Below are 103187 nucleotides of genomic sequence, written 5' to 3'. Positions count from 1 at the left end.
TTACAAAATAATTAAATTATTTAAAATATTCCATTTTTAATAAAAATAAGGGGAACGTTTATTCCTTTTTGTGGGAAATATGCTAATATAGTAATAGAAACAATAAAAAGTAGTTTATGAAAAATATTAAAGGGTAATAACTTTTTAGATTATAGTAGCCGGTTTAGTATTTTTACGTATAACGAACTTTGGGGAGCTATGAAAAACTATTCGTAGGTGGGCACTTGAATAGTTTGGAGCTGGTAGTGCAACCGACCCGGGTTAAGAAAGGGGAGGGTTGTGGATGTCTTCATCTATTACACATTTAAATGATGAACAATTATTCGAAGTATACAAAAATGCGTTAGATTTAAATCTTGATGAAGAATTTATCCGGATTTTAGAAGAAGAAATGGGTAAAAGAAGTATCATATTTAAGAAATCTGCCGAGAATTCTCTTTAAACTGACTGGAGGAGACTTGCTTCTGAGTTACAGCAAGCCTCTTTTTTTTGCCCGATAAATCTGAAAGTTCTTTTGTAAGCGGTTTAATCAGTTTATACTTAATAGTGATGGATAAACTAGGTAGTTAATGGAGGGATAGGAGTGCGGGAAACTGTTATTATTGAAGCAGTAAGAACGGCTGCAGGAAAAAGAAAAGGAAGTCTGGCTCACAAAAGAGCTGATGAATTGGCTGCTGAAGTGCTTGAACATGTGGTTGAAAGGGCAGGTATAGAAAGCAGGATGATAGAGGATGTCATTTTAGGCTGTGTGACACAGGCAGGTGAACAGGCAGGAAATGTAGCACGGACATCTGCACTAATTGCCGGATTCCCTGAAAGTGTTCCGGGAGTAACGATTGACCGGCAGTGCGGATCAAGCCAGCAAGCTTTGCACTTTGCCTCCCAGGCAATAATAAGCGGAGACATGGATATTGCCATTGCCGGAGGGATAGAAAGTATGACAAGGGAGCCGATGTTTTCTGCAATTGGAGAGACAAAACAAAGCAGCCGGCTAACTGATAAATACGAAATAATTAATCAAGGAGAGTCAGCAGAACGAATAGCGGAAAAATGGGGGTTTAAAAGGGAAGAGCTGGATCAGTTTGCATTGGAAAGCCATCATAAAGCTTGTGATGCAATTCGCTCAGGCAAGTTCTCCAGAGAAATAGTCCCTGTTTCAGTTTATGACGGGAGAGGCACTAAAAGCATCTTTGATACCGATGAAGGCCCACGGGCAGATGCCACTTTGGAAGCCTTAACCAGTTTAAAGCCGGTATTTAAAGAAGGCGGAGTCATTACAGCAGGTAATGCTAGTCAAATAAGTGACGGAGCATCTGCCGTTCTGCTTATGTCCCGGGATATGGCTGAAAAAGCAGGCTTAAAACCTAAAGCGCGTATTATTGCCCGAACAGTCATCGGCTCTGATCCTACATTAATGCTTACAGGTCCTATTGAAGCAACGAAGAAAGTATTGGAAAAAGCGGGGATGCAAATAGATGACATTGGAAGGTATGAGGTGAATGAAGCTTTTGCTCCTGTCCCTCTGGCCTGGTTGAGAGAAACAGGGGCTGATCCGAAAAGATTGAATGTAAACGGAGGGGCTATTGCCTTGGGGCATCCGCTCGGAGCTACAGGAACGAAACTGATGGCCAGCCTTGTCCATGAACTGGAAAGGTCGCAAGAAAGGTATGGTTTACTTGCTATTTGTGAAGGTATGGGAATGGCTAATGCAACAATTATAGAAAGACTGGCATAACTCATTGTTCAATAACCCCGTCTTTAGCAGGCCGATTTTGCATAGATTCTTCTTTGAAACGGGATACTAAAGATGATTTTAAAGGAGGCCTTGCTGATGAAAAGAAAAAATAATAAATCACAAAATGAGGCGCTGGAGAAAAATTACCAGGCAGGCGAGGAAAATCAAACCACTGCCTCAGAAGGTTTAGCCGTCGTCCATGAACAAGTTTCCGATGTTTATAACGAAGGTACCATTGATCAGGAAAAAGACAGGGAGAGAAACGATTAAGCCTTTTAAGTCTGGTAATGAAAGTAGTAATAAACCCTTTCGGAAGTCTGATGTGAATGTAGCTTTCGCACCAGGCTTTCTTAGCTTTTAAGGACGGAAGCCGATAATTTAGTAAACAGTCTCAGTACACAGCTCTGCCTGTTGAAACGCTTGTAATTCGGTTTGAAGGAATCATACATAATAGTTTATTAAGAATAATCAGGTTGATCGGGTCTCTTTAAGGGTAGATAATCTAAACTCGCAATTTTTATACATTACACAGATATGAAAGGAGAAATCCGCTATGACATCACCTTTTAATATTTATTCAGAAATTGGAACACTTGAAAAAGTAATTATTCACCGTCCGGGTAAAGAAATTGAAAATATATACCCTGATTATCTGGAGGCGCTGCTTTTTGATGATATTCCTAATTTACGGGTGGCTCAAAAAGAGCATGACCAATTCGCTAAAGCTCTCCAAAGTAAAGGGGCGGAAGTCCTTTATTTAACGGATCTGGCAACCGAGGCACTTAAAGCTGAAGAAGTAAAAAAAGCATTTATTAAAGACTTTATAAAACTTTCTCAATTAACTCATCAGGAAGAGGACAAGGTGTATACATATTTGTACGAGTATCTTGCTGATAGAGAGCCCGAGGAACTTGTAAACATGCTGATAAGCGGGATACGCAAAGAAGAGGTTAAAGTAGAAACAGATCTTGTCCTTCCGGGGTTAATTGACAGTAATAAACCTTTTTATATCGACCCATTGCCAAACATGTATTTTACGAGAGACCCCGCATCAATTATCGGTCATGGTATCTCATACAACCGTATGGATCATACGGCCAGGAAAAATGAAACGTTATTTATGAAATATATTACAGCGCACCACCCGCTTTTTAGCGATTCATATATTCCCCAAGTAAACGATGATAAATCGCGTTTTCCGATTGAGGGGGGCGATATACTTGTGCTTTCGCAAGATACACTGGCGATAGGCTTAAGTGCAAGAACGAGTCCTGAAGCAATTGAAATACTGTTCAAAAAGCTTCGTTCAATGAATTCTCCTATTAAACAAGTAATTGCAGTTGAAATACCAAAAAAACGTGCTTTTATGCACCTGGATACGGTATTTACCCAGCTTGATACTGATAAATTTACTGTTCATCCTGCTGTGATGAAAATTGCTGATGAAATGAACCTGTATATTTTAAGAGAGAATAGTAATAGACAGGTGGAAGTGGAGAGAAAGTCCAACCTGATTGAAACTTTAAAATCATGTTTGCACCTTAATGAACTGGAACTGATCCCGGTAGGGGACGGGCAAGTTATTGAAGCAGCAAGAGAACAGTGGAATGATGGAAGCAACACCTTTGCATTGGCTCCTGGGACAGTGGTTGCATATGACCGGAATTATGTTACAAACGATACACTTAAATCTTATGGTCTTGATGTCATAGAGGTCCCTAGTTCAGAGCTCGCCAGGGGACGCGGCGGGCCCCGTTGTATGACGATGCCGATAAGCAGGAAGAACAGTTTGTAGTTTATTCTATGGAAATGACGAGCTGTCATGCTTGAATAATTAAGGTGAAATTGAGAAAATGTCAGATGGCTTGAAAACCGGCGTTTAGTAAAGTATAATTCTTTTTTAGTATTAACATCTGAAATGAGGGTTTACAATGGAGAAACCATCCATTTATGGATTAACTTTTGATCAATTAAAAATCTGGTTCACAGAACGGGGAGAAAAAGCGTTCCGCGCTTCCCAGGTTTGGGACTGGTTATATATTAAACGTGTCACAAGTTTTTCTGACATGACGAATTTAAAAAAAGAATGTATAGAACTTTTAGAAGAGAACTTTGTTATACAGTCGCTTGAGCTTCATTCTAAACAAGTCTCACAGGACGGAACTGAAAAATTTCTGTTTAGGTTAAAAGATGGAAATTTAATTGAAACTGTTCTGATGAGATTTGACTATGGATCGTCTGTTTGTGTAACAACTCAAGTGGGCTGTAATATCGGCTGCAGTTTCTGTGCCAGCGGCCTGCTGACTAAAGACAGGGATTTATCAAGCGGTGAGATCGTCCAGCAAATTATGAATGTCCAGCACAGCATGGATCACGCAGGAGAAGGTGAACGCGTCAGTCATATTGTGGTAATGGGAATTGGCGAACCATTCGATAATTATGAAAACCTGATGAACTTCCTGAGGGTAGTTAACAGTGATAAAGGACTCGCAATAGGGGCGCGCCATATCACAGTATCCACGAGCGGGATCATTAATAAGATATACCAATTTGCAGAGGAAGACCTTCAAGTTAATCTGGCTGTTTCCCTTCATGCGCCAAACAATGAGCTGCGGACAAAAATCATGAAAGTTAATAAAGCCCAGCCTATTGAAAAATTGATGGAAGCCGTTGATTACTATCTGGAGAAAAAGAACCGGAGGCTGACATTTGAATATATTCTGCTTGATGGAGTAAACGATAAGCCGGAACATGCAAGAGAACTTGTTGAGCTTATTAAAGATAAGAAAAAACTTTCTTACGTAAACCTGATTCCTTACAATCCAGTGGATGAATATATTCAGTATAAACAGAGTGAAAAAGGATCTATTCTCACTTTTTACGATATTTTGATGAAAAACGGCATCCAATGCGGCGTGAGGCACGAACAAGGTTCGGATATCGATGCCGCCTGCGGCCAGCTGCGAAGTAAGCAAATGAAAAAAGATAAAGAAAAAGCGAAAAAGAAATTAAAAACTAAAGCTTAACCTTTATCCATGCAAACTGCACCCGGAACTTTTCCGGGTGCTTTTTTATATTTATTCTCTGCCCTTGAAACAAAGGGAGTGTCGCTAAGAAGCATTTCACTGGTGCTGTTCATGTATAAAGATTTCATTTCCATCTGTGGCTTTCATCTTTATAGTTGTCTTCATTAACGAGTGGTTTTTGGAGCGGAGAAGGGCACAGTTTATTATATCTCCTGATTTTATTATTTATTTTTTCCATGTTTTGTTTACCGGGCTGAACCAATTTAAGCTCATGATGAATTTCTTTTTGCAGTTTAAGCCATTCAGGCAGATAGCCGGCTTCTTTAGCGATCTTTTGGAATTGCTGAAAAGTGTCTTTCCTTAAATACTCTTTTGGGAGCGGCTTCCCTTTTCCTTTAATATCATTCATGCTTTTCGAAGATTTAATAATGTCTCCGATCAGGTCATTATATTTATTTTCCAAAATTCAGTCCCCCTGTCAAGTAAGTCCTTCTTCCAAAGACGCTATTAGCAGACTAATTAACCCGCCACCATGAATGCGACAGAGACTAAGAGAGGAAGCCCGACTGAAACAGAGCCGCAGATAATGCCTGTTATTGCCATTCCCTTGCCATATTGGCCTGAATGACGCATTTCCCGAAGTCCGATAATACCTAATACAATACTGATTAAACCAAAAAGCATGCCGACAAAAACGATAACAAGCATTGATAATAGTGAGAGCGCACCAAAAAAAGCAGAGATAATTGCTTTCACATTGTTATCGAAACCTTGTGTCATGTTTTTATTCTGATGCTGTGGAGCTGGGCCGTTCATAAAATCACCTCATATTCTTAACAGCTTCTATTTAATTTTACAGTGACCGAAAGTGTAAAACAATCACATAAGGGTAAAAGTTGTTTCCTCCAGGAACGTTTTCTGTGTTTAAAATATTTTTATGATAAAATATGTGGAGAATCATGTAAGTTTTTGTTCAAGAAGTGGAGGGGAAGACAATCAGTTACAAGCGTGATGATGAAAGTTATGATAAAGAGATAGATGAAACCGGACTTTCCACTGAAAAAAAAGAAGAAGAACTTTTCTTCGATGGAGAAAAGTATTATACAAAAGAAGAGTTTTTTAACCCTGACGAGGAGGAAGAAGACCAGAAACCGAAGCGCAAAAGAAAAGGAATCAAGATATTTATCGCTTCACTCGTTGCTGTCGCTTTATTAAGTAATGTGTTTGCCATCTGGCCCAGATTATTTAATCTCCCGGCAATAGAATTCCTTGCTACCTCTCAGGAACTATCGAATAATGAGGAGGTTCAAAATTATAAAGACTCTATTGTCGTTGTAAGAGCTGGCAACAGTAAAGGGACGGGGTTCTATTTTTCAGAAGAAGGTTATATTATGACAAATGAGCATGTGATCGGCAATGATCCCCAGCCGACGGTATCTTTCCAGAATGGTGACCATCACAGAGCTGAAGTCATAGAGACAGACGACCAGCTCGATGTGGCTGTCCTGCAAATCGACACTGAGGAAGAAAAAAATTATCCTGCCCTTGAGTTTGAAAACAATTGGGAAATGGACAGCTCTGTTTACGTCATTGGGAACCCTCTCTTCTTTAACTATATTGCTAATGAAGGCGCTATTATAGGAACCACCTCCACCCAAAGCCGTGAAGAGCCAGTTCTGATGCTTGACGCTCCAATTTACCAGGGAAGCAGCGGAAGTCCTGTAATTAACAATAAAGGTAAAGTGATCGGCATGGTCTATGCCACAACGAGAATGGATTACGAGGGTACAAATACGAAAGTGGGGCTGGCCATCCCGGTGAATGCTTTTGAAGAGTTTATAAATGATTAACAAATAGAATTGTCCAGGCAAAACAGAACAAACCATCATAGCATATTATGTAAGCCAAAATGCAAGGTGGTGATCCGATGACTTTTCTGCTCATTGTTGTCATGTTTGTCCTGTTAATTATCGTCGGGCTCGCTTATAAAAAATAGGTTTACGGAAGCAGCCGGCCATGGCTGTTTCTTTTTATGTGCTGAAATTTTAACTTTTTATTATAATAAATTCTTAAATTGGTTTTAAAAAAAGCTAGAATAATGTGACAATTGTATGTATCATAAAATATATATGATAGACGTCAGACCACAGAAGCGAGAAGGGGGATGCTAATTGAATAGAATAGCCGTATTAACAAGCGGAGGAGACGCACCTGGAATGAATGCAGCTATAAGAGCAGTAGTACGGTCAGCAGTTTACTTTAATTTAAAAGTTTATGGTGTTTACAGAGGATATAAAGGGCTTATTGAAGGCAATCTGATAGAAATGGACGCGTCATCGGTTGGGGACATTATACACAAAGGAGGAACCATTTTAAAATCATCCCGGTCAGAGGAATTCAGGACGCCTGAAGGAAGAGCAAAAGCTTTAAAGGTGTTAAAAGAACACCAGATTGACGGATTAGTAGTCATCGGAGGAGATGGATCTTTCCGAGGGGCTCAGGAACTCAGCGAAATGGGGATAAAAACAATCGGAATTCCCGGCACAATAGATAATGACCTTAATTACACAGAATATACGATTGGGTTTGACACTGCTATTAATACAGTTCTTGAAGCTGTAACAAAAATCCGGGATACTTCCACATCTCATGAGAAAGCCACTATTATAGAAGTGATGGGGAGAAGCTGCGGGGATCTTGCTCTGTACGCAGGTATTGCCGGCGGAGCGGAGAGTATCATTATACCTGAAGAGCCAGGCAATATAGAAACAATTATAGCTAAAATAATCCAGGGAAAAGAAAGAGGAAAGCTGCACCACATTATTATGCTGGCTGAAGGATCAGGGAACGCATCTGATTTGCAGGAAAAACTGCTGAAACAGGCAGACGTTAATGCCAGGATTACTGTTTTAGGATTTATCCAGCGGGGAGGCGATCCTACGTCATTTGACAGGATTTTAGCCAGTAAAATGGGAGTCATGGCAGTTGAACTGTTACTGAACAAAAAAACGAATCAGGTCATCGGTATAAAAAACAACTCATTATTTAATATGGATATTACAGAGTCCTTAACTACAGAAAAAACTTTTAACCGGGAGATGTATAAACTGAATGAAATTCTATCTATCTAACGGGACAAGGCATAAAACTTAGCCGGGAGTCAACCGGCTGATGAAGCAACGCGTATTTTTATAGAAAGAATACGGATTTTTCGAAGCAGCTGAAGGCAAGCCCCTGGGCAAGCGTCCGCCTGGCGGCTGAAATCACTCTTTTTCTCAAATGAAAGCCGAACAAAATTCGTAAATTTTGTTCGGCTTTCATTATATCTATTCTTTTGTCCCAGCCTCTTAGTGGTTCCTTTTTTTGCCGCGGCTTCAATTTATTAAGTTACCGCTGGCAATCCACCCAGCCATTTCTTATCGCTTTAACGGTGCAGTCTGTCCGGTCATTAGCTTTCATTTTCTTTAATAGAGAACTGATAATAGTAGAAATAGTAGAACGGGCAAAGTGCATCTTATCAGCTATTTGAGCATTATTATAACCTTCCAGCAATAACTGAAGGACCTGCTGATCCCGCGGTGATAAATCTGCTGTGATTTTTTCTTTATTTAATATAAATTGTTTAATGGGAGTATGAAAGGATTTCTTTTCAGATAGTTCAAAGCTCAGCTCCCAATGTAATTCAGGTTCCAGAAAAATTCCGTTTTGGGTTAAACTGTCGATGACTAAACCGCAGCGGGAACTTAAGAAGGACAGTGATACAATTCCCTGTACGGGAAGTGAAAGGTAATCCAGCATGTCTTTAGTCACCCGGGTGTTTACAACCACCAGTGCGTATGTATGTTGGTTTAACAAAAGCTCTCTTTCCAAAAATAACTTTGTTTTTTTGTCATAGTTTTGGACGAGATAGAAAGCCCATTGATTTTTCCCTTTGTATTCTGAATAACCACGGCTCTCTGAATAAATTGATTCCAGACGCCCTCTGATATCCTTCATTAATTGCCTGGGAAAATGGTTTTCCCGGTCGTTAAATATGACTTTATAAGAAGGGCGGGAATGAAGTTTCTCATTTACTTTAACCATGAACTTTCCTCCTCTTGTATAGTCTTGAGACTACACGAGGCCAGCCATATGCACAGTATTTAGTTACATATATTTCAACTATAAAAAAACACATCCTTAGTGTTACAGGATGTGAATCCTGAAACGGCAACTGGCTGGCATAGCATCGCTTTAGCCCCTGTAGTTTTGCGTCACTGCGTTTCCACAGTTTTGCCATGATCGTTCCTAATCCATATGATTTAATATTTGCACGTATTACTAATGAACTACTTATAATGAACATTACTATATTTTGGCATATTATTCAAGATAATCTTAAGAGAAACTGGACTTTTTTATATAAAAATATAAAAACATTAATAGATTACAGACTGACTAGTAATACCAGGGTGTAAAGAAGAGCACCTGCTGAAAAAGCTCCAAAGTGGCTTTCCCTTTCTTCGGGTAATTCTTCTTTCAAGATATTTAAAATTAGGGCCCCCGCCATGAAAGAAAAAAGGAGGGCGACAATGTATTGGCTCACGTTAATTAAAAGGCTTAGCAGCCACCCCGAAAATACAGCGAACCCTAATATCCAACGCCCATAATGGTCATAATCCTTTTTATGCGTGTCGCGCAGATGCTGGTCATTTATAACAAAATGGATAGAAAGTGCAAGAAAGAACAGAAAAAAATCCATCATCGTTTCATTTTCTCCTCCGATGATTAGATAGCCAATTAAACCGTTATAAGTGCTGTAAGCCATTAAATGGATCCAGAAAATTTCCTCTTTCACAGGTAATTTTCTTTTATTCTCTTTTTTGTATTGTTTAGCAGCTCTTTCCAATCCATAAAATACGGCGAGCCCTGCCAATGCTGCGATATATACAAAACGGTCCTCAAAATAGAAACCGTAAGCTGCCTCTTCAGTAAGGTTAGCCTGATAATAATGGAGGTAAGGGATAATATGCAAAAAGACATAAGCAATTGACAATCCGCCTGCCGCGGATAATAACTTTTTGCGTGGGATGTGATGATAAAAATTTATATATTTCGAGAGTATATGGATAAGTATAAAACCGGTAATACTAAGAAAGCTCCAAAGCACAGCCAACTTTATTTTCCCTCCTTTAATAATCCTGTTCGTTCTGTCTTTACCCTTATTCTGCGAGTAAATAACTGACAAGTAAATCACAGTGGCCTGCAGGAGAGTTTAATTTCAGCAGATTAGGTGAATAAGGAAATTGAAGGTTTTATACAAAGTTACATTGCATTAGGAGGGAAACGATCATGAAAGAAAAAGAATTACAATATTTAAAAGACGAATTGCTCAAAATGAAACAAGAGTATGAAACAGCTCTTTCAGATAATGAAAAAACAAACAAAGATGAGGCAGATACTGGGGAGCTTTCCAATACCGGTAATCATCCCGGGGATCAGGGAACAGAAATGTTTGAACGGCAGAAAAGTTTAACGCTGGATCAGCACACAGCTGCTAAACTGGATGAAGTAAACGAAGCGCTCGATGCAATTGAAGAGGGAACTTACGGCATATGTGCAGTGAGCGGAAAAGAAATTCCATTTGAACGTCTTAAAATAATGCCCGAAACTAAGTATAGAGTAGAGTATGCTGAAGAAAGAAACAGAACACAAGAAAGGCCGGCTGAAGAAGATGTCACTTCCCCGTTAAACGATAAAAATACTTCTGACAAAGAAGAAATGAGGCAGGAGGCGTGGGAATCTGCCAGGGATCATGGCACCTCCAATACACCTGCTGATTACGAAGATAAAGAGGACTATTAATTAATAAAAAAACTGGATTTACAAAAAACCAAAAGATACAGGTCTAAAGGACTTAGGGGGTTCATTATGGAAAAAAACGATGAGGCAGTAAAAGCTTTTTTTACCCGATTAGACAGAACTTTTTTTCTTGAAGACCACCAGCATTTAGCCTCTTATGACCGTCCTTTGCCCATAGGTTATGACCAGACAATTTCCCAGCCTACTCTTGTGTTGGAAATGACGCTTTCCCTTGATCTCCATCCTGATTTAAAAGTATTGGAGATAGGGACAGGTTCAGGCTATCAAACTGCCCTGCTGGCAGAATTTTCAGAGGCTGTATATACAGTTGAACGAATTAATCCTCTTCTAAAGAAAGCACAAAAACGTCTGTTGGAATTAGGTTACCATAATATTCATTTCAAGCTGGCAGATGGAACATCAGGCTGGGAGGAACACTCCCCATATGACCGGATTATGGTGACGGCTGCAGTGAAAGAAATACCCGCAGAGCTGCTTCGACAGCTGTCTCCGGGAGGAAAGATGATAATCCCTGTTGGCGATGATAATATCCAGGAACTGAAGCTTATAGAAAAAAAACAAAACGAAGAGATTAAAAGCCAAGTAATTAAACATGTACAGTTTGTAAAACTCAGGGGAGAGTATGAATAAAGCCAACCCCTTAGCAGGCATTCGCCTGAAAGACTGCCCTTAATACTTTTCTAAATAAGAAATCCGGACAAGATTTTAAAAATTTTGTCCGGATTTCTTAATGGATCTATTCTTTTTTCCTGATGTTTTCTTTTTAGCGAGGATTCGTTCTAACCTCTGCCTCTTACCTCATGACGGTTCCTCCCGATATTTTCATCGATTCACCGACAATATTTTCTGCCGCAGGGCTTAACAGGAAAAGGATGCTGTTAGCAACTTCAAGTGGCTGAGTAATTCGTCCGGAAGGAAGGCCTTTATTAACAACCGCTAACTGTTCATCATAACTTCTTCCTGCTTTATCCGCTTTTTTAGAAATAATTTCCCTTGCCATTGCTGTATCGACAAATCCGGGGCAAACAGCATTAACCCTGATATTATGTTCAATTGCTTCTAAAGCAAAAGACTGGGTAAATCCGGTGATGGCAAACTTAGACGCACTATATGCGGTATTTCCGTATGTGCCTCTCAGCCCTGAGAGGGAGGACAGGTTGACGATGGCGCCACTCTTCCGTTTTTTCATATGTCTGTAAACCAGTTGGGTTAGCATTACTGTTGATGTGTAATTGAGTTCCATAACCAGTCTCAAGTCGTTTTCTTTTAAATCTTCTACGGTGTCTCCGCCGGTAATACCTGCTGAGTTAACCAGCCCATCAATTGACCCTTGGACGTTAACCGCTTTATCAATCAGCTGTTTACGGTCGTATTCATTTGTCAGATCGGCCGTAACTGCGAGAACATTTACGTCAGTATCCGGCAGTCTGCATTTGTTTTTGATATTTTCCAGTTTCTCTTTGTTACGTCCTGTAAGCGTCAGACTGGCTCCGTACTTTACAGCTTCATAAGCCAGCTCTTCACCGATGCCTCCAGTAGCGCCGGTAATAAGTATATGTTTTCCTTTAAATGCTTCACGGTTAAAGATAGTCATCTAATAACCTCCTTATGAGTTTGTTTTAAATGTACCCTCTTACCATTTAAAAAAACTGCAGGATTTCTTTTACTTTTCGCTCAGTCGTTTTTTCTTGAGGAGAAAGTGGATCAGCATAAAAACAAGGTACGCTAAAATGGCAAAAATAATCCAGTTGGAATATTCAATTGCAGCATTATAACGTGTAACTACAATTAACGATAATAAAAGAGCCGTAATAATGGTTCCGTACTTAGGGATTGGCACATCTTTAAGACTTGGAATCTTCAGCCTGCTTACCATAAGGACACACAGTAAGGTGTAAATAGCGGAAACAGCTGCTTCAGGGACTACAAAATTAAAAATAGTTAATAGAGCAATAATACCGCCAGCAGCCGTGATAGGAACCCCTGTAAAATACTTTTTCACCGACGTTTCTTCATCGATATTAAACCTTGCCAGTCTTATAGCCCCAAACACAGGAAACATCCCGGCTATAACCAAACCGGTCATTCCCATGTAAGAGAAAGTTGTTCCGAACATAAGTATGGCAGGAGCGACACCAAAAGTAACAATATCGGCTAATGAATCCAGCTCTTTTCCAAAAGGGCTTTCTGCGCCCAGCTTCCTTGCCATCCAGCCATCCATACTGTCAAGCATCATACCTACAAGAATAAATATGGCCGCATTTTGATAGTCCCCCAGAAATGACGAGCCGATAGATAAAAAACCGAAAATGAGGTTAGCCATCGTAATACCGTTCGGGATGTTTCTTTTAATTAGAATCAAATTATCACTTCCTTATTTTATTTATAAGCCTCCTTATAACTCTTCCTTTAAGATCAGAGGCAGACGCCGGAGGATGAAAAATCTTAAAGACGGGTGACGGCCAATTCCTTCTCATAAAAATAGTAATAAGTAAGGCAAGTATTAATGCCCTATCATTTAAATACTGCTGAAAAATAATGGAATCTATTATGTAAATAGCAATATTCTGCACCCTTTAAATTATATCGTTTCGTATAAAGTTATACAATTATGAGTGTTATAATTTACCTGTAACTGTTTCATTTCGTAAACTGCAGACAGCTTTTAGTTATGTAAAGGTTAAGGAGCAAAACTTCATAATAGAAAGTTTTACAAAAAGGAGAGAAAGCGGGATGCCAAATCTGAAAAGAAAGTCACTTCATAAGAGAGAGGGTGGTGCCGTTTTAATTACGGCAGCCGTTTTAGCAGGTATATCACTACTTTGGGGGCTGATCTACCTGTTTCCGGTTTCTGAGAGGCCTGAACACACATTTTTTCAATCTGAAGAGCCGCTGGTTATTGCACATCAGGGAGGAGAGCACCTTGCTCCCTCAAATACATTAGAAGCATTCAGCCAGGCTGAAGAGCTGGGAGTAGATGTGATTGAATTTGATATTCATATGACAAAAGACGGCCATCTTGTTGCTATTCATGATGATTCAGTAGACAGGACGACAGACGGGGAAGGGAAGGTCAATAATCTGACTCTCGAGGAGATACAGAGCCTTGATGCAGGACATTACTTCAGGGATCTGGAGGGGGAATACAGTTATCGGGGACAAGGCGTTTTTATTCCTACAGTGGAACAGATATTTAACGATATTCAGGATATGGATTGGAATATTGAAATTAAAGCTACTAATGATCCAGCTTTATATGAAGAGATATCCAGCCAGTTGTGGAGCCTTATTAAAGAATACGGGCTGAAGGAAAGAGTATTAATTGCTTCTTTTGATCAGCAAATTATTGATAAAATAATTGACATATCCGAAGGAGAAGCCCTTGTTAGCGGTGGGCGCCAGGAAGTAACAAGATTTGTTATCTTCCATAAATTATTTCTTAATAGTTTATACGTTCCAAAAGTGGATGCGATACAAATTCCCGTTGAAGAAAGTATCTTTAATTTGAAAGACAATAAGCTGATTCAAGGAGCAAGAAGCAGAAACATGGATGTCTATTACTGGACGATTAATGATCAGGAAGAAATGGAAGAACTTATTGATCTGGGAGCAGACGGAATAGTTACCGACCGGCCGGATCTTATGATTGAACTCATAAAAAGGGATTAACACTGTGGCACTCTACAGTTCATACACAATATGATAGAATAAATTTAAACTACACAATCTATGGAGGGTAAAAATGAGAAGAGACAGAGACCCATCAAAAATGAAATTGTTTACACTCAATTCAAACGCACCTTTAGCTAAGGAAATTGCAGATCATATTGGACTTGATCTGGGTAAAAGCTCTATCAAAAGGTTTAGTGATGGAGAAGTGCAAATTAATATTGAAGAGACCGCGAGAGGTTTTGATACATATTTAATACAATCTACTTCTGAACCAGGAAATGAATATTTGATGGAACTTCTCATTATGATAGATGCATTGAAGCGGGCGTCAGCGAGAACTATCAACGTGGTAATGCCTTATTACGGCTATGCCAGGCAGGATCGGAAGGCCCGTTCCCGGGAGCCTATTACAGCTAAATTAATTGCGAACTTACTGCAGTCAGCAGGGGCTACCAGAGTAATTTCAGTCGATATGCATGCTCCTCAGGTTCAAGGATTTTTTAATATTCCTGTCGATCAGTTAAAAGCTAATGCTCTTCTGTCCGACTATTTTATTAAAAAGGAATTTAAGGATGTCGTCGTTATAGCTCCTGAAAATGCTGGGACAGCAAGAGCCAGAGCATTAGCTAATAAACTCGATGCCCCGATTGCCTTTCTTGATAAGCAAAGAAATTCAGACCCTGAAGCCGTCCACGGCATCAATGTTATTGGAGAAATTGAAGGGAAAACCGCAATTATTATTGATGATATGATCGACACGGCGAGAACGGTAACTTCTGGTTCGTTGGCGCTGATCAAGCATGGAGCCAAAGAAGTATATGCCTGCTGCACCCATGGTGTCCTGTCAGAACCAGCTGTAGAAAGAATCAGGGAATCAGATTTGAAAGAAGTCGTTATTACTAATTCAATTTATCAGACCGAAGAAAGAAGAGACGAGAAAATTATCTCTCTTTCAATAGGCCCGTTACTGGCTGAAGGGATTATGAGAGTGCAGAATAACGAGTCGGTGAGCACATTATTTGAGTAAAGCAGAAAAGAAGCCCCCGGGAAAAGAAAACACAGCGTCCACCTACTGTTGGACTATATCTGTATTTTTATAATAAAGACATCCGAACAATGATTGTTCGGATGTCTTTTGGTTATTCTTCTTTTGTCGTTGCCTACGTTTTCTATATCGTTATGCTCCCGCCTGAGCGTTTTTTTCTTCCTCTTTTTCCTGTTGTCTTTTCTTTTTAAATTTCTTTGTTTCATTGACTACTACACCCGAGAGAAGGAGAAGCGCCACCAAGTTAGGAAAGGCCATTAATCCGTTCATAACGTCCGCAAAACCCCATACAACATCAAGGGAGACGACAGCACCAATGAATAAGGCAGCTACAAAAGCTATTCGGTAAGGGATAGATGCGGTTCCGCCGAATAAATAAGTGAAACATTTTTCCCCGAAATATGACCATCCGATAATCGTGGAAAATACAAAGAACAATAAAGCCAGAGCAACGATGTAACCACCGACTCCCGGCAGATACTGCTCGAAAGCTGCTGAAGTTAATTGGGCTGAACTGTCAAAATCGTCTGCCCGCAAGTACATCTGGCTCATAACGAGCGCCAAGCCTGTAATTGTACAAACAATGATTGTGTCAATGAACACCTGCGTCATAGATACTAACGCCTGTCTTGCCGGCATATCCGTTTTAGCAGCGGCTGCCGCTATACCACCCGTACCAAGTCCGGCTTCGTTGGAGAAGATGCCCCGGGCTACGCCTTGCTGAATTACGGCGCCGACTGCCCCGCCTGCAGCTGCCTGGCCTGTAAACGCATCTGAGAAAATCAGCCCAAATGCGCTTGGCACATCGGCAACATTTAAAATTACGATAAGGAGCCCTGCTCCGATATAAAATACAATCATAACAGGGACGATAATGCCCACAACTTTACCAATACTTCTGATCCCGCCAAGGATAACTAATCCTACTAAGACGGAGAGAAACGCGCCTGTTACCCAAACGGGGATATTAAAATTCTGACTGGCAACCCCGGCAGCTTCGTGTGATTGGACCATGTTTCCTATCCCGAAAGCTGCGACAGCAGCAAAGGCCGCAAATATTACAGCCAGCCACTTCATGTTAAGTCCTTTTTCAATATAATACATAGGACCGCCGGACATTTCTCCGCGTTCATTTTTGACACGATAGTGGACGCCCAGGATGGCTTCACTGTATTTAGTAGCCATTCCTACGAAAGCTGTAATCCACATCCAGAAAACCGCACCCGGCCCGCCGACTGCCACAGCCGAGGCGACCCCTGCGATGTTCCCTGTACCAACTGTAGCTGCCAAGGCAGTCATTAACGCCTGAAAATGACTGATATCTCCCTGGGATTTAGTATCTTTCTTTTTAAATACTAAAGATAAGGCATACGGGAGCTGCTGGAAGGAAAAGAACGCTAGTCTGAAAGTTAAATAAAGTCCTGTACCAACTAACAAGATGATGAGCGGGAGCCCCCAAACAAGGCCGCTCACTTGATTAATAATATTCTCTACTGTTTCCACTGTCACCTCTCCTTTTTGTCTGGTATGTATTACCTGAATATAGAGAATATTCTATCACAAGATTCGGGAAAATGAGATTGTTTTTTTACAATAGCACTGATTTTCTTTAATCATTTTATTTGTTTCAGTTTAATTTAATTGTATTTAAGGGAATATGGAAAGGAAAACGAGCGGGGGGGAGACAATGCCTAAGTCAAAATGGTTTTTATTTTTATACAGTGTAGTTCTTATATTAGTAGCAGTAAATCTGGCTAACCAGGTTCCTTTTATTTTTCACCCGATAAGTGTAGCTTTTAGTACACTCACTCCTATTTTAATAGTCGCAGGTGTGTTGTTTTATATCATTCGGCCCCTTGTAAGGCTGATGGAAAAGGTAATGCCCCACACCCTGTCTATTGCAGTCATATTTTTGCTGTTTGCTGGTATTGCGGCCACACTCATTACGTTTGTAGGTCCTATTCTTGTTTCTCAGATAAACCAGTTTATAGAGAATATTCCTGGATTCGTTGATGAGATGGAAGGGTGGCTGAACGACCTTATGGAGACGGAGTGGGTGAACAGGCTGCAAAATGAAGAGGCCCTTCAGAATTTTGAGCCCTCAGCCATTGCGGATAATTTTTCTAATATCCTTGCAAATATGGGAGGAAATATTCTCAGTTTTTTCGGAATGCTGTTTAGTCTGGCAACCTTGCTGGTTGTTTTGCCATTTGTTTTGTTTTTCCTTTTAAAAGACGGCAATAAACTGCCTGGCAATATTACTCGCTTTTTACCTGAGGAACAAACTCAGGAAGGCAATAAAATTATGAAAGATATGGATGAGACCTTGAGTGCCTATATTCAGGGGCAGGCAATTGTAAGTGTATTTGTAGGTGTTCTTTCTTTGATTGCTTATTTAATTATTGGTCTGGATTACGCGCTTATATTAGCGCTGATTGCCATGTTCACAAATTTAATTCCGTTTATTGGACCATTTATTGGTACTATTCCAGCAGTTTTTGTTGCTTTTTTTACCGAGCCTATGATGGCAGTGTGGGTAATCTTAGCAATTATTGTTATTCAGCAGCTTGAGAGTAATTTAATTTCCCCTAATGTGATGGGGCACAAATTAAACATCCATCCTTTAACCATTATTCTGCTTTTAATATTAGCGGGAAACCTTGCTGGACTGGTTGGTTTAATACTTGCGATTCCATTTTATGCAGTTACAAAGGCTATTGTAAAAAATGTTTACAGATTGTTAAGACTGCGTTATCCCAATCTGAAATAGCTTAGAGGAAGAAACGGACTTTTGCTTATTTAAAAAATAGTGAAAAGTTATAAAAGACTAGGACAAAAGAATAGTAATCATAAAGAAAGCCGAACAAATCTTATGATTTTTGTTCGGTTTTTCGCTTATGTACTTAACTCTGATAAATAGTAATGGCAGTCATTTCAGTCCGCCAGGCGGGCGCTTGCCCAGGGGCTTGTCCTTTTAATCTGCCGGTTCACTCTCGGCGAAGGCTTACCCGAGGGCGTCGCCGCCTTTCCTCGACAATCTGAAAACACTGCCAAAAGGCAGTGTTTTTTAATCGGCTTTCAACAGGCTTTTAGCGTGCTCAACCTGTTCTTCTGTTGGTGATTCAATTCCTTCAAGAGGGTAGGTGAACCCAAGCTCTTTCCACTTGTATACGCCCATTTTATGATAAGGAAGAACTTCTACTTTTTCTACATTAGTAAGAGACGAAATAAAGTGGTGTAACTTTATAAGATCATTATCATTATCAGAAATACCAGGGACAAGTACATGGCGAATCCATACAGGGACCTGTTTGTCTGACAGTTTTCTTGCAAATTCTAATATATGTTTATTCGAAACGCCGGTTAACTGGCGGTGTTTTTGATCATCAATCTGCTTTAAGTCAACTAGGAAAAGATCTGTATAAGAGCAAAGTTCATCAAACTTTTTCTGAAAGGTGGCATTTGAAGAGTAACAGCCGCCTGAACTATCCACGGTTGTATGGATACCAAGTTTTCTGCATTCTTTAAATAATTCAATTAAAAAATCCATTTGAAGAAGAGGTTCCCCTCCGCTTACGGTGACACCGCCTTTTGAATGTTTCATATAAGGCACATATTTCTTTATATCAGTCATTAAAGAGTCGACACTTTTTACTTCTCCGCCATCCCGGTCCCATGAATCAGGATTGTGGCAGTATTGACAACGAAGCAGGCATCCTTGAGTAAAGATAACATAACGGATCCCCGGTCCGTCTACCATGCCTGATGTTTCTACTGAATGAATTCGTCCTTCCATACAAATGACCCCCTAAAAATGGGGAAGCACCGGCAGACTGCTCTGCAGATGCTTCCAGTAAGTTACGTTACATTACATTGATTCGTGGAATGTCCTGTTAATGACATCAATTTGCTGCTCACGAGTCAATTTTATAAAGTTTACCGCATAACCGGACACACGGATAGTCAGCTGCGGATATTCTTCAGGGCGTTCCATAGCATCAAGAAGAGTTTCACGGTTAAACACATTAATGTTTAAATGGTGTCCTTGTTTTTCAGTATATCCGTCCAGAATAGCGGCTAAGTTGGCTTTTTGAACGTCTTCTTCTTTACCGAGTGCTTTCGGCACAATAGAGAAGGTGTTTGAAATACCGTCCAGTGAATACTTATAAGGCATTTTAGCAACAGAGTTCAAGGAAGCTAGTGCGCCTTTTTTATCTCTTCCGTGAAGCGGGTTGGCTCCAGGTGCAAACGGCTCGCCGTCTTTACGACCGTCAGGTGTATTCCCGGTTTTCTTTCCGTAAACAACATTGGAAGTAATGGTCAGTATAGACATAGTTGTTTCAGCATTTCGGTAAGTGCCGTGTTTTTTCAGCATGTCAGAGAATTTCATTACTAATTCCTTAGCAATATTATCTACACGGTCATCGTCATTTCCGTATTGAGGATATTCGCCTTCGACTTCATAATCTACTGCGAGACCATCTTCGTCACGGATCACTTTCACTCTGCTGTGTTTAATGGCGCTTAAGGAATCAGCAGCAACTGAAAGTCCGGCAATCCCTGTTGCCATCGTCCGGCGTACTTCTTTGTCATGCAGAGCCATTTCAATTCTTTCGTAGCTGTATTTGTCGTGCATGAAGTGAATGATGTTTAGCGTGTTGATGTAAAGGCCTGCAAGCCATTCCATAACCGTATCAAAGTTTTTGACGACATCTTCATAGTCTAGATACTCTGAAGTTAGCGGCTCTAACCCTGGTGTAACTTTTATCTTTGCTTTTTCATCCACTCCGCCGTTGATAGCGTATAGCAGAGCTTTAGCCAGGTTGGCGCGGGCACCGAAGAACTGCATTTGTTTCCCGATTTCCATAGCTGATACGCAACATGCAATTCCGTAATCATCACCGTATTCAGGACGCATAATTTCATCATTTTCATATTGGACAGAGCTTGTTTCTATAGACATTTTAGAGCAGTAGTGCTTAAAAGGCTCCGGCAGGTCAGGCGACCACAAAACTGTTAAGTTTGGTTCTGGGGCAGGGCCAAGGTTGTTTAACGTATGAAGAAATCTGAAAGAACTCTTAGTGACGAGCGGACGGCCGTCAACGCCGATTCCTCCGATTGATTCAGTAACCCATGTCGGATCACCGCTAAAGAGATCGTTATACTCAGGTGTACGGGCAAACTTAACTAAACGGAGTTTCATAACAAAGTGGTCAACGAGTTCCTGAGCGTCCTTTTCAGTTAAAGTCCCATTAGCGAGATCACGCTCAATGTAGATATCAAGGAAAGTTGATACCCGTCCTAAGCTCATTGCTGCACCGTTTTGTTCCTTAATAGCTGCCAGATACCCCAGGTAAAGCCATTGGAATGCTTCTGTTGCATTTTTGGCAGGTTCGGATATATCAAAGCCGTAAATTGTACCCAGCTCTTTTAGTTCTTGTAATGCCCGGATTTGTTCTGCAATTTCTTCTCTTAACCGGATTACTTCTTCAGACATTTCTCCAGTAAGGCTGTTTAATTCTTCTTTTTTGCCTTCAATAAGTTTGTTCACACCGTATAGAGCCACACGGCGGTAGTCGCCGATAATGCGGCCGCGTCCATAAGCGTCAGGCAGCCCAGTAATAATACCTACTTTTCTTGCCAGCTTCATTTCAGGAGTGTAAGCATCAAATACGCCCTGGTTATGCGTTTTACGGTAATCGGTAAAAATTTTCTCAGTATTTTCGTTTAATTCATATCCGTAAGATTCCAAAGCTGCTTTTGCCATGCGGATTCCGCCATAAGGCTGCATAGAACGTTTGAAAGGAACATCTGTCTGTACCCCGACTACTTTTTCCTGTGTTTTATTTAAATAGCCAGCTTTGTGGGAAGTAATAGTGGATACGATCTCAGTATCAAGATCATAGACACCGCCTCTTTCACGCTCTTCCTTAGTAAGGTTCATCACTTGTTTCCATAAGTCGGAAGTAGCGTCAGTTGCTTCTTGTAAAAATCTCTCATCTCCGTCATAAAGAGTGTAATTAGTTTGAATAAAGTCGCGAACGTCAATCTCTTTTTCCCAGTTTCCGCCGCTGAAGTTCATCCAGGCGGGTTGATTCACTTTCTCCATTGTTTTACCCATGATTAACGCCTCCGTATAATAAAATTTAAGGGTTTTCAAACAGTTTTAAAAATGTGAATATGTTCACATTGCTCTACTACCTTCAGTATAAAATTAAAAGACCTTATCAACAATAGGGAATTGTGACACTTCTATGAAAATATAACAGACCCCGATTTATTGTGTAACAGGTTTGATTTGTTTAGTGTGAGAAAAGATTAATCGTTAAAAGGAAAGCGTTAGGTACGGATGATTATAATAAGTGTAGTTGAATGTGCAGAATGAATGTGAGTGTAACAGTTTGCAGGATTGGTAGTGGGACACATTACTGAAGCCATTATATTACTGAAGGAAAAAAGAATTTTTCCCCGAATTTAGTTAAGTGTGATTAATAACAAAAGTAAGCTGTATCAAAAAATATAGGAAAGGAGGATTATAATATGAACAATTATGATAAAGATTTTTATTTTGAATTAAAAGATAGATTAATTAAAAAGCTTCCAGAGCCTGAAAAATCAATTTATGCTTATTTCCGGCAGGTCGAAAAATCAAATCTTCGTGAGTCCGGAAAATTAGTAATTAATGGTAAAACTCCTGTTCAGTCGACTGCTGATCATTTTATGATGGAAGAGGAAGAAATAAAAAAAATCTGCCGGCAGGCTTCTTTAAAGCTTGCAGAGTGGTCTAAATAACTTCTCATTCTTCCTGTCAAGCCACAGAGCACAGCTGGGTGACCTGTATATTTTAAGTTTTCCTCCCTTAGAGGTTTGGGCATACATTCCACTTATTACCTGAAAAGGATTTTTCTAAACAAAAACCCCCACTTATAAAGTGGGGGTTGCTGTTATACTGCTGATGAAAAAATTTTATGCCGGATGGCATTGTAGACCTTTTGAGACTCATCCGGGGTAAGAGGAACCATAGGCAGACGGACGGACCCCACTTTAATTCCGCTCATTTCTAAAGCAGCCTTAACAGGGGCAGGGCTAGGTGCGCTGAACATGGCGTTCATAACAGGTACCAGCTCTCTGTGAATAGAAGCAGCATATTGCGGCTGCCCGTTCTGGTGGGCTGTTACCATAGCTTTCATTTCATTGCCTATAATATGTGAGGCAACTGAAACAACACCGTTCCCGCCGATCGAAAGGATTGGAAGAGTCAAGGAATCATCGCCGCTGTAGAGTGTAAAGTCTTCCGGCGTATTCTGGATAATTTCTGACATGGCATCCAGATCACCGCTGGCTTCTTTTATAGATACAATGTTGGAAATTTCCGATAACCGGACCACTGTTTCGGGAAGAAGGTTAACGACACTTCTACCAGGTACATTATATAACATAACAGGTAAGTGGGTAGACTCAGCAATAGCTTTAAAATGCTGATACATCCCTTCCTGATTCGGCTTATTATAATAAGGTGTGGCGAGCATGACGCCGTCTACACCAGCCTGGGTAGCGAGACGTGTCAGTTCAATGGCAGCCCGTGTACTGTTTGTACCCGAGCCCGCCAGAACCGGCGCCCGGCCGTCAGCTGTCTCGACAGCAAACCTGTAAAGCTCAGCTTTCTCCTGAATCGACAGGGTAGGGGTTTCACCTGTTGTACCGGCTACTACAATTCCGTCAGAGCCATTTTCCAATAAATGATTAATTAATTCCTTAGTTGCCTGAAAATCGACATTACCATCCTGGTCAAATGGTGTGACCATAGCTGTTAAAACTTGTCCGAAATTCATGTAAATCACCTCTATTCGAAATATTTGCCACCAGTATCCGGTGACGCTAAGTTCCTGAATAGAGCTAAATCGCATGAAGAACCGTTTATACAAATTAAAAAGCACCAACGAAGGGCTCGTTGCTGCGTGGAAGTGTTTAAAACGGTCATCCAGCGTGAGATAGCCCTCCATATAGCCCGTTGGCTATACGACAGTTCTGCATCTATTTGATCACAGACCCAACAGCAAACAAATGAGCCGCCTGCTGCTTCGGCAAATTCCCCTTTCTATGCCTTTCACTGGACCTCATTATCCTCCCGGCATGTACTAATGGCCTTTGCACCTCTAAACTCACTTCAAAAGTATTGAAGTAAATATATGAACTTTGACTTCACTCTACCAAAGTTCCTCACGATTTGCAATACATTTTCCCCCCCGGGAGTCCTTAAGGTTAATAAAGGGAATGCAGGTTTGTTAATAACTTAATTTATTACCGCTGTTTCCTATTTGAGGTTTCGCCAAACATCCGGCCCTTATTCCATTAAATGTTTAAAATTAAAGAGTTTGGGAATAGACAATCAGCATAAAATTGATTTGTATAAAGGGTGATAACTAATGACTTTAAAGGCACTGTATTTAAATACGTCTTTAAAAACAAGTGATGAGAAATCGAACACGAGCGGTTTAATTCAGGAATCAGCTAAAATACTGGAGAATGAAGGGGTGAAGACAGAGGAAATCAGAGCCGCTGATTATAATATCCCCTTTGGCATGGAACCGGATATGGGAGAAGGGGATGAGTGGCCCAAGCTTTTCGAAAAAATAAAAGAGGCTGACATCTTTGTCATAGGCTCTCCTGTATGGGAAGGACAATTGAGCAGTATAACCAAACTGGTATTGGAAAAGCTGGATGCAAGCAGCAGTGAAACGAATGAGAAAGGCCAGCCGGTTTACTACAATACGGTAGCCGGAGCTATTGTGACAGGGAATGAAGATGGCGGGAAACAGACAGCTATGCCGGTCATTTTTGTACTTCAGCATCTTGGTTTTACGATTCCTCCTAATGCCGAAGCCTACTGGGTAGGAGAAGCAGGGCCAGGTCCTTCATATCTGGAAGCCGGACAGAACAGCGAGTTCACTCAGAAAAACGTAACAATGATGAGCCATAACCTCGTTCATATGTCCCGAATCTTAAAGGAAAATCCTATCCCGGCTAAAGGTAATACACAGTAATTGCTGAATATTAAACACAGGAAAAAGGAATGCTCCTCACGTGAGGAGTCATTCCTTTTTTGGTTTGTATCAGCCTCTCTTAGCTAGTCATCTTCACTATTATTAACAAAATGAGGAGGCTCTTCTTCTTCAAGGTCTCTTGCTTCTTCAATCTTCCCGGAGTTTTTTCTTCTGTTTACAGTGCCGCCTCCAAGCCCTTCATTGATCATACGGTCCACATCGTTAAAGAAGTCTTTTTCAGCTGTATTACTTTTATCGAATTCAGACTTACTTGTTTTTTTCATATATAAGCTCCTTAATAATTATTTTAAGCTTTATCGTTAACGGGAAGGTTTTTAGACTTCGAAATAGTAATTCTTTCTTCACCTTGTGCCGGCTGCACAGCTTCTTTTCCTTTTTGAATATTCCGCTTGGATTTTGATTTTTTGCTCACAGTCCCATCGCCTCCTTTTTGGTCAGTATTTTTAATATTAACTGCTGAGGTTTAAAATATTTATTCAGAAGAGACGGTTAGGTAACTTCCACCCGGTCGGGGCGTGAGCGTTGAGACTGGCTGGCTTGTCTTGTAAAATAAACAATTACATATAATTTTTAAGGAAAAGAGGGCCCTTATGAAATCATACATTGTTATAGGAGGAGGCATTCTTGGCGCTTCAACTGCTTTTCATCTTGCAAAACAAGGATGCCGTGTGACGTTAATTGACCGGCACGATCATGGTCAGGCGACTGATGCTGGAGCAGGCATTATTTGTCCCTGGTTATCACAAAGGCGTAATAAAGCCTGGTACCGGCTGGTTAAAGGCGGGGCAAAATTTTACCCAGGGCTTATTAAAGAACTGGAGGAGCTTGGAGAGTCTAATACGGGGTATGCCCGCGTGGGAGCTCTCACCCTTCATCATGATGAAACAAAACTTGATAAGATCGAGGAGCGGGCCTACAAACGCCGGGAAGATGCGCCTGAAATTGGCGATATTAAACGGATGACTTCAGCAGAGACAAAAGCTTACTTTCCCCCTCTCGCCGACGGATACGGAAGCGTTTATGTAAGCGGAGGTGCAAGGGTGAACGGAAGAGCTCTCCGGGATTCACTTATCAATGCCTCAAAAAAACTCGGCGTCCGGATAATAAAAGGCAACGCCTCGCTTATTATGGAAAATAACAGAGCTGCAGGAGCAGAAGTTAATGGAGAAATAGTAGAAGCAGACGCAGTGGTAGCTGCATCCGGAGCATGGGCTGACGAGCTCCTTAAGCCGATAGGCTTGAATTTCTCAGTAAAGCCGCAAAAAGGCCAGATTGTCCATTTAAAGATGAAGAATACAAATAATGAGAGGTGGCCTGTGGTCATCCCGCCTGGCGATTATTATATTTTAAGTTTCGGAAACGGGCGTATTGTCGCCGGGGCAACGCGGGAAGACGATACAGGATTTGATAATACACTGACAGTCGGCGCACTTCAGAAAGTGTTTAACGAAGCTTTAGCTGTTGCCCCTGGTCTTGCAAAAAGTGCCTATGTAGAAGCGCGGGTAGGGTTCCGTCCATTTACACCAGGCTTTTTACCTGTTGCCGGTCCAGTGCCTGGGACAAAGGGGCTGTTTGCTGCTAACGGCCTGGGTGCTTCAGGGCTGACGTCAGGCCCTTACTTAGGTTCACAGCTGGCGGATCTGGTAGTGGGAAAAACAGTCGAATTGGATCTAAATGATTATAACATTAATGAAGCAATTGAGCGGGAACATCCTGACGGTTAAAATGCTGATACAAAGAAAATGTTCCTGCAGATTAAACTGGAGTCAAAAAGGTTATATATAAACTAAATAACTTTAAAGGAGTCACCAAAGACATGCCTGCAAATTTACTATTAAAAATTGGCCTATTTGTTTTTCTTATTGGAACAGTTTTTTACATTAACCATTACCATATAAATATTGATCCAATGAGAATTCAAGCAGCTGTTTTATCGTTTGGAATCTGGGCTCCGTTAATCTATATTTTACTTTTCAGTTTAAGGCCTTTTGTGTTATTCCCGGCCTCAGTGTTTGCTGTAGCTGGAGGATTGGCGTTCGGGCCTTTTCTGGGTCCTGTCGTCACATATGCCGGCTCGCTTACGGGGGCAATCCTTTCATTTCTCCTCGTAAGAAGGCTCGGCAGCCGTTTTATTCAGAAAAGCTGGAGAGGGCGCGGAAAACATATCCAGAAAAAAATAGAGGACAACGGCTTTTTTTATATCACTGCTTTAAGAATCATTCCAGTCATTAATTTTGATTTTGTAAGTTACTTGTCTGCTTTATCCCGGATTCCTTTTAATAAATATTTAGCGGGCACTATGGTCGGGATTATTCCCGGGACGCTGGCGTTTAATTTTCTGGGCGCCTCTTTTGCAGAGTTAAATGCACGGATGCTTGCAGTTACAGCTCTTTTATTTGCTGTTTTTCTGGGTCTTCCGGCGATCGTCCTTAGACTTTTAAAGAAAAAAAATATAGATGTCGATTTTACGGCAAATGATAAACAAGTATAGTTTTCTGCTGTTTTTTACGTTAACTTAAGGCGGTGAGACGTTGGAAAAGTATGATGTAGCCATAATAGGAGGCGGGGTAGGAGGGCTGACGCTGGCCCTCAAACTCGTCCAGGCGGACGTACGGGTACTCGTAGTTGAAAAAGCTAAACAACCGGGGAAAATTTATAAAGGTGAACTTCTGCAGCCTAAATCATTAGAAATTTTCAAAGAGATGGGGATTGCGGACAGGATAGTGGAAGCAAGTTTCTCACTCCCGACAATTCATACTTATGAAATGACTGAGACTAAAGACGGGACTCTTAAAGAAGACCTTTATATACCTTTACATTATAACCGGCTGAGCAGTTCCTTCCCTGAGGCAAGAATGATTCCACATGAAAAATTGAAAGAGATAGTAATCCGAGAAGCTGAAAAATACACTGCTTTTAAATATTGGAACCCTGCAACGTTCCAAACCTTTACAGCAAAGGAGGAGCGTAAGAAACGTTTTCAAAAAGCCAAAATTGCATATGAGGGAGAAGAAGTAGAAGTCGAGGCACGTTTTTTTGTAGGGGCTGAAGGACGATCTTCTTTGCTTAGGAAAGCAATGAATCAGCATGTGATAACGACCCAGTATAACCATCAGTTCCTTACAGTCACCTTTCCGAGACCAAAAGATTTCACTGAAGCTAAAATGTATGCTACCCATGACTCCTTTATCGGTTTATTTCCTCTTCCTGAAGATCAAGTCCGCAGTGTTATGCTCATAAAACCCGGACAGTATAAAGAAATGAAAAAGAAGGGGCTCCACACTTTTTATGAACCTTTTGAACGTTTTGAACCGGGATTAAAAGGGTATCCCGAAAATATACAAAGTTGGAAAGAGATTCAATTAATGATTCCTATCCGGCATAATATACCTAATTATGTAAAAGGAAATGCCGTCATTATTGGTGATGCTGCCCATACAGTGCATCCGATGGCCGGTGAAGGGATGAATCTGGCTATACAGGACGGAGCTGTATTAGGCGAACTGTTTGTCTGGATGTTTAGAGAAGCCCGTTTGGATCCTGCCAATCTAAGAAAGTTTGAAAAAGTAAGAAAGAAACGGGCAGACAGGCTGTCCCGGCTTAGCCATCTTTCGGCTTTAGCTTATTCCTGGCCTTATAAATGGGTCCAGCGCGGAAGGATGTTTGCGTTAAAAAGGCTTGAAAGACACCCGGTGCTGCATTATAAACATATGCTTAATATTTCCGGAATAGGCTGGTGGCCATACAGTGTACTGGATGGATTAAGATTTTTAGGCCCGGGCAAGGTATTTTCCAGAAAACGTTTTGAGAAAAAAAGTGAAAAGATGCTTTTCTCCTATAAAAATGATTATCCGTGGCATTTTAAAAATGAGGAAAGAAGCCAATCAAAGGAGTGACGGAAATGAAATTAAATATTCCCCGACTTATTCTGCTCGGTAAAGGGGCAACAATGGTCTACAGATTTATTAAAAGAAGAAAAACAAGGAGATAACTATACATCCTTTAATAGTCAGTCAGAGGCAGCTGGTTTAACCAGCTGCCTTTTTTATGGTTATGGAAATCTGTGGCCCAGACAGAGGAAGGCAGCATCAGCGTGAAAACAATTCATTCGGCGGTTTTGGGCTTTTTATTTTGAGTATGGATTAAGTGATGGTGAAGGTCCTCAAATAAATCCTGGAGAGCTATCAGTTCATAGAACAGTATAATTTTTTCACTTAACTGATGCTCGTAATTATACTTTTTAACCGGCCCGGAAATAGAAAATTCGTAACGTAAATGATTATTAAGCTCATCTACTAGCCTGATGTAATCATCTTTTAAAGGTTCGTCCATGTGGGACAGCATATGGCTGATTTCTTCCCGGGTGAGCTTGATTAATCTTCTTTCATATTCGGACAGATCCATTGTCTTAGGCAAAAAGTGTAAATTTCCAAGATGTAAACCTGCCCGCTGAAGGTAATCGGCTGTTTTTTTCAATTTGACCAGCTCGCGGAATTTTGTAATCTTAAACCGGTGATATTTAAGCTCTTTTCTCTGATATTCAATAAGCTGCTGCGTATGTGAAAGTTCCCGTTTTAGTAAATCATAAGGACTGGCGGCAAAGGTACTTTGCCGGATATGTTCTTTGTTATTAATTATTTCGTCGAGGGTCCCGGATAAAATCTTTTCCATGTTTTTAATATGGCTTTTGTGCCGCTGCTTAATTTTTGGTAAATAATCAGCAGGCAGAATCAGCACGTTGACAGACGTGGAAACAAGAAGCCCAATTGACGTCGTTCCCAGGCGGATAAGGAAAGAATAAAATAAATCCCCGTGCAAATCAGGAATCATAGCGACCGCAGTTAAAGCAGCTACCAATGTCCCGGAATGGAGCTTTAATTTCTGGCAGAAAATAATGGTTAAAGAACCTGCTAGAGTGTAAGATAAAGGGCTTTCTCCAAATAAATACACAGAGCCGGCTGCCAGGCCGGCGCCGATGGCTGAGGCAGGAAACCGTTCCATCCCTTTTCTTATCGAATCGTGTGTCGTCGGTTCCACGGTTACAATCGCAGTAATCACTGCAAAAATAGCCGGAAGACCCAGAGCAAGGCAAATGAGTGAAGTAATAAAAATGGCAATAGCTGTTTTGATAATTCTTCTGCCTATGGTTCCTTTTCTAATTATTTTCAATTTCAATGTGAGTCACTCCGAATCTGTGTAATCATCAGTCTGATTGTATCATGGAAAGAACTATCTATATTAGTTCCTGATTTTTTGATACAATGACAAGTACGAACGTATGATTGTATATTTTACATTTAAAGCTTAGAGGTGAACAAGATGGCTATTAATTTTGTGACAGGACGGGCAGGAAGCGGTAAAACGACCCGCATTGAAAAGGAAATTCTTGAATTGGCGAGGGCAGACCCGCAGGGGGCTCCTGTCATATATCTTGTGCCTGACCAGATGACATTCCAGGTAGAAAGAAACCTGATAAAGAAATTTGGACGCGGGATGACTCGTGTTCAGGTGCTGAGTTTTTCACGGCTTGCCTTGCGTGTACTTCAGGAAGTTGGAGGGATTTCCCGTTATCATATTGAAAAGACCGGGATCCATATGCTCATACGGAAAATAATTGAACGGAACAAAGACAGTTTTCTAATGTTTCAAAAAACGTCTGCAAGACCTGGTTTTGTGGAAAAAATGGAACAGACTATCACAGAGATGAAACGCTATCAGATAGATGCTGAAACACTTCAGGAAGAAATTAATTCTTTGGAAAATGAAGAAGAACGTTCAGCCTCCGGCAAGATGATGCTTGATAAGCTCGTTGATATCCATATCATATTATCACGTCTGGAAAAAGAGCTGGCTGATAAATACGTGGGTTCTGAAGACTACCTCCAATTGCTTGCAGAAAAACTGCCTGAGTCTGGAAACCTGAACGGCACTGCTTTTTATATTGATGGATTTTACAGCTTCACTCCTGTGGAGATGAATGTATTGAGGGAGATATTTAAAATAGCGGAGGATGTCACTATTTCTCTCACATTGGACGAACCTAAAGCTCCCGGTCATATACTTCACCCGCTGGACTTATTCTATGAAACCGGCACTACATATCAGCAGCTGATTTTATTATGTGAAGACTGTAAACTAAGTGATTTTTCCACTGAGGTTCTTGATGCGGCTAAACGGTTTAAAACTAAAGGGCTGCAGCATCTGGAAGCCAACGGCGGAAGAAGGCCTGCCCCCTCCTCAGAAGACAGCGATGGCGTGAATCTCATAAGTGCCGTGCATAAGAGGGGAGAAGTGGAGCGAGTGGCACGGGAGATAACATCACTCGTTCGCTCCCGTAATTACCGTTATGGTGAGATTGCTATTTTGCTTAGGAACATGGGAGAATATGCCGATTATTTTGAAACAGTTTTCCGGGATGAAGGGATCCCGTTTTTTATGGATGAAAAACGTTCAGCCCTTAATCATCCACTAGTGGAATTTATCCGGTCAACACTTGAAATTATTCACCGTCACTGGCGTTATGAATCTGTTTTCAGGGCGTTGAAAACAGAATTTTTATTCCCTGAATCAGAAAATATCCGCGAGAAAGTTGACCAGCTGGAGAATTATGTTCTCGCTTATGGAATACAGGGTAAAAGATGGTACAGTGACGAGCGATGGACTTATCACCGGATGAAGACAACGGCAGAGTATGAAAGAGATAAGACGAAAGAAGAATATCTGTATGAAGAAGAGATTAACAGTTTAAGAGAAGATTTATTACGTCCAGTTTTTTTGTTCCAGAAGCGCCTTAAGAAATCAAGAACAGTCAAAGACTATTGCACCGATTTGTTTCAACTGCTGGAAGATATTAGGGCTGCTGAAAAACTCGAACGATTGAGAAATGAGGCTGCCGGTGATCAAAACTTAAGGGAAGCCCGGGAGCATGATCAGATGTGGGACGGAGTCATCCATCTGTTTGATCAAATGGTAGAAACGAGCGGGGATGAGCCGGTCAGCTTCGAATTATTTATGCAGATGATAGACACAGGTTTTGAAAGCATGAAATTTTCGATTATACCTCCAGCGTTTGACCAGGTCGTTGTAGCCAGTATGGAGACGTCAAGGTTATCCAATATCCGCTGTGCCTTTATTATGGGAGTCAATGATGGAGTGATCCCGGCAAAACCTGATGAAGGAAGAATGATTTCGGAAGAAGAACGTGAACTCTTGGAGGAGAAGGGGCTTGAGCTGGCCCCCGGTGCACAGCGCCAGTTATTAAATGAAAATTTTCTGATCTATATGGCCCAGTCGACCCCTTCTGAAAAACTTTATTTGACTTATCCGTTAGCAGATGAAGAGGGGCGGAGCCTGCAGCCTTCTATGATTTTAAACCAGCTTTATGACTTATTTCCTTCTTTGGAACAGGAATTCGCATGTGATACACCTGCGGATGCTGGAGAGTCAAATGAAATAGAGTTTATTAACCATCCGCAAAAAACTCTATCCTATTTAACTCAGCAATTGCAAGGCTGGAAACGAGGCTATCCTATTTCAAAAGTATGGTGGGATACCTATAACTGGTTTATTAATCAGCCTGTCTGGTCCGGCAAAGCAGAGCAAGTACTCCGAAGCCTTACCTATCATAATAAACCGGAACCTATCTCCCGGCAGCTGACTGAAAAATTATATGGAAAAAAACTTAAAACCAGTGTATCAAGAATGGAGCAGTTTAACGCATGTCCATTTTCGCAGTTTGCTAATTACGGATTGAAACTTAAAGAAAGAGAAACGTACAAACTCGAAGCTCCGGACATAGGGACACTTTTTCATGCGGCGCTGAAAGAAATGGCTGAAGCTTTGAGGGAGAAAGGGAAAGATTTCTCTCACTTGTCAAAACAGGAAGCCGCTCATATGGCTAAAACAATTGTAGACCAGCTGGCACCCAAAATTCAGAGGCAAATTCTTCTCAGCTCGAGCCGTTTCAACTATATCCAGCAGAAGCTTGAACAGGTTGTAGCACGTGCTTCAGCAGTACTTGCAGAGCAGGCGAAAAAAACCGGTTTTTCTCCTGCAGGACTGGAAGTCGGTTTTGGGCCTGACGAACAGCTGCCTCCGTTAACATTTCAGCTTGAAAACGGGTATACGGTGGAGCTTGCAGGAAGAATAGACCGTGTTGACAAAGCAGAGAGTGAAGAGGGTCTGTATGTCAGAATCCTTGATTATAAATCCAGTTCCAAAGACATTAATCTGGACGACGTTTATTATGGTCTGGCGATGCAAATGCTTATTTATTTGGATGTTGTTCTCAGTTTTGCTGGAGATTGGCTTGGGGCAGAAGTATCGCCGGCAGGCGTTCTTTACTTCCATGTCCACAATCCAATGATTCAGGCAGAGGAGAAACTTACAATTGAAGAAATAGAAGAAAAAATACTGAAGGAATTTAAAATGAAAGGGCTGCTGTCTTCTTCTTTAAATGCGCTTAAGCAAATGGATCTGACACTGGAACAAGGCCATTCAGACATTGTTCCTGCAGGATTAAAAAAAGACGGAAAGCCTTATGCAAATTCCAAGGTGATATCTCCTGGTGACTATGAAAATTTAAGGAGTCATTTAAGAAATCATGTCAAACAGATAGGCGAATCTATTTTAAATGGTAATATTGCTCTTACACCTTATAAAAAGAAACAGAAAATACCGTGTACCTTTTGTTCTTTCAAATCGTTTTGCCAATTTGATGCAAGTCTTGATTCAAATGATTACCGGCATCTGCCGGCTCAATCAAATGACGACATATTAAAAGTAATTCGGGGAGGAGGAGATGCAGATGAAAATGAAAGCTAAACCTGAAAACGTCACGTGGACTGATGAACAGTGGCAAGCAATTGCTGCTGAAGGAAACAATATTCTTGTGGCGGCAGCTGCCGGCAGTGGAAAGACTGCGGTGCTCGTTGAACGGATTATCAGGAAGATAGAAGATGCAGAGCATCCTGTTGATGTGGACAGACTTTTAGTTGTTACTTTTACTAATGCGGCAGCAGCTGAAATGAGACACAGGATTGGGGAAGCTCTCGAGAAAAAACTTGCCTCTGATCCCCGGTCCCTCCACTTGAGGAGGCAGCTCTCTATACTCCAGAGAGCAAATATTTCCACGCTCCATTCGTTTTGCATGAATGTGGTCCGTAAATATTATTATGAAGTGGACGTAGATCCAAATTTCCGCATCCTTGATCAAACGGAAGGCGAACTGATTAGAGAAGAAATGATAGATGACTTGTTTGAAGAAGAATACGGGAGAAAAGATAATCAGGCATTTTTTAATGTGGTTGACCAGTTCAGCGGTGACAGGTCTGATGATAAACTAAGGAATTTGATCCTTCATTTATATGATTTTTCCCGTTCCCATCCCGAGCCGTACCGGTGGCTTGATGAATTAGTCCATAATTATGAAGTGGAAGAGGCGGAGGCGTTAGCAGATCTGCCATGGGGAAAGGAAGCAGCCTCTCATGCTGATAAACAAATAAGAAACGCGGTTGAATTACTGGAGCAGGCCCTTAAACTTACAAAAGAACCCGACGGTCCGGCAAAGTATGCAGAAACGTTATTAAATGAAATCAGTCAACTCGAGCAGCTAAAGGGCAAAAATTCCTTGCACGAGTTATTTGAAGGCTTTCAGACGGTTAGTTTTGGCCGTATGCCGCCTATCGCAAAGAAGGAATTAGTAAATGAGACATTAAAGAACAAAGCCAAAGATCTGCGTGACCAGGCTAAAAAAACCGTAACTGATTGCAAGTCTGCGTTTTTCAGTCTTTCTCCCCATACAATTATAGAGGATATGAACAAAATGGCGCCGGGGATAAGAAAACTGACAAGCCTTGTGAAAGATTTTGCTTCCCGCTATATGAACGAGAAAAAAGAAAGAAGCGTACTGGATTTCAGCGACCTTGAGCACCTGTGCCTGGAAATTTTCACAAGCAAGGAGCGTTCGTCTGAACTGCTCCCATCAGGAGCAGCAAGAGAATATGCCCACTTCTTTAATGAAGTTCTTGTCGATGAATATCAGGATACAAACCTCGTTCAGGAAACCATCTTAACTTTGGTTTCAAAAGGGGATAATTTATTCATGGTAGGGGATGTGAAGCAGTCTATTTACCGGTTCAGACTCGCCGAGCCTTCTTTATTTATGAAAAAATATAAACATTTCACCCCTGCAGGAGAAGGGGAAGGAATGAAAATAGATTTGGCAAGGAATTTCCGAAGCCGTTCCCAAGTGCTGGACGGTACGAACTTTATTTTCCGCCAGGTGATGGATGAAGCAGTCGGGGAAATTGCTTATGATGAAGCAGCCGAGCTTAAATTGGGGAACCGGGATTATCCTGACCAGGAAGGGCTTGAACCAAACCTGCTGTTAATAAATAAGGGAGAGACAGGACTCTCTGCCCATGAAGAAACAGTTAACGATTCGGAAATGTCTATGGAAGAAGAACTTGAAACTTCACAGATGGAATCAAGAACATTGATTAAAGAAATAAAATCTCTAATTCATTCCCAATACCCTGTCTATGATAAAAACATGAAAAAGACACGGCCAGTAACATACAGGGACATGGTTATTCTTATGCGGTCTATGCCCTGGGCAGAAACGATGATGGAAGAATTCAAAAAAGCCGGGATACCCATATATGCTGAGCTTTCAACCGGGTATTTCGAAGCTGTAGAAGTGCGGATCATGATTTCATTATTAAAAATTATTGATAACCCTTATCAGGATATCCCGCTTGCTTCTGTTTTAAGGTCGCCGGTTATGAATATGACAGAAGAAGAGCTTGCATCGATCCGTCTGTTTGACCAGTCGGCATCATACTTTGACTGTCTAAAAACCGCCTCAACAGACATTAACGGGGATAGCGATTTAAGAACAAGGTGTGCTGATTTCTTGAGCCAGCTCAGTTCATGGAGGAAGAAAGCGCGGTCCGGTGCGCTGTCTGAATTGATATGGGACATTCTCCAGGAAACGGGTTTTTATACTTATGCAGGAGGCATGCCTGGAGGTAAGCAGCGGCAGGCTAATCTGCGAGCTCTTTATGACAGGGCACGTTCCTACGAAGCCACTTCCTTCCGTGGGCTTTTCAGATTTTTAAGGTTTATTGAACGGATGGAAGAACGTGGTGACGACCTCGGAACGGCGAGGGCATTAGGTGAGCAGGAAGACGTTGTAAGAATCATGACCGTGCATAAAAGTAAAGGCCTGGAATTCCCTGTCGTGTTTATTGCAGGAATGAACAAAGTGTTTAACAGGCAGGATATCCGAGGGGATTACCTCCTTCATAAGGAACTTGGCATAGGAACAAAACGTATTGATCCGGAGTTAAGAGTCGCTTATCCTACTCTTGCACAGCAAGTCATCAAAGAGAGGATTAAGGCAGAAACCCTTGCTGAAGAAATGAGAGTGCTGTATGTGGCTCTGACAAGGGCAAAAGAAAAGCTCTTTATTACGGGAACAGTAAAGGAATTTGAAAAGTCTCTTGAAAAGTGGACTGAATCGCTGACCCATAAAGACTGGACTTTGCCTGATATGGTACGAGAGAAAGCATCCAGCTTTTTAGACTGGGTGGCACCAAGTGTGTTCCGCCATAAGGAAGCAGCCTCTTTACTGGAATTGTACGGTATAAATACAGAAAGTCTGGCGGAACGAGTAGCGGAAGATCCTTCATCATGGAAGGTTAAGGTGTTGACTTTATCAGATTTGTACGAAGAGGAAAATACAGGACAGGCCGTTGATGAGGAAATAGAGAGAAACATCAGGGAACTGAAAGCAGTCCGGGAAGAGTCAGACTGTAAAGAAGAGGTGAATGCGAGGCTGGAGTGGCGGTACCCTTATACGGATGCAACGATGCATCAGGCTAAGCAGTCAGTGACCGAATTAAAGAGAGAGCTGGAAGATGAATACAGCGACCGGTCAATGGTTCCAGGTTTTCAGTCTAAATATGCTGACAGACCGAAATTTTTACAAAAAGATATCGTAAAACCTTCTGAAAAGGGGGTTATCATGCACACGGTCATGCAGCATATTTCATTATCCTCCCAACCAGCAGCGGAAACAGTAGAGAAAGAAGTGAATCAGCTCGTTAAGAAAGAAATTTTCACTCCTGAAGAAGCGGCGCATGTCAATATCGACTATATCGTCAGGTTTTTTGAATCAGACTTAGGCAAACAAGTGGTTGAATCAGGTGCCGTTTACAGGGAAATTCCATTCAGTTATTGCATGCCTGCCTCCGAAGCTTATTCCACCTGGAAGCAGAAAGATGAGGCAATGGTGTTTGTGCAGGGAATGATTGATGCCGTGTTCAGAGATTCAGATGGCGGGCTGATTTTACTTGATTACAAGACTGATAATATTCAGGACAGATTTCCTTTAGAAAGTAAGGAGACGATTACCAGCTATTTTAAAGAGACGTACCGTTTTCAATTGGAAGTGTACCGCCAGGCTCTCTCAGACAGCTGGGGTGAACCGGTAAAAGCATCCTATTTATATTTATTTGACGGCGACTATACAGTGGAGATGTAAGGAGAGCAGAATTATGAGACTACTTCATACGGCCGATTGGCATATCGGCCGGACAATCGAGGGCAGGGACCGGCACAGTGAACATGAAGCCTTTTTTGAAGAACTTACAGAGATAGCCGAAAATGAAAAAGCTGATGCAGTGCTGATGGCCGGTGATGTATTTGATTCAGTAAACCCGCCTGCAAAAGGAGAAGAATTATTTTATGAAAGTATGGCACGTCTGTCAGATAATGGCAGGCGGCCGGTAATTATCATATCCGGAAATCACGATCATCCCGACAGGCTTGCGGCAGCCAGGACGATTCTTAAGAATCATAATATTTATATTCAGGGTCTGCCGTCTTTAATGCCGCTCCGAATTCCGGTGGCGGGCAAGGAGACATTTCTGAGTATAGCAGGTCTTCCTTATCCATCAGAATCACGATTAAAACAGAGCTTTTCCGAATTAAATGATGAACTTGTTCTGAGAGATGTCTACGGGGAGAAAATCAATGAGTTCTTTAATCGCTTAACAAAGGACTTTTCAGAGCAGGATGTAAGAATTGCGATGAGCCATCTGTTTGTGGCGGGAGGATCGGGAACTGAGTCAGAGAGGCCGATTGAAGTCGGCGGAGCTTACACTGTAAAAGGCACCCAGCTCCCTAAAAACGTCCAGTATACGGCATTAGGGCACTTGCATAGACCACAGAATATCAAGCATAGCCAGGCGCCAGCCCGTTATTCAGGTTCCCCGTTAGCCTTCAGTTTTTCAGAAACAGGCTACACGAAATCGGTGACGATGGTAGAAGTAGATCCCATGCAGGATGCCAGGATTACGGAAATCCCTCTATCTGCGGGAAAGCCTCTTGTTAAATGGAAAGCTGCTGGTGGAATGGAGCAAGTGCATAAATGGATGCTGGAGAGAAAGGATAGCCATGCGTGGATCGATCTTGAAATCCATATGGATGACATTCCGTCTATGGAAGAGATTCATAGACTTAAAAAAGAATATCCCGGCATTTTGACAATCCGGCCGGTGTTTCCGGATACTGAGGAAGACAGTTCTTATGAACGGAAACATGTGGCGATCGATGAACTTTTTAAACAATTCTATGAAAGGCAGACAGGCGGTGCGAGTCCTGATGAGGAATTAACACGTCTATTTCTGGAATTGGTTAATGAGGAAGAGGAGGAGCAGGGGCAATGAGGCCAATTGAGTTAACCTTACAAGGTTTACACAGCTTCAGAGATAAACAGACAGTTGATTTCTCCAGTTTATGTGAAGGAGGAGTTTTTGGTATTTTCGGTCCGACGGGGAGCGGGAAGTCCTCTATTCTGGATGCAATGACTCTCTCATTATACGGAAAAGTTGAAAGAGCACCGGGCAATACGCAAGGGATACTAAACCATGCGGAAGAACAGCTGGCCGTATCATTTACTTTTTCACTGGGAAAAGGCAAAAAGGAAAATACTTATAAAGTTGAAAGAACGTTTAAACGGACGAAAGAGAACGGATTGCGCCAGGCTACAGCCCGCTTGATAAACGTTACAGAAAACTCTGCCGTTATTGCTGATAAAGCAGGTGATGTAACGAAAGAAGCTGAATCTCTTCTTGGATTATCTATCGATGATTTCACACGGGCAGTGGTGCTTCCGCAAGGGAAGTTCTCGGAATTTCTGTCATTAAAAGGGACAGAGAGAAGGAAAATGCTCCAACGCTTGTTCCATCTTGAAAAGTACGGAGACGAATTAAATCAGAAACTGCGCCACAGACTCGTTTCTGCCAGGCATGAAAAAGAACTGATTGAAAAAGAGCAAGCCGGTCTAGGCGAGGCATCTATACAGTCTTTAAAGAAAGCTGAATCTCATGTGGCTCAACTGCAGAAACAAATTAAAAAGCAGGAAAGAACGGTTGAGGTTACGCAGAAAGACTATGAAAAAGGCAAACAGCAGAGAGAATGGCATAAACAGCTTCAATTATTGGAAAGAGAACTTGCTGAGCTTGAAAAACAAGTGCCTGAAATTGCAGAAAAGAAAGAAAATATTAAATTGGCAAAGGAAGCAAATATTCTTTTTCCATATATCCAGGAAGTAAATGAAAGTGACGAGCAGCTAAATCACTGGCGAAAAAAAGAAACCATAGCGCAAGAACAGCTGAAATCTGTTAAACAGAAAGCTGAAGCCAGCAAACAAACATATGATAAAGCATTTAAAGAGCAGGAAGAACATGAAGTTCCGATTAAATTATTGCTTGAAAATTTCCGCCAAATGGAGGGCAAACAAAAAGACCTCCAATACCGTCAAAAAGAAGCAAATGAGAAGAGATATAAATGTGATGAACTGAGTAAGGATATTGAAAAACTGAGTGAATCACATAAACAGGTGATGAAAAATAAACAAAAATATGAGGAAGTTCAGGCGAACCTGAAAACACGCCTTGCTGAAACGGAGCCTGCCACTGAAGAGAAAAATCAAATGAAGGAAGCGGCCGATAAAAGATATAAGTTGAAATTCCTTGAAGGTCAGATAGAAGACACTAAGGAAAGACTTGAAAAAGCCGGAAAGGATTACGGGAAAGCTGAGGCTGCAGTTGATTCAGTGAATAAAAGTAAAATGAACCTGTCAGACAATCTTAAGGAGCGGTTCAGGCAAATCAGTCTGTGGTACAACTTTGTTGAAGACAAAAAGACACTATTAGACACGCTTAAAGCTGGCTTAAAGGAAATTCAAGAGCGTGAAAAACAAAATTATTTTAATTCTGCTGTCAACGAATTAAGACGGTCTCTTAATAAAGGAGAGGCTTGTCCCGTCTGTGGTTCGACAGACCATCACTTGTCTGTTGAACCGGCACATATGCAGGCAGCAGCAGCATCCGAAATTCAGGAAGCTGATAATTATGAGGCTTTAGAAGAAGAGATCCGGTTGGCAGAAAGGCAGTTTGAAGAATCTGTCTGGAGGCTCGATCAGACGGCAAAACAAGCCCCTTTTGCGGATCTTTCTCCTGATAGGCATGAAACGGACGAATCACAGGATGTCCTGCCTCCGTTGGAAGACTCCCGTTTTCCTAACGCGTGGAATGAATGGAAAACGCAGTGGGCAAGCCAGAGAAAAAGTATAGATAACTTAATCAGCCGTTTCCACAGTGAGATTAAAGAATGGACAAAAATTAACGAAGAGACTTCAGGAGAAAATCTGATATTACAGCAGGCTAAACAGAGATACAGTGACCTGGAAAAAGAACTTGAAGACAAGCGTGCTTCTTATAAACAGGAATTGGCTGATTGGCAGAAACAGTTCCCGCAGATTCCTTACAACGAAGTCGAACAAATACTGAAAAAGTTTCATAAAAGAGAAGAAGAGGCAGAAGCAACAAGAAGCCGTCTGGAAAATAGTGTCCCTGTTATAGATGAGTGCCGGTCTAAGGCAGAGAAAGTTAACGAACAGCTTCAATCCTGTAAAGTGGAGTATTCCAAATATGAATCTGAATATAATGAACAGATAAAGAGAATAGATGAAATCAGTCTGGAAATTGAGACTGTTACCAAGGGAGAAGAGTTAAATCCGCTTATTCAACGCTACGAACAGAAGCTTAATAATTTAATAGCAAACACATCAAACGCAAAAGAGCATCTGGAAAAGGCAGAAAATGAGTTTAGGAATACTGAAACGGCTTTAAATGAATGCAGACATGCGATTAAAGAAGCAGAAGAGCGCCATGCCAGAGCATTAGCCAGGTGGCGCGATCAGAAAAAAGACTCGTCTTTCACTGACATTGACGAGGTGCAGCATTACCGCCAGCAGCCGGAAAAACTGCAGCAATGGGAACAGGATATTTCCGGGCACGAAGACAAATATAAAGAACTCAGCATGAAATATAAAGAATTACAAACCAATTTAAACGATGAATACCTGACAGAGGAAGATTTAACTGTGCTGGAACAGCGTTTCAAGGAAGCGAAAGTGGAAATGGAACAGCTTCGCACCTCACTGGGAGCAGCTGAACATCAGCTGGAAGACATCAAGCAGAAAATGGAGAGGTATGAAAGCCTTGAAACAAAGAGGAAAGAATATGAGCATATGTTAGACCAGCTTACTAAACTAGATAAAGTGTTCCGCGGGAAAGAGTTCGTAGATTTTATTGCAGAAGAACAGCTGGTACAGGTCAGCAGGCTTGCTTCAGAACGCTTAAGGGTTCTGACAAGAGGGCGGTACGCTATAGAAGTGGACTCTGGCGGAGGATTTATTATGAGAGATGACGCTAACGGCGGGGTTAAACGTCCGGTGTCCACCTTATCGGGCGGAGAAACCTTTCTTACCTCACTTGCATTAGCCCTTTCTTTGTCAGCTTCTATTCAATTAAAAGGGGAACATTCTCTTGAGTTTTTCTTTTTAGATGAAGGGTTCGGAACACTTGATCCTGAATTATTGGAGACCGTAGTATCTGCTCTGGAACAGCTTCATACAGACCATCTGGCTGTAGGAGTCATCAGTCATGTCCCTGAGTTAAAAGAACGACTTCCAAGAAAACTTCTTGTTACCCCGGCTGAACCTGGAGGAAAAGGCAGTACAATAAAATTGGAAAACCTATAAAAAAAGTTTGTGAAATTATTACTCTCAAAGTCTGATAAATCAGGCTTTGAGTTTTTTTATGAGAAAAGCTGGTAATTTTTTTTTGAAAAAAGGTTGCAATTTATTTCTCCTGTTATATAATACAATACATAATAGAAAATGTTATATAACAGCCGGGAGGAGATGATACACCAATGAAAGAATTAAAGATTTTAAGAGAACCGCCTGAAGGCTGCGGTTTTTTGCTCACAGAAGAAGCGCTGAACTTTGTGATGAAACTCCACCAGTCCTTCGGGGAAGAAAGAAAACAGTTATTACAGCAACGAGGGGAAAGACAGCGTGAGATTGACAGTGGCCTTCTTCCTCATTATCTTGGTGAAACTAAAGAGGTAAGAGATTCTAAATGGACTGTTGCTCCTGTACCTGAAGATATTCAGGACAGAAGAGTAGAAATAACGGGTCCTACAAGCAACCGGAAAATGGTGATAAATGCCTTAAATTCCGGAGCCAAAGTGTTTATGGCTGACTTTGAAGATGCTAATTCACCTTCATGGCTGAATACACTTCAAGGACAGAAAAATATGTACGATGCCATTCGGCGGGAAATTGATTTTACGGCTGATAATGGAAAAGATTATGTTTTAGCCGAGAATCCAGCCACGTTAATCGTAAGGCCAAGAGGCTGGCATTTGGATGAAAAACACGTGAAAGCAGGAAATGAATTTATCTCAGCTTCACTGTTTGACTTTGGATTATACATTTTCCACAACTCGGTTGAATTACTGAAACGTGGGTCGGGGCCTTATTTCTACCTCCCGAAATTAGAGGGATATAAAGAGGCAAGGTTATGGAATGACGTATTTACCTTTGCTGAGAAAGAGCTCGGCCTGGATCACGGCACGATTAAAGCTACAGTTCTCATTGAAACACTTACAGGCTCTTTTGAAGCCGATGAAATCTTATATGAGCTTCGTGATCATAGCGCAGGTTTAAACTGTGGAAGATGGGACTATATTTTCAGTTATATTAAGAGGTTAAGAAACCATAAAGAATTTATACTGCCTGACCGTTCTGAAGTGACAATGACAGTCAACTTTATGAGAGCGTATACACAATATGTAATCCAGACATGCCACAAACGCGGGGCCCACGCCATTGGCGGTATGGCTGCCCAGATTCCTGTTAAAGATGACCCTGAAAAAAATGAAAAAGCGATGCAGAAAGTCAGGGAAGATAAAGAGCGGGAAGTAAAAGACGGCCATGACGGGACATGGGTTGCACATCCAGGGCTTGTGCCGGTAGCGATGGAAGTATTCGATGAACATATGCCTCAGGCCAATCAGGTCAGCAGACAGCGGGATGATGTGAATATAACTGAAAAAGAGTTACTGGCAGTACCAAAAGGCCAAATTACAGAAGAAGGCGTCCGGTTAAACATCACAGTATCGCTTCAGTATATGGAAGCCTGGCTTAGAGGGCAAGGAGCTGTTCCAATATTTAACTTAATGGAGGACGTAGCTACTGCTGAAATTTCCAGAGCCCAGCTGTGGCAGTGGATTAACCATCCTGAAGGGAAATTGCCTGATGGAGAAAAAATTACTGTTACGCTCGTAAAAGAGCTTATAGAAGAAGAAGTGGAAAAGTTAAAAAAGACGTTTGGGGATGAAAAATTCTCAGCTGGTAAATTCAAAGAAGCCGAACAGCTGTTAACCTCAATGATTGAGAAACAAGATTTCGAAGAATTTATGACAATTCCAGCTTATGAAGCGATGATAAAACAAAAGGAGAGTGTTTAATATGACTAAAGAACAACAAATAAACAAAATTGAAAATGAGTGGAACAGCGAGCGTTATAAAGGAATTGAAAGACCATACAGTGCTGAAGAAGTTTATCAGCTTCAGGGATCCCTTCAAATCGAGCACACACTGGCAAAAAGAGGTGCGGAAAAATTCTGGAAAATGGTTAATGAAGAAGATTATATTAATGCACTGGGTGCATTGACAGGAAATCAGGCTGTACAGCAAGTGAAAGCAGGCTTAAAGGCCATATACTTAAGCGGCTGGCAGGTAGCCGCGGATGCTAACTTATCCGGCCACATGTACCCGGACCAAAGTTTATACCCGGTAAACAGTGTGCCTCAGGTCGTTAAACGGATTAACCAGGCTCTGCAGCGTGCAGACCAGATTGAACATAGTGAAGGCGGAGCTCAAAGAGACTGGTTCGCTCCGATTGTAGCTGATGCTGAAGCTGGCTTTGGCGGACAGCTGAACGTCTTTGAGCTAATGAAAAGCATGATTGAATCTGGAGCCGCAGCTGTTCATTTTGAAGATCAGCTTTCTTCTGAGAAGAAATGCGGTCACTTAGGCGGTAAAGTGCTGCTGCCTACACAACAAGCCGTAAAGAACTTAATATCTGCCCGTCTGGCTGCGGATGTATCCGGTGTGCCGACAGTTATTATCGCACGGACAGATGCTAATGCGGCTAACCTGATTACAAGCGATGTAGATGAATATGACCATGAATTTATTCATGGAGAAAGAACCCCTGAAGGGTTTTACCGCACACGGGAAGGCATCGACCAGGCAATCAGCCGGGGACTGGCTTATGCACCATACGCAGATATGATCTGGTGCGAAACTTCTGAACCGAACTTGGAAGAAGCTCAGAAATTTGCTAATGCCATTCATGAAAAGTATCCAGGCAAACTGCTTGCTTATAACTGCTCGCCTTCGTTCAACTGGAAAAAGAAACTTGATGACGAGACAATTGCGAAATTCCAGCAGGAACTTGGTAAGATGGGTTACAAATTCCAATTTGTTACTCTTGCTGGTTTCCATTCACTCAACCACAGCATGTTCGAGCTTGCAAAAGGGTATAAAGAAAGTGGTATGGCTGCTTACTCTAAACTTCAGGAAAGTGAATTTGCTAGTGAGAAAGACGGTTATTCCGCAACTAAGCACCAGCGGGAAGTAGGTACTGGATACTTTGACAGTGTTGCAACAGTTGTTTCCGGCGGCACATCGTCTACAACAGCACTTAAAGGATCGACAGAGGAAGAACAATTCACGACATCGTCGTAATCCGGCTTTTTAGAGATTATTAAAGTAACAGAATAATAGATTTTAATAATCGCAAGATCGAGGTTGGAATAAAAGAATAGTAATCATAAAGAACAGCCGAACAAAATTTTCGAATTTTGTTCGGTTGTTCTTTTTTAGAAAAGGAGTGATTTCAGTCCGCCAGGCGGACGCTTGCCCAGGGGCTTGTCCTTTTAATCTGCCGGTTCACTTCCGGCGAAGGCTTACCCGAGGGCTTGTCTTCAACTAACTTTCCCGAAGGATTGTTTCGGGAAAGTGGATTTTCAGACTTCGCCAATCCTCTGGGTGTCCTCGCCTTCGTTCACTGGGAAAATAAAGTATTGAGCGGTGCGTTTTTTCTAAGATGATTGGCTAAATTTCACTCAGCCTGGAGCTTCTTTAAATTGGATCTTCAGCCTTAACCCCTGTGGCGTCGCCGCCTGCTGTCCTTTAATCAAAAAAGCTAAAAATTGATGATGTTCAAAAAACACGAGACGCCTGCAGGAAAAGCATGTTCTGAAGATCCCGCAGGCGCTTTTTGCCGAGGAGCTGAAGAGATGCCTGCGGCAAGCGAGTGTATTTATGAACCTCATCTCAACTTATGGTCTATTGTGAATTCATTGTTCGATTATCCTGGATTTAATTTAGGTTTGTCCCAGTTTCTTTTTTATTAACCGCTTTCATAAAATCTCTTTACAAAATAAAATCATATTATTATCATCAAGTTAGTGGAAATGTCACCAGTTTGCCACCAAAAACAGCGTGTGATTGTTTATAATAAATATATATAAAGGGGAGAATATGAATATAAGAGGGGGGAGACAGATGATTTTATATGTTTTAACCGAGGAAGAGTGGGAATTTGCCCAGGAAGAAGAAGAATATTGGCCAGAAGATTTTGACGACAGGGGCTACATTCCATGCGCTAATCCCGGTCAAACAGAGCATCTTGTCAATGAGCTGAATCTCACTGACGAACCCTTAGTACTTTTAACTATTGATCCGGATAAACTGGAAAGTGTGATTATTTATGAAGATGTCCATGAATGTGGAACAATGTCGCCTCATATTTACGGTTATATAAATATAGATGCAGTGACAGGCACCGAGCATTATGAACTTTCCAGACATCCTATGCCTTCCTGATAAAATAGTAAAAAGTACAAAAAGCGCCCCCTGAAAAGGGAGCGTTTTTTTATTTGCGGCTCTGTTTAACTTTGCTGCTGATGATAGATCACGATTTAGTCTGACAGAGCTTTTATTTTAACTTTTTTACACAGTTTTTGTCTTCAGTTTAAGGTACTCATCGTAAGTGATTTCTTTATCGAATACACCTTCATCGCGGATTTCTATAATACGGTTCGCGATAGACTGATTAAACTGATGGTCATGGGAAGTGAAAATAAGTGACCCTTTAAAATTAATCAAACCATTGTTTAAGGCAGTAATTGATTCTAAATCCAGATGGTTTGTAGGTTCATCAAGAAGGAGAACATTTGCACCGCTGAGCATCATTTTAGAAAGCATGCAACGGACTTTTTCTCCTCCGGAAAGGACACTGGCTTTCTTTTTCGCTTCTTCTCCTGAGAAGAGCATACGTCCTAAGAAGCCGCGCAGAAAAGTTTCTGTCTGGTCTTCAGGTGAATACTGGCGCAGCCAGTCGACAAGGTCTAAATTACATCCCTCAAAGTAAGCAGCATTATCTTTAGGGAAATAAGACTGCGAAGTAGTAACGCCCCACTTAAAAGATCCGCTGTCAGGCTCTACTTCTCCCATTAAGATCTGCATTAATACTGTTTTAGCATTTTCATTTGGTCCAACAAGGGCGACTTTATCATCTTTTTTCAGCGTAAACGACACATTATCGAGAAGTTTTTCGCCATCAATTGTTTTAGTCAGTCCTTGAACGGATAATAGATCGTTTCCTATTTCACGGTCAGGTTTAAACGCGACATATGGGTATTTTCTGGAAGATGGTTTAATATCATCCAGTTCAATCTTATCAAGAAGCTTTTTACGGGAGGTGGCCTGTTTGGATTTAGAAGCGTTGGCACTGAACCTCGCTACAAAGTTTTGTAACTCTTTGATCTTTTCTTCTTTCTTTTTATTTTGTTCCTGGGCCATCTTTAAAGCAAGCTGGCTGGATTCATACCAGAAGTCATAGTTTCCTACGTAAATCTGGATTTTTCCAAAGTCCACATCTGCAATATGGGTACAGACATTGTTAAGAAAGTGACGGTCGTGGGAGACGACAATAACCGTATTATTAAAGTTAATTAAGAATTCTTCAAGCCATTGAATTGCTTCAATATCCAAGCCGTTTGTCGGCTCATCGAGAAGAAGAACATCAGGGTTTCCAAACAGCGCCTGGGCTAAAAGTACTTTAACTTTTTCTCCTCCGGTAAGTTCAGCCATTTTTTTAGCATGATATTCTTCGGTAATACCAAGACCGCGTAATAAAACAGCTGCATCAGATTCGGCTTCATACCCGTTCATTTCTGCGAATTCACCTTCAAGTTCTGCTGCTTTCATACCGTCTTCATCAGAGAAATCAGGCTTCATATAAATCTCATCTTTTTCTTTCATAACCTCATACAGCCGCTCGTATCCCATTATGACAACATCCAGAACGACTTGGTCTTCATACTCAAAGTGATTCTGTTTAAGAACTGCCATTCTGTGTCCGGGAGGCAAATGCACATGGCCTGTTTGCGATTCCACTTCACCTGACAATACTTTCAGAAAGGTTGATTTGCCTGCTCCGTTCGCGCCGATAAGCCCGTAGCAATTTCCAGGGGTAAATTTAATATTCACATCTTCAAACAGCTTCTTGTCTCCAAAACGTAAGCTGACATCTGTTACATTAATCATGTTTATCTCATCCTCTTCGTTAAATTACGTTGAAAATTATAACATCAATAGAGTATAATTACGAGTTTCTGCTCAAAGAATCTTGATGTCATATAGACAATATCGAATGCTTATACTGTTATACATTCATAAATCGGGAGTTTTGAAGCAAGGGACTTCAAGAATTTCTTTTATAAAGCGCTTTAAAAAGGATCCAGCTTTATTATGGGGAGATTCCGATGCGGCGAAGTTAGTAACTCTGTTTTCTGGAAGTAAAATTTTTAAATAATTAGAAAATTAAGGAAGCATATAAGGTTTAACCGGTAGTAAAAACGGCAATATATTTAAGGTGTTAGAACGTGGGGGAGAAGAAAGGATGTTTATATGATCACTAACCACGACCTTATTCATCTTATGAAAAAACATCCCGAACTGATTGATTCATCTATTACTTTTAAAAAATCTTTTTCATCATACACTAAAAAATTAACTCAACTGATATATGAAGATGAAAAAAAGAAAGAATGGATTGTATATTTTTTTTATGAAGGGATAACAGCAAGCGAGCTTGGTACCTTTTTTGATGATATGTCAAGGAAGATAAAAGACAGCGAAAATTTCTGTTTTTGCATCGCCAGCCCTAAAATAGATAAACACCACAAAATAATGCTGGATAATCTGGATTTAAGATGGATTCAGTTAGACGAAAGAAAGATACAACATTTAACAGAAAAAGCTCAGAATAGCACCGCATTGCAAAATAAGGGTGTAAAATCTGAGTACAGTGATGCATTAATTGTCTTTGGGGAAGGGTTATTCCGGACAGATCTCAATACGAGCTGGCATGAGTTCGTGCTTCTGGCAGCAGGGCAGGAATCCTCATTCATGGAAGAAAAGGAAGACAGTTATAAAAAAAGGCTTTTCCAAATTTACTACAGACATAAGCTCAAATACGAAGGATCGCTTGTATTAAAATATGAGGATTCGCCTTCTGACATAAAAATCCCCAGGTATCTGACTGTATACCTTGATGAAATAACTAATGCAGCCGTTCAGCCTGAACATACTGAGCCTATCGCAGGAGTTGATCTGCAGGAATGCATTGACTGGAAGAAAGGCTTGTTTGTTACTGAAATACCAGTATCAGATGAGAAGGTTACTGAAAAGGATGTCCAAAGAATGGATGTTCTGCTTGAAAAATGGGGTCTTCAATATAATCATTCTTTCTTTCTTAACGATTACAGTTCAGCGGATCTTGAATATTTTATTCAGAAATTAATTACGGTTAGCATGATGATTAAAGCAGCGAAGAGAAAAAATCCTTCATTTATATAAAAATTCCGCCTGTTTTAACACAGGCGGAATAGAAAAAATGATTTTTAGAAGATAAGTAATGCAGCTGTAATGCCAACGACACCAATTAATGCCATGATATAAACCGGCTTAACAGGCATTTCTCCATCGTTATCCATCGCTTTACCAAACATATAGAAGACTAAAGGATGGACAAGAAACGGCATAGAGAAAATAAATGGAATTAATAAAGCAGCCTCATTGCCGAACATACCTTCCTGAATGGCGGCAAATAAACCGAAATGCGAAATGGCGCTCGCCTGGGCCATTGCTCCATAATCCATTGCCATGGCGCTTAAGCTCAGCATGGTGAGCCCTCCAAATACAGCACAGATCTGCCAGCCGAAAGAAAACTGCATTAAAGCATTGACTTCTTTTTTATCGCTGCCATTAGCTGCTCTTAAATTTCTTAAAGAGAGCACCGTTAAAACCACACCAATGGTTACTAGTATGAAAGACGGCCAAAGCCACAAGCTGCCTCTGTCTGCACTGATAGCCAGGATTGAGAAAACAAAAATATGGCCAAAAAACGGAATATTAATCATGATCGGAGCCCGTTTTGCAGCTGTATTTCCAAAGTCGCCGGCTGTACATGCTCCGGTTAACCCGGAGTGGGAAAGGGCGCCTGCCATTCCCGGTGCCAGGTTGCGGGCATGAGAAGTTCTTGCAAAATACATTAGTAATGCAATTCCTCCGAACATCCACAGTAACTGTCCGAAAAACCCGTAAGCAAGTACGGCATTCATACCGTCAATGGTGAACGCTTCACCTACTCGTGAGCCCCCCACCATAAAGTTTGCCGCTAATACCACAGGAATTCCTCCAAATAACAGAGCACGGATAGTAGGGCCGAAAGTCCAGCGGTAGAGCACCGCTCCAAGTCCTGCTGCGATCATCATCGCAAAGAATATTTGCGGAAGCGCTATAAGCGGCTGTACAATTTGAGCAACATGATAAGAAAGTAACAGCACAGCAAGAATCGCTGTAATTTCGAGCAATCCTTTGCGAATGTAAAGGCGTTTGTCTGTAATACGCGCTTTATTATCAATAAATATAATCGCACAGACAAGACCTATATAAGCAATCAGAGGGTAATACGTGCTTAGCATTTTATCCTGGCCGGTCCCAAGAATCATTCTCGATAACCCTTCAATTCCCAGCAGGAGAAAAAATGAACGTAAAATGAAAATAAATTGGGTTCTTGTAGTCCCTAATACAGTTTCCTCTTCGGATGGCACAACCATACTGTCTGTTTCTTCTTCCTTATTACCAAGAATTTTCCTCAATTCCTGGCCCCCCACAAAGAAAGATACCGTTAATGCAATAATGGTGGTACCAGCCATCAGGTTGACGAAAGGGAACTCTCCCAGCCCAGGAGTCCCCACATCACTTAAAACGAGGATATACCCAAGTGACAACCCGAAAATAACGATAATAAGAATAGGCGAATATCTCGTTCCAGCTACTACAGTCCTTGAAATAATAACCATAGGTATAAGGAAGAATAATAATATCCAAAACTGGTTTAATAGCTGTAAACTGGTAATTTGTTCTGCAATGTCCATACTACAACCCCTTATTAATTTTTTTTACCGAAGAACATCTTATCCTATTAAAGGGTTCAGGTAAATACCCTTTAAAATAATTGTTTTACAATAATGTTAAATTTATGGGCAAATCTTTAAAACCTTACGAAAAATCAACTGGATTTTTTATTTGTCATTAAAAGGTCACAATGAATACGGTATCATTGTGAATGTGAAATACTTCACAATTTGTTCATTTATTTTTCTTTTTCCTCACGCTATAATGAACCTGTAAACAAAACACCTCAAGAAAAAACAAATTTTTTTAAGATATTATGTGAAATGATTCACATAAAGAGGAGGAAATGAAAATGGCTGTAAATGAAAAGCAATTAAAAAAAGCTGATGACGCTGCTTCTATGGTTAATGATCTGGTAGTAAAAGGGCAAAAGGCGCACAAGGAATTTATGCACTTTGACCAGAACCAGATTAATCACATTGTTAAAGAAATGGCTCTTGCAGGGCTGGACCAGCACATGCCTCTTGCCAAGATGGCTGTTGAGGAAACAAAAAGAGGTGTCTACGAGGACAAAATCATTAAAAACATTTTTGCAACAGAATATATCTATCACGCGATAAAATATGATAAAACAGTTGGAGTTATCCACGAGAATGAACATGAAGAAATGATAGAAATTGCTGAGCCTGTCGGTGTTGTTGCAGGAGTGACACCAGTCACCAATCCAACTTCAACTACGATGTTTAAGATTCTTATTTCTATAAAAACGAGAAATCCAATCATCTTTGCTTTTCATCCATCTGCACAGAAATGCAGTGCCAGAGCGGCTGAAATCATGTACGAGGCGGCATTAAAGGCAGGAGCGCCTGAAGGCTGCATTCAATGGATTGAAAAACCTTCTATTGAAGGAACACAACAGTTAATGAACCACCCGGGAGTCGCTGTCGTGCTCGCCACTGGAGGAGCAGGAATGGTGAAATCAGCTTACAGCACAGGAAAACCTGCTCTTGGAGTTGGACCGGGTAACGTACCTTGTTATATAGAAAAAAGTGCAAATGTTAAACAGGCAGTTAATGACTTGATTTTGTCTAAAACGTTTGATAACGGGATGATCTGCGCATCTGAACAAGCGGTTATTATAGATAAAGAAATTTATGAAGAAACAAAGATAGAATTACAGTCTAATAATTGCCACTTCCTGACTGATGAGGAGCGTAAAAAAGTAGAGAAGCTTGTGATCAATGAAGACACATGCGCCGTTAACCCTCACATTGTCGGGAAACCAGCTGCGGAAATAGCAGCGATGGCAGGCGTAAAGGTTAATGAAAAAACTAAGATTCTTATTGCTGAACTGAAAACAGTAGGTCCTGAGTCTCCACTCTCCAGAGAAAAGCTCAGCCCTGTGCTTGCGTGCTTCAAAGTTAAAAACCGGGAAGAAGGCTTCAAACGAGCTGATGAAATGCTTCACTTTGGAGGCCTTGGGCACTCTGCGGTCATCCATTCCGGAGATGATGATGTGATCCGTGATTTCGGCCTTCAGATGAAAGCAGGGCGAATTATCTCAAATTCACCGTCTTCTCAAGGAGCCATCGGGGATATTTATAACGGGTATATTCCTTCCCTGACACTTGGGTGCGGTTCTTACGGGCACAATTCAGTGTCTCAAAATGTAGGTACGATTAACCTCGTAAATATTAAAAAAATAGGAAAGAGAAAAAACAATATGCAATGGTTTAAAGTTCCGCCAAAAGTATTTTTTGAAAAGAATGCCACACAGTATTTAGAAAAAATGCCTAACATTTCCCGGGCTATGATCGTTACAGATGAGATCATGGTGAAAATGGGATATGTCGATAAAGTATTATATTACTTGAATAAACGCCAGGACCGTGTTCAATATGAAGTTTTCTCAGATGTAGAGCCGGATCCGTCAATTGAAACGGTTATGGCAGGGGCAGAGATGATGAAACAATTTGAACCGGATGTCATTATTACTTTAGGTGGCGGTTCGGCCATGGATGCCGCAAAAGGCATGTGGGTATTCTATGAGCACCCGGACCTTGAGTTCCACGGGCTGAAACAGAAGTTCCTTGATATTCGTAAACGTGTCTTTAAATATCCTAAACTTGGAAACAGAGCGCAATTTGTAGCTATACCGACAACTTCAGGAACAGGCTCAGAAGTTACATCGTTCTCTGTCATTACAGATAAAGAAAATAATGTAAAGTATCCGCTGGCCGATTACGAGCTGACACCTGATGTGGCGATCATCGATCCGGTTTACGTGAAATCAGTGCCGCCTTCGGTTACTGCCGACACAGGGATGGATGTTCTCACTCACGCCATCGAATCTTATGTATCAGTTATGGCCAACGATTATACTGACGGACTTGCTATCAAAGCTATTCAGCTAGTATTTGAATACCTGCCTAAAGCTTATCGAAATGGAAATGACGAACTGGCTCGTGAAAAAATGCATAATGCCTCCACGATCGCAGGTATGGCGTTTGCAAATGCCTTCCTGGGCATCAATCACAGCCTTGCGCATAAATTAGGTGCTGAATTCCATATTGCACACGGACGTTCCAACACCATTTTAATGCCGCATGTCATCCGTTACAATGCTGAAAAACCAACAAAGTTCACGGCGTTCCCTAAGTATAACCACTTCCGGGCCGATGAGCGCTATGCAGAAATTGCGAGAATGCTTGGTTTACCAGCAAAAGATACAGCGCAAGGAGTAGAAAGTCTCGTCCAGGCGGTCATTAAGTTAGCCAAAGAGCTTAACATTCCTATGAGTATTGAAGCTTGCGGTATTGACAAAAAAGATTTTGAACAAAAAGTAGACCTTCTTGCTGACCGTGCTTTTGAAGACCAGTGTACAACAGCAAACCCTAAACTGCCTTTAGTCTCAGAATTAGCTGAAATTTACCGTTTAGCTTATAAAGGTGTTTAAGTAAAATACGTTAAGTTTATAAAGCTTAGTTTGAACCCAACAGTCAGCTGTTGGGTTCTTTTTATCCTGAGAAAAAAACGAATCACACAACGAGCAGCATGAAGTTATTATATTTTTATTATGTAAACTAAATAAGAAGATTAATAGTTATTTAAATTTGAACTGCGGTTCACGGTCAGTCACAGTAGGGCATCATGTTACTCGTACTATTGCTGGTTTTCAGGAAGATGGTGCACTTGCCTTTACTGCATACATATATATGTTAGAGTATAAAGAAGAATTTTAGCTGGAGACAGTTGATAATATTATTAATACACCAGGAGGCGCAAAATGAATACGAGTAAATCTTTTGTTTTTGTCTATGGCACGTTAAGGCAGGGAGAAAGCAACCACTACTTATTAAAAAACTCACGCCGTGTTTACCAGCAGGCCAGAATAAGAGGATCTCTCTATGACACCGGAAAAGGATACCCGGCTTTTGTTCTTGAAGGGCACGATTACGTTTACGGTGAAATCTATGAAATTACCAAAGAAACACTAGCTGCATTAGATGTACTTGAGGGGTTTCGTCAAGGGAAAGAACTCAACCTTTACGACAGGGCAGAGATGGAAGTGGAGACAGAAGGCAGCCCTGTGAAAACTTGGGTTTATATATTAAATGAGTCTCATAAAGAGACCCTTAAAGAGCGAGTGCCTTTTCAGGATTGGAAAGTTGACCGATGGTCTAAATCTTTAAATGAGGTGAAATATTTTGCTTACGGCTCCTGCATGGATACGGAAAGGATTACTAAAGCAGGAATGCTTGACCATTTTTCAAAAAATGTAGAGACCGGTAAAGTGATGAATTACAGTTTTGCTTATTCTATCCCCCGGCCAGATGGTGCCAGGGCAAATATTATAGAAACAACAGATGATGATTACGTAGAAGGAATAGTTTATACCCTTTCAAAGGAAGCCGTGGACTACCTTTTTAAAAGAGAAGGTGTCTATTCAAACAATTATCGGCCAACTTTTGTGGATGTTGAAATAAACGGAAAAATACACGAAAATGTTCTCACGTTCACAGTCATTAATAAACAGCCTTGTTCAGCGCCGCCGGAACACTATGCGACAGAAATTATGCGGGGGGCAAAAGGCAGACTGTCTGACGAGTATTACAGGAAGCTGGAGGAAAAGCTTGAAGCAGTTGGCTTTCAGTTCAGCGAAAATAAAGGCGAGGTCCTTTGAAAGTGACTAACCCGAGTGGCAGCAGCAGAGAGTCGAGAGGTAAAAAGAGAGCGTCGCTTATGCCCGAATGGCAGCAGCGGAGAGTCGAAAGGTAAAAAGAGAGACCGGCCCAAATGCTCGCCTCCTCCCTCGTCATATATTATCTAAGGGTGCCAGTGAATGGCGCCTTTTTGTTCTGCATATTCAATATCCACATAGAACCTGTGCTTTTTGTAAAAATGAATGAGTCTGTCCAGGTGATCCCAGTCGCGTTCGGAAATATCTCCAGAAATGGTATGGATATTTTTGTCCTTCGTATATTCCTTTAGAAAATTCATACAGACTGAACCGAAGCCGCGGTTTTCCTCCCCGCGGATATCATCGATATGAACCTGGTGATCATTCTTATATTGGGCGTGTATGGAAAAGTCCCACTTACCGAGAAAGGGTGTTTCACAGTCGTGAGCCATGATTTTACAGATGTTCCCGTCATCTGCGGCATAAACGATTACCCATTTTTCTTCTTTAGTTTGGTCAATCCCTAATATATCCCACTTTTTAGCGATTTCTTTTATATTTTCCTGCATCCTGAACATTTGAAATTCAAGCGTTTCATATTCTTCTATAAGGGTTTCTTTGTTTTTATCCTGCTTTGGATCTAAAGTGGCAGGCGCAAACATAACTCATTACTCCTTTCAGCGTACTTTTCACTCACAATTCAGGTATTTTACTAGAGATAGAGGGAATATTCAAGGAACATTTTTTTCTATTAACCATTGCATCTTTTAAAAAATGACGTTATGCTTTTAGTACATTATATAGTTTGAAAGTAATTATCTCATCTATATATTGTGTTTAATTCAATATTTGTGGAAATCAGGTGCTTGCCGTGCAAGCTTAAAAGGGAATCCGGTTAAAAGCCGGAACTGTCCCCGCAACTGTAAGTGTGGACGAAATGAGATTGCCACTGTATAAGAAAGTTATCGGATGATGGCGCTTATACGGGAAGGCTCAAAGTAGGAAGAAGCACAAGTCAGGAGACCTGCCTGTTTTCTGTAGTTTCTGACCTTCGGGGGTTGAGTGTGAGAAACGGCAGGCTGCCAATATTTAGATCACTTGCAAGTGAAGAGGCAGTCGTCTTACGCCTCATTCTGCCGTTTTTCAGCCTTCCCTTTCCAAGGGAAGGCTTTTTTGTACTTTGAAAATGTTCCTAAGTTAAAGGGTTAAAAGGTGACAAAAAGGCCATTGCATCCCTTTAAAACTTGGGGCTAAGCTATTTTATTTGATTAATAAAATCGAAAGGATGACAACAATGACCGCATTTACTTTAAAGAAAGACAATTTATCAACGTTAGCAGGAGAACTGGAAACAAGGTTTCCCCATTTAAACTGGCCCCCTTTTAAAAAGAGACTTGAGGCTGTTAATGAAGTGGAAAACCCGATATCCTCCCTCATTTCATCCGCTTTGGACCAATTAACAATTGAGGAGCCGGACTGGACGTTTGTAGCCGCAGATCTTTTTAGTGAAAAATTAAAAAAACAGGTGGGAGATACGCGAGGAATACCTGCTTACGAGCGGTTCGGCGAATTAATTACCCTATTAACCAGCCGCGGTCTATACCGTAAGGACTTAATCGAAGCATACTCAGAAAGTGACTTGATGGCGATGGAAAAGTGGCTCGATGAATCCAGGGACAAACAGTTTACTTACATAGGGCTGAAAACCCTTGCTGACCGTTACCTTGCCAAAGCTCATGATGGAAAACTTCTCGAACTCCCTCAGGAACGATTTATGGTGATCAGCATGACGCTGATGCTGAATGAACAAAAAGAGGAACGGCTGAGTCTTGTAAAAGAAGCATACTGGGCATTGTCCAATTTATATATGACCGTGGCGACTCCTACGTTAGCCAATGCGGGAAAAACTCACGGGCAATTATCAAGCTGTTTTATTGATACGGTAGATGACAGCTTGCGTGGAATATTCGACAGTAATACTGACGCTGCTACGATTAGCAAAAATGGCGGGGGACTCGGCCTTTATTTAGGGAAAATACGGGCAAGGGGTTCGTCAATCAAGGGGTTTGAAGGCACATCATCCGGCGTTCTGCCATGGATGAAGCAGTTAAACAACACAGCCGTAAGTGTCGATCAGCTTGGACAAAGACAAGGAGCAGCCGCCGTTTACCTGGATGTCTGGCATAAAGATATTTTTTCTTTTTTAGATGCTAAATTAAATAATGGCGATGAAAGACAACGGACACATGATCTTTTTACTGGTGTCTGTCTGCCTGATCTGTTTATGGAAAAAGTGGAACTCAGAGAAGAGTGGCATTTGTTTGATCCTCACGAAATACGGCAAAAGAAAGGCTTTTCCCTTGAAGACTATTATGACGAAGAAAAAGGCAGGGGGAGCTTCCGTGAAAAATATGAAGCATGCATCAACGATGAAACCCTTACATCGGTAAAAGTACCCGCAATCGACATTATGAAAAGAATTATGGTTTCACAACTTGAGACAGGAACACCATATATGTTCTACAGAGATACAGTAAACAGAATGAACCCAAATAAGCATAAAGGCATGATTTATTCTTCAAATTTATGTACAGAAATTATGCAGAATATGAGTCCGACCGTGGTTAAAGAAGAAAAGGTAAGTGACGGGGAAATTGTAATCAGAAAACATCCTGGTGATTTTGTTGTTTGTAATTTGAGCTCTGTCTCCCTGGCGAAAGCTGTAACGGACGACGTGCTGGAACGGTTAATTACTATCCAGGTTCGTATGCTTGATAATGTCATTGACCTTAATACAATTGAAGTGCCGCAAGCAAAAGCAACGAATGAAAAGTACCGCGCCATCGGTTTAGGAACGTTCGGCTGGCACCATTTACTCGCGTTAAAAAATATCCGCTGGGAATCTGCTGAGGCAACAGCTTTTGCTGACCGTTTGTATGAGGATATTCATTTTTACACCTTAAAGGCAAGCATGAAATTAGCGAAAGAAAAAAGCGCTTATAAGGTCTTTAAAGGATCTGATTATGAAACAGGCACGTATTTCAAACAAAGAGGATACAACAGCAGGCGCTGGACAGCCCTCAAGGAAGACGTTCAGAAACACGGTCTCCGGAATGGTTATCTTATGGCTGTGGCCCCAAATTCCAGCACGTCATTAATAGCTGGTTCTACAGCCTCAATTGATCCAGTGTTTAAAAAAGAATACGCAGAAGAAAAGAAAAATTACAAAATACCGGTTACCGCCCCGGATATTAATAGTGAAACCACCTGGTACTACAAACCGGCACATACGATTGACCAGCACTGGAGCATTTCCCAGAACGGAGCCAGGCAGAAACATATTGACCAATCTGTTTCATTTAATTTATATGTCAATCATGCAATTAAAGCAAAAGAACTGTTAGACCTGCATATGAGCGCATGGAAGAATGATTTAAAGACGACCTATTACGTCCGGTCCACCTCTGCTGATCTGGAGGACTGCGAAAGCTGCTCAAGCTAATGACTAACACAAAGGAGGAAATATAAATGGCAAAGTTAACAGAAAGAAAACTTTACGATGTATCAGCACCAAATGCGAGTACAGGAATTATTTCAGGCAGAAGCTCCAATGTTTTAAACTGGGATGACGTGAGATTTTCATGGGCATATCCTTTATATAAAAATATGCTCGGGAATTTTTGGACACCCTTCGAAATTAATATGAGTTCAGATATAAAACAATTCTCTTCACTAACTGAAACGGAGGAAGACGCTTTTAAAAAAATAATTGGACTGCTCGCTTTTTTAGACAGCATTCAGACAGACTATGCGATGCACGTGTCAAAATATCTAACCGATTCCAGCTTAAATGCCTTAATGACTGTATTAGCATTCCAGGAAGTAGTGCATAACCAAAGTTACTCTTATGTTTTATCAAGCCTTGTCAATAAGGATGAACAAGATGAGATATTTGAATACTGGAAGCACGATCCTGTTTTAAGGGAAAGAAATGACTTTATTGCTGAAGGTTATGAATCTTTTGTTAATAACCCGACTCCTCAGACACTTTTAGAATCTATTGTATACGATGTGATATTGGAAGGACTTAATTTTTATTCAGGGTTCAGTTTCTTTTATTATCTTGCAAAGAATCAGAAAATGGTCTCTACTTCAACAATGATCAACTATATAAACAGGGATGAACAGCTCCATGTCTATTTGTTTGCCAATATTTTTAAGGAACTGCGTAAGGAGTGTCCAGAACTTCAGACTGAAGAAAATGATAAATTTGTGCAGGAAACCTTTGTAAAAGCAGCTGAACTGGAAATTAAGTGGGCGAAATACATTATAGGTGACAGAATTCCGGAAATTCCCATTTCAGATTTGGAAGCGTACATTAAATTTATGGCAAATAAACGTGTGAATGAGCTTGGAGTCGAGAGGCCGTTTGAAGGCTACAGAACAAATCCGATGAAATGGATTAAGGTGTACGAAGATGTGAATCAGGGAAAGACAGACTTTTTTGAACAAAAGTCCAGACAGTATACGAAAGTGTCTGAGGAAAACGGATTCGATGACTTATAGGTAGAAGAGGGGGAAAAAAATGAGGGAGTTAATCGATGAATTACAAGGTATTGAACAGGCGAATAGTGAAGCGCTGCAGGAAAATGCAAATGTAGATGGTCTGTCTCCGTTAGGGAAGATGAACCACTTTGCCTCGGCAGCTTCAAGGTGGTATACAGATACATTTTTACTGTCTCCAGCAGTAAAAAAAGCACAAGATGATAATATTCTGTATATCCATGATAAAGACTTTTATCCAACAGGAACAACCACTTGTTCGCAAATTCCTTTGGATAAATTACTGCGGAATGGTTTTTATACAGGCCACGGGTGGATCAGGCCGCCCAAATCAATTCTAACAGCTATGGCTTTAACCTCGATTATTGTACAGTCAAACCAGAATAACCAGCATGGGGGCCAGTCGTATCAAAAATTTGACTATGATTTAGCGCCCTATGTCCGCAGATCATATGAAAATATAGAAAAAACGCTGATTAACAGCCACCGGTCCTCTTTTCAAAATTTTAATCAGCTGAGCGATTATGCGTGGGAACTGACAAGAAAAGAAACTTTTCAGGCATGTGAAGCTTTTATTCATAATTCCAACAGTATGCATTCCAGAGGAGGGGGACAGGTCCCATTTGTGTCAATAAATTATGGGACAGACACATCACCGGAAGGCAGGTTGCTGACAGTAGAGCTGTTAAGAGCAACCAGAAAAGGCCTGGGTAATGGAGAAACACCCATTTTCCCGATTCAAATTTTCAAAGTTAAGGATGGTATTAATGGAACAGAGGAAGATCCCAACTATGATCTTTTTCTCCAAGCTGTGCAAACAACCAGCCGCAGACTTTTCCCAAATTTCAGCTTTCTGGATGCCCCCTTTAATTCATGCTATCTAAATGGCACGCCGGAAAGTGAGGTTGCCTACATGGGCTGCCGGACACGAGTTATGGCCAATAAGCATGGCGAAGAAACTTCTCTTGGCAGAGGCAATCTCTCCTTTTCTACAATTAATCTCGTACGCATAGCCCTGCTGGCAGAAAAAAAACAGAATATCTTTTGGGTTAAATTGCAGGAAGCTGTGAATGTGGCGATTATCCAGTTAGTTGAACGATATAATTATCAAAGGAATAAGAAAGCGAATGAATTCCCTTTTCTATACTCTCAGGGTGTCTGGAGAGGTGGAGAGGAATTAAACTCTGTTGAAAAAGTTGAAGAAGTTATTAAGCAAGGGACTTTGAGTGTCGGTTTTATCGGGTTAGCTGAAACACTCACTTTATTGACAGGCAATCATCACGGAGAATCTGAAAAGGCTTGGAAACTGGGCCAGAAAATTATTAGCCGGATGAAAGAGCAAATAGATAGAGAAGCAAAATCCCGTAACATGAATTTTGGGGTTATTGCTACTCCGGCTGAAGGCTTATCCGGAAAATTTGTTTACCGTGACAGAGAGGATTATGGAAGTATTATAGGAGTTACCGACAAAGAATATTATACAAATTCATTTCATGTGCCGGTTGGCTTTCCTGTTTCCATTTACGAGAAGATTAAGGTCGAAGCTCCCTTTCATGAGTTATGCGAGGCAGGTCATATCACTTATGCAGAAGTAGATGGGAAAGCGGCTGCAAATCATAAGGCGTTAATCCAAATTATTAACTTAATGAAACAGTCAGGGATTGGTTATGGATCAATTAATCATCCGGTTGACGAATGTCTCCAATGCGGGTTTCAGGGAGAGATTCAGAACTCTTGTCCTGCTTGCGGGGAAACAGACAAAAATAAGCTGCGGATTATACGGCGGATTACAGGCTACCTTGTCGGAGATATGAAAAAGTGGAATAATGCTAAACGGCACGAAGAATCGGACAGAGTGAGACATTCCCTATGAGAATTTTATCAATTGAAAGAGATTCTATCACAGACGGTGAAGGTTTAAGAACGGTTATTTTCTTTTCTGGATGCCCTCATAAGTGTGAAGGCTGCCATAATCCGGAGAGCTGGAATTATAATAATGGCAAAGTTTTCTCTCTTGAAGAAGTGTTAACTGAAATAAAAAAAAACAAGATGAACGACGTGACATTTTCTGGCGGGGAACCGTTTTTCCAGGCTGAAGCCCTTCTTCCTTTGGCTGAAACCCTAAAAGCAAGAGATAAAAACATCTGGTGCTATACTGGTTATCATCTTGAATGGATTTTGAAATTTGGAAATGAAAATCAAAAGAGGCTTTTATTTTATATTGATGTGCTTGTAGACGGACCTTATAAAGATCATCTGAGAGACATTACTTTAGATTTCCGTGGAAGTTCCAATCAGCGGATTCTTTATTTGAATAAAAAAACAGATTATAGAGCAGAAAGCAAAGCCGGACGGTAATAAAACCCCGGCTTTCTATTTGTACTAAGCGGTTCTTTTCAGCTTATATGAAATTATTAGTATAATGGACAGAGAAGACTTTGGAAGCTGATAAAGGAGCCGTGGAGTTAATGATAGAAGTGGATGTGGTGGAAGGCCGGGGAGATCCTTACGTTTTCGGCCTAAAACAGGGTGAAGCGATGAAAAAAACCGCTCTGTTTAATAAACACACTAAAAGACGCAGGAAATCTATCAGGAAATATACAACGGATTTAACAGAAGCAAAATCATATATTAAGGCGTTTTCACCTTCTCTCATTGATGAGATTGAAGGGTTAGCAGATGGGTTAGGATGGAGAACAGAAGATGTTTATCATGAATATGCCGGGTACCAGCAAAGCTGGAAAAAATCAGGCTGCAGCGCGATAATGAGCGGGGGGATTTACGCCCGGAATTACGATTATCATCCAAAAACCTATGATGGCCGTTTTTTACTCTGGCAGCCTGTAAAAGGTTATGCCCATATCGGCTTTGCCCAGCGAATGATCGGGAGAATGGACGGAATGAATGAAAAAGGTCTGGCGGCAGGCTATCATTTTGTTAACCGGCTAAGGCCTGAAGATGGATTTATATGTACGTCTATTGCACGGTTTATTCTTGACTCATGCGCCACTGTCCAGGAAGCGATCGCCCTGCTTAAAGAAGTTCCGCACAGGCACGCTTTTAATTATTCTTTAGCAGACAGACATGGGGACCGGGCACTCGTAGAAGGCTCATCGCTGGGAGTGACCGTTTTTGAGAGTGAGAAGGGGGCCTGTACTAACCATTTTCAGACTCCTTCCAGGCAAAAGGAGAATCGGTATAAAATATCCGAATCAAAAGAGCGTCTTCTTCGGCTGCAGGGTTTTATAAGCCAAACGCCTTCCAGAAGGGATATTTTCAGTTTTTTAAATGAATCGGTTTACGGTGTCGGGAAAAGCGACTATGGAAACTGGTCCGGAACGATTCACACAGCTCTGTATGATACTAAGCTTCTTGAGGTAACTGCAGGTGTCGGTCTGAACGCTCTCCCAGTAATCATTTCTTTCTCAGACTGGCTGAAAGGAGAGCGGTTAAGAATTAAAAAAATCAGAGGAAAAGTATCCGGTGTTGAAGGAATAAATCATTTAATATAAGCGTCTTAAAGAAACAATATTACCATGAAAAATCCTAAAGGAGCGGCTTATGAACAAACCATCTCTTTTATTTCAGCCCTATCCACTAAAGAATATAATAATAAAGAACCGGATTTTTAAATCGGCGATGAGTGAAGCATTAGCCACAAAAGACAATTTGCCTTCTGACAAACTGATACGGCTCTACCGAACCTGGGCCAGGGGTGGAGCGGGAGTTCTTGTCACGGGTAACGTTATGGTTGACCGAAAAGTGTTAGGAGAACCACGGAATGTCGTGCTTGAAAATGACCGGCATTTAACGCTTTTCAAAAAATGGGCAGAAGCAGGGACTGAAAATGGCACTCAGTTATGGATGCAAATTAATCATCCAGGCAAACAAGTCTTTAAAGGAGTAGTTGACGAAGCCGTAGCCCCTTCCGCTGTTCCATTTGACCCCTCACTTCAAAAATTCTTTCCAAAATGCCGGGCCCTAACAGGCGAAGAAATTACAGCGATAATAAAAAAGTTTGCCGAAACTGCCCGTTTAGCCCAAAATGCCGGCTTCTCAGGTGTTCAGATACACGCTGCTCACGGCTACTTAGTGAGCCAGTTTTTATCCAATAAACATAACCGGAGAACAGATGAGTGGGGAGGCTCCATCAAAAACCGTTTCAGATTTCTGCAGGAAATATATAAAGCTGTGCGCGCTGAAACCGGAGAAGGTTTTCCAGTCAGTGTTAAAATAAACAGCGCTGATTTCATTAAATCCGGTTTTTCGGAACACGAGTCGTTGTATGTTATAAAAGAGCTGGCAGACATGGGGACGGACCTCATTGAAATATCAGGCGGAACGTATGAAAAACCTGAAATGACCGGCAGGAATATAAAGCCGTTAACAGCCAAAAGGGAAGCTTACTTTATTGAGTACGCAGAACGGCTGAAAAAAGAGACAGATGTGCCGATCGCAGTAACAGGCGGTTTTAGAACTAAAGAGGGGATGGAGGAAGCATTATTTCGCGGAAAAACAGACTTTATCGGAATTGCACGCCCGATGGCTGTCTATCCGGCACTTCCTCAATTGCTTAAAGAAAATAAATTACAGAAGCTTACTTTAACTCAGAAAAAGACAGGAATTTCATTGTTGGATGACCATGCCATGCTTGAATTAACATGGTACAGCCAGCAACTGGCGAGAATTGGAAAAGGGAAAAGGCCAAAACCTGCCTTTTCGCCTCTGCTGTCTCTTTTTCTGACTGTTTTAAAAAACGGAACTGAAGTATTCCAAAAAAGAAGAGTATAAAATTTGCAAGCAGTTAAGACTTAATCGTTTGCCCGACCTCTTCAAGGAACAGAGGGCTGTATAAGACACGGTTATGGTCCTCTTTCTCTAAAAGGGTAACTTTACCGCCCGTGTTCTTCTCCCAGATGTCCTGAAACTTCAGTCCGTCAATGACTTCATCATTATTTCCGATAAAAACGTTAAACCGGCTGAAATCCGGGTTTTTTAATATACCTGGCTTTGTTATAAACCGGGAGGTAATCAGCCGGTAGCTTAATGTATAAGGAACGGTGGCAGAGTCAGGTTCATATGGAATTTCCCTCATTGGAATCTTCACTACCGGCTTTTGGGAAAACACTTGGATATTAAACCGGTCCAGCATCCGCAGCATGACGGCACGTGTATAAAAGACTTCATAAAAGTCATCGCCTCCATTGTCTTCTTTCTGGTCCCTGGAAACTTTCAGTGAAGGATGAAGAAAAGGCGAAACAAGAAAAAAGCTTCTAACCTTGTAATGCGGCTCTTCCAGAAAGTATCGCATCACATTTGCGGCCCCAATGGAATGGCCCATTAAATAAATATGCTTATACTCTTGTGCCAGTTCATTGATCATTTCTTTTAAATCGGAATCATATTTATTTTTTTCAGGTAGGTCGCCAACGCCTGTCTCAAAAGACGTATAGCCGCGCAATATGGGAAGGTGGACATCAACGTCCAGCTTCCCGCTGAGTTTTTCAGCAAACGTGAATAAATGCTCCATTTCAGAGGTCAGACCGTGAATACATAACATCACGCTGTCAGTTTTTACCTTTGAAGGATATTCATAATAGGGGATGTTCACTTTATCGGAAAATGTAAACAGCGACGTAACTCTTGCCATGGATTGTAACTCCTTTAATTCGATTTAGGACAATTATAACAACGGTTTTAAAAATTTTCTAACTCACTGATTGGGACAAACAGGTTTAAATTGTGGCATTAACGTGAACTTATATAAGAGTAGAAGAAGAAATCCAATTATTTTTAAGGGAGTGAGACGATGTCTGAGAAAATTTTAACAACTAAAGCAACTGTGCAAGGTGGACGTGAAGGACATGTTAAGTCTGATAACGGAGTCATTGATCTTGATTTGTCCATGCCGAAAGGAAAAGATCTTCCAAGTGATGCGACAAATCCGGAGCAGTTATTCGCAGCGGGATATGCAGCTTGTTTCGACGGTGCGCTAAATTTAATGGCCTCAAAAGCAGGTAAAGAAATTGATTCAACTCTTACAGGGGAAGTAAGCCTCCTGAAGGATTCTTCGGATGACGGATTTAAACTTGCTGTAACACTTCATGCGGAAATTGGCGGAGTGAGCCAGGAAGAAGCTGAAGACCTCGTCCATAAAGCTCACGAATTCTGCCCGTATTCAAAAGCTACAAGAGGAAATATTGATGTCGATTTAGTTGTAAAAACGAAATAGACGTTTTACAATAGTCCGGAAATGTAAATTTCCGGGCTTTTTTTGTGCGGCGTGCTGCCTGAATCCCAGCCCGTGAAAAATTCTTAAATGAGACGTATAATAGATATACGTTAAAGTATGAAAGGAGGGGGCGGCCTTGAAAAAATTCACTGCTTTATTGCTGGTGATGACTTTGTCTGCGGGCGCATTTATTTTTATTCCTGTTATATACGATTATTTCACCAGCAGATCTTATGGAAGCGAACCGTTTGAACTTGCGGAAGAAGATATGAGGCATACGGCAACATTTGCAGGCGGCTGTTTCTGGTGTATGGAACCCCCTTTTGAGAAAATAGAAGGAGTCAACGAAGTAGTAGCTGGTTATATGGGCGGTGATGAGCCTAACCCGTCTTATGAAGATGTCGCAAGCGGAGAAACAGGGCACGTTGAGTCGGTTCAGGTCATTTACGATCCGGATATCGTCTCGTACGAAGACCTTCTTCAGATCTACTGGAGGCAGATAGACCCTACCGACAATGAAGGACAATTTGTCGACAGAGGGGAGCAATACCGGCCTGTAATTTTTTATCATAATCCGGAACAGAAAAAACTGGCAGAAGAATCAAAAGTGGAGCTGAATCAGTCAGGGAGATTTGAAGATCCCGTAGTTACCGAAATAACTGAGGCGGATACCTTTTACAGGGCAGAAGATTATCACCAGAACTACTATAAAGAAAACCCTGTGAGATACGAGTTTTACAGGTCCAATTCCGGCAGAGATGAATTTTTAGATGACCATTGGCCGGAAGAAAGAGATTATGAGATGCCGGAACCTGAAGAAGAAAATCTGGCTTTTTGGCGGCAATATGAAAAACAAGATAATGACAAGCTGAAAAATGAGCTGAGCGATATGGCATTTTATGTGACCCAGGAAGATGGAACAGAGCCTGCTTATGAAAACGAGTACTGGAATAATTATGAAGATGGCATATATGTTGATATTGTCTCAGGTGAACCTTTATTCAGTTCGACTCATCAGTTTGATTCAGAAACGGGATGGCCCAGCTTTACTCAGCCTATTCTTGAGGAAACTATTGTGGAAGAAAACGACTGGAAACTGATTGTAAGAAGGATTGAAATAAGAAGTAAATATGCAGATTCCCATTTAGGCCATGTTTTTAAAGACGGACCGGAGCCTACCGGGTTAAGGTACTGTATAAATTCAGCAGCTTTAGAGTTTATACCTAAAGAAGAAATGGAGCAAAAAGGCTACGAAGAATTTTTGTATTTATTTGAAGAAGATTAATTCCAGAATGGTATAAAACTTAGATAATAAAGGAATGGCTCTTTCGCAGAAGCCATTCCTTTATATATTTACTGATTAATAAGATAATAATGTAAGAGTTTCACTCAAGGTGAAGGCTTACTTTAAAGGGTCAGGAGCGGGCCGTTAAATGTGAAATGATATCATAGCGGTGTTAAAATGAATGCGGGAAACTCTTACAGGTTCTATTAAACAAAGGAGGCAGAATAAATGGAAAGCCAATATAGAAAAGCAACTTTTGCAGGCGGGTGTTTTTGGTGTATGGTTAAACCTTTTGATGAAATGCCAGGGATCATACAGGTCGTATCAGGCTACACAGGAGGAAAGACACCTCAGCCTTCCTATGAACAAGTGAAAACAGGAGAAACAGGCCATTATGAAGCGATAGAAATTACATATGACCCTGAAATATTTCCTTATGAAAAACTGATGAATCTTTACTGGCCTCAAATTGACCCTACCGATGACGGAGGCCAGTTTTTTGACCGCGGCAGCCAGTACAGAACAGCAGTTTTTTACCATGACAGCGAACAAAAATTAATAGCAGAAGAATCGCTCCGGAAGGTTGAAGAAAGCGGGAGGTTCAACAAGCCGCTTGTTACAAAGATTTTGCCCGCTGCGCCTTTTTATCCGGCAGAAGAGCATCATCAAAAGTTCTATAAAAAGAATCCGGCTAAATATCAGCAGGAAAGAGAAGAATCGGGAAGAGAAAACTTTATTAACCAATACTGGACTTAAGCACTTGCTCAGATGTTAAAGGAATGGCTTATGTACAGGAGCAGAATAATTAAACCAGCAGTCTGTGATCAAACAAATCAGCAGGATTGAGGAGTGAAAGCAGTGACCGGAAGACCTTATAAAGCATTCGGGACCATATCCACCGAAGAAGCAGGAATTCAAAAAGAGAAACTTATGGGAATGGAAAAGCAGTTCGCCGGAAAGGAAATTGAAACATGCCTCATCTACAAAGATACCGGAATAGCCTACACATATGAACGAGAGAAGGGGCTTCTGACGACTCCGCACAAAATTAATTCTGTGACAAAATCAGTCCTTTCTATATTAATAGGTAAAGCACTGGAGGAAAATTATCTGAGTTCGTTAGATCTTTCCATTGGCGACATTCTGCCTTCAAATGGAGAGACAGATCAAACGGTTTTGCAAATGAGTTTGGAACAGTTACTCACCATGACCTCAGGGTTCGACTTGAAATCGTGGAAAGAGATCAGCCAGTCTCCAGACTGGATCCGTGCAATAATGTCAAAACCTCCTGTATCCAGTCCAGGAAAGAAAATGACCTATAATAATTCAGATTCCCATTTGCTCAGCGCGGTTTTACAAGAGGTTACTGGCATGAAAACAAAGGAGTTTGCCGCCAGATATTTATTTGAGCCTCTCCAAATACAACATTACGAGTGGGAAGAAGACCCTAACGGCGTCTCTCTCGGAGGCTACGGTCTCTATTTAACACCAATGGATCTGCTGAAATATGCAGTAATGGTCTTACAGAATGGTAAATGGGAAGGCAAAGAAGTGATTGGCGCCGAGTGGATCAATCAAGCCCTTAAGAAGCATACCAAAACAGATAAATTTAAGCAGTATTACGGGTATCACTGGTGGGTAAGTGAAGGATCAAACGGAAAACACCCGGCATTATACTATGCGGCAGGACGGGGCGGTAAATTTATTTTCATTGTTCCTGAGCAGAATCTGGCAGCTGTTTTTACGGCTGATTTAACAGTAAAAGAGAGCCTTCTTCCATATCAATGGTTTGTCCGGTACATTACAGGGGAAATAACTTAACAGTCTGGATCACTACCGACATTCATTTTATTTTCCTATTGGAGGGCTGGTATGTATGAGCTGGAAAAGATCAGATGCGACAGAAAACTTTTTTGGTACTGAAGTGAAAGATCCTTACAGATGGCTGGAAGACGAGGAAGACCCGCAGACACAAGAGTGGACACACGTACACCGGAAATTAAGCGATAAATACTTTTCTGAAGGATATGACAGAGATGGAGAATATAATAGATTAAAGCAAATATGGAATTATAAAAAGTATTTCGTGCCTGAAAAAGTAAACGGGCAATTGTTCTACCAGTTTAATGACGGGCTGCAGAATCAGGCTTGTTTGTATATGAAGTGGAAGGCTGCACAAAAATTGATCCTGGATCCGGTTACGTTAAGCGAAGACGGGACAACCGCTTTAATTCAAACTTCTGTAAGCAAGGATGGACGGTATTTAGCTTATTCGACCGCCGTCCACGGAAGCGACTGGCAGCAGATAAGAATTAAAGATTTATCTACAGGACAGGATCTGCCGGAGAAAATTGACTGGGTTAAATTCACATCGATTGCTTGGGATGCGGATAACCGCGGCTTTTATTACAGCCGTTTTCCTGAAAAAGGAACGGTAGAGAAAAAAGATGAAAATAATTTTAATAAAGTGTATTATCATGCACTCCATTCATTTCAAAATAAAGATGATCTGATATATGAACACCCGGAACAAAAGGAGCTGTTATTCACTCCGATTATAACGGAAGACCACAAGTATCTTTGCCTGAACGTGAATGAAGGGACGGCTTCACAGAACCGTTTTTACTGCAGGCCGGCTGATGAACCTGATTCTCCTTTTATCCGTCTCCTTGATCAGCAGGATGCAGAATATACGTTTATCGGGAACACAGATAGTACGCTGTATTTTAAAACGGATCTCCACGCCCCAAAAGGCAGAATTATCTCAGTGAATATCGAAAAACCCGAACGGGAAAACTGGAGAGAAGTTATCCCTGAGAAAGAAGAAACGTTAGAAAGAGTTATGGTCGCTAATGGCAAGTTTGTTGCTGTCTATCTTGATAAAGCAGTGCATAAAATATCGGTTTACGGCCTGGATGGCCAATTTGTTAATACGATACCACTTCCCGCTCAAGGGTCTTTAACAGGTATAACAGCGTCCAAGGACGACAGGGAAATGTTTTTTGGCATAACGACTTATCTTAACCCGGGGATTATTTATGTGTACGATATGGAAACCGAAAATCTTCAGGAATGGGCGCGTTCTGAACCTTCTTTTCCAGCTGAAGATTATAAAACGGAACAGGTGTTTTACAAATCGAAAGATGGAACGGAAATATCCATGTTTTTAACTCATAAAAAAGATCTCATGTTAACAGGGCAAAACCGCGTGCTTTTATACGGTTACGGGGGCTTCAATATTTCTGTTACGCCTTCATTCAACCCGGGAATCGTCCGCTGGCTTGAACAGGGGGGGATTTATGCAGTCGCTAATCTCCGCGGCGGCGGTGAATACGGTGAAGAGTGGCATAAAGCAGGAATGCTGGAGAAAAAACAAAACGTATTTGATGATTTTATTGCAGCAGCTGAATGGCTTATAAACGAAAATTATACGAAACCGGAAAAATTGGCTATTATGGGTGCATCAAATGGCGGCCTCCTTACCGCGGCAAGCATGGTTCAAAGACCGGATCTGTTCGGCGCTGTTATTTGCCGTGTCCCGGTAATTGATATGCTCAGGTATCATAAATTTACAATAGGGCGTTATTGGATGCCTGAGTATGGCGATCCCGAAAAGGATGAACAATTTTCTTTTCTGTACCGCTATTCACCCCTTCATAACTTGTCAGAAGGAGAGACTTATCCTCCTGTACTTATAGCCACGGCTGAGAGTGATGACAGGGTGGTGCCGGCCCATGCCAAAAAATTTGCTGCCGCTTTGAAAGATATCGCTTCTTCAGACTCTAAGGCGGTGTTGAGACTGGAAGCAAAAGCAGGTCATGGACTAGGTAAGCCAACGTCTAAACAAATTGAAGAGTGGGCAGATTTTTACACTTTCCTGAATAAAGAACTGGATTAAGAATTAACGGGATATATATTAATCTGCCAATTGAATATGACGTCAGTTTCTTTAAGAGGAGGCAGCTCATTTGAAAGAACTTAAAGGTCTTCACCATGTGTCAGCGCTGACTGCAGACGCGCAGGAAAATTTGTTTTTTTATACTGCGATTCTGGGCATGAGACTCGTCAAAAAGACGGTTAACCAGGATGAGACGAGTATGTACCATTTATTTTATGCTGATGAGAGAGGCAATCCCGGGACAGAATTAACTTTTTTTGAAATTCCACAAGCCGGCCGAACGTATGCAGGGACACACAGTATCAGCCAAACAGCTCTGCGTATTCCGGATGATGAGGCTTTGCACTACTGGTTAGAAAGGTTTGATAAATTTAAAGTAGTGCACGAAGGAATCAATACAGTGAATGGAAGGAAGGCCATCAGCTTCAGAGACTTTGAGGGGCAGAGGCTTCAGCTCATATCGGATGAAACAAACACCGGTGTAGAAGGAGGAACCCCATGGGAAAAAAGCCCCGTTCCTCAAAAGCGGGGCATTATTGGGCTTGGGCCGGTTCAATTGACAGTCCCTAGGCCTGAGAAAACCCATCATGTGTTAACGGAGATCATGGGGTTCTCTCAGCAAGGGAAATATAAACTTAACAGCCAGGAAGTCACTGTATTTTCTACTGGAAAAGGCGGTTCAGGAGCAGAAGTCCACGTGGTGGAAAATAACGCCCTCTCTGCGGAACGTCCGGGACGCGGAAGCGTCCATCATGTGGCTTTCCGGGTTGAAAACGAAGAGGAACTCCAAAAATGGGTCACATATATTCAGTCACGAGGATTTGCCAATTCAGGGTTAGTTGAAAGGTATTATTTTCGCTCATTATATTTCCGTGAGCCAAACGGCATTCTGTTTGAACTGGCAACTGACGGTCCGGGTTTTGAAAAAGATGAGCCATTTGAAACGCTTGGTGAAAAACTGTCTTTACCCCCTTATATCGAAAACAGGCGGGAAGAAATTGAGGCTAAATTAAAACCTTTAGCGACAAAACGGTAAACGTCTATACAGACTGCGGGAAAATGAGATAGAATACAAAAAGTGGCAGTTAATCAAAGGAGGCATTATGGATATTCTATCAATTTTCCTAGTGGTCTTATTTTTATTTAATATTCTATTTGCAGGAATTATTATATTTATTGAACGAAAAGATGCGTCCGCTACATGGGCTTGGGTTATGATCCTTTTTTTCATTCCTTTTATCGGATTTGTCATTTATTTATTCTTAGGGCAAAACCTTACGAGACGCCGTCTCTTTGACTGGGAACGGTTCAGGCAGATCGGCATCGTGGATATTATTTCGAAGCAGATGGATCAGATCCGTAATCCCGAGTTTTCTTTCCACGACGAAGACGTAGACGAGTACCGGGATTTAATTTATATGCATCTTATAAATAATGACGCCATCCTGACAAAGGATAATCAGATTCAGGTGTTAACCGACGGAGAAGAGAAGTTTAACCAGCTATTTGAAGATATTCAAAAAGCAAAAGATCATATTCATATCCAATATTATATTTTCAGATATGATTCTCTCGGCAAAAAAATAATTGAAGAGTTAACAAAAAAAGCTGAAGAAGGAGTTAAAGTAAGGGTTCTATACGATGAGCTGGGATCCCGAAAACTGAAGAGAAAGCATTTCAGCTCTTTAACTAAAGCCGGAGGAGAAGTGGGGGTCTTTTTCCCATCAAAGTTTCCTCTGATTAATCTGCGTCTTAATTACCGCAACCACCGGAAACTGACAATTATAGACGGACAAATTGGCTACGTCGGAGGGTTTAACGCAGGAAACGAGTATTTGGGTAAAGACAAAACTTTCGGGTACTGGCGGGATACCCATTTACGAATTAAAGGCAATGCAGTCGATCCGATGCAGACGAGGTTTATTCTGGACTGGAACCAGGCTTCGAAACATTTTTCCATTGATTACGAGCCAAGGTATTTTCCTATGAAATCAAACGAAGGGAACGCAACCGTACAAATAGTATCGAGCGGACCTGAGTCTGAATGGGAACAGATTAAAAACGGGTATATGAAAATGATTATGAGCGCTAAAGAATCTGTATATATACAGACTCCTTATTTTATCCCGGATCAAAGTCTTCTTGACGCTTTAAGAGTGGCCTCTCTCAGCGGAGTGGATGTCAGATTAATGATCCCGAACAAGCCTGACCACCCTTTTATTTATTGGGCGACTTATTCTTATATTGGGCTGCTCTTAAAGACAGGGGCAAATGTTTATATTTATGAAAATGGGTTTATTCATTCTAAATCGATTGTTATAGACCGGAAGATGAATACCGTTGGGACTGCAAATATCGACATGAGAAGTTTTAAACTTAATTTTGAAGTTAACGCGTTTATTTATCATAAAGAGACGTCAGAAGAATTAGCACAGGCATTTGAAAAAGATATGATGGAATCTACTAAATTAACAGAAGAACTTTACAACAAACGGCCACGCTGGATACGTTTTAAAGAATCAATCTCACGGCTTTTATCCCCTATTCTGTAACGGCTTATTCATAAGGCTGCCCGCCGGTGAATGAGGCGGGGATACTTTGAGAATTAAAACCATTTATAAAACAGGCGCATACATAGTGCCTGTCAGGCTGTTGAGAAAGTCTTCTCAACAGTCTTTTTTAATACCTAAATATATAACAAGTGATTTCATCACTTCAGGTGGACGCTTTCGGCGGGCAATGCTTCAGTTCCCGAAGAAAATCACTCTCGGGGATCTTCACCTATTGCTGTTCCCACTCGAGTCGCCATCTTTCATTCTTCAATCACAGTTCAAATTTACTTTTCATTAAAATAAGTTAAAAAGAAATCCGCACTTTTATAAAACGTGGATTCTTCGACAAACTGACAGGCGCATACATAGCGCCTGTTTTTTTATGCATTTATATAAAGAAAGAACGTAGAATTTATAAAGGATCCACATTAATTATTGTATAAAAATAAATTAATTTTAATAAAAATGTTGCATATATATGTAGCTGTAAGTATAATAATTAATTAATTCAACTTTGACGGGAAAGGACGATGATTTACTTGAAACAAGCAGCTATTATCGGGGGCACCGGCTACGGCGCTCTGGAATTAATACGGCTCCTTCAAAACCACTCTGAAGTAACAATTAAAAAGATTATCTCTCATTCACAGGAGGGCGAGTACCTGGAAAATACATACCCTCATCTGGCCTCCTTTCTGGATGGACCTATGGAGACCTTTGAAGTCGAAAGTTTAGTAAATGAGATAGACTTTATTTTTTTTGCGACCCCGCCAGGCGTCAGTAAAAATTATATTCCGCAATTAGCAGGAACATCGGTCCAATGTATAGACTTGTCAGGAGATTTACGCCTCGAAAAACCAGAAAATTATGAAAAGTGGTACGGGAAGACACCGGCACCACAGGAAATTTTAGATGAAGCTGTCTACGGACTCAGTGAAATCTATGAAAGCGAGCTTAAAAAAGCGAAAATCTGTTCCAACCCAGGGTGTTACCCAACAGCAAGTCTGCTTGGGCTCATGCCGGCCATTACTCATAATTTAATAGATAACGAGTCTATTATTATTGACGGAAAAACAGGCGTGTCCGGGGCAGGGCGAACGATGTCCCCTATGACGCATTTCTCCGAAACGAACGAAAATGTGAAACCTTACAAAATTGGCAGGCACCAGCATATTCCTGAAATTGAACAATATTTAGGGAAAGAAGCAGGCAAGCCGGTTTGCATAAATATGACGACTCACTTGCTTCCAATGACGAGAGGCCTCTTATGCACTATGTACGGAAAACTGGCAACGCAGCTTAACACCAAGGAGGTTATAAAAATATATTCCGAATATTACGAAGGCGATCCTTTCGTAAGAATCAGGCCTGAAGGAACGTTTCCTTCAACAAAAGAAGTATCCGGCAGTAATTTTTGTGATATCGGCCTTTATTCAGATGACCGGACAAATCAGCTTGTAATCGTTTCGGCAATAGATAACCTCGTTAAAGGCGCATCTGGGCAGGCTATTCAAAATATGAATATTATGAACGGCTGGCAGACAGATAAAGGGTTAAAACAGGTACCAGTATATCCATAAACTGAAAGGAGATTATACGATGTTAGTTAAGTCCAAAAGCGAATTCCAGCTTCTTAAAGACGGGCATGTGACGAGTCCAAAAGGATTCACAGCAGGAGGAATGCATTGCGGCCTCCGTAAATCGAAACTGGATTTCGGATGGCTTCATTCTGAAGTTCCTGCCTGTGCGGCAGGAGTTTACACGATGAACTCTTTTCAGGCAGCTCCCTTGAAAGTGACACAGGAAAGTCTGGCAGCTGATCAGAAATTACAGACAATCGTGGTTAATTCAGGCATTGCGAACGCCTGCACAGGAGCGCAGGGAATTGAAGATGCACAGAAAACACAGGAGCTCGCCGCTGCAAAAATGAATGTAAAACAAAACCACGTTGCCGTAGCATCTACAGGGCTTATTGGTGTTACCCTTCCTATGGAAAAAATCGAGGCTGGAATAGAAGCCATGAATGAGCCGGAAAACCAGGCTCCGGAAAGGTTTGAGCAAGCGATACTGACAACCGATACGATTACCAAAACTATCGCGGTCCAACTGGAGATCGATGGAAAAACGATTACGATTGGAGGCGCAGCGAAAGGGTCAGGAATGATCGACCCGAACATGGCGACAATGCTCGCTTATATAACGACAGATGCTCAAGCGGATCCGGGAAGCCTTCAAAATGCCCTCCGAGCTGTAACCGATAAAACGTTTAATATGATAACTGTCGACGGAGATTGCAGCACGAACGATACAGTTCTTGTTATGGCAAACGGGCTGCAGAATAACGAGCCTTTAAATGAAAACCACCCGCAGTGGGATAAATTTATTCATGCGCTTACTTTTGTCAGCGAAGAATTGGCAAAACAGATAGCAAAAGACGGTGAAGGAGCTACAAAACTTATAGAAGTGAAGGTTAAGGGGGCATCCTCTGAGCAGGCAGGGCGAAAAGTAGGCAAAGCAGTTATATCTTCCAACCTCGTTAAATCTGCAGTTTTCGGGTCAGACCCTAACTGGGGCAGAATTATTTGTGCCGTCGGTTACAGTGAGGAACCGGTTAATCCTGATAAAGTGAATGTATTTTTAGGTGAGATTCCAGTCGTTAAAAACGGTCTGCCGGTTGATTTTGATGAACAAGAGGGAAAAACCTATCTCGATCAGCCATCTGTGAAACTTACAGTTGATCTGAATGATGGCTATGCTGAAGCAACTGCCTGGGGCTGCGACCTGACCTATGATTATGTCAAAATAAACGCATCCTACCGAACGTGAGGAGATCCCATGAAAATAATTGTAATTAAAATAGGCGGAAGTATTATTAACCAGCTTGAACAACCGTTTTTCCAAACGCTCGCCCAACTGCAGAAAACAGGAGACTGTTACCCGGTCATCGTACATGGAGGAGGTCCGGGAATTAACGAGGCGTTAAATAAGTGGGAAGTCAGCTCGTCATTTGTAAACGGGCTAAGAGTAACCACAAAAGAAGTCCTCGAAATAGCTGAATCGGTTTTAAGCGGGACGATTAACAAACATCTTACAGCAGAGATTGTAAAAGCTGGAGCACCCGGGTTCGGATTAAGCGGAGTAGACGGCAGCGTATTGAAGGTAAAGCCTGCCGATCCGCAAGGAAAGCTGGGCTACGTGGGAAAGGTGGTCCAGGTAAATAAAAAATGGCTGGAACTGATTATGGATAACGGCGGTATCCCTGTTGTCTCTCCTATTGGAATTGATGAGAAAGGGCAGAGATACAACGTTAATGCCGATATGGCCGCCGCAGCTATAGCTAAAGAACTAAAAGCGGGCATCGCGTTTATCAGTGATATCCCGGGTGTCATGGAGAAGCCGGGAGACCATAGCCGAATATATGATTATTTAACAAAAGGACAAATAGATGAGCTGATTAAGGAAGGGGTTATACACGGAGGAATGATCCCTAAAGTCCTGTCAGCTTTGAACGCACTCGAAGAAGGAGTCGAAGCGCCGGTTATCCTTAACGGGTTAAACCCTCAGGATATCGTTACGTATTTAAAAGGAGAAAAGGCAGGAACGAAAATTGTAATGGAGGAGGTGCACCATGCCTGATTTATCTGCGCAGAAAATATCCCCAGTGATGGAAACATACGGACGTTTTCCAATCACGCTTGTAAAAGGAAAAGGCAGCTATGTATGGGATGAGCAAGGTAATAAGTATCTCGATTATACGTCCGGCATAGCTACTTGTAACCTTGGGCATTTACCAGAAGCTGTTTCAGAAAAACTGAAAAATCAGCTGGACCATTTATGGCATTGTTCCAACTTATACCATATTCCTTCCCAAAATGAGCTGGCAGAAAAACTGACATCCCTCAGCTGCCATGATCAAGTATTCTTTTGCAACAGTGGAGCTGAAGCAAATGAAGCAGCTGTTAAACTGGCCAAAAAATACGCCAAAGACCAGGGATACACTAATAAAACAGACATTGTAACCTTTACGGATTCATTTCACGGCAGGACAGGAACGACCATGGCAGCCACAGCCCAGCAGAAAATTCATGAAGGGTTCACCCCTTTAACACCGGGTTTTTCCTATCTCCCTTTTAATGATCAGGAAGCCTTACTCACTCTTGATGAACAAAAAACATGTGCGGTCATGCTCGAACTGGTTCAGGGGGAAGGCGGCGTCCGGCCGGCAGATGTCAGCTGGGTGAAGCAGCTATCCCGGATCTGTAAAGAAAAAGATATTCTTCTTATTATAGATGAAGTACAGACAGGAATAGGCAGGACTGGCACACTCTTCGCTTATGAACAGTTCGGTATTAAACCGGATGTCATGACACTGGCTAAAGGCCTGGGATCGGGTGTTCCTGTCGGTGCAATGCTCGCAAAAGAGTCTGTGGGACAGTCATTTAAACCCGGGACTCACGGAAGTACCTTCGGAGGGAATCCGCTCGCCATGACCGCTGCATTGGCAACTATTGAGACAGTAGAAGCATCAGGTTTTCTCAAATATGCAGAAAAACAGAGTCATTATTTATTTGATGAATTAAAGAAACTGGAAACACAGTTTTCTTTAGTCAAAGAAGTAAGGGGTAAGGGTTTCCTTCTCGGGATGGAGCTGAACGGGGATGCAAAACATATTGTTAAAGCCCTGCACGGAAAAGGAATACTTAGTCTTATTGCAGGACCGGCTGTCCTTCGTGTACTCCCTCCTTTAAATACAACCGAAGATGAAATTAATCATTTCTTATCACTATTAAAAGATGTACTGAATGAGCAGGAGGATGCTTCATGACTAAGGGTTATCTCGTTCTTGAGACAGGAGAAATATTTGAAGGTGAATGGATTGGTTCAAAACAGGAAACAGCAGGTGAAGTCGTATTCAACACCAGTATGACCGGTTACCAGGAGATGATGACAGATCCTTCGTATGCCGGGCAGATCCTTACTTTCTGTTATCCGATCATTGGAAGTTACGGTATAAATGACATGGATGATGAAAGTGGAAAAATTGCTGTGTCAGCCGTTATTCTGAATGATTTGTGTGATGAGCCAAGCCATTACCAGTCAACAGCAACTTTTTCAGAGCAGCTTCAAGGGATGGGTATTCCTGGACTGAAAGATGTGGATACCCGCTCTTTAGTCTCTGCCATAAGAAAACACCAGACCGTCAGAGGAAAACTGGTTAAGTCACCAGGACGCCAAAGTTCCCTCCATTCGTGGGGGATTAAAACAAAAGGGGAATTAGTTAAAAGCGTCGCAGTAAAAAAATATCATTATTTCCCTAACAGCGGGCCGCACGTGGTGCTTCTCGATTTCGGGTATAAAAAATCAATTCTTAAAGCGCTCCTCAAAGAAAATTGCAAGGTAACAATTGCGCCTTTTGATACGCCATTTCGGGAAATCCAGGAATTGAATCCTGATGGTGTACTCATCAGTAACGGTCCCGGAGACCCGGCAGAGCTTACGCCATACTTTCCGACTGTAAAAAAGATCACAGAAGCTTACCCGGCCCTGGGAATCTGTCTCGGCCACCAGCTGATCGCTCTCGCTTACGGGGCCGAAACAGTTAAAATGCCGTTCGGCCATCGGGGAGGCAACCATCCTGTAAAAGATCTTGTCACCGGAAAAGTTAAAATGACATCTCAAAACCACGGCTATGCCGTTATAGAACAAAGTATCGACCAGGAACAGTTTGACGTGCTGTTCAGGAATGTCAACGATAAGTCTCTTGAGGGAATGCAGCATCGGACGCTTCCTGTACAGTCTGTACAGTTTCATCCTGAAGCCCACCCGGGACCAAGTGACACGGAATATATCTTTAAGGAATTTATCAACCAAGTGCAGGCAGCAGGAGGGAAAGCATATGTGGAAGTCTGACAAATTGCAAAAAGTGCTGGTCATCGGCTCAGGCCCAATAGTCATTGGACAGGCAGCTGAATTTGACTATGCAGGCACTCAGGCCTGCCTGGCACTTAAAGAAGAAGGAATAGAAGTTATTTTAGTCAACAACAACCCGGCTACAATTATGACGGATGATACGATAGCAGATAAAGTATATATGGAACCGTTAACCGTTAACTCGCTTGAAAACATTATTTCCAAGGAGAAGCCTGATGGGGTGATTGGGAGCCTGGGCGGCCAGACCGGCTTGAATTTAACTGTAAATTTAGCCGAACAAGGCGTGCTCGAAAAGTACGGCGTATCCATTTTGGGTACGTCTGTATCCTCTATACAAAAGGGCGAGGACAGGGAGTTATTCCGCCAGCTGATGCTGGACATCGGAGAACCAGTCTCAGAATCGCAAATTGTTGAATCGATTGAGGAAGGCTTTTCATTTATTAAAGAAATAGGTTACCCGGTAATCCTTCGTCCTGCTTATACGTTAGGGGGCGGGGGTGGAGGCTTTGCCTATAATGATGAAGAGTTCCATTCCATTTTGAGACAGGGATTAAAGTTAAGTCCGATCAGCCAGGTTCTTGTCGAGAGAAGTATAAAAGGCTGGAAAGAAATAGAGTATGAGGTCATGCGAGATGCCAATGATACATGCGTCATTGTCTGCAATATGGAAAACATGGACCCTGTAGGCGTTCATACCGGAGATTCTATTGTTGTAGCACCTTCCCAGACTCTATCGGACAACCAGTATCAAATGCTCCGCTCAGCTTCATTAAAAGTTATTCGTGCTCTTGATGTGGTTGGCGGCTGCAATATCCAATTTGCTTTAAATCCTGAATCGGATGAATACGCCATTATTGAAGTTAATCCCCGAGTAAGCAGATCCTCGGCGCTTGCTTCAAAAGCGACCGGCTATCCGATTGCAAGAATGGCTGCGAAGTGTGCGATCGGGCAGCCGCTCGATGAAATTTTAAATCCGATTACAGGTAATACATTTGCTTCTTTTGAACCTGCTTTAGACTATGTCGTTGTTAAACTACCGCGCTTTCCATTTGATAAATTTTCTGAGGCGGATCGTTCGCTTGGCACGCAGATGAAAGCAACCGGTGAAGTGATGTCAATAGACCGGACATTTGAGGGGGCATTAAATAAAGCGGTCCGTTCTCTTGAACTTAATGTTCACAGCCTTATGTGGCCTTCGTTTAAAAAGAAATCAAACGAAGAAATTAACGGGCTTCTTACCAACCCGAATGACCTGAGACTGTTTGCGATTGCAGAAGCATTCACTAGAAAATATACAGTCGATGAGATTATGAGTTTAACTGAAATTGATTACTGGTTTTTAAGAAAGATAGAAAAAATCATCGTATGTGAACAACATATAAAAAACGCCGGATGGTCAGGTTTATCAAAGGACCTTCTTTTGAAAGCTAAGAGGTTAAATATTAGCGACAGCCGGATAGCCGAACTTACAGGGACGGATCCAGCGACTCTTAGAAGCGAATATGAACGCATAAACATACACCCTTCATACAAGCTTGTGGATACTTGTGCAGGGGAATTTGACGCCGTCACGCCTTATTTTTATTCCACGTGGCACGGAGAAGATGAAGTGACCGTCTCCGAAGCCCGCAAAAAAATACTGGTTCTCGGTTCAGGCCCTATCCGGATCGGGCAGGGCGTGGAATTTGATTATTGTTCCGTGCATGCAGCACTTGCAGTCAAAAAGCTCGGATACGCAGCGGTAGTCATAAATAATAATCCAGAAACTGTGAGCACTGATTATTCCGTCGCCGACAGGCTTTATTTTGAGCCGCTTGCTCTAGAAGATGTGTTAGCTGTTATCCGCAAAGAAAAAGTAGAGGGCGTGTTAATACAGTTCGGAGGCCAGACAGCCATTAATCTGGCAAACGATCTTCAGGAAGAAGGGATCAGAATTTACGGAACTTCACCTGAAAATATTGACCGCCTTGAAGACAGGGGACAGTTTTATGAACTGCTGAACAGCCTGGATATTCCGCATATCGCCGGGAACAGTGCACATGCGCCTGCAGACTTGGCGAAGACGGCTGAAAAACTGGGCTATCCGGTCCTTATCAGGCCGTCATACGTGATCGGCGGTCAGTCCATGTTTATCTGCTATAACAAAATAGAGCTCGCCCAATACGTGGAGCGAATTCAGGAAGAAACAAACAACCGCTGCTGGCCTTTATTAATTGACCAGTATGTACCCGGTCTGGAATGTGAAGTGGATGTCATATCTGACGGAAAAAATATTATCATTCCAGGTATTTTTGAACATCTGGAGAAAGCAGGCGTCCATTCAGGCGACAGTATGACGGTCTTTCCGCCTGTGACACTTACAGAGACAGAAAAGCAATCGATCGTTGATATTGCTTCTCAAATAGCAGAAACTACGCCAGTAATCGGAATGATGAATATTCAATTCGTCATTTATGATGGGACAGTTTACGTTCTTGAAGTCAATCCGAGATCCTCACGGACAGTTCCAATTATGAGCAAAGTTACTGGCTTCCCAATGATTAAGAGTGCAGTGGAGGCGCAGCTCGGAAAATTATTACCTTCAGCTGAGGAAACTGCGGGATTACTAAGAGAACCTTCCTACTTTACAGTGAAAGCACCGGTGTTTTCTGCAAGTAAATTAAAAGGCGTGGATCACGTACTCGGTCCTGAGATGAAGTCTACTGGTGAAATTATCGGGCTTGGGAAAACAAAGAATGAAGCTTTGAAAAAAGTTGCCAGTTACACTGATGCGGCTTCACAGGAAGGCCGTATTCAATGCTTCGTCTCTGTTTCTGACCGGATGAAAAAAACGAGTGTCAGCCTGATTAAAAAGTTAGCAGGAATTGGAGCGGAGATTACAGCAACTGAAGGAACCGCACAGTTTTTAGAAGGCGAAGGGATTCATGCAGCGTCCATCGTGAAAAATAAAACGGATATACTTGCCCATTGGAAAGAGTCGGCTCCGCAACTCGTCCTCAATATTCCTAATCAAGGACGTGAGAAAGAAAAGATCGGTTTTTTCATCCGGGAATTATCAGTAAAATACCAGATTCCTTATTATACGAGTCTGGAAACGCTTGATACCCTGGTCGACTGGTTAAAAGGCGAGCCCGAAAGCTACGAGCCTGAAGCCTTACAGGATCTGCTTAGTAAAGAAAAAATAAAAGAAAAGGTGTGATAAAAATGGAAACTGTAAAGGACGTAAATGAAACGAACGGACAGCTGACAACAGACCATTTATTAACGATAAACGACTTAACTGAAAAAGAACTGACTGACCTGATTCAAGAAGCCATTGTTCTTAAGCAGGAGTTAAAACAAGGGATCCCTCATCCCCATTTGCAAGGCAAAACACTGGGAATGATCTTTGAAAAATCCTCTACGAGAACAAGAGTATCTTTTGAAACAGGAATGCTCCAGCTTGGCGGGCATGCCCTGTTTCTCAGCTCAAAAGATATACAGCTCGGCCGTGGTGAACCTGTGTCTGATACGGCAAAGGTGCTTTCCAGATATGTAGACGGGTTAATGATCCGGACCTTTGAACATGAAACGATAGAGGAATTTGCCCGTCATGCGACCGTACCGGTCATTAACGGACTAACAGATCCCCATCATCCAACCCAGGTACTTGCCGATTTAATGACTATATATGAATATAAAGGCAAATTTGAAGGCTTAAAGCTCTGTTATATAGGAGACGGCAACAACAATATGACCCACTCGCTTCTTCAGGGAGCCGCTCTGACAGGAATGAATATGACAGTTTCCAGCCCGGAAGGCTATCAGCCTGACCCTGTGATTTTCAAGGAAGCTTCTATAAAAGCAAGTGAAAAAGGGGCTGACATTTCATTTTCCACCGATCCTTACGAAGCGGTAAAAGATGCAGATATTATTGTGACGGATGTGTGGACCAGTATGGGAATGGAAGACGAAACAAATGAACGTCTGACAGCTTTTAAACCATATCAAGTCAACAGCAAACTTGCAGAGCATGCAAAAAATGATTATTTATTTCTGCACTGTCTGCCTGCCCACAGGGAAGAAGAAGTAACGGCTGAAATTATTGACGGCCCGCACTCGGCTGTGTTTGATGAAGCAGAAAACAGACTTCATGCACAAAAAGCATTATTAAAAAAAATCATGAAAAAATAAATTTTTTTGTAGACATATGCATAAAAATACGTTAGGATAGATAAAAATACTAATTCAAGGAGCGATTATCAAATGAGTAAAGGAAAAGTTGTTTTAGCCTATTCAGGAGGACTTGATACCTCCGTTTCTATTAAATGGCTGCAAGAGCAGTACGGGTATGATGTGATTGCCCTTGGACTGGAGATCGGTGAAGGAAAAGATTTAGATGCGTTAAAAGTTAAAGCTTTAGAAGTTGGGGCGGACAAAGCAGTAATTATCGACGCTAAGGAGCTTTTAGCGGAAGAGTATCTTCTCCCTGCATTAAAAGCTAATTGCATGTACGAAGGGAAATATCCATTATCATCAGCATTATCCCGACCGTTAATTGCTAAACTGCTTGTTGAAGTGGCGGAAAAGGAAGGCGCTGTAGCAGTAGCCCACGGTTGTACAGGAAAAGGAAATGACCAGGTGAGATTCGAAGTCTCCATCCAGGCTTTAAATCCGGATTTAGAAGTTATTGCACCTGTAAGAGAATGGGGCATGAACCGTGAAGAAGAGATCGAATATGCGAAACAGAAAAATATTCCTGTACCTGTAAACCTTGAAAAGCCTTATTCAATTGATGCAAATATTTGGGGACGTGCCTGTGAAGCAGGAGTTCTTGAAGACACATGGAAAGAGGCGCCTGAAGAAGCATTTGACTGGACGGCGTCAATTGCAGATGCACCTGACGAGCCTGAATATGCAGAGATTGAATTTAAAGAAGGCAAACCGGTTGCCCTTAACGGCGAAAAGTTATCAATGGTGGATATCATTAAACAGTTAAATAAAATTGGCGGAAAACACGGGGTAGGGCGAATCGACCACATTGAAAACAGACTGGTCGGAATTAAAGCAAGAGAAGTCTATGAAAACCCGGGCGCCCTTATTTTAATAAATGCCCATAAAGAACTGGAGTTTTTAACGTTACCTAAAGAAGTTACCCAGTACAAAACAAAGATCGATCAGGAAATGACCCAGCTTGTCTATGATGGACTATGGTATTCGCCGCTTAAAAATGCACTCGAAGGCTTCATTAATGAAACACAGAAAAACGTTAACGGAAAAGTTAAAGTGAAGCTTTGGAAAGGAACGCATATGGTCATAGCGAGACAGTCAGACAACAGTCTTTACAATGAAGAGCTTGCCACCTATTCAAAAGGGGATGCTTTCGACCATTATTCTGCTGTCGGCTTTATAAAATTATGGGGTCTATCCACGAAAACATATTCACAAGTGAATAATAAAAAGCCCGAATTTGCAAATACTGAAAAGTAAAAATCTTAGAGGCCTCAGTCACCGTCGGCGTTCTGATTGTAATCGGAGCGTTGACGGTGTTACGTTTTTAAGGGTGGCTAAATTAAAGATTCCTGTGTATATTAAAGATTATAAATTATTCAGCCGGTGAACCGGGAGCCGGCATCAATACTTTTTTCAACAGAGCCATAATTAATAGGGAGGTCGAAGTTATGTCGAAGCTTTGGGGCGGCAGATTTACAAAAGAAACAAATAAATTAGTAGAGGAAGAAACAGCGTCAATCTCATTTGATCAGAAACTTGCGGATGAGGATATTCAGGGAAGTATCGCTCACGTTCATATGCTGGCTTCAACCGGCATTTTGTCAGAGGAAGAAGCTGAAAAAATAGAAGCAGGTCTTAAAAGTGTTCTTCAGAAAATTAAAAAAGGCGAGCTTGCTTTTTCAGTTGAAAATGAAGACATACATATGAATATTGAAAAATTCCTCATCGATGAAATCGGCCCTTTGGGCGGGAAACTTCATACAGGGCGCAGCCGAAATGACCAGGTTGCCACAGATATGCATTTATATTTAAAAAATCATACTGAGCAGATTATTGAACATGTCAAAGCGGTGCAGACAGCTGTTTTAAACCAGGCGAAAGACCATGTAGAAACGATTCTGCCTGGTTACACGCACTTGCAGCGCGCCCAGCCTGTTTCTTTTGCCCATCATTTATTAGCTTATTTCTGGATGCTCCAAAGAGACAAAGAACGTTTGCAGGACAGTCTGAAACGGGTGAGCGGCTCGCCGCTCGGAGCAGGCGCTCTTGCAGGAACGACTTTTCCTCTTGACCGTCATCAGGTGGCAGAGGAGCTCGGTTTTGATTATGTGTATCCGAACAGCATGGACGCTGTCAGTGACCGTGATTTCATACTGGAATTTATGTCAGCAGCTTCAATCATGATGATGCATATCTCGAGGCTTTCTGAAGAACTGGTGATCTGGAGCAGCCAGGAATTTCAATTTATTGAGCTCGACGATTCTTTCTGTACAGGTTCAAGCATAATGCCGCAAAAGAAAAATCCTGATGTTCCTGAACTTCTCCGTGCAAAGACCGGGAGAGTGTATGGAAACCTGATCGGGTTGTTAACTGTATTGAAAGGCCTGCCTCTTGCCTATAACAAAGATATGCAGGAAGACAAAGAAGGTATGTTTGATACAGTAGAAACCCTGGAAGGTTCTCTCGGAATGCTTGCTCCAATGATAGACACGATGATAGTGAGAAAGGAAAACATGAAACAGGCAGTTTCCGAAGATTATTCGAACGCAACAGATATAGCCGATTATCTGGTAACGAAAGGGCTTCCTTTCAGGGAGGCGCACGAAATTATCGGAAAAATTGTATTGTACGGCATTGATCATAGTAAATATCTGCTCGACTTAACACTTGATGAGTTTAAACAGTTCAGCGGACTGTTTGAAGAGGATATTTACGAGGTTTTAGCGCCTGAACAGGTAGTGGCTAACAGGAAAAGTTATGGCGGCACTTCACAGGAACAAGTAAAAGAGCAGATTCTGCTGGCTGAAAAAGCTCTTTAACTGGTCTGGAAAAGCTCTGTTATTGCAACAGGGCTTTTTTTATGAAAAGGCCATTTCTGAATAAAAGCTTGCAGATTACCATGATACACAGGTTCCTACACTAAAAATCTTTTTATTACACCATACAGGCTGTTCCTCAGGGACATTAAAAAATATCACTAAATTTTCTAATAATAAGCTTTTCTTTCAAATAGTTTATGATACAATAGTTAACATTAACGCGTTAAAGCGAGTGGGGAATATGGAAAATGGTTCATATATACAAATTATGAAACTTCAGGCCCGTTTCTCATCTCTAACGGATGAGGAATTAAATGAACTGAAGGATCTATTGTTAAACACGCCTTGCAAGTGCCAAAAGCCTGTGGAGTGTAAGGGGATCTGCGCCGCAGAACGGAGAGTCAGAAGGGAGCAGAGAAACCGGAATATGAACCTTTAAAGCGCTGGAATGCCTAATTCCGGGCGTTTTTCTTTAGAAAGGCTTTGTTAATAACACTCTTCTGAACGGAGGGGAGCACACCTGGAGGTTCAGCGACGGTCCAGAGTGCAAGCGAGCAGGAAATCAACATTTAAATTGAAAAGAGTCTTATGAAGGAGTGGGAGAAATGATCGAAGCAAAACTGGATATTGTAGAAAACCAAAACAAAAAACCAAAACCTGAAGGAGACGACCTTCCTTTTGGACAAGTCTTTACAGATCATATGTTTACAATGGAATACACAAGGGAGAAGGGCTGGTTTCAGCCGCAGATTGTCCCTTATGAACCAATCACACTTGATCCTGCAGCCATGATTTTTCATTACGGGCAATCCGTATTCGAAGGGTTAAAAGCTTACCTTAATTCAGAGGGCGACATCCAGCTGTTCAGGCCGGAAGAAAACCTTAAACGAATGAACCGTTCAAACGGCCGGATGAGCATTCCGCCGATAAGCGAAGAACTGGTCATTGATTATTTAAAACAGCTCTTATTGATTGAGAAAGAGTGGATACCTAATGAAGAAGGCCGATCGTTATATATTCGTCCATTTGTTATTGCTACGGAGGCTAATCTGGCCGTCGCTCCATCACAAAGCTATAAGTTTATGATTATTCTTTCGCCTGTCGGATCTTACTATCCTGAAGGGATCCATCCGGTCAGCATACAAGTGGAAGAACATTTTACCAGAGCTGTGAAAGGCGGAACAGGCACCGCTAAAACCGGCGGTAATTACTGCGGGGGTTACAAGGCTCAGGAAAAAGCTGCAGACAGGGGACACGCCCAGGTAATGTGGCTTGACGGCGTCCATAAAAAATATATTGAAGAAGTAGGCAGTATGAATGTGTTTTTTAAAATTAATGGGCAGGTTATTACGCCTGAACTGAATGACAGTATTTTAGAAGGGGTCACCAGAAAATCGATTATCGAATTGCTTAAGCATTGGAATATCGATGTTATAGAACGTAAAATTTCAATGGAAGAACTGCTTCAGGCTTATGAAGACGGACAGCTTGAAGAAGCGTTCGGAGCCGGGACTGCCGCTGTTGTATCACCCATAGGCGAATTAAGCTGGCAGGATGAAACAATGATTATTAACGGAAGACAAACAGGAGACTTAACAAAATCCCTTTATAATACAATAACAGGGATTCAGACAGGGAAACTCCCTGATACTTTCAACTGGACAGAAACAGTGAAGGAACTTTAAAAGCCTCTCAAGAAGGTAAAGCGAACATCAATAGTGAGGCGTTTTATCCAGCAGGCAGGGCATGAGTCCGGTGCCGAACCGAACTCATGCTTTTTATTTTTACATTCATTTCATTTAACTTCAGGTTTTATAACTGTCTTCTGTCATTTTGTATGTCTTACAGATGGTTGCAATTATAGTCAACAACATATTTAACGTAATTCTTCTGAATATCTTGACGTTCATTGCTTTAAGAAATGGAAATCGGCAAGTGGCATGCACTTGCCGATTAATATTCAGTTAAATCCTGATTTTTTTGGATAGCCGCCCCCGGGAACTAATTAAAACCCTGAAAGAGCTTTTGCATATTTAAATGGAGTAGGCAGGATATAAGGCAGGACGAGGCGTTCATCTTTTGTCCGATAAGCTTTTTTTTCAGACGCATAATTGACCTGGACTTCCAGCAGCCATATTTTACGGTTCTTATCCATTACGAAGTCTACAGCTGCGTCTCCAAGCTTTGCTCCGTCTCTTTCCATACCCTTTAAAACTCTGATACACAGTCTGGTCAGTTCTTCTTTTTTCTGTTTCGCCTGTGAATCGTTCATATTAAATACTTCTTTAAATGCTTTGTCACCCGGAATTATCCTCTCCCTGTTTTTAGAATTTGAAATAACACTTCCTGCTTTAGCTACTTTAGTTTCCATTCCTGAATATTTCCACTGTTTAGTTTCATCTTTCTGGATATACACCCTGAAATCCATTTTGTTCCTGGATTTTTTAAAGCGGATCTCCTGCTGGACAATATAATTTCCATTTTTTCTGAGTTTGTTTCTTAATACTACGGCTAATCTTTTTTTCGTTTTAACAACTTTTCTGTAACCTGTATGGTTGGATATTCGGTAACCATTTTTTAATTTTCTTACGTGTAAGATTCCTCTGCCTCTGGATAAGGCCTGAGGCTTCAAGTAGACAGAATTATATTTTTTGGCCATTTTTACAACGCTGTCAACACCCCTGTATCTCACGGTTTTCGGTAAATGGTTTCTAATATTTTTTCTTCTGCTCATTCTGCTGTAAAATTTCCATTTGCTACCGTTAATAAACGGGAAGTTAAAGATCTTTTTGCCAATATGATATTTAAAATGCCTGTAAGTGGAGGTTTTCATTCTGGTACGGATAAACATGGCAGATGGATATGGGAAAGTGCCATTAGTAAATGAAGCTGTTTTCGGGTTGTAATAATAGCCCTTAATGGTCTTATTGGAGCGATTAATACTGCTTTTTTTAAAAATAAATATCAAACCGTTTATTCCATTGTATTTGCTGAACCGGAGTTTCTGGAGGCGCCGCCTTTTATAATTTCTTGCTGAAACAAGATGGCCAATGACAGGACCTAAATACATGTTGTTCCCTTTGAAATAGCATTCGTATTTTAAGACTGGGATGGTGATTCTTTTTGACATTCTTCTTGGGATTATAATTTCCCCTGTGTTTAGTTTCCGGTCGATTTTTATATTCAGTTTTTTACTCCTTTCTCCAAAATGGAGTTTTATATAGCCAGAATTAATTTTCAGCCTTCTTAAAGTTCTATTATTTAAATAAATGGAGCTTTGGTTTCTTTTACGGCTTAAACGGATAAAGCCCTTAAATTTCTTAGCCAATTATTTCACCCCTAATTCATATTTGTATAGATAAGAATATTCATTTTAGAGAATTTCTTTTATAACGCTTTCTTCACAGACATTTTTGCCAGTAAAAGAGTAGGGTCGATTTTCGTCATATCATTTTTAAGATATTCAAATAACAGAGGAATTTCAGTACATCCGCCAATTAGTGATGAAATACCTTCTTCATAATACTTTTCCAAAATTCTGTTTAAATCTTTTAAATAAGGATTATCTTCTAACTTTCCTGCTTTCACACATTTAATCGTTTTATTGATGATATTCTGTTCTTCTGCATGTGGAGTGATGATTTCGAGAGGAGTATTCCGGCATGCTTTCTGGTATAACCCGTAATCTACTGTTGTAGCTGTAGCAAGTAAAAGAACCTTTTTGTGCTTGTAGTTATTATCCTGAAGGAGCGTTTCTATTGTGAGATCAACCATACTGTAAAAAGGGATGGTCAAAGCCTCTTTTATTTCTTCCTGCCATATATGAGCCGTGTTACATGGCATAATAATAAATTCCACGCCTGCTTTTTCAAGAATCTTTGCTGAAATAACTAATTGATTTAATGCTTTTTCAGATTCTCTTACAGCGGGGATTTTTGTGTTGTTATAAATAAATATAGGCAAGTGTTCCTGATCAGTTTCGGCTTTCGTATTCAGGACAATTTTTCTAAATAAGTCAATTGTAGCAGCCGGTCCCATTCCTCCCAGAATTCCTATTATTTTCGACATCGGCTTCTCCTCTTTCTATGATTTATCCTGAAATTACTATTATCTTATGTCCTTTGGAAGAATTGGTATAAACCCTTGTCCTCAAGTAAGAGCACATTTTGGTACTGATGTTCTTTGAGGTGTGTGTATAAAAAGACGAAACAAAAGAGGATTAAAATTAATCTTGTCCGGGAGTGACTGGGGAATTGATTAACATACAAAAAACCTGCAGTACGCCGGAAATTTCCAGCCTGCTGCAGGTTTATATAAATATGACACCGGCCGTTAAGCGGCAAGTTTCATCTATTAACATTTTAGTGTTTAAAAATTGGGGAATCCTGTTTCAGCTGATTATCGAGCAGAAATGGGAACCAGTAATTACTGCACCTCAATCAAACTTAATTTAAAATTCCCGACACTGCCTTTTTCGTACAGGTTGGTTACAGAACTGGCATAGCTTGCTATTGATCCTTTAAAAGTCAGGTTTCTTTCCGGCACTTCAACATTAAAAGGACCGTTATAGAGCAGAGAGGTAATGTCATGATAATTTTCATGCGTCACTTTAAAATGAACCGAAACCATTGTTCTGCCATTCTCCGTATTCTCTTCATAATCTTCTAAATCTATAGACCTGTTGTTTAAAATCAGCGTTTTAACCAAAGTGTCACCGCCTTAAATGAGTGTGCTGTCCGTTGTGCTCTATTATGCTCTTAGTATTGTCGCCAATAACGTAAGGTTAATTCGTAGTCCCTTTAAGTGCTGCTGCTTTCAATTAAGGAGTTAAAGCCGGACACTAAGAATCATGAGTAGGTTTGTTACTGTTTTTCAGTATTAAGGGTAATCCAGAAACGGTGCACCACATTTCCCTGATGATCTGTAAAATCGTCGTCCCGTATACCGCCATTTCTAAGAATCGTCTTTCTTGAAGCCGTGTTGTAATCATCACAGACTACAAGGACTTTACGGATCCCGATTAAATCAGCTTTTTCCAGGGATAATTCAAGCAGCCTGGCAGCATACCCTTTTCGTCGTTCCGACGGCCGTATGCCATAACCGATGTGGCCGCCTTCATTTAATAATTTCTCAGTCAGTTTATGGCGTATGTTGACACAGCCTAAGATCCGGCTTTCTTCATTAACCAGCCAGTATGTAGAGTCGGGGACCCATCCTTTTGGCAGTTTCAATTCATTTTCGTTATCATATAACGACTGAACCATTTTGCCAAACTCAAAAGGGGATCGTTCAATGACCCACGGAATCATCACTTCGCCACTTTGCTTCCATTCATTGTAAAATGACAGGTATTCTTTTTCCAGCCGGGTAGTCGGTTTAATTAACGAGACGCTGTCCATTAATAAGATCCTCCTTAAAAAAATATCAGTTAATATATTTCTTTAGAAAATGATAAATAGCTAAGATGACTGCAAACGAGAAAATAAATCCAATGATGGCCGCTGCCCAGAGGATTTCTCCCGTTAACAGTTGGCCGAGGACAATGATAATCGCAGAGAAACTGAATGCCCCTGCCATTCCGAAAAGAACAGGGTAGGGAACAGGTGTCATTTTTTTAATTCGCACCTCCATCTTTTTAATATGTGCTTCTTCAGGGTTTTGTCAGTTTAATCATTATATCATTGATTTCTGGTTAATTATGTTAATATGAATAATAACTTATTCTTTAAAAAGGACACTTACTCTATGAAAAAATTGGATTTGTTCTCAAATTATTTATACAGGAAGACTGGCTTTAAAACATGGTTCCTGTCATTTATTATTTTTAGTTTGTTTTTAACATTTATTCTGCCGGAAACGGCAGCAACTACTGAACGTATAACTGGGACAGGAGAATCTCCTGACGGATCGTATGTGTACACTTCCGATGATATATACAGGATGGCAGAAGAATATGGCGAAGAGGGGAGAGAGTATTATATCCGTTCAAGATTTACATTCGACATTGTATGGCCGCTCGTCTATCTCTTTTTTTTATACACCTCATTAACGTCTATTTTCCGGTCTTACCAGTCTGTAAAAATTATAAAATATAGTCATTTACTTCCTTTTGGTGCTGTGTTTTTTGATTTTCTTGAAAACACTTCAGCTTCTATTGTTATGGCGCGTTATCCGTCAGCTACTCCAGTGGTCGCTGAACTGGCGCCTGTATTTACTTTTGTAAAATGGAACTTAATTTATACCAGTTTTGCAGCGCTTTTTGCAGGTTTACTGATAAAAGGTATTTTGTTAATATGCAGGTTGGCTGCTAAATGGAAATAACTTAAGAAGAGGGGGGGGGGACATCTGAGAGGTGAGAGGAAGCTAGAGAAAAAAAGTCAGTCAGGTACAGCCCGGCTTCTTTATTCTTATAGATGATATTTACAAGCTTGACGGCAAATAACAGCCGTCAAGCATTTCTTTGTCTCGCATCTTTTAAAATAAGACGCTTGTTCTCCATACATATTAATAAATGTGAACTGTTAACTTCAGCTTCGGGTTCGATATAAAAGTTAACATTGTAATGAGTCTCTTTTATTTTTTCGTGAGGCAACTCGTCCAGAGTTAACCGGAAATCGGAAGCCCCTCACCGTTTGTTTGCTTTGTACCCAATAACTGCCGTATTTTTCTGCTGCTTCTCCATTAATTGTTTAAGAAACATAGCTGCGTCCTTTGTAACCTTCATGAGGAACCTCCTTTTAGTATGATCATACACGTTTCTTAACGTAAGTAAAAGGGCTATATTTAATGAAATAACTTATAAAATTGCATAATAAACTTAAAATTACTTAAATAAACTTATATAAATTGCAATTTGTAAGTTTTTAGCTTATAATTATATTTATCATAGAATGGAGGAAATACGATGAATCAAGAAGAACGTATGGAAGCGATTAGCGACTATCTGATCAACCATTCGTCCATTCAAATTGAAGATATTTGCGAGATGTTTAACGTTTCAAAGGATACGGCTAGAAGAGATCTTGTCCGGCTGGAGGAGGATGGGCGTATTATCCGTACACGCGGAGGAGCCATGAAGAGTTCCCGTAAAGAGGATATTCCAAGTTATGAGGTACGGATGGAAAATATAACAGAAGACCACCGGAAAATCGGACGGCTTGCTGCTGAAAAAGTGAGAGCCGGTGATAGAATTATACTGGACGCTTCCACAACTGTGCAGACATGTTCAGCTGCTTTAGAGGGGAAGGAATGCACCGTCGTTACTAATTCGCTGCACCAGGCAGACCTGCTCGCATCGTATCACTCTGTAAATATTCATGTGATCGGCGGAATTCTCCATAAGAGCCACCGGTATATGTACGGGAATGAAGCAGTCAACAGCATGTCCCGTTTTTTTGCAGACAAAGCATTCATAGGCGTGGTCGGTATTTCGGAAAAGGGTCTGACTGTCGCTCATGAAGAAGACGGGGCAATGAAAAGGAAGATGATCGAGCAGGCGGGGGAAGTTTTCGTACTCGCCGATTATAGTAAATTTGACAGGAATGACTTTGTTAAAATTGCAGATCTGGAAGAAGTGGACCACATCATTACCGACCGGCCACCCGGAGAGTCATTACAAAGTTATTTTAAAATGAAAAATGTAACAGTTCATCTTATTTAATATAATAGTATTATGTTAATAAACGGGCTGGTTTGCGTGACTGTCCGGCAGGCGAGAAAATCTTCCCGGTTTATTAAATAAAAAACTGCTCTTTAAAAGGGCAGTTTTTCTTATGGATAGGGGATGAGCAGATCTGCTAATTACTCAAATTGATGTATGGTACGATAGAATAATATAAGACTGAGCTGTAAAGGAGAAGCAAGATGAAAGAGTTGTGTGTTATTCCGTGCGGCAACAAAAAAATATGGGACAGTGAACCCTGGAGAAAGGCGGCCAGGGCAAAACACGCCTATACCGGTGTATTTCACAAGCTGTGTAAACAGTATGCCGCCCGGTTTTTCGAAGACTATGTCATTTTGTCAGCCAAGCATGGCTTTCTCAGACCGGATGATTGGGTTCCAGGCCCTTATGATGTCAGCTTTTCAATGAGAAACAGTGAGGTCATCTCACCTTCTGCTCTTAAACAGCAGTTTGAAGAGAAATCACTGGACACCTATGGGCAGCTTGTTGTTCTGACTGGAAGGAAGTATGTACCGGTAATGGAGTCAGCCTCAGGTAACAAAAGCACCCTACACTTTCCACTTCTTCAGTGCAATGGAATAGGGTACATGCAGAGGGAACTGAAGAAGGCTGTGGAGGATAACCGTCCTATTCATAGTCAATCTGGACAGATTGGGGAGGATGAGAGGTGAAAGAACGGCATTCTTTGGAACCGGTCGTTCAGAAAGGCGCCAGGGTTCTTATTTTAGGGTCTATGCCTGGAGAACAGTCTCTTCAGCGCCAACAATATTATGGCAACCCCCGAAATCATTTCTGGCCTCTTGTCGGAGAACTTTTAAATACAGACCTTTCCACATTCAGTTATGAGCGGAAATGTGACTTTTTAAAAACAAACCACATTGCTTTATGGGATGTGATCGGCAAGTGCAAGAGGGAAGGAAGTCTGGATTCAGCTATCAGTGATGAAAAAATGAACGACCTGGCGGGACTTTTGACCACATACCCAACGATTCAATGGGTGGGTCTTAATGGAACGAAGGCTTACGAAACATTCCGTAAATATATTAAAAACCATGCTTTTCCATCTGTACCTTATACTAAATTGCCTTCTACCAGTCCTGTTCCGGGAAGAAACGTTAAATCTTTTCCCGAAAAAGTAAAAGCATGGCGGGAGATGACTGATTATTTACAACATAACGGGGGAGAAAAAAGATGAAAGAGAATACATTATTACTTATCGATGGCTTTAATTTATTAAGCCGGGGTTATTTTGCTACAGCTTATGGAAAAAGCGAGGAGCAGCTTTCAAAAAACGAAAGAGGCGAGTATGTGAATGCCGCAAGAGTATTTTTTCAAAAATTATTCCAGTTGACGAGAAATTATAATATCACACATTTGTCTGTTGCCTGGGACGGAAAAAGAGAAGATACAGCAAGAAATCAGAAGTACGCTTTTTATAAAGCCCAGCGGACTGATCTGCCTGATCCTCTAATTGAGCAGTATCACTTAACGTGTGAACTTCTTGATAATCTGAATATCCATCAGATGAGCGTTGCCGGCTTTGAAGCAGATGATATTATTGGCGCCTTTTCAGACAAATGGTATAAAAATGAATTAGGGCAAACGTTTATTTACAGTAATGACCGGGATTTATTCCAGCTGTTGAACGAGACGACTAATCAGATTCTGGCTAAAAAAAAGCAGGAGATCATCTATTCTGCCGACAGTTTTAAGAACGATTTCGACATCTCTCCATCTCAATGGGTAGATGTAAAAGCACTCCTTGGCGATCCGAGTGATAACATTCCCGGCTGTCCGGGAGTAGGGGAAAAATCCGCTCTGCCTCTCATTCGCCAATACGGAAATCTTAAACAATTGTTTAAAAATGTCGAAGAATTAGATCCTGCTTTTAAAAGATATAAGAAAAAGTTACATGAAGGACAGGAATCGTGCTGGATCAGCAGGGAGTTATCAGAAATCGTGACAGACATTGAGGAAGTGGCCGCTCTTGATCCAGTCAACCTGCAGCTGGACCTGGATGAAGAAACAGTTTTAAGGGAAATGAATGAGCACGGGATTCGAGTAAAAGTCAGGTAATCCCCGGAAGAAACAGATTAAAAGGAAGGGAAAAGACACAATGATTAAGTGGCTCTTCAAAAAGAAAACATGCGATTTTTGCAAAGGAAAATTACGTTCCCCAACGATTTATATAAATGAACGGGGCGAAGAAATTAACGTCTGTTTTCAATGCGTCCCTCAAGCTGAAAGAAAAGTATTAAGAAAAAAACATCGGTAGAAGGGCGGTATGATTAATTTGAGAATACTTTCACTTTGCCCAAGCAATACGGAACTCGCGGTTTATGCCGGTTTAGAAGACAGTCTTGCAGGAGTGGACGACTACTCTGACTGGCCTTCTTCGATTAAAGAATTGCCGAGGCTTGGGCCGGATCTTTCGATTAATGTGGAAAAAGCGGCGGAACTTAAACCCGATATAATATTGGCTTCAGAGACGGTACCGGGGATGGAAAAAAATATAGAAGCCTTAAAAGAAAAAGGGCTGCCCTATATCACGGTGCCTAATCCGACGAGTATGAGGGAGGTCGGTGACATCCTCTTATGGCTTGGAGAGCAGACCGGGGATCGTGAAAAAGGGGAGGAAGCCTTTAGAAAGTTTAATCATTTTATGGATCACTATGCGGAATTGAGCCGTAAAGTAACGGAGCGGAAAACAATTTACTGGGAATGGTGGGGGAAACCCGTTTTTACTCCGGGGAAAAGGAACTGGCTGACAGAGCTTTCTGAACTTGCAGGAGGAGTAAATATTTATGAAGATTATGATCAGGCCAGCGTCCAGACGGACTGGGCAGATGTCCTGTCCAGGGCCCCTGATGTCATTGCTGCCATATGGGTCGGCGTACAGCAGCATAAAGTAAAACCTGAATTCATAAAAAAACGCCCCGGCTGGGCCTCTATGAAGGCAGTAACGGACGATTCCCTGCATATTCTTGAAGAGCCGTATTTCTGCCGGCCCTCGCCGAGGCTTCTAATCGGTTTAGCTCAAATGGCTGCTATTCTGCATCCTGATATATATCCACCTTATAAAGATGGGTTTGACCCGCTGTTGAATGTGTAAAAAATAGAAACTTTCCCCTCCTTGGAGTCGTATGAATTATTAAAGAATCTAAGGAGGGTTTCGCATGCTCGGCAAATGGGGTAGTGCTGTCGCCATTGTCGCTTTAACAGCGGGAGGAATGGTGCTTTACAATCTCTAATATGGATATGGTAAAAAACGGATAGTGGTAACATCGGACAACTATTATAATAATTTTACTTAACAGGCACATGCAACAGAACTGGAATTAACGAGGCAGGCGATACAAGCGGAATACCTCGGTAAAGGAAGATTTGCAGTAGGTGACGAAGTCTGTGCCCTCCACACAAGAGTAATTCCTATGAAACCTCGTGCTTTTGTCCAGAATTTTGTGCTGTATAAAAAACCTTAATCAAGAAAGCGTTCCCGTTCATCCGGCGTAGGCATCCGGCACGATGATTTCTTTCCGAACCACTTGTAACGGTTCTTTGCAATCAGATCGTAAAAGAAATTCCTGATAAAAGACGGCACGATTAAAAATATAGCAGTCAGTTTCCAGCCGCCTTTAAGTCTCCGGGCAATACGAAGAGCTGCAGAAGACTTTTCAAATGTTTTACCGTTCTCCTCAATCAGCACAATGCTGTCTGTCCGCCTGTCCACCTGATGTTTTTTTAACAGGGATTTCCCTGTATCACTTTGTAATGAGGCAAAAGCAAATTTTTGTTTAGGATCCCTTTTAATAATAAACTGAACACTTGTGTCACAAATATTACAATCACCATCGAATAAAACAATATGACTCATAGTTTGCACTCCTGTCTTATATAATCGTCGTTAATATGTTTTATACCCGAAACACAATAAAATAAAAAACAGATAGCGGAGGAGAATGATGGAAAAAGTGATGGTTATCGGTGTGTCTGCCGGTGTTGGTAAATCCACGTTTGCTAAGCAGCTGGGTGCTAAAACCGGTATCCCTGTATACCATTTAGATACATTATACTGGAAACCGGGATGGGTAAAGTCAACACAAGAAGACTTCACGTACGCACAACAAAGGATTGTAAACCAAAGAGAATGGATTATTGAAGGTAATTATTCATCAACCTACGAGATACGAGCAGAAGAAGCAGATACGATTATTTATTTAGAACTCCCGCTCAGAATATGTCTTTATCGGGTAATGAAAAGATGGCTCACTAACATAGGCCGTAACAGGGAAGATATGGGACCTGGCTGCCCGGAAAAAATGGATAAGGAGTTTTTAAGTTTTATACTTAAAACTTATCATAAGAGAAAAAATAATTCCGAAGAAAGGCTCCGTTATTTTAATAATTTGGGGAAGCCAAAGAATGTGTACCGGTTAAAGACTAAAAAAGCCATTTCCCAGTTTCTTAATAAGTTATAAAAAGGGAATGGATTTTCTGAAACGAAGCAGTACATATAAACAGTTGAAGTTGCTGGGATCAGCACTTCTTTTTTTATTGGAATATAAAATACAGATGCGTTCATTTAGTATTATAACACCTTGAATTTATAATTTAACCTTTCTTAAAGCCTCAATAACACTATTTTTATATAAAATGCAAAACGGTTCTCTATAATACTAAATGAGAATAATAGTATTATTATTTTGTCTTAAAGATACTAAACGAGTTTTTCTGTATGTTAAAATAAAGCTAAAGATCAACTGGTGAGGTGATGAGAATGACTGACGAAGGACGATCAGCGAAGATTAATTATGAAAAGTATGTCCGGTTAACAGAGAAAGAGTTTCAGGCGCTGGGAGAGAAGATTGGTTTCCAGCAGACTGAAAACCGGATTAAACGATTAAATGAGTTAAAAATAAAAGGAAAAAGACCGTTAGAGATGACATCAGATTTTCAGGCATTAATTGCAATGGGCCCGAGAACAGTAGAGCCTGTCAGAGAAAAAGAGGTGTTGGAAAAAATTAAATCCATCCTTTCTGCTTCGTCTTCCCGTGACCATTTCCTGTTTATTTTAGGGTTAAATACAGGCCTCCGGCTGGGAGATATGCTTCCATTAAAAGTCCGGGATGTAAAAGGGAAAAAGTTTATAAAAATTGTTGAAAAATCAACAGGAAAGATTAAAAGGTTTCCGTTAAATAAGGAGTTAAGGGAACAGGTAACGGAATATACGCTGGGGATGGAGGATAATGATTATTTGTTTGCTTCCCGGAAGACGAGAAAACCTGTCCAGAGGGATAGAGCTTATAAAATCATTAAGCGTGCAGCAGAGGAAGCGGGGGTTGAGTTTGTAGGCACCCATACGATGAGAAAGACATTTGGTTACCACTTTTACCAGAAGTATGATGATGTTAACTTTCTCCAGACACTTTTTAACCATTCATCACAAAGTGTCACGCTGAGGTATATAGGAGCATCTCAAGAAGAAATAGATGAAACAATAGATGATTTCAGCCTGTGATTTGAGGATCTTTAAAAACGGCAAATTAACCAAAGTTTATCTTATGGTGTGGATCCCGATTTCATGATGAGGAGGCGGGGGTTGTTTAACTCTTCATAAGAAATAAATAAGTACTTAAAAGAAAAAGCAGCTTAACATTATGAACAGCACCCCGTCAAGTAGACAGTGGTGTCTACTTTTAGGGGAGCTTAACATTATTAAGCCGCCTTTTCTTTTGCCGTTTTATTAAAGTACCATCTGAGTGAAACGGGAACGAGTAAGATGATGAGAATTATTCGTGTGAGCTGCAGAGCAGTGACAATAGCCGGATCAGCACCAACGATTGAGGCTGTTAATACCATCTCAACGACTCCTCCAGGAGCAGTGCTTAAGAGCGCAGTAGGCAAGTCCATTGAAGTGACAGAGTATAAAAGAAAACCTGAGATGAAGGAAATGAATATGAGCAAGAGAGCAAGCCCCGCATAAATAAAGCCGTATTTACCCGCATATTTAACGTCTTTTAATAGGATGTTTTTCCCCAGGGCGACGCCCACGCACAACTGGGCACCGAGAAAGACAGCTTCAGGGATAGCCGGCACCTGGACAGGCCCAATATTCATCACGGCAGTTACCGTCAGCGGAATAATCATAATCCCGGCTGGCAGCAAGTGGTGGAAACGGACACCTAACAGAACCGGCACCAGGAGCCATAATATGTTCCACGATAGAAAGGCCGTTCCTGTATGCGCCATAAGGGTATCCTGGCCAGTGTTTTGGGCGGAGAATATATAAATGATAATGAATGGCACTGTAAAAAGAACAACGAGCAGGCGTATCGTCTGGAAAACCATCACATAGGCAGCGTTTCCCTTAAGTGATTCGCTGACTATGACCATCTCGGTTAATCCTCCTGGAATGGACCCGAATACACTTGTGATCCGGTCGACCTTAATATACCTGGAGACTATGGAACTGTTTATTATACTGACTGTAATCAGAAATAAAGTAATAATGATGTACGGAAGGGCATAAGGGCCGACCAGCTGAACTGTCTCTATTGTAAAATAAAGGCCAAAAGAGATGCCGAGCGTAATTAGACCGCTGCTTTTCAAAGCTTTTGGCCAGGTTAGCTGTCTTCCTGACATTCCCTGCCATAGCATCACACAGGCCAGCGGGCCTAACATCCATGGAAGAGGGAGGTTTAAAAGAGAAAAAAGGGCAGCGCCTGCAAGCCCGGTAATAAGTGTTTCGATAAACGGCTTAGTTTCTTTCATTTTTTTCATCTCCAACTTAAACTTCTATCTCATTGTATCACAGACATAGAAAAAGCCGGCCGCTTAGCGGCCGGCTGAAGTTATTTATTCATCGTCGTCTTCGACTAATTCATAAACGCCTTCTTCGTTATGAGTTTCTTTACCCGTAATAGGGGGGTTGAATACACATACCATTCTCATGTCAGTGTTGGCACGTAGAAGGTGCTCATCATGCTCATCAAGAGCATACAGTGTATCAGCTGAAATAGGGTGGATCTTATTATCTGAAAGTGTTTCTACTTCTCCGTCTCCTTCTATACAATACACGGATTCAAGATGGTTTTTGTACCAGATGTGCGTTTCAGTTCCTGCTTTAATTACAGTATCGTGGACAGAGTAGCCCATTTTATCTTTTTTCAAGATAAGACGTCGACTCGTCCAGTTATCAGCTTTAATTTCCTGATCAGTACCTATAATATCTTCAAGTTTTACTACTTTCATGTTCCGTGTCCTCCTTAGGTGTTTTCACTGCTTAGTTTGTAACAGTATCGCTTTTGAGATTCATTTGTTTGATCGCATCTTTAATACTTTTCTCGATGAGTTCAAATCCTTTTTCTAAGCCTTCTTCATCAATATTGATAGGTGGAAAGAGCTTAAATACCTGGTCCTGCCCGCCGGCTGTTTCCATAATCATGCCGTTAGTAAAGGCGTATTCACACACTTTTTCACTGAAGCCTTCCACATCGGAAGAGATACCCTGCATAAAGCCGCGGCCTTTAAGGTGAGCCTTCATTTCAGGATATTTGTTAATCATTTCTTCAAGGAACTTTGTAATCTTGGCTGATTTATCCTGAATGCTTTTTTCAAATTTAGGATCTTCCCAATAAGATAAAGCTTCAGTTGCTGTAATGAAAGCATGGTTGTTGCCCCGGAATGTTCCGTTGTGTTCACCTGGCTTCCATTGATCAAGCTCAGGGCGGATAAGCGTCAGTGCGAGCGGAAGTCCGTAGCCTCCGATAGATTTGGAAAGGCAGACAATATCCGGCTTAATGTTTGCCGGTTCGAAAGAGAAGAACGTTCCGGTACGTCCGACACCTGCCTGAACATCATCAATGATAAGGATAATGTCCCAGCGCTTACAAATCTCATCCACTTTTTTAAGCCATTCAAAGCGGGCCGCATTGATGCCGCCTTCACCTTGGACAGTCTCAAGGATAATAGCTGCCGGTACAGAAACACCGCTGCCGTTATCTTCTAAAAATCTTTCTAGATAATCAAGTGTTTCCATGTCTTCGCCGGTGAAATTATCATAAGGCATGGTTACCGTATGGTTCAGTGGAATTCCTGCGCCATTTCGCTTCATAGAGTTGCCTGTTACAGACAGGGAACCAATTGTCATGCCGTGGAAACCGTTAGTGAAACTGATAACCTCTGTTCTTCCTGTCACTTTACGGGCAAGTTTTAATGCGCTTTCCACAGTATTTGTACCCGTTGGTCCAGGAAACATAACCTTATAATCCAAATTTCTTGGTTTCAAGATAACGTCACTAAATTTCTCTAAAAATTCAGTTTTCGCTTTTGTTGCTTTATCCAATGAATGAGTAATTCCGTCGTCAAGAATGTACTCAACCAGTTTTTTCTTCATGTTTGGTTCGTTGTGTCCGTAGTTAAGAGCACCTGCGCCAGAGAAGAAGTCAATATATTCTTTTCCTTCGTCGTCCCAGATCTTGTAACCCCGTGCTTTAGTGAACACTGCAGGAAAACTTCTTACATAGCTTCTTACACATGATTCATGCTCTTCAATAATTTGCAGATCTTTGTTTGTCATAAGTGTCAATTCCCTCCGTCTTTTGTAATCAGTTTCTTTCAATCAGATCAGTTATTTGGAAAAAGGTCCAATACGATACGTGTACTCGGCTTTTGTTCCCTCTTCAGGAAAGACCTCTTCAGGGAAACATTCACGCACTTCATAATCTGTATCGTGATCTCTTGCTAGTCGCTTGAATAAAGACTGAGAGGCTTTATTGTCTTCAGTGATGGTCGCCTCCAAAAAGCGTACATTTTTTGATGCATCTCTTGAAATCAGTTCATTTAACATTTTGGAGCCGATCCCTTTTCCGCGTTGAGATGAATCTACACCAACCTGCCAGACGAAAATAACATCCGGATGTTCAGGCTGAATAAATCCTGTGATAAAACCAACGACTTCACCACGTTCTTTAGCAACCACACATGTTTCTGAGAAGTATTCAGCGAACATAATATACTTATAGGCTGAATTTAAATCAAGCGACGTTTTTTTAGCAAGTAGCCACATCCCTTGACCGTCTTCTTTTGATGGCTGCTCTAACGTAACTGTATCAAGTACTGCCGTTGTGTTTTTACTCATTATGAAATTCCCACCTTTAAAGTTTATTGTTTTGCAGCGTTGAAATTCCTCCTTAATCAAAAATTCATCTCAACCAATGAACATTATTAATCATAGGAAGTTCTTGTTAAATAATCAAACATGTTTAATCATCGTGAATAAGTATATATGTGTGTCAGTAGAGCTTAGTAGTGCTTAGAACGTTCATCTTATTTATTTCTCCCGTATTGTGTGTATTTCAACGGTTTTGAAAATTTAAACGGCTAAAACCCTTGCTGTGATAGGAAAAAAGAAAAAAAGATTCCAACAAAATCGTTGGAATCCCTGTCATGCAGGCAATCACAGCGTATTAGCTGTTCTTTGCTGCTAATTTTTTTCGTTTTTCTTCCC

At 41.3% G+C, this 103187-nt stretch carries 88 protein-coding genes and 4 riboswitches (1 of these 92 only partly in view); of the genes, 60 read left to right on the top strand and 28 right to left on the bottom strand.

From position 1 onward, the window contains the following. The first annotated feature begins 182 nt into the window (after nucleotides 1-182). A riboswitch (cyclic di-GMP riboswitch) is annotated at nucleotides 183-266 on the top strand. A gap of 17 nt (nucleotides 267-283) precedes the next feature. From K8O68_RS06305 to rlmN, 5 genes are all read left to right on the top strand, one after another. After that, a complete protein-coding gene (locus K8O68_RS06305) occupies nucleotides 284-442 on the top strand; it encodes a sporulation histidine kinase inhibitor Sda (protein WP_230896073.1) in 159 nt (52 codons plus the stop codon). Between the two features lie 141 nt (nucleotides 443-583). Further along, a complete protein-coding gene (locus K8O68_RS06300; RefSeq protein ID WP_230896072.1) occupies nucleotides 584-1735 on the top strand; it encodes a thiolase family protein in 1152 nt (383 codons plus the stop codon). 96 nt (nucleotides 1736-1831) lie between these two features. Then, nucleotides 1832-2005 (top strand): YozQ family protein, encoded by a 174-nt coding sequence (locus tag K8O68_RS06295; RefSeq protein ID WP_230896071.1) that lies wholly within the window; start codon nucleotides 1832-1834, stop codon nucleotides 2003-2005. A 283-nt stretch (nucleotides 2006-2288) separates the two neighbouring features. Then, complete coding sequence (locus tag K8O68_RS06290) at nucleotides 2289-3530, top strand: arginine deiminase (RefSeq protein WP_230896070.1); 1242 nt, start codon at nucleotides 2289-2291, stop codon at nucleotides 3528-3530. A gap of 136 nt (nucleotides 3531-3666) precedes the next feature. Further along, entirely contained in the window at nucleotides 3667-4761 is a 1095-nt protein-coding gene (gene rlmN / locus K8O68_RS06285; protein WP_230896069.1) for a dual-specificity RNA methyltransferase RlmN, read from the top strand. 124 nt (nucleotides 4762-4885) lie between these two features. Here rlmN and K8O68_RS06280 read toward each other — a convergent pair whose 3' ends face one another. Together K8O68_RS06280 and K8O68_RS06275 are read right to left on the bottom strand one after the other, a co-directional pair. Further along, nucleotides 4886-5224 (bottom strand): DnaJ family domain-containing protein, encoded by a 339-nt coding sequence (locus K8O68_RS06280; RefSeq protein ID WP_230896068.1) that lies wholly within the window; start codon nucleotides 5222-5224, stop codon nucleotides 4886-4888. Between the two features lie 56 nt (nucleotides 5225-5280). Next, on the bottom strand, nucleotides 5281-5577 hold the full coding sequence (locus K8O68_RS06275) for a DUF4190 domain-containing protein (protein WP_230896067.1): 297 nt from the start codon (nucleotides 5575-5577) through the stop codon (nucleotides 5281-5283). 164 nt (nucleotides 5578-5741) lie between these two features. Between K8O68_RS06275 and K8O68_RS21565 the strand changes: the two genes are divergently transcribed. The 3 genes from K8O68_RS21565 (at nucleotide 5742) to pfkA (ending at nucleotide 7892) form a co-directional block, all read left to right on the top strand. Continuing rightward, nucleotides 5742-6611, top strand: coding sequence for a S1C family serine protease (locus tag K8O68_RS21565; protein WP_230896066.1), 870 nt, complete (start codon nucleotides 5742-5744; stop codon nucleotides 6609-6611). 59 nt (nucleotides 6612-6670) lie between these two features. Next, nucleotides 6671-6757: a YjcZ family sporulation protein gene (locus tag K8O68_RS21560; protein ID WP_093056228.1), complete on the top strand. Its 87-nt coding sequence runs from the start codon at nucleotides 6671-6673 to the stop codon at nucleotides 6755-6757. Nucleotides 6758-6932: 175 nt separating this feature from the next. Further along, nucleotides 6933-7892 carry a 6-phosphofructokinase gene (gene pfkA, locus K8O68_RS06265; RefSeq protein WP_230896065.1) on the top strand — a complete coding sequence of 320 codons (960 nt, stop codon included), beginning with the start codon at nucleotides 6933-6935 and terminating at the stop codon, nucleotides 7890-7892. Nucleotides 7893-8148: 256 nt separating this feature from the next. On the opposite strand, the gene K8O68_RS06260 is transcribed toward pfkA, so the two are convergent. Beyond that, nucleotides 8149-8844 (bottom strand): response regulator transcription factor, encoded by a 696-nt coding sequence (locus tag K8O68_RS06260; RefSeq protein ID WP_230896064.1) that lies wholly within the window; start codon nucleotides 8842-8844, stop codon nucleotides 8149-8151. A gap of 122 nt (nucleotides 8845-8966) precedes the next feature. Then, nucleotides 8967-9048: riboswitch (cyclic di-GMP riboswitch) on the bottom strand. Nucleotides 9049-9187: 139 nt separating this feature from the next. Continuing rightward, complete coding sequence (locus K8O68_RS06255; RefSeq protein WP_230896063.1) at nucleotides 9188-9916, bottom strand: hypothetical protein; 729 nt, start codon at nucleotides 9914-9916, stop codon at nucleotides 9188-9190. Nucleotides 9917-10092: 176 nt separating this feature from the next. Between K8O68_RS06255 and K8O68_RS06250 the strand changes: the two genes are divergently transcribed. Together K8O68_RS06250 and K8O68_RS06245 are read left to right on the top strand one after the other, a co-directional pair. Beyond that, the gene (locus K8O68_RS06250) at nucleotides 10093-10605 is read left to right on the top strand and encodes a TraR/DksA C4-type zinc finger protein (RefSeq protein ID WP_230896062.1); all 513 of its coding nucleotides are present in this window, start codon (nucleotides 10093-10095) and stop codon (nucleotides 10603-10605) included. A gap of 66 nt (nucleotides 10606-10671) precedes the next feature. Then, nucleotides 10672-11253 (top strand): protein-L-isoaspartate(D-aspartate) O-methyltransferase, encoded by a 582-nt coding sequence (locus tag K8O68_RS06245; RefSeq protein WP_230896061.1) that lies wholly within the window; start codon nucleotides 10672-10674, stop codon nucleotides 11251-11253. A 163-nt stretch (nucleotides 11254-11416) separates the two neighbouring features. Here K8O68_RS06245 and K8O68_RS06240 read toward each other — a convergent pair whose 3' ends face one another. Both K8O68_RS06240 and pssA read right to left on the bottom strand, forming a co-directional pair. Continuing rightward, complete coding sequence (locus tag K8O68_RS06240; protein WP_230896060.1) at nucleotides 11417-12217, bottom strand: SDR family NAD(P)-dependent oxidoreductase; 801 nt, start codon at nucleotides 12215-12217, stop codon at nucleotides 11417-11419. A 69-nt stretch (nucleotides 12218-12286) separates the two neighbouring features. After that, nucleotides 12287-12946 carry a CDP-diacylglycerol--serine O-phosphatidyltransferase gene (gene pssA, locus K8O68_RS06235; protein ID WP_230896079.1) on the bottom strand — a complete coding sequence of 220 codons (660 nt, stop codon included), beginning with the start codon at nucleotides 12944-12946 and terminating at the stop codon, nucleotides 12287-12289. Nucleotides 12947-13356: 410 nt separating this feature from the next. Between pssA and K8O68_RS06230 the strand changes: the two genes are divergently transcribed. After that, a complete protein-coding gene (locus K8O68_RS06230; RefSeq protein WP_230896059.1) occupies nucleotides 13357-14292 on the top strand; it encodes a glycerophosphodiester phosphodiesterase family protein in 936 nt (311 codons plus the stop codon). A gap of 73 nt (nucleotides 14293-14365) precedes the next feature. Next, the gene (locus K8O68_RS06225; protein WP_230896058.1) at nucleotides 14366-15322 is read left to right on the top strand and encodes a ribose-phosphate diphosphokinase; all 957 of its coding nucleotides are present in this window, start codon (nucleotides 14366-14368) and stop codon (nucleotides 15320-15322) included. 150 nt (nucleotides 15323-15472) lie between these two features. On the opposite strand, the gene K8O68_RS06220 is transcribed toward K8O68_RS06225, so the two are convergent. Continuing rightward, nucleotides 15473-16843: an alanine/glycine:cation symporter family protein gene (locus K8O68_RS06220; protein WP_230896057.1), complete on the bottom strand. Its 1371-nt coding sequence runs from the start codon at nucleotides 16841-16843 to the stop codon at nucleotides 15473-15475. A gap of 184 nt (nucleotides 16844-17027) precedes the next feature. Here K8O68_RS06220 and K8O68_RS06215 point away from each other — a divergent pair, with 184 nt between their 5' ends. Further along, nucleotides 17028-18110, top strand: a complete 1083-nt coding sequence (locus tag K8O68_RS06215; protein WP_230896056.1) for an AI-2E family transporter — start codon at nucleotides 17028-17030, stop codon at nucleotides 18108-18110. A 297-nt stretch (nucleotides 18111-18407) separates the two neighbouring features. On the opposite strand, the gene pflA is transcribed toward K8O68_RS06215, so the two are convergent. Next, nucleotides 18408-19136, bottom strand: a complete 729-nt coding sequence (gene pflA / locus K8O68_RS06210; protein WP_230896055.1) for a pyruvate formate-lyase-activating protein — start codon at nucleotides 19134-19136, stop codon at nucleotides 18408-18410. A 72-nt stretch (nucleotides 19137-19208) separates the two neighbouring features. Next, nucleotides 19209-21461: a formate C-acetyltransferase gene (pflB, locus tag K8O68_RS06205; protein ID WP_230896054.1), complete on the bottom strand. Its 2253-nt coding sequence runs from the start codon at nucleotides 21459-21461 to the stop codon at nucleotides 19209-19211. A gap of 419 nt (nucleotides 21462-21880) precedes the next feature. On the opposite strand from pflB, the gene K8O68_RS06200 reads away from it, so the two are divergent. After that, nucleotides 21881-22132, top strand: coding sequence for a hypothetical protein (locus tag K8O68_RS06200; RefSeq protein WP_230896053.1), 252 nt, complete (start codon nucleotides 21881-21883; stop codon nucleotides 22130-22132). A gap of 152 nt (nucleotides 22133-22284) precedes the next feature. On the opposite strand, the gene dapA is transcribed toward K8O68_RS06200, so the two are convergent. Then, nucleotides 22285-23172, bottom strand: coding sequence for a 4-hydroxy-tetrahydrodipicolinate synthase (dapA, locus tag K8O68_RS06195; protein ID WP_230896052.1), 888 nt, complete (start codon nucleotides 23170-23172; stop codon nucleotides 22285-22287). A 152-nt stretch (nucleotides 23173-23324) separates the two neighbouring features. Continuing rightward, a riboswitch (Lysine riboswitch) is annotated at nucleotides 23325-23507 on the bottom strand. Between the two features lie 259 nt (nucleotides 23508-23766). Between dapA and K8O68_RS06190 the strand changes: the two genes are divergently transcribed. Next, nucleotides 23767-24384 carry a flavodoxin family protein gene (locus tag K8O68_RS06190; protein ID WP_230896051.1) on the top strand — a complete coding sequence of 206 codons (618 nt, stop codon included), beginning with the start codon at nucleotides 23767-23769 and terminating at the stop codon, nucleotides 24382-24384. Between the two features lie 83 nt (nucleotides 24385-24467). On the opposite strand, the gene K8O68_RS06185 is transcribed toward K8O68_RS06190, so the two are convergent. Together K8O68_RS06185 and K8O68_RS21395 are read right to left on the bottom strand one after the other, a co-directional pair. Then, complete coding sequence (locus K8O68_RS06185; protein WP_230896050.1) at nucleotides 24468-24668, bottom strand: hypothetical protein; 201 nt, start codon at nucleotides 24666-24668, stop codon at nucleotides 24468-24470. A 23-nt stretch (nucleotides 24669-24691) separates the two neighbouring features. Further along, nucleotides 24692-24817, bottom strand: coding sequence for a hypothetical protein (locus K8O68_RS21395; RefSeq protein WP_255717030.1), 126 nt, complete (start codon nucleotides 24815-24817; stop codon nucleotides 24692-24694). 178 nt (nucleotides 24818-24995) lie between these two features. Here K8O68_RS21395 and K8O68_RS06180 point away from each other — a divergent pair, with 178 nt between their 5' ends. The 3 genes from K8O68_RS06180 (at nucleotide 24996) to K8O68_RS06170 (ending at nucleotide 28301) form a co-directional block, all read left to right on the top strand. After that, nucleotides 24996-26129: an NAD(P)/FAD-dependent oxidoreductase gene (locus K8O68_RS06180; RefSeq protein WP_230896049.1), complete on the top strand. Its 1134-nt coding sequence runs from the start codon at nucleotides 24996-24998 to the stop codon at nucleotides 26127-26129. Between the two features lie 92 nt (nucleotides 26130-26221). Beyond that, nucleotides 26222-26896, top strand: a complete 675-nt coding sequence (locus tag K8O68_RS06175; protein WP_230896048.1) for a TVP38/TMEM64 family protein — start codon at nucleotides 26222-26224, stop codon at nucleotides 26894-26896. 40 nt (nucleotides 26897-26936) lie between these two features. Beyond that, entirely contained in the window at nucleotides 26937-28301 is a 1365-nt protein-coding gene (locus tag K8O68_RS06170) for an FAD-dependent oxidoreductase (protein WP_230896047.1), read from the top strand. A 208-nt stretch (nucleotides 28302-28509) separates the two neighbouring features. Here K8O68_RS06170 and K8O68_RS06165 read toward each other — a convergent pair whose 3' ends face one another. Continuing rightward, nucleotides 28510-29580, bottom strand: a complete 1071-nt coding sequence (locus K8O68_RS06165) for an FUSC family protein (protein WP_230896046.1) — start codon at nucleotides 29578-29580, stop codon at nucleotides 28510-28512. Between the two features lie 144 nt (nucleotides 29581-29724). Between K8O68_RS06165 and addB the strand changes: the two genes are divergently transcribed. From addB to K8O68_RS06125, 8 genes are all read left to right on the top strand, one after another. Further along, on the top strand, nucleotides 29725-33228 hold the full coding sequence (gene addB, locus K8O68_RS06160) for a helicase-exonuclease AddAB subunit AddB (protein ID WP_230896045.1): 3504 nt from the start codon (nucleotides 29725-29727) through the stop codon (nucleotides 33226-33228). Further along, entirely contained in the window at nucleotides 33212-36952 is a 3741-nt protein-coding gene (addA, locus tag K8O68_RS06155) for a helicase-exonuclease AddAB subunit AddA (protein ID WP_230896044.1), read from the top strand. Before addB ends, addA begins: the two co-directional genes overlap by 17 nt. Before the next feature lie 13 nt (nucleotides 36953-36965). Further along, entirely contained in the window at nucleotides 36966-38138 is a 1173-nt protein-coding gene (locus K8O68_RS06150) for an exonuclease SbcCD subunit D (protein WP_230896043.1), read from the top strand. After that, nucleotides 38135-41521: an AAA family ATPase gene (locus tag K8O68_RS06145; RefSeq protein WP_230896042.1), complete on the top strand. Its 3387-nt coding sequence runs from the start codon at nucleotides 38135-38137 to the stop codon at nucleotides 41519-41521. The genes K8O68_RS06150 and K8O68_RS06145 overlap by 4 nt, the downstream gene beginning before the upstream one ends. Before the next feature lie 173 nt (nucleotides 41522-41694). Then, nucleotides 41695-43296, top strand: a complete 1602-nt coding sequence (gene aceB, locus K8O68_RS06140; RefSeq protein ID WP_230896041.1) for a malate synthase A — start codon at nucleotides 41695-41697, stop codon at nucleotides 43294-43296. 1 nt (nucleotide 43297) lies between these two features. Continuing rightward, a complete protein-coding gene (aceA, locus tag K8O68_RS06135; protein ID WP_230896040.1) occupies nucleotides 43298-44581 on the top strand; it encodes an isocitrate lyase in 1284 nt (427 codons plus the stop codon). A 470-nt stretch (nucleotides 44582-45051) separates the two neighbouring features. Continuing rightward, the gene (locus tag K8O68_RS06130) at nucleotides 45052-45252 is read left to right on the top strand and encodes a hypothetical protein (protein ID WP_230896039.1); all 201 of its coding nucleotides are present in this window, start codon (nucleotides 45052-45054) and stop codon (nucleotides 45250-45252) included. A gap of 151 nt (nucleotides 45253-45403) precedes the next feature. Then, nucleotides 45404-45724 carry a DUF952 domain-containing protein gene (locus K8O68_RS06125; RefSeq protein ID WP_177174360.1) on the top strand — a complete coding sequence of 107 codons (321 nt, stop codon included), beginning with the start codon at nucleotides 45404-45406 and terminating at the stop codon, nucleotides 45722-45724. A 126-nt stretch (nucleotides 45725-45850) separates the two neighbouring features. On the opposite strand, the gene K8O68_RS06120 is transcribed toward K8O68_RS06125, so the two are convergent. Continuing rightward, nucleotides 45851-47449, bottom strand: coding sequence for an ABC-F family ATP-binding cassette domain-containing protein (locus tag K8O68_RS06120; protein ID WP_230896038.1), 1599 nt, complete (start codon nucleotides 47447-47449; stop codon nucleotides 45851-45853). Nucleotides 47450-47812: 363 nt separating this feature from the next. On the opposite strand from K8O68_RS06120, the gene K8O68_RS06115 reads away from it, so the two are divergent. Beyond that, the gene (locus K8O68_RS06115; protein ID WP_230896037.1) at nucleotides 47813-48763 is read left to right on the top strand and encodes a hypothetical protein; all 951 of its coding nucleotides are present in this window, start codon (nucleotides 47813-47815) and stop codon (nucleotides 48761-48763) included. A 44-nt stretch (nucleotides 48764-48807) separates the two neighbouring features. Here the strand turns inward: K8O68_RS06115 and K8O68_RS06110 are convergent, their stop codons facing one another. Next, nucleotides 48808-50346, bottom strand: a complete 1539-nt coding sequence (locus tag K8O68_RS06110; RefSeq protein WP_230896036.1) for a hypothetical protein — start codon at nucleotides 50344-50346, stop codon at nucleotides 48808-48810. Between the two features lie 332 nt (nucleotides 50347-50678). Here K8O68_RS06110 and adhE point away from each other — a divergent pair, with 332 nt between their 5' ends. Together adhE and K8O68_RS06100 are read left to right on the top strand one after the other, a co-directional pair. Further along, nucleotides 50679-53282: a bifunctional acetaldehyde-CoA/alcohol dehydrogenase gene (adhE, locus tag K8O68_RS06105; RefSeq protein ID WP_230896035.1), complete on the top strand. Its 2604-nt coding sequence runs from the start codon at nucleotides 50679-50681 to the stop codon at nucleotides 53280-53282. Nucleotides 53283-53612: 330 nt separating this feature from the next. After that, entirely contained in the window at nucleotides 53613-54509 is an 897-nt protein-coding gene (locus K8O68_RS06100; RefSeq protein WP_230896034.1) for a gamma-glutamylcyclotransferase family protein, read from the top strand. Between the two features lie 143 nt (nucleotides 54510-54652). Here the strand turns inward: K8O68_RS06100 and K8O68_RS06095 are convergent, their stop codons facing one another. Further along, nucleotides 54653-55168, bottom strand: coding sequence for a hypothetical protein (locus tag K8O68_RS06095; RefSeq protein ID WP_230896033.1), 516 nt, complete (start codon nucleotides 55166-55168; stop codon nucleotides 54653-54655). Between the two features lie 181 nt (nucleotides 55169-55349). Beyond that, nucleotides 55350-55552: riboswitch (cobalamin riboswitch) on the top strand. A gap of 248 nt (nucleotides 55553-55800) precedes the next feature. Here K8O68_RS06095 and K8O68_RS06090 point away from each other — a divergent pair. The 6 genes from K8O68_RS06090 (at nucleotide 55801) to K8O68_RS06065 (ending at nucleotide 63860) form a co-directional block, all read left to right on the top strand. After that, nucleotides 55801-58008, top strand: coding sequence for a ribonucleoside-diphosphate reductase subunit alpha (locus K8O68_RS06090; RefSeq protein ID WP_230896032.1), 2208 nt, complete (start codon nucleotides 55801-55803; stop codon nucleotides 58006-58008). Between the two features lie 26 nt (nucleotides 58009-58034). Further along, nucleotides 58035-59072, top strand: coding sequence for a ribonucleotide-diphosphate reductase subunit beta (locus K8O68_RS06085; protein ID WP_230896031.1), 1038 nt, complete (start codon nucleotides 58035-58037; stop codon nucleotides 59070-59072). A 19-nt stretch (nucleotides 59073-59091) separates the two neighbouring features. After that, a complete protein-coding gene (locus K8O68_RS06080; protein WP_230896030.1) occupies nucleotides 59092-60942 on the top strand; it encodes an anaerobic ribonucleoside triphosphate reductase in 1851 nt (616 codons plus the stop codon). Beyond that, on the top strand, nucleotides 60939-61427 hold the full coding sequence (gene nrdG / locus K8O68_RS06075) for an anaerobic ribonucleoside-triphosphate reductase activating protein (protein WP_230896029.1): 489 nt from the start codon (nucleotides 60939-60941) through the stop codon (nucleotides 61425-61427). Before K8O68_RS06080 ends, nrdG begins: the two co-directional genes overlap by 4 nt. 110 nt (nucleotides 61428-61537) lie before the next feature. Beyond that, nucleotides 61538-62581, top strand: coding sequence for a C45 family autoproteolytic acyltransferase/hydrolase (locus K8O68_RS06070; protein ID WP_230896028.1), 1044 nt, complete (start codon nucleotides 61538-61540; stop codon nucleotides 62579-62581). A gap of 49 nt (nucleotides 62582-62630) precedes the next feature. Then, nucleotides 62631-63860, top strand: a complete 1230-nt coding sequence (locus K8O68_RS06065; RefSeq protein ID WP_230896027.1) for an NADH:flavin oxidoreductase/NADH oxidase family protein — start codon at nucleotides 62631-62633, stop codon at nucleotides 63858-63860. A gap of 13 nt (nucleotides 63861-63873) precedes the next feature. Here the strand turns inward: K8O68_RS06065 and K8O68_RS06060 are convergent, their stop codons facing one another. Continuing rightward, nucleotides 63874-64719: an alpha/beta hydrolase gene (locus K8O68_RS06060; RefSeq protein ID WP_230896026.1), complete on the bottom strand. Its 846-nt coding sequence runs from the start codon at nucleotides 64717-64719 to the stop codon at nucleotides 63874-63876. A gap of 159 nt (nucleotides 64720-64878) precedes the next feature. Between K8O68_RS06060 and K8O68_RS06055 the strand changes: the two genes are divergently transcribed. From K8O68_RS06055 to K8O68_RS05975, 17 genes are all read left to right on the top strand, one after another. Further along, nucleotides 64879-65301 carry an organic hydroperoxide resistance protein gene (locus K8O68_RS06055; RefSeq protein WP_230896025.1) on the top strand — a complete coding sequence of 141 codons (423 nt, stop codon included), beginning with the start codon at nucleotides 64879-64881 and terminating at the stop codon, nucleotides 65299-65301. A 136-nt stretch (nucleotides 65302-65437) separates the two neighbouring features. Then, complete coding sequence (gene msrA, locus K8O68_RS06050) at nucleotides 65438-66586, top strand: peptide-methionine (S)-S-oxide reductase MsrA (RefSeq protein ID WP_370640493.1); 1149 nt, start codon at nucleotides 65438-65440, stop codon at nucleotides 66584-66586. 228 nt (nucleotides 66587-66814) lie between these two features. Then, nucleotides 66815-67342: a peptide-methionine (S)-S-oxide reductase MsrA gene (gene msrA / locus K8O68_RS06045; protein ID WP_230896024.1), complete on the top strand. Its 528-nt coding sequence runs from the start codon at nucleotides 66815-66817 to the stop codon at nucleotides 67340-67342. 102 nt (nucleotides 67343-67444) lie between these two features. After that, nucleotides 67445-68407, top strand: a complete 963-nt coding sequence (locus K8O68_RS06040) for a serine hydrolase domain-containing protein (RefSeq protein ID WP_230896023.1) — start codon at nucleotides 67445-67447, stop codon at nucleotides 68405-68407. Nucleotides 68408-68462: 55 nt separating this feature from the next. After that, complete coding sequence (locus tag K8O68_RS06035; RefSeq protein ID WP_230896022.1) at nucleotides 68463-70484, top strand: prolyl oligopeptidase family serine peptidase; 2022 nt, start codon at nucleotides 68463-68465, stop codon at nucleotides 70482-70484. Nucleotides 70485-70554: 70 nt separating this feature from the next. Continuing rightward, nucleotides 70555-71520: a ring-cleaving dioxygenase gene (locus K8O68_RS06030; RefSeq protein ID WP_230896021.1), complete on the top strand. Its 966-nt coding sequence runs from the start codon at nucleotides 70555-70557 to the stop codon at nucleotides 71518-71520. A 67-nt stretch (nucleotides 71521-71587) separates the two neighbouring features. Next, a complete protein-coding gene (cls, locus tag K8O68_RS06025; protein ID WP_230896020.1) occupies nucleotides 71588-73036 on the top strand; it encodes a cardiolipin synthase in 1449 nt (482 codons plus the stop codon). 530 nt (nucleotides 73037-73566) lie between these two features. Beyond that, nucleotides 73567-74616 carry an N-acetyl-gamma-glutamyl-phosphate reductase gene (gene argC, locus K8O68_RS06020; RefSeq protein WP_230896019.1) on the top strand — a complete coding sequence of 350 codons (1050 nt, stop codon included), beginning with the start codon at nucleotides 73567-73569 and terminating at the stop codon, nucleotides 74614-74616. A gap of 19 nt (nucleotides 74617-74635) precedes the next feature. Further along, entirely contained in the window at nucleotides 74636-75862 is a 1227-nt protein-coding gene (gene argJ, locus K8O68_RS06015) for a bifunctional glutamate N-acetyltransferase/amino-acid acetyltransferase ArgJ (protein ID WP_230896018.1), read from the top strand. A gap of 9 nt (nucleotides 75863-75871) precedes the next feature. Further along, the gene (gene argB / locus K8O68_RS06010; protein WP_230896017.1) at nucleotides 75872-76672 is read left to right on the top strand and encodes an acetylglutamate kinase; all 801 of its coding nucleotides are present in this window, start codon (nucleotides 75872-75874) and stop codon (nucleotides 76670-76672) included. Further along, nucleotides 76665-77861 carry an acetylornithine transaminase gene (locus tag K8O68_RS06005; protein ID WP_230896016.1) on the top strand — a complete coding sequence of 399 codons (1197 nt, stop codon included), beginning with the start codon at nucleotides 76665-76667 and terminating at the stop codon, nucleotides 77859-77861. The genes argB and K8O68_RS06005 overlap by 8 nt, the downstream gene beginning before the upstream one ends. Beyond that, on the top strand, nucleotides 77858-78946 hold the full coding sequence (locus tag K8O68_RS06000) for a carbamoyl phosphate synthase small subunit (RefSeq protein ID WP_230896015.1): 1089 nt from the start codon (nucleotides 77858-77860) through the stop codon (nucleotides 78944-78946). Before K8O68_RS06005 ends, K8O68_RS06000 begins: the two co-directional genes overlap by 4 nt. After that, entirely contained in the window at nucleotides 78933-82166 is a 3234-nt protein-coding gene (gene carB / locus K8O68_RS05995; protein ID WP_230896014.1) for a carbamoyl-phosphate synthase (glutamine-hydrolyzing) large subunit, read from the top strand. The genes K8O68_RS06000 and carB overlap by 14 nt, the downstream gene beginning before the upstream one ends. Before the next feature lie 5 nt (nucleotides 82167-82171). Further along, the gene (gene argF, locus K8O68_RS05990; protein ID WP_230896013.1) at nucleotides 82172-83140 is read left to right on the top strand and encodes an ornithine carbamoyltransferase; all 969 of its coding nucleotides are present in this window, start codon (nucleotides 82172-82174) and stop codon (nucleotides 83138-83140) included. A gap of 72 nt (nucleotides 83141-83212) precedes the next feature. After that, nucleotides 83213-84436 (top strand): argininosuccinate synthase, encoded by a 1224-nt coding sequence (locus K8O68_RS05985; protein WP_230896012.1) that lies wholly within the window; start codon nucleotides 83213-83215, stop codon nucleotides 84434-84436. A gap of 191 nt (nucleotides 84437-84627) precedes the next feature. Further along, complete coding sequence (argH, locus tag K8O68_RS05980) at nucleotides 84628-85998, top strand: argininosuccinate lyase (protein ID WP_230896011.1); 1371 nt, start codon at nucleotides 84628-84630, stop codon at nucleotides 85996-85998. Nucleotides 85999-86603: 605 nt separating this feature from the next. Then, nucleotides 86604-87683, top strand: a complete 1080-nt coding sequence (locus K8O68_RS05975; protein ID WP_230896010.1) for a branched-chain amino acid aminotransferase — start codon at nucleotides 86604-86606, stop codon at nucleotides 87681-87683. Nucleotides 87684-88003: 320 nt separating this feature from the next. On the opposite strand, the gene K8O68_RS05970 is transcribed toward K8O68_RS05975, so the two are convergent. The 5 genes from K8O68_RS05970 to K8O68_RS05950 all read right to left on the bottom strand — a co-directional run bounded on the left by K8O68_RS05970 (nucleotide 88004) and on the right by K8O68_RS05950 (nucleotide 91608). After that, the gene (locus K8O68_RS05970; protein WP_230896009.1) at nucleotides 88004-89326 is read right to left on the bottom strand and encodes a YheC/YheD family endospore coat-associated protein; all 1323 of its coding nucleotides are present in this window, start codon (nucleotides 89324-89326) and stop codon (nucleotides 88004-88006) included. 59 nt (nucleotides 89327-89385) lie between these two features. Continuing rightward, nucleotides 89386-90066, bottom strand: a complete 681-nt coding sequence (gene cuyB / locus K8O68_RS05965) for a cysteate racemase (RefSeq protein ID WP_230896008.1) — start codon at nucleotides 90064-90066, stop codon at nucleotides 89386-89388. Nucleotides 90067-90423: 357 nt separating this feature from the next. Then, complete coding sequence (locus K8O68_RS05960) at nucleotides 90424-90705, bottom strand: DUF3219 family protein (protein WP_230896007.1); 282 nt, start codon at nucleotides 90703-90705, stop codon at nucleotides 90424-90426. A gap of 155 nt (nucleotides 90706-90860) precedes the next feature. Further along, nucleotides 90861-91397 (bottom strand): GNAT family N-acetyltransferase, encoded by a 537-nt coding sequence (locus K8O68_RS05955; RefSeq protein ID WP_230896006.1) that lies wholly within the window; start codon nucleotides 91395-91397, stop codon nucleotides 90861-90863. A gap of 25 nt (nucleotides 91398-91422) precedes the next feature. Then, entirely contained in the window at nucleotides 91423-91608 is a 186-nt protein-coding gene (locus tag K8O68_RS05950; RefSeq protein ID WP_230896005.1) for a hypothetical protein, read from the bottom strand. A 135-nt stretch (nucleotides 91609-91743) separates the two neighbouring features. On the opposite strand from K8O68_RS05950, the gene K8O68_RS05945 reads away from it, so the two are divergent. From K8O68_RS05945 to K8O68_RS05920, 6 genes are all read left to right on the top strand, one after another. Next, nucleotides 91744-92319 carry a hypothetical protein gene (locus tag K8O68_RS05945; RefSeq protein WP_230896004.1) on the top strand — a complete coding sequence of 192 codons (576 nt, stop codon included), beginning with the start codon at nucleotides 91744-91746 and terminating at the stop codon, nucleotides 92317-92319. Between the two features lie 583 nt (nucleotides 92320-92902). Further along, nucleotides 92903-93658, top strand: coding sequence for a DeoR/GlpR family DNA-binding transcription regulator (locus K8O68_RS05940; protein ID WP_230896003.1), 756 nt, complete (start codon nucleotides 92903-92905; stop codon nucleotides 93656-93658). A gap of 203 nt (nucleotides 93659-93861) precedes the next feature. Then, on the top strand, nucleotides 93862-94350 hold the full coding sequence (locus K8O68_RS05935; RefSeq protein WP_230896002.1) for a DUF6884 domain-containing protein: 489 nt from the start codon (nucleotides 93862-93864) through the stop codon (nucleotides 94348-94350). Beyond that, nucleotides 94347-94874: a DNA-deoxyinosine glycosylase gene (locus K8O68_RS05930; RefSeq protein ID WP_230896001.1), complete on the top strand. Its 528-nt coding sequence runs from the start codon at nucleotides 94347-94349 to the stop codon at nucleotides 94872-94874. Before K8O68_RS05935 ends, K8O68_RS05930 begins: the two co-directional genes overlap by 4 nt. Continuing rightward, a complete protein-coding gene (locus tag K8O68_RS05925; protein WP_230896000.1) occupies nucleotides 94871-95755 on the top strand; it encodes a 5'-3' exonuclease in 885 nt (294 codons plus the stop codon). The genes K8O68_RS05930 and K8O68_RS05925 overlap by 4 nt, the downstream gene beginning before the upstream one ends. Nucleotides 95756-95972: 217 nt before the next feature. Continuing rightward, the gene (locus K8O68_RS05920; protein ID WP_230896077.1) at nucleotides 95973-96791 is read left to right on the top strand and encodes a cobalamin-binding protein; all 819 of its coding nucleotides are present in this window, start codon (nucleotides 95973-95975) and stop codon (nucleotides 96789-96791) included. 366 nt (nucleotides 96792-97157) lie between these two features. Here the strand turns inward: K8O68_RS05920 and K8O68_RS05915 are convergent, their stop codons facing one another. Beyond that, nucleotides 97158-97553: a thiol-disulfide oxidoreductase DCC family protein gene (locus K8O68_RS05915; protein WP_230895999.1), complete on the bottom strand. Its 396-nt coding sequence runs from the start codon at nucleotides 97551-97553 to the stop codon at nucleotides 97158-97160. 85 nt (nucleotides 97554-97638) lie between these two features. Here K8O68_RS05915 and K8O68_RS05910 point away from each other — a divergent pair, with 85 nt between their 5' ends. Both K8O68_RS05910 and K8O68_RS05905 read left to right on the top strand, forming a co-directional pair. Continuing rightward, nucleotides 97639-98157 carry a P-loop NTPase family protein gene (locus tag K8O68_RS05910; protein WP_370640491.1) on the top strand — a complete coding sequence of 173 codons (519 nt, stop codon included), beginning with the start codon at nucleotides 97639-97641 and terminating at the stop codon, nucleotides 98155-98157. A gap of 299 nt (nucleotides 98158-98456) precedes the next feature. Beyond that, a complete protein-coding gene (locus K8O68_RS05905; RefSeq protein WP_230895998.1) occupies nucleotides 98457-99197 on the top strand; it encodes a site-specific integrase in 741 nt (246 codons plus the stop codon). 197 nt (nucleotides 99198-99394) lie between these two features. On the opposite strand, the gene K8O68_RS05900 is transcribed toward K8O68_RS05905, so the two are convergent. The 5 genes from K8O68_RS05900 to typA all read right to left on the bottom strand — a co-directional run. Then, nucleotides 99395-100450, bottom strand: coding sequence for an AbrB family transcriptional regulator (locus K8O68_RS05900; protein WP_230895997.1), 1056 nt, complete (start codon nucleotides 100448-100450; stop codon nucleotides 99395-99397). An 84-nt stretch (nucleotides 100451-100534) separates the two neighbouring features. Beyond that, on the bottom strand, nucleotides 100535-100930 hold the full coding sequence (locus tag K8O68_RS05895) for an ectoine synthase (RefSeq protein WP_093053703.1): 396 nt from the start codon (nucleotides 100928-100930) through the stop codon (nucleotides 100535-100537). 31 nt (nucleotides 100931-100961) lie between these two features. Beyond that, the gene (gene ectB, locus K8O68_RS05890; RefSeq protein WP_230895996.1) at nucleotides 100962-102257 is read right to left on the bottom strand and encodes a diaminobutyrate--2-oxoglutarate transaminase; all 1296 of its coding nucleotides are present in this window, start codon (nucleotides 102255-102257) and stop codon (nucleotides 100962-100964) included. Nucleotides 102258-102308: 51 nt separating this feature from the next. Then, on the bottom strand, nucleotides 102309-102818 hold the full coding sequence (gene ectA / locus K8O68_RS05885; protein ID WP_230895995.1) for a diaminobutyrate acetyltransferase: 510 nt from the start codon (nucleotides 102816-102818) through the stop codon (nucleotides 102309-102311). Between the two features lie 328 nt (nucleotides 102819-103146). Continuing rightward, on the bottom strand, nucleotides 103147-103187 hold the 3' portion of the coding sequence (typA, locus tag K8O68_RS05880) for a translational GTPase TypA (protein WP_235788426.1). The gene runs 1801 nt beyond the window's last position; 41 of the gene's 1842 nt are visible here — the last part of the coding sequence; its start codon lies beyond the right edge, outside the window; its stop codon occupies nucleotides 103147-103149.

The sequence above is a fragment of the Salipaludibacillus sp. CUR1 genome (genome assembly GCF_021028955.1).
Taxonomy (GTDB): domain Bacteria; phylum Bacillota; class Bacilli; order Bacillales; family Salisediminibacteriaceae; genus Salipaludibacillus.
The sequence above is the reverse complement of the archived record's forward strand: the minus strand, read 5'-3'. Positions and strand labels throughout refer to the sequence as shown.

Excerpts from the sequence above, each read along its gene's own strand:
- K8O68_RS06305 (WP_230896073.1), top strand. The coding sequence starts at position 284 with ATGTCTTCATCTATTACACATTTAAATGATGAACAATTATTCGAAGTA.
- K8O68_RS06295 (WP_230896071.1), top strand. The coding sequence starts at position 1,832 with ATGAAAAGAAAAAATAATAAATCACAAAATGAGGCGCTGGAGAAAAAT.
- K8O68_RS06290 (WP_230896070.1), top strand. The coding sequence starts at position 2,289 with ATGACATCACCTTTTAATATTTATTCAGAAATTGGAACACTTGAAAAA.
- rlmN (WP_230896069.1), top strand. The coding sequence starts at position 3,667 with ATGGAGAAACCATCCATTTATGGATTAACTTTTGATCAATTAAAAATC.
- K8O68_RS06275 (WP_230896067.1), bottom strand. The coding sequence starts at position 5,577 with ATGAACGGCCCAGCTCCACAGCATCAGAATAAAAACATGACACAAGGT.
- K8O68_RS21560 (WP_093056228.1), top strand. The coding sequence starts at position 6,671 with ATGCAAGGTGGTGATCCGATGACTTTTCTGCTCATTGTTGTCATGTTT.
- K8O68_RS06260 (WP_230896064.1), bottom strand. The coding sequence starts at position 8,844 with ATGGTTAAAGTAAATGAGAAACTTCATTCCCGCCCTTCTTATAAAGTC.
- K8O68_RS06250 (WP_230896062.1), top strand. The coding sequence starts at position 10,093 with ATGAAAGAAAAAGAATTACAATATTTAAAAGACGAATTGCTCAAAATG.
- K8O68_RS06245 (WP_230896061.1), top strand. The coding sequence starts at position 10,672 with ATGGAAAAAAACGATGAGGCAGTAAAAGCTTTTTTTACCCGATTAGAC.
- K8O68_RS06240 (WP_230896060.1), bottom strand. The coding sequence starts at position 12,217 with ATGACTATCTTTAACCGTGAAGCATTTAAAGGAAAACATATACTTATT.
- pssA (WP_230896079.1), bottom strand. The coding sequence starts at position 12,946 with ATGGCTAACCTCATTTTCGGTTTTTTATCTATCGGCTCGTCATTTCTG.
- K8O68_RS06230 (WP_230896059.1), top strand. The coding sequence starts at position 13,357 with ATGCCAAATCTGAAAAGAAAGTCACTTCATAAGAGAGAGGGTGGTGCC.
- K8O68_RS06225 (WP_230896058.1), top strand. The coding sequence starts at position 14,366 with ATGAGAAGAGACAGAGACCCATCAAAAATGAAATTGTTTACACTCAAT.
- K8O68_RS06215 (WP_230896056.1), top strand. The coding sequence starts at position 17,028 with ATGCCTAAGTCAAAATGGTTTTTATTTTTATACAGTGTAGTTCTTATA.
- pflA (WP_230896055.1), bottom strand. The coding sequence starts at position 19,136 with ATGGAAGGACGAATTCATTCAGTAGAAACATCAGGCATGGTAGACGGA.
- pflB (WP_230896054.1), bottom strand. The coding sequence starts at position 21,461 with ATGGGTAAAACAATGGAGAAAGTGAATCAACCCGCCTGGATGAACTTC.
- K8O68_RS06200 (WP_230896053.1), top strand. The coding sequence starts at position 21,881 with ATGAACAATTATGATAAAGATTTTTATTTTGAATTAAAAGATAGATTA.
- dapA (WP_230896052.1), bottom strand. The coding sequence starts at position 23,172 with ATGAATTTCGGACAAGTTTTAACAGCTATGGTCACACCATTTGACCAG.
- K8O68_RS06190 (WP_230896051.1), top strand. The coding sequence starts at position 23,767 with ATGACTTTAAAGGCACTGTATTTAAATACGTCTTTAAAAACAAGTGAT.
- K8O68_RS06185 (WP_230896050.1), bottom strand. The coding sequence starts at position 24,668 with ATGAAAAAAACAAGTAAGTCTGAATTCGATAAAAGTAATACAGCTGAA.
- K8O68_RS06180 (WP_230896049.1), top strand. The coding sequence starts at position 24,996 with ATGAAATCATACATTGTTATAGGAGGAGGCATTCTTGGCGCTTCAACT.
- K8O68_RS06175 (WP_230896048.1), top strand. The coding sequence starts at position 26,222 with ATGCCTGCAAATTTACTATTAAAAATTGGCCTATTTGTTTTTCTTATT.
- addB (WP_230896045.1), top strand. The coding sequence starts at position 29,725 with ATGGCTATTAATTTTGTGACAGGACGGGCAGGAAGCGGTAAAACGACC.
- addA (WP_230896044.1), top strand. The coding sequence starts at position 33,212 with ATGAAAATGAAAGCTAAACCTGAAAACGTCACGTGGACTGATGAACAG.
- K8O68_RS06150 (WP_230896043.1), top strand. The coding sequence starts at position 36,966 with ATGAGACTACTTCATACGGCCGATTGGCATATCGGCCGGACAATCGAG.
- K8O68_RS06145 (WP_230896042.1), top strand. The coding sequence starts at position 38,135 with ATGAGGCCAATTGAGTTAACCTTACAAGGTTTACACAGCTTCAGAGAT.
- aceB (WP_230896041.1), top strand. The coding sequence starts at position 41,695 with ATGAAAGAATTAAAGATTTTAAGAGAACCGCCTGAAGGCTGCGGTTTT.
- aceA (WP_230896040.1), top strand. The coding sequence starts at position 43,298 with ATGACTAAAGAACAACAAATAAACAAAATTGAAAATGAGTGGAACAGC.
- K8O68_RS06130 (WP_230896039.1), top strand. The coding sequence starts at position 45,052 with ATGATGTTCAAAAAACACGAGACGCCTGCAGGAAAAGCATGTTCTGAA.
- K8O68_RS06125 (WP_177174360.1), top strand. The coding sequence starts at position 45,404 with ATGATTTTATATGTTTTAACCGAGGAAGAGTGGGAATTTGCCCAGGAA.
- K8O68_RS06120 (WP_230896038.1), bottom strand. The coding sequence starts at position 47,449 with ATGATTAATGTAACAGATGTCAGCTTACGTTTTGGAGACAAGAAGCTG.
- K8O68_RS06115 (WP_230896037.1), top strand. The coding sequence starts at position 47,813 with ATGATCACTAACCACGACCTTATTCATCTTATGAAAAAACATCCCGAA.
- K8O68_RS06110 (WP_230896036.1), bottom strand. The coding sequence starts at position 50,346 with ATGGACATTGCAGAACAAATTACCAGTTTACAGCTATTAAACCAGTTT.
- adhE (WP_230896035.1), top strand. The coding sequence starts at position 50,679 with ATGGCTGTAAATGAAAAGCAATTAAAAAAAGCTGATGACGCTGCTTCT.
- K8O68_RS06100 (WP_230896034.1), top strand. The coding sequence starts at position 53,613 with ATGAATACGAGTAAATCTTTTGTTTTTGTCTATGGCACGTTAAGGCAG.
- K8O68_RS06095 (WP_230896033.1), bottom strand. The coding sequence starts at position 55,168 with ATGTTTGCGCCTGCCACTTTAGATCCAAAGCAGGATAAAAACAAAGAA.
- K8O68_RS06090 (WP_230896032.1), top strand. The coding sequence starts at position 55,801 with ATGACCGCATTTACTTTAAAGAAAGACAATTTATCAACGTTAGCAGGA.
- K8O68_RS06085 (WP_230896031.1), top strand. The coding sequence starts at position 58,035 with ATGGCAAAGTTAACAGAAAGAAAACTTTACGATGTATCAGCACCAAAT.
- K8O68_RS06080 (WP_230896030.1), top strand. The coding sequence starts at position 59,092 with ATGAGGGAGTTAATCGATGAATTACAAGGTATTGAACAGGCGAATAGT.
- nrdG (WP_230896029.1), top strand. The coding sequence starts at position 60,939 with ATGAGAATTTTATCAATTGAAAGAGATTCTATCACAGACGGTGAAGGT.
- K8O68_RS06070 (WP_230896028.1), top strand. The coding sequence starts at position 61,538 with ATGATAGAAGTGGATGTGGTGGAAGGCCGGGGAGATCCTTACGTTTTC.
- K8O68_RS06065 (WP_230896027.1), top strand. The coding sequence starts at position 62,631 with ATGAACAAACCATCTCTTTTATTTCAGCCCTATCCACTAAAGAATATA.
- K8O68_RS06060 (WP_230896026.1), bottom strand. The coding sequence starts at position 64,719 with ATGGCAAGAGTTACGTCGCTGTTTACATTTTCCGATAAAGTGAACATC.
- K8O68_RS06055 (WP_230896025.1), top strand. The coding sequence starts at position 64,879 with ATGTCTGAGAAAATTTTAACAACTAAAGCAACTGTGCAAGGTGGACGT.
- msrA (WP_230896024.1), top strand. The coding sequence starts at position 66,815 with ATGGAAAGCCAATATAGAAAAGCAACTTTTGCAGGCGGGTGTTTTTGG.
- K8O68_RS06035 (WP_230896022.1), top strand. The coding sequence starts at position 68,463 with ATGAGCTGGAAAAGATCAGATGCGACAGAAAACTTTTTTGGTACTGAA.
- cls (WP_230896020.1), top strand. The coding sequence starts at position 71,588 with ATGGATATTCTATCAATTTTCCTAGTGGTCTTATTTTTATTTAATATT.
- argC (WP_230896019.1), top strand. The coding sequence starts at position 73,567 with ATGATTTACTTGAAACAAGCAGCTATTATCGGGGGCACCGGCTACGGC.
- argJ (WP_230896018.1), top strand. The coding sequence starts at position 74,636 with ATGTTAGTTAAGTCCAAAAGCGAATTCCAGCTTCTTAAAGACGGGCAT.
- argB (WP_230896017.1), top strand. The coding sequence starts at position 75,872 with ATGAAAATAATTGTAATTAAAATAGGCGGAAGTATTATTAACCAGCTT.
- K8O68_RS06005 (WP_230896016.1), top strand. The coding sequence starts at position 76,665 with ATGCCTGATTTATCTGCGCAGAAAATATCCCCAGTGATGGAAACATAC.
- K8O68_RS06000 (WP_230896015.1), top strand. The coding sequence starts at position 77,858 with ATGACTAAGGGTTATCTCGTTCTTGAGACAGGAGAAATATTTGAAGGT.
- carB (WP_230896014.1), top strand. The coding sequence starts at position 78,933 with ATGTGGAAGTCTGACAAATTGCAAAAAGTGCTGGTCATCGGCTCAGGC.
- argF (WP_230896013.1), top strand. The coding sequence starts at position 82,172 with ATGGAAACTGTAAAGGACGTAAATGAAACGAACGGACAGCTGACAACA.
- K8O68_RS05985 (WP_230896012.1), top strand. The coding sequence starts at position 83,213 with ATGAGTAAAGGAAAAGTTGTTTTAGCCTATTCAGGAGGACTTGATACC.
- argH (WP_230896011.1), top strand. The coding sequence starts at position 84,628 with ATGTCGAAGCTTTGGGGCGGCAGATTTACAAAAGAAACAAATAAATTA.
- K8O68_RS05975 (WP_230896010.1), top strand. The coding sequence starts at position 86,604 with ATGATCGAAGCAAAACTGGATATTGTAGAAAACCAAAACAAAAAACCA.
- cuyB (WP_230896008.1), bottom strand. The coding sequence starts at position 90,066 with ATGTCGAAAATAATAGGAATTCTGGGAGGAATGGGACCGGCTGCTACA.
- K8O68_RS05955 (WP_230896006.1), bottom strand. The coding sequence starts at position 91,397 with ATGGACAGCGTCTCGTTAATTAAACCGACTACCCGGCTGGAAAAAGAA.
- K8O68_RS05950 (WP_230896005.1), bottom strand. The coding sequence starts at position 91,608 with ATGACACCTGTTCCCTACCCTGTTCTTTTCGGAATGGCAGGGGCATTC.
- K8O68_RS05945 (WP_230896004.1), top strand. The coding sequence starts at position 91,744 with ATGAAAAAATTGGATTTGTTCTCAAATTATTTATACAGGAAGACTGGC.
- K8O68_RS05940 (WP_230896003.1), top strand. The coding sequence starts at position 92,903 with ATGAATCAAGAAGAACGTATGGAAGCGATTAGCGACTATCTGATCAAC.
- K8O68_RS05935 (WP_230896002.1), top strand. The coding sequence starts at position 93,862 with ATGAAAGAGTTGTGTGTTATTCCGTGCGGCAACAAAAAAATATGGGAC.
- K8O68_RS05925 (WP_230896000.1), top strand. The coding sequence starts at position 94,871 with ATGAAAGAGAATACATTATTACTTATCGATGGCTTTAATTTATTAAGC.
- K8O68_RS05915 (WP_230895999.1), bottom strand. The coding sequence starts at position 97,553 with ATGAGTCATATTGTTTTATTCGATGGTGATTGTAATATTTGTGACACA.
- K8O68_RS05910 (WP_370640491.1), top strand. The coding sequence starts at position 97,639 with ATGATGGAAAAAGTGATGGTTATCGGTGTGTCTGCCGGTGTTGGTAAA.
- K8O68_RS05905 (WP_230895998.1), top strand. The coding sequence starts at position 98,457 with ATGACTGACGAAGGACGATCAGCGAAGATTAATTATGAAAAGTATGTC.
- K8O68_RS05900 (WP_230895997.1), bottom strand. The coding sequence starts at position 100,450 with ATGAAAGAAACTAAGCCGTTTATCGAAACACTTATTACCGGGCTTGCA.
- K8O68_RS05895 (WP_093053703.1), bottom strand. The coding sequence starts at position 100,930 with ATGAAAGTAGTAAAACTTGAAGATATTATAGGTACTGATCAGGAAATT.
- ectB (WP_230895996.1), bottom strand. The coding sequence starts at position 102,257 with ATGACAAACAAAGATCTGCAAATTATTGAAGAGCATGAATCATGTGTA.
- ectA (WP_230895995.1), bottom strand. The coding sequence starts at position 102,818 with ATGAGTAAAAACACAACGGCAGTACTTGATACAGTTACGTTAGAGCAG.